Annotated in this window: 98 protein-coding genes (2 of these 98 running past the window's edge); 38 read left to right on the top strand and 60 right to left on the bottom strand. The window is 69.9% G+C overall.

Features of this window, described 5'->3' with window-relative positions; all coding sequences use genetic code 11:
* Positions 1 to 391, top strand: partial view of a glycoside hydrolase family 36 protein gene (locus DTO57_RS13035; protein ID WP_162785775.1) — the 3' end only. Its footprint begins 1730 nt before the window's first position; the window shows 391 of its 2121 coding nt (coding positions 1731–2121); its start codon lies beyond the left edge, outside the window; its stop codon occupies positions 389 to 391.
* Between the two features lie 37 nt (positions 392 to 428).
* On the opposite strand, the gene DTO57_RS13030 is transcribed toward DTO57_RS13035, so the two are convergent.
* From DTO57_RS13030 to DTO57_RS14425, 9 genes are all read right to left on the bottom strand, one after another.
* Positions 429 to 1316, bottom strand: coding sequence for an ABC transporter ATP-binding protein (locus DTO57_RS13030; protein WP_114118660.1), 888 nt, complete (start codon positions 1314 to 1316; stop codon positions 429 to 431).
* The gene (locus DTO57_RS13025; protein WP_114118659.1) at positions 1313 to 2182 is read right to left on the bottom strand and encodes an ABC transporter ATP-binding protein; all 870 of its coding nucleotides are present in this window, start codon (positions 2180 to 2182) and stop codon (positions 1313 to 1315) included. Before DTO57_RS13025 ends, DTO57_RS13030 begins: the two co-directional genes overlap by 4 nt.
* Positions 2179 to 3183: an ABC transporter permease gene (locus DTO57_RS13020; RefSeq protein WP_114118658.1), complete on the bottom strand. Its 1005-nt coding sequence runs from the start codon at positions 3181 to 3183 to the stop codon at positions 2179 to 2181. The genes DTO57_RS13025 and DTO57_RS13020 overlap by 4 nt, the downstream gene beginning before the upstream one ends.
* 5 nt (positions 3184 to 3188) lie before the next feature.
* Positions 3189 to 4178, bottom strand: a complete 990-nt coding sequence (locus DTO57_RS13015) for an ABC transporter permease (RefSeq protein ID WP_114118657.1) — start codon at positions 4176 to 4178, stop codon at positions 3189 to 3191.
* Positions 4179 to 4187: 9 nt separating this feature from the next.
* Entirely contained in the window at positions 4188 to 5879 is a 1692-nt protein-coding gene (locus tag DTO57_RS13010; protein ID WP_229730583.1) for an ABC transporter substrate-binding protein, read from the bottom strand.
* 224 nt (positions 5880 to 6103) lie between these two features.
* A complete protein-coding gene (locus DTO57_RS13005) occupies positions 6104 to 8554 on the bottom strand; it encodes a glycoside hydrolase family 2 protein (RefSeq protein WP_114118655.1) in 2451 nt (816 codons plus the stop codon).
* A gap of 113 nt (positions 8555 to 8667) precedes the next feature.
* A complete protein-coding gene (locus DTO57_RS13000; protein WP_114118654.1) occupies positions 8668 to 10167 on the bottom strand; it encodes a sensor histidine kinase in 1500 nt (499 codons plus the stop codon).
* A gap of 2 nt (positions 10168 to 10169) precedes the next feature.
* A complete protein-coding gene (locus DTO57_RS12995) occupies positions 10170 to 11345 on the bottom strand; it encodes a CpaE/TadZ family protein (RefSeq protein WP_162785774.1) in 1176 nt (391 codons plus the stop codon).
* Positions 11342 to 12046, bottom strand: coding sequence for an SAF domain-containing protein (locus DTO57_RS14425; RefSeq protein ID WP_162785773.1), 705 nt, complete (start codon positions 12044 to 12046; stop codon positions 11342 to 11344). The genes DTO57_RS12995 and DTO57_RS14425 overlap by 4 nt, the downstream gene beginning before the upstream one ends.
* Before the next feature lie 88 nt (positions 12047 to 12134).
* Here DTO57_RS14425 and DTO57_RS12990 point away from each other — a divergent pair, with 88 nt between their 5' ends.
* Complete coding sequence (locus DTO57_RS12990) at positions 12135 to 12398, top strand: helix-turn-helix domain-containing protein (protein WP_114118652.1); 264 nt, start codon at positions 12135 to 12137, stop codon at positions 12396 to 12398.
* 6 nt (positions 12399 to 12404) lie between these two features.
* On the opposite strand, the gene DTO57_RS12985 is transcribed toward DTO57_RS12990, so the two are convergent.
* Positions 12405 to 13013, bottom strand: a complete 609-nt coding sequence (locus tag DTO57_RS12985; RefSeq protein ID WP_114118651.1) for a hypothetical protein — start codon at positions 13011 to 13013, stop codon at positions 12405 to 12407.
* A 101-nt stretch (positions 13014 to 13114) separates the two neighbouring features.
* Here DTO57_RS12985 and DTO57_RS12980 point away from each other — a divergent pair, with 101 nt between their 5' ends.
* Positions 13115 to 13528, top strand: coding sequence for an Rv3235 family protein (locus tag DTO57_RS12980; RefSeq protein ID WP_114118650.1), 414 nt, complete (start codon positions 13115 to 13117; stop codon positions 13526 to 13528).
* A 2-nt stretch (positions 13529 to 13530) separates the two neighbouring features.
* Here DTO57_RS12980 and DTO57_RS12975 read toward each other — a convergent pair whose 3' ends face one another.
* From DTO57_RS12975 to DTO57_RS12950, 7 genes are all read right to left on the bottom strand, one after another.
* On the bottom strand, positions 13531 to 14757 hold the full coding sequence (locus tag DTO57_RS12975; RefSeq protein ID WP_114118649.1) for a pyridoxal phosphate-dependent aminotransferase: 1227 nt from the start codon (positions 14755 to 14757) through the stop codon (positions 13531 to 13533).
* Between the two features lie 61 nt (positions 14758 to 14818).
* Positions 14819 to 17530 (bottom strand): preprotein translocase subunit SecA, encoded by a 2712-nt coding sequence (secA, locus tag DTO57_RS12970; protein ID WP_114118648.1) that lies wholly within the window; start codon positions 17528 to 17530, stop codon positions 14819 to 14821.
* Positions 17531 to 17866: 336 nt separating this feature from the next.
* The gene (locus tag DTO57_RS12965) at positions 17867 to 18955 is read right to left on the bottom strand and encodes a hypothetical protein (protein ID WP_114118647.1); all 1089 of its coding nucleotides are present in this window, start codon (positions 18953 to 18955) and stop codon (positions 17867 to 17869) included.
* A gap of 296 nt (positions 18956 to 19251) precedes the next feature.
* On the bottom strand, positions 19252 to 22161 hold the full coding sequence (locus tag DTO57_RS12960; protein WP_114118646.1) for an ABC transporter permease: 2910 nt from the start codon (positions 22159 to 22161) through the stop codon (positions 19252 to 19254).
* Entirely contained in the window at positions 22158 to 22865 is a 708-nt protein-coding gene (locus DTO57_RS12955; RefSeq protein WP_222843275.1) for an ABC transporter ATP-binding protein, read from the bottom strand. Before DTO57_RS12955 ends, DTO57_RS12960 begins: the two co-directional genes overlap by 4 nt.
* 107 nt (positions 22866 to 22972) lie before the next feature.
* Positions 22973 to 23113: a hypothetical protein gene (locus tag DTO57_RS14420; protein WP_162785772.1), complete on the bottom strand. Its 141-nt coding sequence runs from the start codon at positions 23111 to 23113 to the stop codon at positions 22973 to 22975.
* Entirely contained in the window at positions 23110 to 23697 is a 588-nt protein-coding gene (locus DTO57_RS12950) for a PadR family transcriptional regulator (RefSeq protein WP_114118645.1), read from the bottom strand. Before DTO57_RS12950 ends, DTO57_RS14420 begins: the two co-directional genes overlap by 4 nt.
* Positions 23698 to 23800: 103 nt before the next feature.
* On the opposite strand from DTO57_RS12950, the gene DTO57_RS12945 reads away from it, so the two are divergent.
* Complete coding sequence (locus DTO57_RS12945) at positions 23801 to 25117, top strand: hypothetical protein (RefSeq protein ID WP_114118644.1); 1317 nt, start codon at positions 23801 to 23803, stop codon at positions 25115 to 25117.
* 1 nt (position 25118) lies between these two features.
* On the top strand, positions 25119 to 26573 hold the full coding sequence (locus tag DTO57_RS12940; RefSeq protein ID WP_114118643.1) for an ABC transporter substrate-binding protein: 1455 nt from the start codon (positions 25119 to 25121) through the stop codon (positions 26571 to 26573).
* A gap of 71 nt (positions 26574 to 26644) precedes the next feature.
* Here DTO57_RS12940 and hpf read toward each other — a convergent pair whose 3' ends face one another.
* The 5 genes from hpf to mtrA all read right to left on the bottom strand — a co-directional run bounded on the left by hpf (position 26645) and on the right by mtrA (position 32229).
* Positions 26645 to 27307 carry a ribosome hibernation-promoting factor, HPF/YfiA family gene (gene hpf, locus DTO57_RS12935; RefSeq protein ID WP_114118642.1) on the bottom strand — a complete coding sequence of 221 codons (663 nt, stop codon included), beginning with the start codon at positions 27305 to 27307 and terminating at the stop codon, positions 26645 to 26647.
* Positions 27308 to 27435: 128 nt separating this feature from the next.
* Positions 27436 to 28074 (bottom strand): ComF family protein, encoded by a 639-nt coding sequence (locus DTO57_RS12930; RefSeq protein ID WP_114118641.1) that lies wholly within the window; start codon positions 28072 to 28074, stop codon positions 27436 to 27438.
* Positions 28075 to 28151: 77 nt separating this feature from the next.
* On the bottom strand, positions 28152 to 29888 hold the full coding sequence (locus DTO57_RS12925; protein WP_114118640.1) for an LpqB family beta-propeller domain-containing protein: 1737 nt from the start codon (positions 29886 to 29888) through the stop codon (positions 28152 to 28154).
* Positions 29885 to 31549 carry an MtrAB system histidine kinase MtrB gene (gene mtrB / locus DTO57_RS12920; RefSeq protein WP_114118639.1) on the bottom strand — a complete coding sequence of 555 codons (1665 nt, stop codon included), beginning with the start codon at positions 31547 to 31549 and terminating at the stop codon, positions 29885 to 29887. The genes DTO57_RS12925 and mtrB overlap by 4 nt, the downstream gene beginning before the upstream one ends.
* Entirely contained in the window at positions 31549 to 32229 is a 681-nt protein-coding gene (mtrA, locus tag DTO57_RS12915) for an MtrAB system response regulator MtrA (RefSeq protein WP_114118638.1), read from the bottom strand. Before mtrA ends, mtrB begins: the two co-directional genes overlap by 1 nt.
* An 83-nt stretch (positions 32230 to 32312) precedes the next feature.
* On the opposite strand from mtrA, the gene DTO57_RS14785 reads away from it, so the two are divergent.
* The 5 genes from DTO57_RS14785 to DTO57_RS12890 are packed head-to-tail and all read left to right on the top strand — an operon-like array spanning position 32313 to position 37858.
* Positions 32313 to 33785, top strand: coding sequence for a DUF7847 domain-containing protein (locus DTO57_RS14785; RefSeq protein WP_162785771.1), 1473 nt, complete (start codon positions 32313 to 32315; stop codon positions 33783 to 33785).
* On the top strand, positions 33782 to 34429 hold the full coding sequence (locus tag DTO57_RS12905; protein WP_114118636.1) for a DUF4129 domain-containing protein: 648 nt from the start codon (positions 33782 to 33784) through the stop codon (positions 34427 to 34429). The genes DTO57_RS14785 and DTO57_RS12905 overlap by 4 nt, the downstream gene beginning before the upstream one ends.
* The gene (locus DTO57_RS12900; RefSeq protein ID WP_114118635.1) at positions 34426 to 35580 is read left to right on the top strand and encodes a DUF4350 domain-containing protein; all 1155 of its coding nucleotides are present in this window, start codon (positions 34426 to 34428) and stop codon (positions 35578 to 35580) included. Before DTO57_RS12905 ends, DTO57_RS12900 begins: the two co-directional genes overlap by 4 nt.
* Complete coding sequence (locus DTO57_RS12895; protein ID WP_114118634.1) at positions 35577 to 36548, top strand: AAA family ATPase; 972 nt, start codon at positions 35577 to 35579, stop codon at positions 36546 to 36548. The genes DTO57_RS12900 and DTO57_RS12895 overlap by 4 nt, the downstream gene beginning before the upstream one ends.
* Positions 36548 to 37858, top strand: coding sequence for a DUF58 domain-containing protein (locus DTO57_RS12890; protein WP_114118633.1), 1311 nt, complete (start codon positions 36548 to 36550; stop codon positions 37856 to 37858). Before DTO57_RS12895 ends, DTO57_RS12890 begins: the two co-directional genes overlap by 1 nt.
* Positions 37859 to 37913: 55 nt before the next feature.
* Here DTO57_RS12890 and DTO57_RS12885 read toward each other — a convergent pair whose 3' ends face one another.
* Positions 37914 to 39227 carry an MFS transporter gene (locus tag DTO57_RS12885; protein ID WP_114118632.1) on the bottom strand — a complete coding sequence of 438 codons (1314 nt, stop codon included), beginning with the start codon at positions 39225 to 39227 and terminating at the stop codon, positions 37914 to 37916.
* A gap of 123 nt (positions 39228 to 39350) precedes the next feature.
* Between DTO57_RS12885 and DTO57_RS12880 the strand changes: the two genes are divergently transcribed.
* Positions 39351 to 39779, top strand: a complete 429-nt coding sequence (locus DTO57_RS12880) for a Fur family transcriptional regulator (protein WP_114118631.1) — start codon at positions 39351 to 39353, stop codon at positions 39777 to 39779.
* A gap of 1 nt (position 39780) precedes the next feature.
* On the opposite strand, the gene DTO57_RS12875 is transcribed toward DTO57_RS12880, so the two are convergent.
* On the bottom strand, positions 39781 to 40776 hold the full coding sequence (locus DTO57_RS12875; protein ID WP_114118630.1) for a stage II sporulation protein M: 996 nt from the start codon (positions 40774 to 40776) through the stop codon (positions 39781 to 39783).
* Between the two features lie 37 nt (positions 40777 to 40813).
* Between DTO57_RS12875 and DTO57_RS12870 the strand changes: the two genes are divergently transcribed.
* Complete coding sequence (locus DTO57_RS12870; protein WP_114118629.1) at positions 40814 to 41674, top strand: RDD family protein; 861 nt, start codon at positions 40814 to 40816, stop codon at positions 41672 to 41674.
* A 36-nt stretch (positions 41675 to 41710) separates the two neighbouring features.
* Here DTO57_RS12870 and DTO57_RS12865 read toward each other — a convergent pair whose 3' ends face one another.
* Positions 41711 to 42169 carry a hypothetical protein gene (locus DTO57_RS12865; protein WP_229730585.1) on the bottom strand — a complete coding sequence of 153 codons (459 nt, stop codon included), beginning with the start codon at positions 42167 to 42169 and terminating at the stop codon, positions 41711 to 41713.
* Positions 42170 to 42255: 86 nt separating this feature from the next.
* Here DTO57_RS12865 and DTO57_RS12860 point away from each other — a divergent pair, with 86 nt between their 5' ends.
* Positions 42256 to 42474 (top strand): DUF3499 family protein, encoded by a 219-nt coding sequence (locus DTO57_RS12860; protein ID WP_114118628.1) that lies wholly within the window; start codon positions 42256 to 42258, stop codon positions 42472 to 42474.
* A gap of 3 nt (positions 42475 to 42477) precedes the next feature.
* Here DTO57_RS12860 and DTO57_RS12855 read toward each other — a convergent pair whose 3' ends face one another.
* The 4 genes from DTO57_RS12855 to manA all read right to left on the bottom strand — a co-directional run bounded on the left by DTO57_RS12855 (position 42478) and on the right by manA (position 48292).
* Positions 42478 to 43866 (bottom strand): DUF5719 family protein, encoded by a 1389-nt coding sequence (locus DTO57_RS12855; RefSeq protein WP_114118627.1) that lies wholly within the window; start codon positions 43864 to 43866, stop codon positions 42478 to 42480.
* Positions 43863 to 46649, bottom strand: a complete 2787-nt coding sequence (locus tag DTO57_RS12850) for a glycosyltransferase (RefSeq protein WP_114118626.1) — start codon at positions 46647 to 46649, stop codon at positions 43863 to 43865. The genes DTO57_RS12855 and DTO57_RS12850 overlap by 4 nt, the downstream gene beginning before the upstream one ends.
* 59 nt (positions 46650 to 46708) lie before the next feature.
* The gene (locus DTO57_RS12845; RefSeq protein ID WP_114118625.1) at positions 46709 to 47044 is read right to left on the bottom strand and encodes a WhiB family transcriptional regulator; all 336 of its coding nucleotides are present in this window, start codon (positions 47042 to 47044) and stop codon (positions 46709 to 46711) included.
* A 138-nt stretch (positions 47045 to 47182) separates the two neighbouring features.
* A complete protein-coding gene (gene manA / locus DTO57_RS12840) occupies positions 47183 to 48292 on the bottom strand; it encodes a mannose-6-phosphate isomerase, class I (protein WP_114118624.1) in 1110 nt (369 codons plus the stop codon).
* A 50-nt stretch (positions 48293 to 48342) separates the two neighbouring features.
* On the opposite strand from manA, the gene DTO57_RS12835 reads away from it, so the two are divergent.
* From DTO57_RS12835 to DTO57_RS12810, 6 genes are all read left to right on the top strand, one after another.
* On the top strand, positions 48343 to 49773 hold the full coding sequence (locus tag DTO57_RS12835; protein WP_114118623.1) for an O-antigen ligase family protein: 1431 nt from the start codon (positions 48343 to 48345) through the stop codon (positions 49771 to 49773).
* Positions 49770 to 51086 carry an O-antigen ligase family protein gene (locus tag DTO57_RS12830; protein WP_114118622.1) on the top strand — a complete coding sequence of 439 codons (1317 nt, stop codon included), beginning with the start codon at positions 49770 to 49772 and terminating at the stop codon, positions 51084 to 51086. Before DTO57_RS12835 ends, DTO57_RS12830 begins: the two co-directional genes overlap by 4 nt.
* Positions 51087 to 51158: 72 nt before the next feature.
* A complete protein-coding gene (locus tag DTO57_RS12825; RefSeq protein WP_114118621.1) occupies positions 51159 to 53069 on the top strand; it encodes a glycosyltransferase in 1911 nt (636 codons plus the stop codon).
* Positions 53066 to 54055 carry a glycosyltransferase gene (locus DTO57_RS12820; RefSeq protein WP_114118620.1) on the top strand — a complete coding sequence of 330 codons (990 nt, stop codon included), beginning with the start codon at positions 53066 to 53068 and terminating at the stop codon, positions 54053 to 54055. Before DTO57_RS12825 ends, DTO57_RS12820 begins: the two co-directional genes overlap by 4 nt.
* 4 nt (positions 54056 to 54059) lie before the next feature.
* Entirely contained in the window at positions 54060 to 54515 is a 456-nt protein-coding gene (locus DTO57_RS12815; RefSeq protein WP_114118619.1) for a DapH/DapD/GlmU-related protein, read from the top strand.
* Positions 54516 to 54538: 23 nt separating this feature from the next.
* A complete protein-coding gene (locus tag DTO57_RS12810) occupies positions 54539 to 55267 on the top strand; it encodes a DUF4190 domain-containing protein (RefSeq protein ID WP_114118618.1) in 729 nt (242 codons plus the stop codon).
* Between the two features lie 23 nt (positions 55268 to 55290).
* Here the strand turns inward: DTO57_RS12810 and DTO57_RS12805 are convergent, their stop codons facing one another.
* Both DTO57_RS12805 and DTO57_RS12800 read right to left on the bottom strand, forming a co-directional pair.
* A complete protein-coding gene (locus DTO57_RS12805) occupies positions 55291 to 57066 on the bottom strand; it encodes a glycosyltransferase family 2 protein (RefSeq protein WP_114118617.1) in 1776 nt (591 codons plus the stop codon).
* A 66-nt stretch (positions 57067 to 57132) separates the two neighbouring features.
* Positions 57133 to 58206 carry a glycosyltransferase gene (locus DTO57_RS12800; protein ID WP_114118616.1) on the bottom strand — a complete coding sequence of 358 codons (1074 nt, stop codon included), beginning with the start codon at positions 58204 to 58206 and terminating at the stop codon, positions 57133 to 57135.
* Between the two features lie 93 nt (positions 58207 to 58299).
* On the opposite strand from DTO57_RS12800, the gene DTO57_RS12795 reads away from it, so the two are divergent.
* A complete protein-coding gene (locus DTO57_RS12795; protein WP_162785770.1) occupies positions 58300 to 59958 on the top strand; it encodes a glycosyltransferase family 2 protein in 1659 nt (552 codons plus the stop codon).
* 18 nt (positions 59959 to 59976) lie between these two features.
* Positions 59977 to 62079 (top strand): acyltransferase family protein, encoded by a 2103-nt coding sequence (locus tag DTO57_RS12790; protein ID WP_114118614.1) that lies wholly within the window; start codon positions 59977 to 59979, stop codon positions 62077 to 62079.
* Between the two features lies 1 nt (position 62080).
* Here DTO57_RS12790 and DTO57_RS12785 read toward each other — a convergent pair whose 3' ends face one another.
* The 7 genes from DTO57_RS12785 to DTO57_RS12755 all read right to left on the bottom strand — a co-directional run bounded on the left by DTO57_RS12785 (position 62081) and on the right by DTO57_RS12755 (position 71097).
* The gene (locus DTO57_RS12785; protein ID WP_162785769.1) at positions 62081 to 64150 is read right to left on the bottom strand and encodes an acyltransferase family protein; all 2070 of its coding nucleotides are present in this window, start codon (positions 64148 to 64150) and stop codon (positions 62081 to 62083) included.
* A gap of 49 nt (positions 64151 to 64199) precedes the next feature.
* A complete protein-coding gene (locus DTO57_RS12780) occupies positions 64200 to 64937 on the bottom strand; it encodes an ABC transporter ATP-binding protein (protein WP_114118612.1) in 738 nt (245 codons plus the stop codon).
* Positions 64937 to 65713 (bottom strand): ABC transporter permease, encoded by a 777-nt coding sequence (locus DTO57_RS12775; protein WP_229730587.1) that lies wholly within the window; start codon positions 65711 to 65713, stop codon positions 64937 to 64939. The genes DTO57_RS12780 and DTO57_RS12775 overlap by 1 nt, the downstream gene beginning before the upstream one ends.
* Before the next feature lie 33 nt (positions 65714 to 65746).
* Entirely contained in the window at positions 65747 to 66889 is a 1143-nt protein-coding gene (gene glf, locus DTO57_RS12770) for a UDP-galactopyranose mutase (RefSeq protein WP_114118610.1), read from the bottom strand.
* A gap of 63 nt (positions 66890 to 66952) precedes the next feature.
* Positions 66953 to 67795, bottom strand: coding sequence for a glycosyltransferase family A protein (locus DTO57_RS12765; RefSeq protein ID WP_114118609.1), 843 nt, complete (start codon positions 67793 to 67795; stop codon positions 66953 to 66955).
* Positions 67796 to 67842: 47 nt separating this feature from the next.
* On the bottom strand, positions 67843 to 69114 hold the full coding sequence (locus DTO57_RS12760) for a polysaccharide pyruvyl transferase family protein (protein WP_114118608.1): 1272 nt from the start codon (positions 69112 to 69114) through the stop codon (positions 67843 to 67845).
* Between the two features lie 3 nt (positions 69115 to 69117).
* Complete coding sequence (locus DTO57_RS12755; RefSeq protein ID WP_114118607.1) at positions 69118 to 71097, bottom strand: LGFP repeat-containing protein; 1980 nt, start codon at positions 71095 to 71097, stop codon at positions 69118 to 69120.
* A gap of 76 nt (positions 71098 to 71173) precedes the next feature.
* On the opposite strand from DTO57_RS12755, the gene DTO57_RS12750 reads away from it, so the two are divergent.
* Positions 71174 to 72250, top strand: a complete 1077-nt coding sequence (locus tag DTO57_RS12750) for a glycosyltransferase (protein WP_114118606.1) — start codon at positions 71174 to 71176, stop codon at positions 72248 to 72250.
* A gap of 453 nt (positions 72251 to 72703) precedes the next feature.
* Here DTO57_RS12750 and DTO57_RS12745 read toward each other — a convergent pair whose 3' ends face one another.
* The gene (locus tag DTO57_RS12745; RefSeq protein WP_114118605.1) at positions 72704 to 74488 is read right to left on the bottom strand and encodes a glycosyltransferase family 2 protein; all 1785 of its coding nucleotides are present in this window, start codon (positions 74486 to 74488) and stop codon (positions 72704 to 72706) included.
* 93 nt (positions 74489 to 74581) lie between these two features.
* On the opposite strand from DTO57_RS12745, the gene DTO57_RS12740 reads away from it, so the two are divergent.
* Both DTO57_RS12740 and DTO57_RS12735 read left to right on the top strand, forming a co-directional pair.
* A complete protein-coding gene (locus DTO57_RS12740) occupies positions 74582 to 75883 on the top strand; it encodes a UDP-glucose dehydrogenase family protein (protein ID WP_114118604.1) in 1302 nt (433 codons plus the stop codon).
* A gap of 4 nt (positions 75884 to 75887) precedes the next feature.
* Positions 75888 to 76802, top strand: coding sequence for a glycosyltransferase family 2 protein (locus DTO57_RS12735; RefSeq protein WP_114118603.1), 915 nt, complete (start codon positions 75888 to 75890; stop codon positions 76800 to 76802).
* A gap of 96 nt (positions 76803 to 76898) precedes the next feature.
* Here DTO57_RS12735 and DTO57_RS12730 read toward each other — a convergent pair whose 3' ends face one another.
* From DTO57_RS12730 to DTO57_RS12705, 6 genes are all read right to left on the bottom strand, one after another.
* Positions 76899 to 77660 (bottom strand): ABC transporter ATP-binding protein, encoded by a 762-nt coding sequence (locus DTO57_RS12730; protein WP_114118602.1) that lies wholly within the window; start codon positions 77658 to 77660, stop codon positions 76899 to 76901.
* Positions 77660 to 78544, bottom strand: coding sequence for an ABC transporter permease (locus DTO57_RS12725; RefSeq protein ID WP_229730589.1), 885 nt, complete (start codon positions 78542 to 78544; stop codon positions 77660 to 77662). The genes DTO57_RS12730 and DTO57_RS12725 overlap by 1 nt, the downstream gene beginning before the upstream one ends.
* Before the next feature lie 79 nt (positions 78545 to 78623).
* Positions 78624 to 80054 carry an LCP family protein gene (locus DTO57_RS12720; protein WP_229730591.1) on the bottom strand — a complete coding sequence of 477 codons (1431 nt, stop codon included), beginning with the start codon at positions 80052 to 80054 and terminating at the stop codon, positions 78624 to 78626.
* A complete protein-coding gene (gene purE / locus DTO57_RS12715) occupies positions 80051 to 80521 on the bottom strand; it encodes a 5-(carboxyamino)imidazole ribonucleotide mutase (protein ID WP_114118600.1) in 471 nt (156 codons plus the stop codon). Before purE ends, DTO57_RS12720 begins: the two co-directional genes overlap by 4 nt.
* An 82-nt stretch (positions 80522 to 80603) precedes the next feature.
* Complete coding sequence (locus tag DTO57_RS12710) at positions 80604 to 81725, bottom strand: 5-(carboxyamino)imidazole ribonucleotide synthase (protein ID WP_114118599.1); 1122 nt, start codon at positions 81723 to 81725, stop codon at positions 80604 to 80606.
* A gap of 19 nt (positions 81726 to 81744) precedes the next feature.
* A complete protein-coding gene (locus tag DTO57_RS12705) occupies positions 81745 to 82257 on the bottom strand; it encodes a PH domain-containing protein (RefSeq protein WP_114118598.1) in 513 nt (170 codons plus the stop codon).
* Positions 82258 to 82406: 149 nt separating this feature from the next.
* Between DTO57_RS12705 and DTO57_RS12700 the strand changes: the two genes are divergently transcribed.
* Positions 82407 to 83138, top strand: a complete 732-nt coding sequence (locus DTO57_RS12700; protein ID WP_114118597.1) for a biotin--[acetyl-CoA-carboxylase] ligase — start codon at positions 82407 to 82409, stop codon at positions 83136 to 83138.
* Between the two features lie 31 nt (positions 83139 to 83169).
* On the opposite strand, the gene DTO57_RS12695 is transcribed toward DTO57_RS12700, so the two are convergent.
* The 3 genes from DTO57_RS12695 to DTO57_RS12685 all read right to left on the bottom strand — a co-directional run bounded on the left by DTO57_RS12695 (position 83170) and on the right by DTO57_RS12685 (position 86256).
* A complete protein-coding gene (locus DTO57_RS12695) occupies positions 83170 to 83358 on the bottom strand; it encodes an acyl-CoA carboxylase subunit epsilon (RefSeq protein ID WP_114118596.1) in 189 nt (62 codons plus the stop codon).
* A complete protein-coding gene (locus DTO57_RS12690; RefSeq protein WP_114118595.1) occupies positions 83355 to 84926 on the bottom strand; it encodes an acyl-CoA carboxylase subunit beta in 1572 nt (523 codons plus the stop codon). The genes DTO57_RS12695 and DTO57_RS12690 overlap by 4 nt, the downstream gene beginning before the upstream one ends.
* Positions 84927 to 85035: 109 nt before the next feature.
* Positions 85036 to 86256, bottom strand: coding sequence for a class I SAM-dependent RNA methyltransferase (locus DTO57_RS12685; RefSeq protein ID WP_114118594.1), 1221 nt, complete (start codon positions 86254 to 86256; stop codon positions 85036 to 85038).
* A gap of 117 nt (positions 86257 to 86373) precedes the next feature.
* Here DTO57_RS12685 and DTO57_RS12680 point away from each other — a divergent pair, with 117 nt between their 5' ends.
* Positions 86374 to 87012, top strand: a complete 639-nt coding sequence (locus DTO57_RS12680) for a Maf family protein (protein ID WP_114118593.1) — start codon at positions 86374 to 86376, stop codon at positions 87010 to 87012.
* A gap of 79 nt (positions 87013 to 87091) precedes the next feature.
* Positions 87092 to 88861: an acetyl/propionyl/methylcrotonyl-CoA carboxylase subunit alpha gene (locus DTO57_RS12675; protein ID WP_114118592.1), complete on the top strand. Its 1770-nt coding sequence runs from the start codon at positions 87092 to 87094 to the stop codon at positions 88859 to 88861.
* A 114-nt stretch (positions 88862 to 88975) separates the two neighbouring features.
* On the opposite strand, the gene DTO57_RS12670 is transcribed toward DTO57_RS12675, so the two are convergent.
* A complete protein-coding gene (locus tag DTO57_RS12670; protein WP_373285673.1) occupies positions 88976 to 90409 on the bottom strand; it encodes an NAD(P)H-quinone dehydrogenase in 1434 nt (477 codons plus the stop codon).
* 34 nt (positions 90410 to 90443) lie between these two features.
* Here DTO57_RS12670 and DTO57_RS12665 point away from each other — a divergent pair, with 34 nt between their 5' ends.
* Positions 90444 to 91274, top strand: coding sequence for a purine-nucleoside phosphorylase (locus tag DTO57_RS12665; RefSeq protein WP_114118590.1), 831 nt, complete (start codon positions 90444 to 90446; stop codon positions 91272 to 91274).
* Positions 91271 to 92902 carry a phospho-sugar mutase gene (locus DTO57_RS12660; protein WP_114118589.1) on the top strand — a complete coding sequence of 544 codons (1632 nt, stop codon included), beginning with the start codon at positions 91271 to 91273 and terminating at the stop codon, positions 92900 to 92902. The genes DTO57_RS12665 and DTO57_RS12660 overlap by 4 nt, the downstream gene beginning before the upstream one ends.
* A 104-nt stretch (positions 92903 to 93006) precedes the next feature.
* Here the strand turns inward: DTO57_RS12660 and DTO57_RS12655 are convergent, their stop codons facing one another.
* Positions 93007 to 94887, bottom strand: a complete 1881-nt coding sequence (locus DTO57_RS12655; RefSeq protein WP_114118588.1) for a BglG family transcription antiterminator — start codon at positions 94885 to 94887, stop codon at positions 93007 to 93009.
* A 137-nt stretch (positions 94888 to 95024) separates the two neighbouring features.
* Here DTO57_RS12655 and DTO57_RS12650 point away from each other — a divergent pair, with 137 nt between their 5' ends.
* From DTO57_RS12650 to DTO57_RS12625, 6 genes are all read left to right on the top strand, one after another.
* Positions 95025 to 95351, top strand: coding sequence for a PTS sugar transporter subunit IIB (locus tag DTO57_RS12650; protein ID WP_162785768.1), 327 nt, complete (start codon positions 95025 to 95027; stop codon positions 95349 to 95351).
* Positions 95352 to 95362: 11 nt separating this feature from the next.
* Positions 95363 to 95629 carry an HPr family phosphocarrier protein gene (locus DTO57_RS12645; RefSeq protein ID WP_114118586.1) on the top strand — a complete coding sequence of 89 codons (267 nt, stop codon included), beginning with the start codon at positions 95363 to 95365 and terminating at the stop codon, positions 95627 to 95629.
* Positions 95629 to 97281, top strand: coding sequence for a phosphoenolpyruvate--protein phosphotransferase (ptsP, locus tag DTO57_RS12640; protein ID WP_114118585.1), 1653 nt, complete (start codon positions 95629 to 95631; stop codon positions 97279 to 97281). The genes DTO57_RS12645 and ptsP overlap by 1 nt, the downstream gene beginning before the upstream one ends.
* A 20-nt stretch (positions 97282 to 97301) precedes the next feature.
* Complete coding sequence (locus DTO57_RS12635; protein WP_114118584.1) at positions 97302 to 99329, top strand: PTS mannitol transporter subunit IICBA; 2028 nt, start codon at positions 97302 to 97304, stop codon at positions 99327 to 99329.
* Positions 99326 to 100474 (top strand): mannitol-1-phosphate 5-dehydrogenase, encoded by a 1149-nt coding sequence (locus tag DTO57_RS12630; RefSeq protein WP_114118583.1) that lies wholly within the window; start codon positions 99326 to 99328, stop codon positions 100472 to 100474. The genes DTO57_RS12635 and DTO57_RS12630 overlap by 4 nt, the downstream gene beginning before the upstream one ends.
* A gap of 130 nt (positions 100475 to 100604) precedes the next feature.
* Entirely contained in the window at positions 100605 to 101096 is a 492-nt protein-coding gene (locus DTO57_RS12625) for an NADPH-dependent FMN reductase (RefSeq protein ID WP_114118582.1), read from the top strand.
* Between the two features lie 167 nt (positions 101097 to 101263).
* Here DTO57_RS12625 and DTO57_RS12620 read toward each other — a convergent pair whose 3' ends face one another.
* The 10 genes from DTO57_RS12620 to DTO57_RS12575 all read right to left on the bottom strand — a co-directional run bounded on the left by DTO57_RS12620 (position 101264) and on the right by DTO57_RS12575 (position 113397).
* Positions 101264 to 102835: an HNH endonuclease signature motif containing protein gene (locus tag DTO57_RS12620; protein WP_114118581.1), complete on the bottom strand. Its 1572-nt coding sequence runs from the start codon at positions 102833 to 102835 to the stop codon at positions 101264 to 101266.
* 111 nt (positions 102836 to 102946) lie between these two features.
* Entirely contained in the window at positions 102947 to 103900 is a 954-nt protein-coding gene (locus DTO57_RS12615) for an MsnO8 family LLM class oxidoreductase (RefSeq protein ID WP_114118580.1), read from the bottom strand.
* A gap of 128 nt (positions 103901 to 104028) precedes the next feature.
* A complete protein-coding gene (locus DTO57_RS12610) occupies positions 104029 to 105165 on the bottom strand; it encodes an adenosine deaminase (protein WP_114118579.1) in 1137 nt (378 codons plus the stop codon).
* Between the two features lie 37 nt (positions 105166 to 105202).
* Positions 105203 to 106492, bottom strand: coding sequence for a thymidine phosphorylase (locus DTO57_RS12605; RefSeq protein WP_114118578.1), 1290 nt, complete (start codon positions 106490 to 106492; stop codon positions 105203 to 105205).
* Between the two features lie 3 nt (positions 106493 to 106495).
* Positions 106496 to 106894: a cytidine deaminase gene (locus tag DTO57_RS12600; RefSeq protein ID WP_114118577.1), complete on the bottom strand. Its 399-nt coding sequence runs from the start codon at positions 106892 to 106894 to the stop codon at positions 106496 to 106498.
* Between the two features lie 3 nt (positions 106895 to 106897).
* Positions 106898 to 108178: an ABC transporter permease gene (locus tag DTO57_RS12595; RefSeq protein ID WP_114118576.1), complete on the bottom strand. Its 1281-nt coding sequence runs from the start codon at positions 108176 to 108178 to the stop codon at positions 106898 to 106900.
* Entirely contained in the window at positions 108175 to 109410 is a 1236-nt protein-coding gene (locus DTO57_RS12590; RefSeq protein ID WP_114118575.1) for an ABC transporter permease, read from the bottom strand. The genes DTO57_RS12595 and DTO57_RS12590 overlap by 4 nt, the downstream gene beginning before the upstream one ends.
* A complete protein-coding gene (locus tag DTO57_RS12585; protein WP_114118574.1) occupies positions 109407 to 110930 on the bottom strand; it encodes an ABC transporter ATP-binding protein in 1524 nt (507 codons plus the stop codon). Before DTO57_RS12585 ends, DTO57_RS12590 begins: the two co-directional genes overlap by 4 nt.
* 79 nt (positions 110931 to 111009) lie before the next feature.
* Complete coding sequence (locus DTO57_RS12580; RefSeq protein ID WP_229730593.1) at positions 111010 to 112116, bottom strand: BMP family lipoprotein; 1107 nt, start codon at positions 112114 to 112116, stop codon at positions 111010 to 111012.
* A 168-nt stretch (positions 112117 to 112284) separates the two neighbouring features.
* Positions 112285 to 113397, bottom strand: a complete 1113-nt coding sequence (locus DTO57_RS12575) for a mannose-1-phosphate guanylyltransferase (RefSeq protein ID WP_114118573.1) — start codon at positions 113395 to 113397, stop codon at positions 112285 to 112287.
* Positions 113398 to 113576: 179 nt separating this feature from the next.
* Here DTO57_RS12575 and sdhC point away from each other — a divergent pair, with 179 nt between their 5' ends.
* The 3 genes in view from sdhC to sdhA are tightly spaced (at most 23 nt apart) and all read left to right on the top strand, a layout consistent with a single transcriptional unit that may run on beyond the window.
* Positions 113577 to 114011, top strand: coding sequence for a succinate dehydrogenase, cytochrome b556 subunit (gene sdhC, locus DTO57_RS12570; RefSeq protein WP_229730594.1), 435 nt, complete (start codon positions 113577 to 113579; stop codon positions 114009 to 114011).
* Positions 114011 to 114454, top strand: coding sequence for a succinate dehydrogenase hydrophobic membrane anchor subunit (locus tag DTO57_RS12565; RefSeq protein ID WP_114118571.1), 444 nt, complete (start codon positions 114011 to 114013; stop codon positions 114452 to 114454). The genes sdhC and DTO57_RS12565 overlap by 1 nt, the downstream gene beginning before the upstream one ends.
* A 23-nt stretch (positions 114455 to 114477) precedes the next feature.
* On the top strand, positions 114478 to 115343 hold the 5' end (the start) of the coding sequence (sdhA, locus tag DTO57_RS12560) for a succinate dehydrogenase flavoprotein subunit (RefSeq protein WP_114118570.1). It continues 961 nt past the right edge of the window; the window shows 866 of its 1827 coding nt (coding positions 1–866); it begins with the start codon at positions 114478 to 114480; its stop codon lies off the right edge, out of view.

Below are 115343 nucleotides of genomic sequence, written 5' to 3'. Positions count from 1 at the left end.
CATGTACCTCTCGGGGTACCTCAACCGCATGGCGCCGGACGAGGTCGCCGCGGTGGGCGAGGCGGTCGCGGCGCACCGCGTCGTGACGGGCGACATCCGCGAGCGCCTGCCGATCTGGCCGCTCGGGCTCCCCGTCTGGGACGCCGACTGGACGGCCCTGGGCCTGCGATCGGGCGACCACGCCTACGTCTCGGTGTGGCGGCTCGGCGGCGCAGGGTCAGCGCAGCTGAGCCTGCCGTGGGCCGCCGGCCGAACCCTCGAGATCGCACCCTTTTTCCCCGCGTCCGCCGGAAACTGGGAGTGGTCGTGGGACGCGACGGCGGGCATCCTCACCGTGACCGCGCCGACCGCCGAGCCGAGCGCGCGGGTCCTCTCCATCCGGGCGGCATAAACGGGAGGGGCCGTCGGCCCCTCCCGTTCCGAGCGGCTCAGGCCGCGACGCGCTCTTCGGCCTCTTCCCACTGCCGCGTGTAGTGGTTGAAGCAGCGCGAGTTGTCGAGCATCGAGCGGTCGGTGACCGCCTCGCCGCTCACGACCTTGCCGACGCGCTCCGGATCCGGCGCGCTCGCGGCGAGCAGCCGCGTGTAGTCGTGGTGCGGGTCGAGGATCACGTCGTCGGCGGGCCCCCGCTCGACGACCCGGCCCCGGTAGAGCACGAGAATCTCGTCCGAGAAGTGCCGCGCTGTCGCGAGGTCGTGCGTGATGTACAGCACCGCCAGGTCGTCCTCGCGCTGCAGCCGGCCCATGAGGTTCAGCACGTCGAGGCGGATCGACACGTCGAGCATCGACACCGGCTCGTCGGCCAGCACGACCTGCGCGCCGGGCGCCAGCGCCCGCGCGATCGCGACGCGCTGGCGCTGCCCGCCCGAGAGCTCGTGCGGCCGTCGCGAGGCGAACGACTCGTCGAGGCCCACGCGGGCGAGCATCTCCACGACCTTGTCGTACGTCTCGTCGGATCCGCGCGTGCGCCCGTGCACCCGCAGCGGCCGCGCGATGTGGTGCGCGATCGAGTGGAACGGGTTGAGGGAGGCGAACGGATCCTGGAACACCATCTGCACGTGGCGCCGATAGTCGCGCTTCGTGACGGCCGCGCCGTGCGGATCCGTCACCTCGATCGTGCCGGAGGTCGGCGTCTCGAGCTTCGACAGGATCCGCGCGATCGTCGACTTGCCCGACCCCGACTCACCCACGAGCGCGACCGTGCGGCGCGGCACGAGCTCGAACGAGACGTGGTCGACGGCGCGGAAGCGGCTACGGCCGAGGCCCGTCCGCACCGTGAAGTCCTTGACGAGATCGGTCACGCGCACGCCGGTCATGAGGCGTCCTCCCTGTCGATTCCGGTGCGGATGAAGGATCCGCGCGAGCCGCTGAGGCTCGGAAACGAGGCCAGCAGCTTCTTCGTGTATTCGTGCCGCGGCGAGCGATACATCGTCGCCGCGTCGCCCAGCTCGACGATCTCGCCGCGAAGCATCACGGCGATGCGGTCACTGATCTCGAGCAGCAGGGGCAGGTCGTGGGTGATGAAGATCACCGCGAAGCCGAGCTCGTCGCGCAGGCGCACGATCTCGCGCAAGATGTCGCGCTGCACGACGACGTCGAGCGCCGTCGTCGGCTCGTCCATGATCATGACCTGGGGTTCGAGGATCATGGCCATCGCGATCATGACGCGCTGTCGCATGCCGCCCGAGAGCTCGTGCGGATACGAGCGCAGCCGCACCGGATCCACGCCGACGCGGCGCAGCACGTCGGCCGCGCGCTCGCGGCGCTCCTTCTTTCCCAGCTCGGGGCGGTGCGTGAGGAGCACGTCCTCGAGCTGGGTGCGGATCGAGGTGACGGGGTTCAGGGCGTTCATCGCGCCCTGGAACACCATCGACAGCTTCGACCAGCGAAACGCGCGTAGCTCGTCGTGGCCGAGCGTCAACAGGTCGACGTCGGATCCGTCGGCGTCGTGGAAGACGATCTGGCCGCTCGCGATGCGCGCAGGCGGCTTGTGCAGCCGGTTCACCGCGTAGGCGAGGGTCGTCTTGCCGCAGCCCGACTCCCCCGCGAGCCCCAGGATCTCGCCCGCCGAGAGCTCGAACGACGCGCCCTTCACGGCCGTCACAGGCTGTTCGACGTCGTAGACGACCGAGAGGTCGTCGATCGTGAGCACCGGGCGGCGCTCGATTGTCGTCGCCGTCATCGCTGACGCTCCTTCTTTCGCGCCTCGCGCTTCGCGCGACGCTCGCGCCGCGCGTGCGTGCGCACCGTCTTGAGTTTGGGGTTGATGATCTCGTCGATCGAGAAGTTCACGAGCGACAGGCCCATGCCGAACAGGGCGATGAGGAGCCCGGGAGGAACGAACCACCACCAGGCGCCGAGCGACAGCGCGAAGCCGTTCTGCGCGTAGAACAGCATCGTGCCGAGCGTCGACGAGTTCGAGGCGCCGAGGCCGAGGAAACTGAGGCCCGCCTCGCCGAGGATCGCGGCGATGACCGCGAACACGAACTGCGACGCGAGCACCGGCAGGAGGTTCGGGAGAATCTCGACGACGATGACGCGCCAGGCCCGCTCGCCCGCGACCCGCGACGCCGCGACGTAATCGCGGCTGCGGATCGAGAGCGTCTGCGCGCGAAGCACGCGCGCGGATCCGGCCCAGCTCGTGATCGCGAGCACGACCGCGATCGTCCACAGCCCGCGCGCCTCCGCGGGCACGAAGCCCGAGATGACGATCACGAGCGGCAGGCCAGGGATCACGAGGAAGACGTTCGAGATCAGCGAGAACGCCTCGTCGGCGAAGCCGCCGATATAGGCGCCGAGGATCCCGAAGAAGGCGGAGAAGACGGTCGCGAGCACGCCGACGATCAGGCCGATCTGCAGCGAGCCCCTCGTCGCGTAGGCGAGCTGCGCGAGCACGTCCTGCCCCGTCTGGGTGGTGCCGAGCGGGAACTCCGCGCTCGGCCCCGTGAGGCCGATGTTTCGGATCGCCGCGGGGTCGCCGACGAGCAGCGGGCCGATGAGGCCGAAGAGCGCGATGCCGCCGATCAGGACGATGCCGAGCGCGAGCCACGGCGTCATCGTGGGGAGCATCTGCCGGAGCGCCGAGCGGGATCGCCTGCCCGGCCTGCCCTTCGACTGCCGCGTGAGGATCGTCTCGGTGGCGTCGGGCTCGATCTCGAGGTTCGCGGGGGTGAGATTGGTCATGGTGATCAGCTCCGTGCCCGCGTGCGGGGATCGATCAGGCCGTAGAACAGGTCGACGACGAGGTTGGCACCCAGAACCGCGAGGGTGATGAAGAGGAACAGGCCCTGCATCAGCGCATAGTCGTTATTCGTGACCGCCGAGAGCAGCTTCGACCCGATGCCCGGGTACGAGAAGACCTGCTCCGTGACGACGGATCCCGAGACGACGAAGCCGAGCGAGATCGCGAAGCCCGCGATCGACGGCAGCACCGCGTTGCGGGCCGCGTACCCGCGCAGGATCCGCGAGTTCGAGAGGCCCTTGGCCTGCGCCGTCAGCACGTAGTCCTCCGACAGCGTCGAGACCATCATGTTGCGCATGCCGAGCAGCCAGCCGCCGAGCGAGGCGATCACGATCGTGAGCGCGGGGAGGAAGCCGTAGTAGATCGCGGATCCGATGAACTCCATGTTCCAGCCCGGGTCGAGCACGACGTCGTACCCGCCCTGCGACGGGAACAGCCCGAGGCTCGACGAGAGGAAGTACACGAGGATGAGCGCGAGCCAGAAGTACGGCACGGCCGCGAGCAGCGTCGTGGCGGGCACGAGCGAGTCGAGCCAGGTGCCGGGCTTCCAGCCGACGAAGGCGCCGAGGCCCACGCCGATGATGAACGACAGCACGGTGGCGATGCCGATGAGCGCGATCGTCCACGGCAGCGACGTGCCGATCACCTCGGTCACGGGCGCCGGGAAGTACGTCACCGACACCCCGAGGTCGCCCCGGAAGATGTTGACGAGGTACTGGCCGTATTGCACGATCAGCGGGCTATCGCTGTCGCCGCCGAGCAGCAGGGCGTATGCCTCGCGCGTCTCGGCCGTGACGGTCCCGCCGCGCTGCTGGAGCTTCGCGAGCAGGATGTCGACGGGGTTACCGGGCAGGAGCCGCGGGATAAGGAAGTTCAGCGTCAGCGCGGCCCAGAGGGCCACGAGGTAGAAGCCGAGCTTTCGCAGGTAGTAGTTCATCGAGCGGGCTCACTCGCCCGTCGGCTTCAGCGCCTTGAAGATCTGCGCGTTGTCGGGCGAGGCCCAGATCGCCGGGAAGGCGTAGAGGTCGTCGGTCGTGGGCCACCCCGTGAACTTGTCGGCGTGGAACTCGCTCGTCGTGCCGCCCGTGAGGATCGGGATGTACGGCATGTCCTCGACGATCGCGGCCTGGATGATGTCGAACTGCTCCTGGCGGGCCTCGGTGTCGTCGGGGTTCGTGCTCTTGAGCACCGCGAGGGCGTCGTCGACGGCGGGGTCGCTGAAGCGCGAGACGTTGACGGGCGCGCTCTCGCCCACCTTGGCGGTGTTGGCCGTCGAGAAGTTGTTGTTGTAGAGGTAATACGGGTCGCTCGAGGCGCCCTGGCCGAGCGAGTCGATCGCGAGCTCGTACGTGCCCTTGCTCTTCTTGTCGGTCCACTCGTTCCACGACGACTGGGCGGCGGTCACGTTGATGCCGGCGGCCTTGAGCTGCTGCGCCATCGTGTCGATCGCGGTGATGTAGTCGGTCCAGCCGGTGACGACCTCGATCGTCAGCGACAGCGGCTCGCCGTCCTTCGCGTAGACCCCGTCGGATCCCTTCGCGTACCCGGCGCCCGTCAGCAGTTCGTCGACCTTGTCGAGGTCGGCGGTCTCGGGAACGCTCGTCTCCTCGATGCTCGCCGAGATGTACTGCTCCTGCGCCGGCAGCAGCGCGAAGGTCGGCGACATGTCGCTCGCCGTGTCCTGGAACGCCAGCGAGTTCACCTGGGCGCGGTCGATCGCGTAGTAGATCGCCTTGCGCACGGCGGGGTCGGTCTGCGGCCCCTCGCAGCCGAGGTCGGCGTTGGCGCAGCTGAGGAGCGCCATCTGGTTCTGGCCGATCGTGATCTGGTCGTAGCCGGGGTAGTTCTTCGCGACGTTCTGGATGTCGGGGACGGGGCCCGTCTGCCAGTCGATGCGGCCGGCGGCGAGGGCGTCGGCGCCCGCGGTGTTGCCCGAGAGCGACAGGTAGCGCACGTTCTTCACGGCGGGGGCGCCGTCCCAGTAGTTTTCGTTCGCCGTGAGGGTGAACGCCTGGGGCTTGAAGTTGTCGAGCACGTAGGGGCCGGTTCCGACGGGCTCGGCGACGACGTCGGTCGTCGGGTCGATGCCGCTCCAGATGTGCTCCGGCACGATGAAGGTCTTGCCGAGGATCTCGGGGCCCGTCACGAACGCGGGCTCGGGGAAGGCGATGGTGATGTGGGTCGCGTCGATCTTGGTGACCTCGCCGTTAAAGCCGCCCGTGTTGAGCGCGGGATTGTCGAGGATCATCTGGAAGGTGAAGACGACGTCGTCGGCGTCGAAGGCCTCGCCGTCGCTCCAGGTCACGCCGTCGCGGAGGGTGACGTCGAGCTGCGTGCCGTCCTCGTTCCACGCGTAGTCGGTGCCGAGCAGCGGCACCGGGTCGTTCGTGTTCACGTTCGTCACGAAGAACAGCGATTCGTAGATCGTGCCGAGGCCGCCGATCTTCGTCGGCGAGTAGGGGTTGAAGTTGATCTGGTAGTCACCCGACTGGCCGGTGTAGGCGACGAGCGTGTCGGCGGCGGATCCGCCGCCCGCGCTTGTCCCGTTCGAGCCCGACGGCGAGCAACCGGTCACGGCGAGCGAGAGCGCTGCGGCTCCGACGGCGAAGCCCAGGGCGGCGCGGCGCGCACGAGTCATGCGAAGAATCATCTTTGGTCCTTTCCTCCCGCCTACGAAGAGATCGTCGACGGTGACGAGTCCTGTGGGTGCAGGGGTGGGAAGGCGGCGCCTCCCACGCAGGTCATTGTTGCGCAATGAAACGAACTACGTCAAGGGGTTTCATCACAAATGAAACAAACAGGCCCCGAACACGCTCGTGCCCCCTCCCGGGGATCCGGAAGGGGGCACGATGCGGCGCGGGATCAGCCGCGGAGATCGCCCGCGTGGCGCAGCACGTCGCGGGCCGCGAAGGCGGTGGGGTCGGCGTCGCCCGGCGCACCCGAGACGACGAACTCGTGGCTCTCCCCCGCGAGGAGCGAGACGAGCCCCGTGTCGACCGACGCGTCGCGGTGACCGCGATCGGCGAGGATCATGGCGTCGCGCACGTACGAGCGCGCGGTGACGCGGATCCGCACGGCGTCGCCGTCGCGGCTCGCCTCGATCTCGAGCGGATCCGCCGCGAGCGACTGGTCCTTCACCTCCGCGAAGTCGTGGAGCGTCCTCGCAAGCCCGTCTGCCTCGACCTCGAGCACCTCGCCCGCGGCGTCTGCGGCGACCGCCACGGAGGCCGGCAGTTCGATCGTCGCGGCTCCCCGCGCCGCGACCGCGGCGGGGATCCGCTCCTCGGCGAGCACCTCGCCGGCGAACGTCAGCCGGCGCGCGGCCACCTCGCCCTCCCAGTCCTCGTCGATGTCGTTCAGCAGCGTGACGGCGAGGCCGTCGGCGCTCGGCTGCACCGTCGCGAAGCGCGGCTCGTAGACCGCCTTCAGCGCGTACCAGAGCGGCTTGCGGCGCTCGGCGAAGTCGACAGCCGCCCACGAGATGACCGGCCAGTCGTCGTTCAGCTGCCAGACGATGGTGCCGGTGTTGTAGGGCGCGAGCGAGCGGAAGTACGAGATGCCGAAGCGCATCGCGGCGGCCTGGTTGAGCTGCGTCGCCCAGTGCCAATCCTCGATCGTGCGGGGCTCCGGCAGGTGCGGCCCGTAGCCGCGCTCGAGCTTGAGGTTGCCCTCGTTGGCCTTCTGGTGCACGAGCATCTGCTCGCCGTACGGATCCATCGGCGAGTCGTGCACCGACTCGACGAGCGTCGTCCACGCGGGCGGCCCCTGGAAGCCGAACTCGGCGACGAAGCGCGGCTTCCAGTCGCGATAGTGCGCGTAGTCCTTCTCATTCCACACGTCCCAGATGTGCACCGTGCCGTGCGTGTCGAGGTTCGGGCTGATGTAGCGCGAGAACGAATAGGGGCTTCCCGCGGCGTAGAACCGCGTCGAGTCGAGCTCGGCGAGAAGGCCGGGCAGCACGCGGCGGTAGTAGCCGTCGCCCCAGGTCTTGCCGCCGAGGTCCTTCCGCCAGCCCCACTCCGAGTAGCCGACGATGTTCTCGTTGTTGCCGCACCAGACCACGAGCGACGGGTGCGACGACAGCCGCGTGATCGCCTCGCGCGCCTCGGCCTCGACCTCGCTCGCGAGCCACTCCTCCTCCGCGTACGCGGCGCAGGCGAAGAGGAAGTCCTGCCAGACGAGCACGCCCTGCTCGTCGCAGAGCTCGTAGAAGTCGTCGGACTCGTAGATGCCGCCGCCCCAGACGCGCAGCAGGTTCATGTTCGCGTCGGTCGCATCGGCGATGCGGCGCCGGTAGCGGTCGCGGTCGACCTCGGTAATGAAGGCGTGATCCGGGATCCAGTTCGCGCCGCGCACCTGCACGAGGCGGCCGTTGACGTGCAGGGCGAAGGGGCTGCCGTGCTCGTCGGCGGCGACGTCGACCCGCACGGTGCGGAACCCGATGCGCCGAGACCACGCGTCGAGGCGGGCATCCGGCGACCCGCCCGCGAGGCGCACCTCGATGTCGTAGAGCGGCTGCTCGCCGTGGCCGCGCGGCCACCACAGCTCGGCGTCCGGAACCTCGACGCGCACGTGCGCGGCGGATCCGGTCACCTCGGCCTCGCGGACGACGCCCGCGATCTCGACCTCGACCCGCAGCGTGTCGGCGGTCAGGTGGTCGGCGCGGTCGATCTCGATGTGCGCGTCGACGACGCCGGTCGTGCCGGCGACGCTCACGAGCGGCCGCACCGACGCGATGCGCGCCGTCGACCAGCCCTCGACGCGGATGGGCCTCCAGATACCGGCCGCCGCGACGTCGATTCCCCAGTCCCAGCCGAAACTCGACGCCATCTTGCGCAGCGCGTTGTAGGGGTGGTGGTTCACGTGGAACCGCTCGCCGTGCTCCTCCGAGCGGGCGTGCGCCGCCGGCACGGGCGCCGCGAAGTCGATCACGAGCTCGTTGCGCCCCTCGCGGAGCGCCTCGCCGATGTCGAGCCGGTACGAGCGGTGCTGGTTCTGGGTGCGGCCGACCTCGACGCCGTTGAGCGTGACGACGGCGAGCGTATCGAGGCCCTCGGCGACGAGCTCGCGGCGATCGGATCCGTCGTCCGACCACTCGAAGCTCGTCTCGAATCGCCAATCGACGTCGCCGATCCACTGCTGCTCGGTCTCGTTCGCGCCGTCGAAGGGCGCCGCGATGAGGCCCGCGCGCTCGAGGTCAAGGTGCACGCTGCCGGGCACGCGCGCGGGGATGGCCCGCCCCGCGATCGCGTCCGGCGCGGGGCCGGACACCGCCGTGAACGTCCAGTCGTCGGTGAGAGGGATGACGGTCATGTGGCTCCTTCGCCCATCGAGTATTACTACTTAGTTTCACCATAATACAAAGACGGCTGAAATGGCACGAAAAATCCCGCACCAAATGGTGCGGGATTATTTTCGTTACGGCGTTAGCCGCGCGCCCAGCGCAGCGGGATGTCGATCGCGACCTCCGTGCCGCCGTCGAACTCGGTGCCGTCGGCGATCGTGCGCCACTCGATCGATCCGCTGAGCTCGCCCTCGACGAGGGTGCGGACGATCTGCGTGCCGAGGCCGCGGCCGACCTTGCCCTCCGGCAGGCCGGATCCGCTGTCCCGCACGCGCACGCGCAGCTCCTCCTCGTCGCGGTCGGCAACGATCTCGACCTGGCCCTCGCGGCCCGCGAGGCCGTGCTCGACGGCGTTCGTGACGACCTCGGTCAGGGCGAGCGCGAGGGGGTTCGCGTACTCGCTCGAAAGGGTTCCGAAGGTGCCGCGCTTGCGGGTGTGCGCGACGGTGTTCTGCGCCGCGGCGACCTCGGCCACGAGGCGTAGCACGCGCGAGAACACCTCGTCGAAGTCGGCCTTCTGGCTGAGGCCCTCCGACAGCGTGTCGTGCACGACGGCGATCGCGGCGACGCGCTGCATCGCCTGCAGGAGCGACTCGCGCGCCTCCTCGCTCGACGTGCGGCGGGCCTGGATGCGCAGAAGCGAGGCGACCGTCTGCAGGTTGTTCTTCACGCGGTGGTGGATCTCGCGGATCGTCGCGTCTTTCGTCAGCAGCTCCTGCTCCTGATTACGCAGGTCGCTGACGTCGCGGCACAGCACGAGCGCGCCGATGCGCTCGCCGTGATCGCGCAGCGGGATGATGCGCAGCGCGACGGTGACGCCGCGCGCCTCGAGGTCGCTGCGCCAGGGCGTGCGGCCCGCGAGGAGCACGGGCAGCGAGGCCTCGTCGGCCGACGCGTCGCGCTCGGGCGGCATGATCTGCCGCGCCACGTCCGAGAGCGTCTCGCCCTCGAGCTCCTCCACGAAGCCCATGCGGTTAAACGCGCTCAGGCCGTTGGGGCTCGCGAAGGTGACGACGCCGTCGACGTCGAGCTTGATCATGCCGTCGGCGGCGCGCGGCGCCCCGCGGCGCGGGCCCATCGGCGCGGTCATGTCGGGGTAGTCGCCCGTCGCGATCATGCCGAAGAGCGCGTTCGCGCACTCGTCGAACGTGACCTGCTGACGGGAGGGCGCCCGCACCTCGCTGAGGTTGGTGTGGCGCGTGATCACGCCGATCACGGCGGTGCCGGTCTCGTCGCGGCGCACGATCGGCACCGCCTTCACGCGCGTCGGCGTCTCCTCGAACCACTCGGGGCTCGACGAGTCGACGATCTCGCCCTCGCGGAACGCCTCGCGCACCTGGCTCTGCCACTGCGGGCGCACCCGCTCGCCGACGATGTCGCGGTAGAAGAGGGTCGCGGCGCCCGAGGGGCGGATGTGGCCGACGGCGCGGTACGAGTCGTCGGGCGTCTGTGCCCAGATGACGATGTCGGCCGACGCGAGGTCGGCAAGGAGCTGCCCATCGCCGTGAACGCGATGGATCCATTCAATGTCTTTCTCGCTCAGTTGCTTCTGTGCTTCGAGGAGATCGCTAAGTGTAGACACCCTCACAGCGTAGCCGCGAGTCTCGCAATCGCGTGAGCGAAGGGAGCCCTGCGGCGTGGCAGGATCGGCTGGGATCCGAGGAGGGCGCGGTCGGCGGCGCGCGGATCGTCCGGCAGGAACCAGCACTTTTTGACGTCGGCGAATTGCTCGAGGGCGCGCGTAATCTGCCCCTCCGCGTCGAGGCCGAGCGGGCCCGTCCGCATGCGGTTCACGGCGAGGATCCGCCGCGCCCGCGGCGCGATCTCGTCTATTCGGGCGAGCCCGCGGACGAGGCGGGCGACGCCCACGGGGTCGGCGGATCCGAGGGTCACGAGCGCGTCGGCCTCGGAGATCGCGGCGAGCGCCGCCTGGTTGCGCCGCGGCCCGTCGACGTCGCTCGACACGACCTCGTCGGTATCGAGCGGGGCGGCGACGTCGACGATCACGTGATCGGCCCAGCCCCGCGCGGTGTCGAGCGCGCCCTGCACCCGCGGGGCCGTGAGCTCGGGCCAGCGCGAGGGGCGGTTGATGCCGGCGAGGACCTCCATCAGGTGGGCGCCGATCTCGACGGGAACACTGAGGCGCGTGAGCTCGGCGCCGTCGAGGATCCCGTAATCGGTCTGGCGGCAGGCGATCGGAAACCCGGGGGCCTCCTCCGAGAGCGCGAGGCGCTGCGCGATCGACGGCGCGTGGGTGTCGGCGTCGACGAGGGCGACGCGCTTACCGGTCGCGGCCGCCGCCGCGGCGAGGGCGAGCGCGACCGTCGTCCGCCCGGGCGCGCCGTGCGGCCCCCAGACGACGGTGACGGATCCACGGGTCTCCTCCCGGCCCGCGGATCCGATCTCGTGCGCCGAGATCGCGTCGGCGATCTCGGTCGCGCCCGCGTCGAGCGGCAGCGGATCCGCGACCCCGAACGCGATCGCCGCGCGCCGCTCGGCGGAGCGGTCGGCGAGCGCGACAATGCGGGTGCCGCTGCGGTCGCAGAGGGCGACGACGTCGGCGACGAGCAGGGTGCGGGTCGCGTGGAGCACGATGGTATCGGCCTCGCGGAGCGCCTCGCGGGCCCGGTGATTCGGGTTCGTCGTGGCGCCGACGAGCTCGCTGGGGCGCACGAGCAGCTCGATCTCGACTCCGACGCCGCCGAGCAGCGAGACGAGGCGGGATCCGTGCGGCTCGTCGGCCGCGACGACGACGCTCACGAGGCCGCCTCTTCTTCGGGATCCTCGGCGGCTTCCGTTTCCGCAGGTTCCTCTGCCACGGGCTCCTCCGCGATGACGCGCGGGACGGACGCGGGCACGGCGCTCATCGCGGATCCGCCCGCGACGTGTTCGAGCACGACCGCGACCTCGTCGCGCGAGACGACGACCTCGAGGTCGGCGCCCGCGCGGCTCACCATCGACTCGTCGGTGCGCACCTCGGCGATGATGGCGTGCGTCACGATGACGACGGGCTCGCCGTACTGCCCGGGCCCCTCGAGCGGCGTCGCCCACAGCTCGACGGCCGAGCCGGCGACGATGCCGGCCGGAACGTCGAGGGCGCTGCGCACGACGAGGGTCGTGAGGTCGACGTCGTCGGCCGTGCCGATCGCCGCGACGGGCACGAGCTCGCCCTCCGAGATCACCCTCGTCGCGACCATGCCGGCGCCGAGGGCGTCGGGGTCGAGGTAGCGCTCCCCCGCGTCGCCGAGGCGCGTCTCGAGTTCCACGAGATCGGCGGCCGTCACGGACTGGCCCGGCACGATCGCGTGGGCCGCCGCGAGCACGGGCTGGGTCGTGCGGGCGGCGTGCACGATCGCCCAGACCCCGAGCGCCGAGGCCACGACGAGCACGATGCCGATGAGAAAACGCATGTCGAACCAGACCGGGCGCGGGCGGCCGGCGGGGCGTGTGGAAGATGCCATGCAGGTGATGCTCGCAGAAATCGCAAAAGTGCGTCGAAAGTTATCCACAGGCCCGTTTTCGCATCGCAAACGGGCACATAATGGAGACATGTCCGACCAAGGCTCGCTCTTCTTCTCACCGGCTCAGGTGTCAGAGCTCCTCGGCATTACGCCCGAGGAGGTCGTCTCGCTGATTCACGACGGCCGCCTCCGCGGCACACGCCTCGGCGAACCCGCCTCGTGGCGCGTCGAAAAGCAGAGCGTGCGCGACTACCTCGACGACGAGAACGAGGCCAGCCGCCGCCACGCCCTGTGGCACCAGTCGAACGTCGCGAGCCTCCCCGAGGTGTGGGGCAGCCACGCGTCGTTCTGACGCCGCCTAGAGGTCGAGGGCCGAGCGATCGGCCGTCCGGATCCACGCGATCGCGCGGAACGCGATCGTCGCCTCCTCACGCGCGTCCGACACGGAGGATCCGAGGTCGTGGAGCGCGATGTCGAGGTGATCGGATCCGGCGCGCGCGATCGTGCCCGAGTACCGCGCCCCGCGCAGCGTCCCGATCGTGACGACCGAGCGCCGGCGCGCGAGAGCCCGTAGCGCGAAACCGGCGGGCGTCCGGTCGCACAGCGGATCCGGATCCGCCCCCGCGAGCGACGCGGGCCGCGCGGCCGCGGGGATCCGGAGCTCGTCGATCGCATCGATCCGCACGAGGGTGAGGCCGCGGGATCCCTCGGGTTCGCCCGCGACCCAGTGCGCGCCGACGCCGCGGATCGCGAGGCGGTGGGTCTCGCCCGACGAATCCCTGATCGTGACGATATCCGCGGGCCCGAGGCCCGCCACGCGGTCGCGCAGCGAGAGCGCCGCAATACGGGCGCGCTCGGTCTCTCCCGCCAGCGCGGAGCGCTCGAGCTCGCGCTCGGAAACGAACTGGTGCTCGAGGTCTTCGAGGAACGGATCCCACGACATTCCGTGAGCATACAGCTCACGCATAGCCCCTGCAGAGGGCGCTCACAGGTATATATTCCTCTGTGCCCTCGGGCGCGTCGCGTGGTGACCTTGGTTCACTTGTCTCTACTCCACGGAGAACCGCTATGGCCGCAATGCATAACTTCAGTACTCGACAGATACAGGCGATGTTCGAGCCGCAGCAGACCGCAACGACGCGGCTGCCGGATCCGCAGCCGCTCGTGGGAACGCTCGCCGGCGCGGTGCTGGAGGTGATCGCGGGGGTGCGCGACGTCGATCAGCTGGCCCGCTGGTTCACCGAGGAGCCATACCTGAACCTCGTCATGCGTGCGAACCTCGCCGCCCGCGCCCGCAGCGCGCGGGGCGAAGCGGCGAGGCAGCCGGCCTATGTGCTCCGGCGGGTGATGTGTTTCTCCCCCGCCGACGGCGTCGTCGAGGCCACCGCGATCGTCGTCGGGCCGGTGCGCACGCGCGCGATCCCGATGAGGCTCGAGGGCTACGACAACCGCTGGCGGGCGACGAGCATCGCGATTCTGTAGCGCTATTGCTTGTACGAGGCGAGGAAGTTGCCGAGGCGTTCGATGGCCTCGCTCAGCACCCGAGGCTCGGGCAGGTTCACGACGCGCAGGTGATCGGGCGTCGGCCAGTTGAAGCCGGTGCCCTCGACGAGCAGGATGTGCTCGGCCTTCAGCAGGTCGTAGATGAGCTGCTTATCGTCGTGGATCTCGTGCACCTCGGGGTCGAGGCGCGGGAACGCGTACAGCGCGCCCTCGGGCTTGACGCAGCTGACGCCGGGGATGGCGTTGAGGCCCTCCCAGGTGACGTCGCGCTGCAGTGTGAGGCGTCCCTCGGGAGCGATGAGGCTGTCGATCGACTGCACGCCCGTCAGCGCTGCGAGCACCGCGTGCTGGCCCGGGCCGTTGGGGCTGAGGCGCGTCGACGCGAGCAGCTGGATGCCCTCGAGGAAGCCCGCCGCGTGGTCGCGCGGGCCCGTGATGACGAGCCAGCCCGAGCGGTAGCCCGCGACGCGGTACGTCTTCGACAGCCCGTTGAAGGTGAGGACGAGCAGGTCGGGCGCGACCTCCGCCATCGAGATGTGCTTCGCCTCGTCGTACAGGATCCGGTCGTAGATCTCGTCGCTCAGGATGAGCAGCGAGTGCTCGCGCGCGATCTGCGCGATGCCCTCGAGGGTCTCGCGCGTGTAGACGGCGCCCGTCGGGTTGTTGGGGTTGATGACGACGATCGCCTTGGTGTTCGGCGTAATCTTCGAGCGAATGTCTTCGAGGTCGGGCTGCCAGCCATTGTTCTCGTCGGCGAGGTAGTGCACAGGCGTGCCGCCCGAGAGGCTCGTCATCGCCGTCCAGAGCGGGTAGTCGGGCGCGGGGATCAGCACCTCGTCGCCCTGGTCGAGCAGCGCCTGGGTGACCATCGTGATGAGCTCGGAGACGCCGTTGCCGAGGAACACGTCGTCGACGTCGAAGCGCGGGAAGCCCTCGACGTTCTCGTAGCGGCTCACGATCGCTCGACGCGCCTCGACGATGCCGCGGGCGTCGGTGTAGCCGTGCGCGGTCGGGACGGCGCGGAGCATGTCGCGCACGATCTGGTAGGGCGCCTCGAAGCCGAAGATCGCCGGGTTTCCGGTGTTCAGCTTGAGGATCGTGTGGCCCTCTTTTTCGAGGCGCGTCGCCTCGGCGAGAGCTGCTCCGCGGATCTCGTACAGAACATTCTGCAGTTTTGCGGACTGGTCGAGGCTGCGGAGGGCTGTCATTGATACAGAATATGCCCGCCGCGGCGCAACTCGCGCCACGACGGGCATAGCCCGATAATCGTTACTTCTTCTTCGCCTGTCGGCGGCGCTCCTCGCGGTTGCCCGAGGGCGCTCCGGTTTCCGGCTTTTCGGCGATAACGGATCCGTCGGCCGCGTGGACCTCGACGTCGCCGTCCTCGTCGGGCGACGAGAAGGCGAGCTTGCGCTCGTCGACGGGGGCCTCGTTACCGAGACCCTTCGCCTCGATCTGCGCCGCGCCCTCCTCAGGCTTGTTGACCTTGACCTCGAGGTTGAAGAGGAACCCGACCGACTCCTCCTTGATCTGGCTCATCATGGCCTCGTACATCGCGTGACCCTCGCGCTGGTACTCGATCAGCGGGTCGCGCTGCGCCATCGCGCGCAGGCCGATGCCGTCCTTGAGGTAGTCCATCTCGTACAGGTGGTCGCGCCAGCGGCGGTCGACGACCTGCAACACGACGCGACGCTCGAGCTCGCGCATCGCCTCGGATCCGAGGGCCTCCTCGCGCTTGTCGTAGGCGATCTGGGCGTCGCTCAGGATCTCCTCCGTGAGGCCCTTCTGGTCGATGCCGCCCTTGCGGCCGCGGGCCTCGGCGACGACCTCTTCGATCGTGACGCCGACGGGGTACAGCGACTTGAGGTCGGTCCAGAGCGCGTCGAAGTCCCAGCTCTCGTTGTGACCCGTCTGCGTGTGACCGGCGATGATCTGCGTCAGCGCGTCCTCGCGGAAGTGCGTCACGCGCTCGGCGATGTCGTCGCCCTCGAGGATCACTCGGCGGTCGGAGTAGATCGCGAGGCGCTGGCGGTTCAGAACGTCGTCGTACTTCAGGACGTTCTTGCGCGACTCGGCGTTGCGCGACTCGATCTGCGCCTGGGCGTTCTTGATGAGGCCCGAGATCATGCGGCCCGAGAGCACCTGCGTGTCGTCGTAGTCGGTGCGGGCGAGGAGGCTGTCGGCCATCGGCGAGCGGAAGCGCACCATGAGCTCGTCCTCGAGCGAGAGGTAGAAGCGGCTCTCACCCGGGTCGCCCTGACGGCCCGAACGACCGCGCAGCTGGTTGTCGATGCGGCGCGACTCGTGGCGCTCGGTTCCGAGCACGTACAGGCCACCGGTTTCGCGGACCTTGTCGCCCTCTTCCTCGACGCGCGCCTTCGTCTCGGCGAAGACCTCGTCCCAGACGGACTCGTACTCTTCGGCGTTCTCGACGGGGTCGAGGCCGCGCGACTTCATCTCGGCGACCGCGAGGAACTCGGAGTTACCGCCGAGCATGATGTCGGTACCGCGACCGGCCATGTTCGTCGCGACCGTGACGGCGCCGAGGCGACCGGCGACGGCGACGACGTCGGCCTCGCGTGCGTGGTTCTTCGCGTTCAGCACCTCGTGCTTGATGCCCGCCTTGGCGAGGGCCTTCGAGAGGCGCTCGCTCTTCTCGACGCTGACCGTTCCGATGAGGACCGGCTGGCCCTTCTCGTGGCGCTCGGCGACGTCTTCGACGACGCGGTCGAACTTGGCCTTCTCGGTGCGGTAGATCAGGTCCTGCTGGTCGATGCGCGCCATCGGCTTGTTCGTCGGGATCGCGAACACGCCGAGCTGGTAGGTCGACATGAACTCGGCGGCCTCGGTCTCGGCCGTACCGGTCATGCCCGCGAGCTTCTCGTACAGGCGGAAGTAGTTCTGCAGCGTGACGGTCGCGAGGGTCTGGTTCTCGGCCTTCACCTCGACGCCCTCCTTCGCCTCGATCGCCTGGTGCATGCCCTCGCTGTAGCGGCGACCCGCGAGGATGCGGCCCGTGTGCTCGTCGACGATCTGCACCTCGCCGTTCATCACGACGTAGTCCTTGTCGCGCTGGAACAGCGAGATCGCCTTGATCGAGTTGTTGAGGAACGAGATGAGCGGCGTGTTTGCCGACTCGTACAGGTTCTCGACGCCGAGGTAGTCCTCGACCTTTTCGATGCCGGGCTCGAGCACACCGACGGTGCGCTTCTTGACGTCGACCTCGTAGTCGACGTCGACCTCGAGCGTGCGAGCGATCTTCGCGAACTCGGTGAACCAGCGGTTCGCCTCGCCCGCCGAGGGGCCCGAAATGATGAGCGGGGTGCGCGCCTCGTCGATGAGGATCGAGTCAACTTCGTCGACCAGGGCGAAGAAGTGGTCGCGCTGCACGAGGTCTTCCTTGCGGGAAGCCATGTTGTCGCGCAGGTAGTCGAAGCCGAACTCGTTGTTCGTGCCGTAGGTGATGTCGGCGGCGTACTGCTCGCGGCGAACCGCAGGGTTCTGGCCGGCGACGACGATGCCGGTCGTCATGCCGAGGGCGCGGTACACGCGGCCCATGAGCTCGGCCTGGTACTTCGCGAGGTAGTCGTTCGTCGTGATGACGTGAACGCCCTTGCCTGCGATCGCGTTGAGGTACGCCGGGAAGGTCGCGACGAGGGTCTTACCCTCACCGGTCTTCATCTCGGCGATGTTGCCGAGGTGCAGCGCCGCGCCACCCATGACCTGCACGTCGTAGGCGCGCATGCCGAGGGTGCGGTTCGCGGCCTCGCGGACGGCAGCGAATGCCTCCGGCATGAGGTCGTCGAGCGACTCGCCCTTCTCGAAGCGCGCGCGAAGCTCGGCCGTCTCGTTACGCAGATCCTCGTCGGTCAGCTCGGCGTAGCTCGACTCGAGCCCATTCACGGCATTGACGATGCGCTGGAGCCTGCGCCGGAGGCGCCCCTCTCCCGCGCGGAGCAGCTTCTCGAACGGATTTGCCACGTGTCACTCCCAGTTTCGCTGCGGCGAGCGCGTCGCTCGCCGGCTGCCCGCCCAGCGGAAGGCATACTCGCCAATGTTATCGGCCATGGCCTATGCGCGCGATCCGCCACCACGATGCGCGCAAATTCTCTGTGTTTGTGTGGGCCCGGGGCGGTCGCTCGGCCTGCCCCTGGGCGAGATTTTGCCTGCCCCGGGGGTGAGATTCGGGCTGCCCCGCGGTGGGATTCTGACTTTCGGCCGAGATTCGCCGTATTCGCGAGAATCGTCAGAATCTCGAGCGATCGTCAGAATCTCGGCGCGGGTCAGTTCTCAGCGCGGGTGAGACCTCGGCGCAGGTCACGCGCCCGGGGCGAGGCTCCACACCATGACGCTGTCGCTCGCGGCGGAGTACGTGAACCGCAGCAGCGTGTCCTCCGGGTACGCGTCGGTATAGATGCGCATGCCGTTGGTGTAGTTACCGCCCTCCACCCCGGCGAAGAGATCGACGGAAACGGGCAGTCGGGGCGAGCCGCACACCGTACCGCCGGCGAAAATCGACGTCGTCTCGGTCTGCTCCATGATCTGAGTAACGCTCAGGCACACGGTGTCGCCCGGAAGGTCTCGATAGCCGTCGTCACCGCCGAAGGGCCGATTAACGAGCACATCGATGTCGTCGCCGAGGGATCCGTAGTAGTCGCCCTGAGCCACAAGCTCCCCCGTCTCGGCATCAACCTGTACGAAGGCATAGGCGCCCGCGACGTCCGCAAGGCGGTCCGGCATCTCGGTCGGATGAAGCTCCATCACAAACTCCGCGTCACTGCCCGGCGCCGCGTGCCGCGCGACGCCCGCGGCGTATCCCCCGCCCCAGCCGACGCCGCCGGCGACGAGCATCACGATCACCGCACCCACCGCGATCGCGGCAATGAGCGCGGGCGGAAACCACCGCCCGCCCCGCCGGTCGCCGGCCCCGCGGGTCCCTCCCGGATCCCCGGAAGCGCGTCCCGGATCCGTGCCCTCGCGCGCCGCGGCAGCCGCGCCGTCCGCGCGCACCGCCGGGGACCACGAGCGCGCAGCCTCGCCGTCAGTTCCCCACCGCGCGGCCCCGCCGCCCGATCCCCACCGCGCGGCGCCCGGATCCGCCGAATCAGGCACCCGCGGCGTCCCGGCGCCGCCCTGGATCCACTCCTGCTCGGAAGTATCCCCCGCGCCGAGGCGCCCGGCGGCGGATCCGCGGACCCCGGATCCCGGATCCGCGGGCGCGCCACCCGGGGCCGGAGGCCGCGGCGGGATCGCGACGTCCGCGGGCGGGCCGGCCTGCGGATCCGGTCCCCGCTGAGACGCCTCAATCTGTGCGAGCCGCGCGCGCTCGGCGGGGCTCAGATCGTTGCCGCCCGGCCCATAGGCGCGGCGCTGCAGCTCGGCGAGTTCGGCATCGAGTTCCGGCATATCCCGACCCTATCCGCGCCGAGCCACTGACGATCGGTCGAGACTCTGACTATTTCTGCCTATCCGCCGAATCTCGAGCGATCGTCAGAATCTCAGCGACCGAAAAGTGCACCTGCCGGGCGATGCGCCCGCGGGCGAACCTCCGCCCTATGCGAGTCCAACTTGGCCCTATCCGCGCCGAGATTCTGACGATCGCGCCAGATACTGACCATTTCTGCCTATGCGCCCAATCTCGCCCGATCGTCAGAATCTCGCGACCCGGGCGAGGAGGATGACCACCCGGAAGAACCAGCGGGTCATGCGATCGCCGTCCGGCGGGTCAGGTCGGGGGCACGCGGCGGCACGAGCCAGCTCACCAGGGCGACGGCGAGGGGTAGCGCGAGGGCGAGCAGGCCATACCAGAGCCACGGCACGTCGGCGAGGGCCAGGCCCTCCTGCCCCGTGCCGTCGAGGATGTAGACCACGCCGAGCACGGGCAGGAGCCCCGCGACCGTACCGACGATGCAGCCATACCCGGCAATGACGAGCGCCTGCCAGGATCCGACGGCGCGGCGCACGCCCGGAGCGGCGCCCACCGCCGTGAGGGTGGCGTCGTCGGGGCGCCGCTCGACGCGCGACAGCCCGAGCGACACGGCGCTCGCGGCGATCACGAGCACCGTCACGCCGCCGAGGATCAGCCATAGCCAGGGCGCGGGCGCCGCGGGCGGATCCGAGCGCCACGTCGACAGCGAGAAGTCGGTCGTGTCGCTCGACATCGACAGCGCCTCCGATTCGGCCCACGCCGAGAGCGCGTCGAGCTTCGCCGTCGTGATCGCGGATCCCTCGCCGATGACGTAGGTCGGCACGGTCGCGAACCCCAGCGCCCGCGCGGTCGAGGGGGCGATGTAGACCTGGCGGTCGTCGCTGAACAGCGTCGGCGACTCGACGAGGATCCCGTCGAGCGTCTTCGTCGAGGCGGGTGCCGGCTGGTCGGCAACATCCGTCACGTTAAACATCGACCCGGTCTGGTCGCCATCGAGGTCGCCGTTTCGCCACCAGTTCACGACGACGTCGCCGTCGCTCGTGAGCCATTGCGGATCCTCGACGACGGCCGCGCCCGCGTCGAACGCGGCTTCCTGCTCGGCCGAGATCGGCGCACCGATCGCCGTCTCGAGGTCGTTCGGCGCGACGACGACGAAGCGGTTCTCGCCGCCGCCGCTGCGCGAGTAGAACGAGAGAAGGCACGGCTCGTCGGGATTCTCGGCGCACTGCTGCGGAAGAATCGGCTCGGGCGCCGCGATCTCGGCGTCGGGGTTGAGCACAGGGTTGCCGTCGTCGCCCTCCGAGTATCGGTCCCAGACGGGCGCCGACGTCACGGCCGTCGCCTCGGATCCCGCATCGCGGAGCGCCTTCGCGGCGCTCGCGGCGAGCTCGCGCAGCTCGGCTTCAACGACCAGCGGATCCTCGATTCCGCTCTCCGCGACGGGGCTTCCGCCGACCGACGCGACGACGGATCCGTAGGGCGCGACCTGGGTGGCGCCCGCCGCGTCCATGTTCATGAGCGTCGCGACGCCGCCGATCGAGGCGGTCGCGAGGAACGCGCACGCCGCGATCGCGCCGAAGGACGGCACGGATCGGCCGGGGTTCGCGACCGCGTCGCGCGCGGCGAGGCGCGCGCCGAGCCCGAAGCGCCCGAGCAGCCGCGCGGCCTGCGCGAGTAGCCAGTGGCCCGCGATGATGACGCCGACCTGCAGGAGCAGCGGCCCCACGATCATGCCGATCATGCCGATCATGTAGATCGACCGCGTGAGCTCGCCGTCGGGGAGGTCTGCTTGGTACGTCACGACGAGGCCCGCGGCCGACACCACGACGATCGCGGCCCCCGCGATGAGTAGCGCGAGCCCGACCTTCGGCCTCGCGGCCGACACCGACACCGGCCGGCGCGCGCCGCGGAGCGCCGCGAGGGTGTCTCCCCTGGTCGCGGCCCGCGCGGGCAGGAGCGCCGAGAGCGTGCCCATGACGGTGGCGAACACCGCGAGCCCGACGATCGCCCACCACGGCACCCGCAGGCCCCAGGAATAGGCGAGGCTGCCGTCGCCGAACCACGCGCGGCCGAGCCCTGCGAGGCCGATGCCGGCGGCGGATCCGAGGATGCCGCCCGCGAGCCCGAGGATCGTTCCCTGGAAGAGGACGATGCGGAAGACGTCGGCCCGCGAGGCGCCGACGCTCGCGGCGACCGCGAGGGCGCGCTGCTGCCGCTTCGCGCTCACCGAGAAGGCGGCGCCCGCGAGCAGCATGACGAGGTAGGCGCAGAACACGAGCGACGCGGCGGTCGCCGAATAGAACGCCCACGACGTGCCGCTCGAGCTGTCAAACCCGGGGGCTGCCCCGTCGCCCGGGTTTTGCACGAGCTCGCGGTCGAACACCGTGACGCCGAGGGCGTTGAGCGCGTACACGTCGTCGGCGCTCGGGTGCCACCCGCCCACGTACCAGGTCGTCCGGAACGGCTCGACCTCGAAGCCCCCGACCTCGGGGACGAAGATCATCCCGTCGCCGTTGTCGTCGAGGCGGCTCGACATCGTGCCGACGACGGTATAGGTCGCAGCCGGATCCTTCATGACGACGACGTCGCCGAGCTCGGCCCCGATGCGCTTCAGCGACTCGGGCGTCGCGAGCATCTCGTCGGGCGAGGTGGGCGCGCGGCCGTCGAGCAGCGTGTACCGCCCCTCGAGCAGCGGATCCCACGTCGACCCGATCACGGCGTAGAACAGCCCGAAGCCCGACTCCGTCTCGACGCTCGCGGTCGCGCCGTCGATCCGCACGAACTCGTCGGCGTCGATGACGGTCGTGATGTCTGCGGGCGGCTCGATCCACTCGTCGCCCACGTCGGGGTCGGCCACGTACGACTGCATCGGCTGGTCGAGGTACTGCCGGTAGCCGGGCGTCGTTCCCTGCCCCTGCACCCACGCGTCGGCCTGGCCGAGCTCGGAGTCGACGCGCTGCTGCGGCGACGGCTGCAGGCTCGTCGCGTAAACCATCGCGGCCGAGACGCCGGCGATCGGCAGGAAGACGAGCAGGATCACGAGCACGCTCGACGGCCAGGAGCGTAGCGATTGCCGCAGGGCCATCTTCAGCGAGATGCGCCAGCGCACAAGACTGCGGCGCTCGCGCGCCTCGGGCGGTCGCGGATCCGGGAAGGTGCTGCGCGTCACGCGCGGGCCGCTCATCGCCGCGGCCCGAGCAGCGAATCGGCGTCGTCGCGGCGCGACTCGTCGATGATGCGGCCGTCGCGCAGGAACACGATGCGGTCGGCCCACGCGGCGTGGCGCGCCTCGTGGGTCACGAGCAGACCCGCGGCCCCCTCGTCGACGCGGGTGCGCAGCATCTTCATGACGGCCTCGCCCGTGACGGAGTCGAGGGCGCCGGTCGGCTCGTCGGCGAGGATCAGCCGACGCCCGCCGACGACCGCGCGCGCGATCGCGACGCGCTGCTGCTGCCCGCCGGAGAGATCGTCGGGGTACGCGCCGTGCTTCTCCTCGAGTCCCACCGACTCGAGGGCGACCTCCGCCAGCCTCCGCGCCTCGCGGGCCGGATCCCCGTCCAGCTCGAGCGGGAGCGTCACATTCTCGAGCGCCGTGAGCGTCGGGATCAGGTTGAAGTCTTGGAAGACGAAGCCGAGCGAACGGCGGCGCAGCCGCGCCGTCTCGCGCGCGTCGAGGCTTGACAGCGCGCGCCCCTCGACGATGACCTCGCCCGCGGTCGGCTGCTGCAGGCCGCCGGCGATCGACAGCAGCGTCGATTTTCCGGATCCGGACGCGCCCATGATCGCGACCAGCTCGCCCGCCCGCACGTCGAGGTCGACACCGGCGAGCGCCGTCACGGCCTTCTCGCCGGATCCGTACACGCGCGAGACGCCGACGAGGCGCAGCACCGCGTCGGGCTCGGCGCGCCCGGAGGGCGCGGCGGCCGCGCGCGCGGCGTCGTCGATGCGCTGCTCGGTCGTGCGGTCGTCGCGCCGCGAGCGCCGCGTCGGGTCGCTCACGACTCGTCCGCCTCGTCGATGGCGTGCGAGGGCGCGACGGCCTCGACCGCCCGATCGTCCTCGACGGCGAGTGCTCCCATCGGGAAGCCCTCCGCCGCGCGGGTCGCCGACACGGGCGCGAACGGGAAGCGGGTCATGACGTCGTCACTTTCGTCGGGCGACCGCGGCGGGCGGGCTCGTCGCCGAGGGCTAAGGGTGCGATGGGCGTCGCGCGCAGGCGCTGTTCGGTGTGGTCGAGCCAGCGCACCTGCGCCTCGACCTGGAAGATCATCGAGTCGACGACGAGCGACCACGCGAGTTCCTCGGCGGTGTCGGAAGCGCCCGCGTACTTCGCCCGGTTGAGCTCCTGCAGGTGACGCAGCGACGCGACCCGCTGCGTCTGGATGATGGCCTCGACGTCAACGCCCGGCAGGGTCGCGGCGAGCGCGAGCTTGATCGCGAGCTCGTCGCGCGTGCCCTTCGCGGCGGCAACGGGGCTGCTGAGCCAGTCGCGCACCTCGGTGCGGCCGGCGTCGGTGATCCGCCAGAAGACGTGGCCCTCGTCGTCGGCCTCGCCGCGCTCGACGAAGCCGTCGCGCTCGAGGCGGTCGAGCGTGCTGTAGATCTGGCCCACGTTGAGGGGCCAGGTGCCGCCCGTGCGGCGGTCGAACTCGGAGCGCAGCTGGTAGCCGTAGCACGCCCCCTGGTCGAGAATCGCGAGCAGGCTCTGCTTGACAGACATCCGTTCCTCCGTCGGCTATACCGGGTATGTGATTACCGAGTATATACATACCGAGTATTTCCGCACCACCCCCACCCGTAGCGCGCCGCACTAGAATCAACGCATGGCTTTCTGGGGCAAGCGCAAGCGCGAAGAGCAGGAGCGGCAGGACGCCGCCGATCAGGTTCTGGCCGTCAAGGCACAGAAGGCCCTCGTGGCAACCGACGAGCGGATCCGCACGACGCGCGACGAGCTCGCCTTCGCCCAGGCCGAGCTCGGCGATAGCGCGACGAAGGATCTGCGCGACGGCCTCGACGCCGTCGCCCGCCACATGCGTGAGGCGTTCGAGCTGCACCAGCTGAACCACGACGATATCCCCGACACCCGCGAGGAGCTGCGCACCCGCAACGCCCGCATCGTGCAGCTGTGCGAGTGGGCAGAGGACGTGCTCGACGAGCGCACGGCGGTCCTGAAGGAGCGGGTCGAGAAGATCCGCAACGCGCCCCGCGTGCGCGAGCAGACGCGCGAGGAGGCGAACCGAATCGCCGAGCGCCTGCCGCTCGCCGAGCAGACGGTCGAGCGCCTGAAGCTGCGCTACTCCCCCGAGGCCGTGCAGCGCATCGGCGCGAACCCCGCCGAGGGTCGCCAGCTCGTCGACTTCGCCCTGCACTCCTGCGACGTCGCCGAGCGCCGCCGCGAGGCGGGCCGGAAGGACGACGCCCTCGTCGCGCTCGAGACGGCGATCGAGGCCGTGCGCCGCGCGCAGAGCATCCTCGACGCCGTGGACGACTTCGAGATCGAGGCCATCCGCACCCAGAACACGCTCGCCGATGTCGTCGCAGACTCGCGCGCCGACATCGCGGCCGCCCGCCACGAGCGCCAGACCCCGGCCGTCGTCGAGGCGTCGACGAAGCTCGACCAGGCGCTGCGCGCACTGACCCCTCCCGGATCCCAGGGCGACCCGTTCACGGAACTCGCCTACATCAGCTCGCTCAACGCGGCGCTCGACCAGGCGCGCGAGCGCGCCCAGCGCAACATCCCGTCGGTCGACCACGTGCGCCACGACATCGACGCCGCCGACCGCGCGATCTACTCGGCGCGGAGCCTCATCGAAGGCCACCGCGAGCTGATCGGTGCCGACGCCCGCACCCGCCTGGCCGAGGCCGAGCGCCTGCGCGTCGACGCGGGCACGCTCGTCGCCGACGAGGACACGCGCGAGCGCTCGCGCGACATGGCCCGCCGCAGCGGCCAGCTCGCGAACGAGGCCCTGCAGGTCGCCCAGCGCGACATCGACCAGGCCCGCCGCAACACCTACGGCGGCGGATACGGCGGCCCGGGCTGGGGCGGCCCGCGCGGCGGCGGCGTCTCGGGCGGCGACATGCTCGGCGGCCTCATCGGCGGCGCGATTCTCGGCGGCATCATCGGCGACATCTTCGACTGATATGCCTCTCGTTCGCCGCCTCGCCGCGCCCGCGCTCCTGGCAGCCGGGCTCGCGCTCGCGTCGTGCACGGCCGCGCCGCCGGATCCGCCGGAGGGCGGCCCCGAGGCGCCCCCGCCCGGCACGACGGTCAACGAGGACGCGACGATCACCGTCGGCACCCTGCACGTCGCCGAGGATCTCGCCGACCCGGCGGATCCGGGATCGGCCGAGGCCCTGACGGGCAACGTGTACGAGTCGCTCTTCCGCCTCGCCGAGACCGGCGAGGCGGTGCCGTTGCTCGCATCGGGTTTCACGCGCTCGGAGGACGGGCTCGTCTACACCATCGCGCTGCAGCCCGACGCGACGTTCTCCGACGGCTCGCCGCTCGCCGCGGCCGACGTCGTAGACTCGCTCGTGCCGCTCATCGGCGACGGATCCGAGGTCGCGGCGGTCACCGCCGTCGACGACGACGTCGAGATCACGCTCGCGCGCCCGCTCGTGTCGCTCCCCCACACCCTCGCGGGTGTCTGGATCCGGCACGACGATCTCGGCACGGGCCCGTACACGATCGGCGAGTTCTCGAGCGGCACGAGCCTGAGCCTCGAGCGCCGCGACGACTACTGGCAGGATCCGGCGAAGAACGCCCGCGTCGACTTCCGCGCGTACCCGGCCGCGGCCGACCTCGTCGCCGCGCTCCGGGGCGGCGAGATCGACATCGCCCCCGCGATGGCGCCGCCCGCGGACGACCCGGCGGGCGACGGCATCGTCGTGAGCGAGGCCGCATCGACGACGCGCGTGCTGCTCGCGTTCAACGACAGCGTCGCCCCGTTCGACGACCCGCGCGTGCGCCGCGCCCTCTCGTCGGCAATCGACGACGACGCGGTGCGCGAGGCCCTCTGGGGCGACGAGGGCACGCCGATCTCATCGATGGCGCTGCCGAGCGAGCCGTGGCACGAGGACCTCTCCGCGCTGGATCCCTTCGAGCCCGACGCGGTTCCTGCGCTCCTCACCGAGGCGGGGCTCGCGGAGCCCGTGACGGCGCCGATTCTCGTGACCGACGGGCCCCTCGCCGACGCGGCCGACCTCATCGCCGAGCAGCTGAACGATGCCGGCATCGAGGCCACCGTCGAGCGGATCACCGCCGCCGAGTGGCGCGACCGCGTCGAGTCGCGGCGCGACTTCACGCTCGCCCTGGGCACCGTCTCGGGCGACCACCGCGTCGCAGGCCTCGGCGACCCGAGGTACTGGTGGGGCTACCGCAACCCCGACGTGCTCGGCTGGGCCGAACAGGCCGAGTCGCTCTCGAACGAGGCCGAGCAGGCCGAGCTCCTACGGCTCATCGATCTCACGGCGGCGAACGAGGCCGCGAGCGAGTGGCTCTTCCTCGAGCCGCGCATCATGATCGCCTCGGAAGACGTCGCGGGCTACCCGCTCGCCGGGCCGTTCGTGCTCGCCGGCATCGAACGCTCCGAATAGACACGAAAGCCGGATAGACGCAGAAAGCGGGGCCGCGGGAAAAGTCCCGCGGCCCCGCACTTCTCTCTCGGTCAGGCTGCCTGCTCGACCTGCGGCGGAGCCTCGGTCTCGAGCTCGATCACGCCGTAGTCCCATCCGCGGCGGCGGTACACGACGCTCGGGCGGTCGGTCTTCGCGTCGATGAAGAGGAAGAAGTCGTGTCCGACGAGCTCCATCTTGTCGACCGCTTGCGAGACCGTGAGCCACTCGGGCTCGAACGACTTCGTGCGGATCACGACGGGCGAGTAGTTCTCTTCCGTCTCGTCGTCTGCCTGGACCGGGATCGTGCCGGTCGCGACGGCGTGGAGCGTGTCAACATCGACGGGGGTGATGTCGATGCCTTCCAGGGATCCGGTGCCCTTCTCGAGGTGTGCACCGTGCGGACGCTGGCGGTCGGAGACGCGCTTGTCCTTGACCCGACGCAGCTGGTTCGTCAGCTTGTCGAGGGCCTCCTCGAAGGCCTGGAACTTGTCTTCCGCGCGGGCCTCCGCACGGGCGACCTTGCCCTTGCCGGTGACCGTGAGCTCGACCTTGGTCTCTTCGACCCGGCCGCGGTGATGCGCCGACTTGGTCACCTTGACATCGAGGGAGTCTGCCCGGGGCGCGAGGGTCTGCACCCGCGCGACCTTCTCATCAACAACGGTACGGAACCGTTCGGTGACGCTGACGCCCACACCGACGATGCTCGTGTCCATCTCTGCCTCCCATTCCGGTTCGCCCGGAGTGAGCGAACCATGTCGCTTTCTTGCCCCCACCGTATTGCCAGATTCACGGTCTGTCACTCTTTTCCCCGAAAGATGTTTACGGGCGTGTCACTTCGCGTTCATGGACGTCGTTTTGGGGTCGCCGCGAGCGCCGCCGCCCCCACGACAACGGCGCCAGCGGCCTCGAGCGCGCGCCTTGCCTCGATCATCGTCGAGCCCGTCGTGACGACGTCGTCGACGATGACGACGCGCGTGCCGGGGTGGATCCGCGCGGCGAGCGCGCCGGAGAGGTTCCGCGCGCGGGCGTCGCGCCCGAGCCCGCGCTGGTCGGCGACCTGGCGGCGCCAGGCGAGCGCGCGCACCGGATCCGTACCCGCGCGCCGCAGGAGCAGCTCGACGACGCGGTAACCGCGCGCCCGCGCGGACCGCCTCCCCTGCGGCACGGGCACCGCCACGACGGGGCCGCCGGATCCGGCCGCGGCCGCGAGGGCGGCCCGCAGCGCCGGCGCGAGGTCGCGGGCGAGCCCCACGCGGCCGTGCTGTTTCAGCTCGCGGATCACCCTCGACGCCGTCCGCTCGTAGTCGAGCCCGGCGAAGACCGCGAAGCCGGATCCGAGATCGACGCGCCGCACATCGGGTGCGAGGGCCGCGGCGCAGCGCCCACAGAGCGCGGATCCGCCCTCGCCGCAGCCCGCGCACGCGACGGGCACGAGAAACGCGAGCGCCTCGGCGAGCGCGCCGGTGATCCGCGGGGTCATCTCGCCATCGTGCCGCGGGGCGGCCCCGAGCGGCGGGGCTGTGGAGAGAAAACCGTCCCTCAGAGGCCTGTGGATCGTTACGGCTGCGCGTCGACGACGGTGTCCGGCGCGCCGACCTGGGTCGCCAAGACCTCGACCTCGCTACCGGCCTGCTGCCAGGTGCGCTGGTAGCGGATGTAGAGCGAGCCGTCGTCGGCGAGCAGGCGCTCGCGCTGCTTCGCGTTGCCGTAGGTGAGCGACGTCGACGTGAACGACGCCGTGAGGCGCTCGGAGGTGCCGCCGACCTGCTGCTCGCGCACGAGGGTGCGCCCGTCGCCCGACATCGACGCGGCGACGATCGTCGACGAGACCCAGGCGACGTCGGTGCCGTCGGCCTCGAGGTGGCTCATGCTCTCGACGCCGCCGAGGCCCGTCGGCACGCCGTCGCCATCGCGGCTGAGCGAGGCGATGACGAGCACGGGCTGGTCGTCGCGGTGCCCGATGATCGCGATCCTGGCGCCGTCGCGCGACACCGACATCGACGTGATGTCGGTGAGCGAGAGGTCGGTCGTGAGGCCGATGGGGTTGTCGTCGGCGCCCCACGCCCACAGCCGGTCCTCGTCGCCGTCCTGCGCCGACCAGATGTAGCCGAACGGATCGAGCGTCGGCGCCGCCCATCCGCTCTCGAAGGTCAGGGGCTCGAACGTCTCTGCCTCGGCCTCGATCCACCACAGCACGCCGCTCTCGGTCTGCACGGCGGCGCCGCTGAGGTCGGGCGCGACCGTGATCGAGGTCGCGGGGTCGTCGTCCGCCTGCTCGCTCTCGGGGGTGAACCGCTCGCGGATGACGTCGCTGAGCCCCGGGATCTCCTCGATCTCGCCGCCGGCGAGGTACCCGAAGTCGTCCTTCGTCATGACGATCGCGCGCGCGTCGGGCTCCTCCTCCGCGATCGTGTCGGTGGGTCCCGTGAGCCGGGATCCGTCGACTGTCATGCGCACGGAGGTCACGTTCATCGACGAGAGGGTCTGCTCGAGCTGCGTCTGCATGCGGGCGCGCCGCGAGCTCGACGCGTCGGCGGCCTCGGACGAGAGCGACACCGTCGCGGTGCCGTCGTCGACCTGAACGCCCTCGAAGGAGATGCCGCTGAAGGCGCTCGTGACGGCGCCGTCGAGCCAGGGCGCGGGGCCGCCGTCGATGAGCTCCTCGAGGGCGCGGCGCACGGGCGACACGGCGTCGGGGAACCAGCGCACGTCGGGCACGAGATGGTTCTCGAGGCCCGAGAACACCAGCGTCTGCGGCAGGAACACGTTCGTGAAGTTTCCGCTCTGCACGACGATGCCGTCGGGTGCAGACGAGATGCGCCACTGCCCGTCGACCTGCACGACCTCGAAGTCGAGCGATCGCACCGTCTGTTCCTCGACGGTGTAGAGGCCCGTCTCGTCGAGCGAGCCGACCGAGGTGACGCGCGTGCTGACGTCGCCCGAGGTGTCGCTGTCGTCGTCCGTGACGATGTCGCTCACGTCGCGCTCGTCGACGTCGTCGATCGTGACGCGCGCGTTCGGATCCCAGACCGCGGCCGCCTCGGGCGTCAGGAACTCGCGCGCGATCTCCCAATCGCCGATGGGGCTCTCGCCCGCGTCGAGGAAGCCGAGCACGATCTCGGCGGCGCTCGCGCCGTCGGCCGGGCCGTTGGGGTTGAACTGCCAGCGGGCGTTCTGCGCGACGGTGTCGGTGCCGAGGCCCGGCTGGTAGCTGCCGCTCGTGGGCAGGCTCGTGCAGGCCGCGAGCCCGAGGATGCTCAGCGCCGCGACGACGGGGGCGAGTGCGCGCCTCATGCGTCCTCCTCCGGTTCGTGCCGCACGACGAGCGTCTCGCGCGTGGGGCTTCCCGCGGCGCTGCCGTCGGCGGCCTCGATCTGCTCGGGCGGCACGGTGCGGATGGGCGGGTCGATCTCGTCATGCTCGCCGCGCGGCAGCGTCACGACGAAGTGGGTTCCGACGCCGAGCTCCGACCACACCTCGATGGTGCCGCCGTGCAGCTTCGCGTCGCCGAGCGCGATCGCGAGACCGAGCCCGGATCCGCCGAGGGTGCGCTTGCGCGACGGATCCGCGCGCCAGAAGCGGTCGAACACGCGCGACGCGTGCTCGGGTCGCATGCCGAGGCCGCGGTCGCGGACGCCGACCGAGACGGCCGTCTCGTTCTGCGCGACGGTGATCTCGATCGGGTGGCGCTCGCCGTGCTCGATCGCGTTGCCGACGAGGTTGCGCAGGATCCGCCGCACGCGGCGCGGGTCGAGCGGGATCACGTCGTCGCCGACCGCGCCCGTGAAGCGCAGCTCGGTGTCGTGCTCCCACGCGACCTGGCGGAGCGACTCGGCCACCTGCTCGGTGACGTCGCTCATGCTGATCTCCTCGAGCGAGAGCTCGACGGATCCGGCGTCGTAGCGGCTGATCTCGAGGAGGTCGGCGAGGAGCACCTCGAAGCGGCCGACCTGGTCGTAGAGCAGCTCGGCGGACCTCGCCGTGACGGGGTCGAACTCCTCGCGGTCGCCGTAGAGCACGCCGGCCGCGAGGCGGATCGTCGTCAGCGGCGTGCGCAGCTCGTGCGAGACGTCCGACACGAAGCGCTGCTGCACGAGCGAGAGCTCGGCGAGCTCGCGGATCTGGCTCTCGAGGCTGTCGGCCATGCGGTTGAACGCGAGCGCGAGGGTCGCGAGCTCGTTCTCGCCGACCACGTCGAGCCGCGCGGCGAGGTCTCCGGCGGCGAGGCGCGCGCTCGCCCGGGAGACGCCGGCGACGGGAGTCGCGACCGAGCGCATGACGAGCCAGACGATGCCGCCGACGATCACGACGAGAGCCGCGCCCATGACCCAGAGCGCCCCCTGCACGAAGCGCACCGTCTCGGCGACGTCGTTCAGCGGGTAGGCGAGATAGACCTCGTAGACGCCCACGTTCGGCATCTCGAGCTGCTGGCCGACGACGATCGCCGGCACGGGGCGCCCGTCCTCCCCCGGCAGGGCGATCGACTGGTACCACTGCGTCTCGGGGCGCGAGCGCACCTGTTCGCGCAGCCCGTCGGTCAGCATCGACTCGACGAGCTGGCTGCCGTAGAGCGTGAACGACGCGGGCGCGTCGGAGGTCGAGGCGCCCCTGATCGGCAGGCCCAGGATGAGCTCGGTCGACGAGGCGGTCGCGAGGTTGCTCGTCATCGAGTTGCGCATCTGCTGCACGGCGGCGCGATCGGTCGGCGCCGTCTGCCGATACACGGCCGACTGCGTGAAGTCGACGGCGCGCTTGGTGTCGGCGAGGATCTGATCCTTGCGCGCGTTAAAGAGGTCGGACTGGATCGCGAGGGTCGCCCAGACGGTCGCGATGACGATCGCGAGCGTCGTCGCCCCCGCCGCGATCGCGACGGTGCGGAACAGCAGCGAGTGCCGCCAGGCCCGCATGGGCCGGCGGACGAGGCTCAGCAGTCTCCCGCCGAGCGTGCCCGTCATCAGGCTGTCGCGCCGGCGCGGTATCCGACGCCGCGCACCGTCATCACGACGCGGGGGTTGTCCGGGTCGAGCTCGACCTTCGAGCGCAGGCGCTGCACGTGCACGTTGACGAGGCGCGTGTCGGCCTTGTAGTGGTAGCCCCACACCTGCTCGAGCAGCTGCTCGCGCGTGAACACCTGCTGCGGCTTCGAGGCGAGCGCCACGAGCAGCTCAAACTCGAGCGGGGTGAGCGCGATCGACTCGCCGCCGCGTCGCACCTCGTGCGCCACAACATCGATCTCGACGTCGGCGACGCGCAGCGTCTTGCCGCCCTCGGGCGAGAGCGGGCGCAGGCGGGTGCGGATCCGGGCGACGAGCTCCTTCGGGTTGAAGGGCTTGACCATGTAATCGTCGGCGCCGGCCTCGAGCCCCGCCACGACGTCGGTCGTGTCGGTGCGGGCCGTCAGCATGATGATCGGCACGCCCGACTCCTCGCGGATCTCACGGCAGATCTCGATGCCGTCGACGCCGGGAAGCATGAGGTCGAGAAGCACCAGATCGGGCTTCTGGACGCGCCAGGCGTCGACCGCGAGGGCGCCGTCGGCGCAGAAAGACGTCTCGAAGCCATCGCCCGTGAGGACGATGCCGATCATCTCAGCGAGGGCGGTGTCGTCGTCCACCACGAGAATGCGACCAGTCATGCGCCCCAGTCTAGGCGTCTCGCCTCGCGGGCGGCCCGCGGCGCGCGGGGTATGGAACGATGGATGGCTAAGGAGGATTCATCGTGACGAACACCACCGCCCCCGGCTGGGCTCCCGCTCCCCGGCAGGGCCTCGTCCCCCTGTATCCATATGGATTCGGCACCATCATGGGCCGGTCCTTCACGGTGATCCGTGGCAATCCGAAGGTGCTGCTGCTCTTTGTTGTGGGCGTGCAGACGCTCGCGATGACGCTGTTCCTCGCCGCCGTGTTCGGCATGTCGTATGCCGCATTCTCGCGCGCCGACACCGTGGATCCGTCGTCCGCCGACTTCGAGGACCTCCTCTGGGGCGCCGGCGCGATCACCCTGATCGGCACCCTCGTGCTGTCGATCGTGCTCGCGACCGTGACGACGATCGCGCAGGGCTTCGTCGTCGCCGAGGTCGGGCACGCGTCGCTCGCCGAAAAGGCGTCGATCGGCCGTCTCTGGCGGCGCGTGCGGCCGGCGTTCTGGCCGCTCTTCGGCTACTCACTACTGATGGGCCTGGCCGTGTTCGTCGCGGTCTTCCTGCTGGCGCTACCTCTCGTCTTCCTCGGCGTCGCCAACACCCCGACCAGCTGGGTGTTTTTCGTCATCCTGCTCCTCACCGAGATCATCGGCGGCCTCGTCGTCTACGCGTGGCTCGGCACCAAGCTTTACCTCGTGCCCGCGGCGATCGTGCTCGAGGGCGTGCGTCCCTTCCGCGCGATCTCCCGCTCGTGGCAGCTCACGCGCGGCCGGTTCTGGTCGACGTTCGGCGTCGCGGCGCTGCTCTACCTGATCACCAACATCGTGGCCGGCGCGGTCTCGAGCGTCATGTCGTTCTTCACGCCGCTCATCATGACGACCCTCATCCCGCTCGGCGAGGGCGGGTCGAACTTCGGCGTCGCCGCCACGATGAGCTTCGTGCTGCTGGGCATCACGTCGGTCATCTCGTTCGCGATCTCGTCGATCCTGACGATCGTCACGGGCGCCGGCGGCGTGCTGACCTACATCGACGCGCGCATGCGCGACGAGGGCATCGACCTGCGCATGCGCCGCTACGTCGAGGCACGCGGCGACGCCGACGACCCCTACGCGTTCATCGAGGGCGCCGAGCCGTCGCCCTACGCCGCGCAGGGAGCCCAGGCGCCGCAGTACCCGGCCTACCCGCAGCAGTACGGGCAGCAGACCTATGGCCAGCCCCAGTACGGCCAGAACGCCTACGGCCAGCCTGCCTACGGCCAGCAGACCTACGGGCAGCAGACCTACGCACAGCCCGCCTATGGCCAGCAGGCCGGCGGCCACCCCCAGTACGGCCAGCCCCCGTACGGCGAACAGCCCTACGGCCAGCAGCCGCCCGAGCAGCCCCGCTACGGCCAGTACGCCCCGGCGCCCCAGGACCCGCAGGCTCCCGCGGCACCGCAGCCCCCGGCACCCGCCCCGTCCGCGGCGGATCCGGCGCAGCCCGAAGGCGCCGCGCCCCCGCGCCCGGCGGATCCGGACCCGCGCGAGCAGCCCCCGGCGCCGCCCGTATGATCTCGCTCGCCGCGCTCCCGGACGCCGACGAGGCACGCGAGTGGGCCGAGGAGGAGCTCAGCAAGGCCGTCTATCAGGTGACCGAGCCGACGCTCTTCGATAAGGTCGCCCGGGCGATCGGTGAGTTCGTCCAGCGGCTGCTCAGCCCGAATCTCTCGGGCGGGGCGTTCAGCCCCATCTGGGCCGTGATCATCGTCGCGATCGTACTCGGCGGCATCGTGCTCGCCTTCGTGATCTGGGGTCGCCCGCGCGGCGACCACCGCACCGGATCCGGCGGATCCGCGGCCGTGTTCGACGACGACGCGCTCTCGGCCGCCGAGCTGCGCGCCGCGTCCGCCGCGGCGGCGGCGCGCGGCGACTGGGACGAGGCGATCGTCATGCGCTTCCGGGCTCTTGCGCGCGGCCTCGACGAGCGCGGCATTTTGCATGCCCCGCCCGGCATGACCGCGCGCGCCCTCGCGGCCGACGCGGGCGTGTTCTTCCCGAACCTCGCGGGCGAGCTCGCGCAGTCGGCGGCGCTCTTCGACGACGTGCGGTACCTGCGGCGGCACGGATCCGCCGACGCGGCCCGCGCGCTCGACGAGCTCGAGGCGAGGGTCGCCGCGGCCTCGCCCGCCATCGCGGCACGGGCGGCGTTCGCATGAGCCTGATCGCCACGGTCGAGTCCGCCGAGCGCCCGCGCGCCCCGCTGGGCCGCCGCGTCTGGTCGTGGGTCGGCATCGTCGCCGCGATCGTCGTGATCGGCTCGCTCTTCGCGATGCTGCGGTACGACTACACGCAGCCCGAGCCGCTCTCGATCGACAGCCCCCGCTACGACGGCACGCGGGCGCTCGCGGCGCTACTCGACCGCCAGGGCGTCGACGTCGAGGCCACGACCTCGGCCGACGACGCCGCCCAGATGGCTCGCGACGGCGCCGTTCTCGTCGTGACCGACGCGGCGCGCATCGACCTCGACGGGCTGCGCCGCCTCGCCGACGCGGCCCCGCGCACCGTCGTCCTCGGCGCCGACTTCGCCGCGCTCGACGAGCTCTTCCCCGGCCTCGGCTTCGCCGGATCCGGGCACGGCTCGCCCGTCGACGCCGCGTGCGACATTCCCGAGGCGGTACGCGCCGAATCGATCATTCCCGGCGAGGTATATACGCCGGGCGACGCGACGGGCTGCTTCCCGGTCGACGACGGATACGCCCTCGTCACCGACGGAACCGTCTTCGCCCTCGACGGCCGCGCGATCGTCACGAACGAGCACCTCGCCGAGGCGGGGCATGCGGCGCTCGCGCTCGGGCTGCTGGCCGAGACCGGATCCGTCGCCTGGTACGCCCCCTCGGGCGCCGAGCTCACGGGCGGCGCCTCGAGCCTCGGCGACATCGTGCCGACGTGGGTCACGCCCGTGATCCTGCTCTGCATCGTCGGCTTCGTGGCGGCCGCGCTCTGGCGCGGGCGGCGCTTCGGCCCGCTCGTCGCCGAGGCGCTGCCGGTGACGGTGCGCGCCTCCGAGACCCTCGAGGGTCGCGCCCGGCTCTACCGCCGCGCCGTCGACCCCGCGCACGCCTACGACGCGCTGCGCCGCGGGGCCTCCGCCCGCATGGCGCGCCGCACGGGCCTCTCGCCCGAGGCGGATCCGGAGGCCCTCGCGGCTGCGGTCGCCGCCCGCACGGGGCGCGATCCGCGCGAGGTCCTCGAGGTCCTCACGGCGACGCCCGCGCTTGACACAGACCTGGCCGAGATCGGCGCGCGCCTGCGCGAGATCGAGGCCGCACTCGACGACTCACACACCTGGGAAGGACGCTCACGATGACCGAGCCCACAACCGAAGCCGAGACCGAGCGCCTGCGGCAGGCCACCCTCGCGGTGCGCGCCGAGGTCGGCAAGGCCGTCGTCGGGCAGGACGGCGCCGTCTCCGGCCTGCTGATCGCGCTGCTCGCCCGCGGCCACGCGCTGCTCGAGGGCGTGCCCGGCGTCGCGAAGACGCTGCTCGTGCGCAGCTTCAGCCGCGCGCTGGGCCTCGACACGAAGCGCGTGCAGTTCACGCCCGACCTCATGCCGGGCGACGTGTCGGGCTCGATGATCTACGACCAGAAGGCGGGCGAGTTCACCTTCCGCGAGGGCCCGGTCTTCACGAACGTGCTGCTCGCCGACGAGATCAACCGCACGCCCCCGAAGACGCAATCGGCGCTGCTCGAGGCGATGGAGGAGCGCCAGGTCTCGACCGACGGCGTGAGCCGCGCGCTCCCCGACCCGTTCCTCGTGTGCGCGACGCAGAACCCGATCGAGCACGAGGGCACCTATACGCTGCCCGAGGCGCAGCTCGACCGCTTCCTGCTGAAGCTGACGATCCGCGTGCCCGAGCGCGACGACGAGGTGGCGGTGCTCCGCCGCCACGCCGACGGCTTCCGCCCGCGCGAGCTCGACGCGATCCGCCCCGCCATGACGCCCGCCGACATCCTCGCGGCGCAGGCGTCGGTCGACGCCGTGAGCTCGACCGACGACGTGCTCGCCTACATCGTCGACCTCGCCCGCGCGACGCGCGACGCCGCCTCCGTCGCGGTGGGCGCGAGCCCCCGCGCCGCCGCCGCGCTCCTCGCCGCCGCGAAGGCCTGGGCGTGGCTCGGCGGGTACCCCGCCATCACGCCCGACCACGTGCAGGCCATGCTGACGCCCGTGTGGCGCCACCGCATCCAGCTGCGACCCGACGCCGAGATCGAGGGTGTCACGGCCGACCAGGTGCTCGCGAGCGTCGTGCAGACGACGCCGGTCCCCCGCTGATGTACGTCACCGGCCGCCTCCCCCTGCTCGTCGCGGCGGGCGTCGTGCCCGTCGTGGTGTTCGGCGCGGCCGGCGCGAGCCCGTGGGCGGTGCTCGCGGCCTGGATCCTGCTCGTCGCCGCGATCGTCACGATCGATGTGCTCGGGGCACCGGATCCGCGGGTGCTGGAGCTCTCGCGCGACGTGCCCGCGCGCGCGAAGCTCGGCGACGCGGTGCCGACGCGCCTGCAGGTGATCAACACGGGCTCGCGCCTCGTCCGCGCGCGGGTGCGCGACGGCTGGCAGCCGACCGCCGGATCCGCGGGCGAGCGCTACCCGGTCACGATCCCGGCCCGCGAGTCGCGCACGATCGCGATCCCGCTCGCGCCGCGCCGCCGCGGCGAGCTGCGCAGCGAGTTCGTCGCGGTGCGCACGCTCGGGCCGCTCGGCTTCGCCGGCCGCCAGCGCGCGCTCCCCTCCCCCGGCGCGATCCGGATCCTGCCCCCGTTCCGGGCGCGCCGGCACCTCGCGAGCCGGGTGCAGCGGCTGCGCGAGCTCGACGGATCCACGTCGTTGCAGGTGCGCGGGCGCGGCACCGAGTTCGACTCGCTGCGCGAGTACGTGCGCGGCGACGACGTGCGCTCGATCGACTGGCGCGCGACGGCGAGGTCGACGGCGACGATGCTGCGCACCTGGCGGCCGGAGCGCGACCGCCACGTCACGATCATTGTCGACACGGGCCGCACCGCCGCCGCGCGCGTCGGAGACGAGACCCGCCTCGACGCGACCTTCGAGGCGGCCATGCTGCTCGCCGCGCTTGCGAACCGCGCGGGCGACCACGTGCATCTCCTCGCCTTCGACCGCGTCGTGCGGGCGCGCGTCACGGGCGTCGACGGCCCGCGCCTGATCCCCGAGATCTCCGACGCCCTCGCGGGCGTCGAGGCCCAGCTCATCGACACCGACTGGGATCACGCCTTCGCCGAGGCGCGGCGCCTCGCGCGCCGCCCGAGCCTCGTCGTCATCCTCACGGCGCAGGAGTCGGTATCGGCGTCGCGCGGGTTCCTCGCCCGCCTCGCGACGCTGCCTGGCGGATCCACGACCGTGCTCGTCGGCACCGTCACCGACGCCGAGCTCGGCGAGGCGGCGCGCGCCGGCGGATCCGTGACCGACCTCTACCGCGCGGCTGCCGCCGAGGCGACGGTGCGCGACGCCGAGCTCGTCGCCCGCGCCATGAGCCGCGCGGGGGTCGAGGCGCTCGCCGACGCCCCGGAGTCGCTGCCGCCGCGCATCGCCGACCGGTACCTCGCGCTGAAGAAGGCCGGCAGGCTATAACGCCGCGAGGGCCGGGCCACGATAACGTGACCCGGCCCTCGCGGTAGACGACGCGTTACGCGATGTCCGAGTTGGCCGTCTCCTTCGAGAAGAACGCGGCGGCCGACGAGGCGACGCACAGCACGCAGGTGACGAGGCCGATCGTGAGCGGCACGTTGCCGCTCGACGGCGGGGCGATGATCGCGAACAGCGACGGCATGAGGCCCGTGATGAACAGGGCGATGTTCTGCGAGAGCGCGAAGCCCGTGACGCGGGTCTCGGTCGGGAACATCTCCTGGAAGAAGCTCGCGTAGGTCGCGTTGAACATCTGGTACATGATGCCGAAGCTCAGGATCGCGAGCACGATCGTCAGGCCGATGTTGTGCGCCTCGACGACGAACAGGTACGGCACGGCGACGAGGCCGCCGACGAGCGGGCCGAAGATGAGGAACGGGCGGCGGCCGATCTTGTCGGAGAGCATGCCGAAGACCGGGATGAGGATGATCGCCGCGATGTTCGCGATGACGGGGATCCACAGGTAGACGTCGGCGTCCATCTTGACGCCGTAGGCCTCCTGCGTCGCGAAGGTCGTGCCGAAGACAACGACCGTCGTGCCGATGACGTTGGCCATGCCCATGACGATCGCACGGAAGAGCGGGCCGCCCGAGGTGCGGAACAGCTGCACGATCGGCATCGTGGTCTTCGCCGCCGCCTTGTCGGTGAAGACGGGGGTCTCGTCGAGCTTCGAGCGGATGACGAGGGCGACGACCACGACGATCGCGCTGAGGAAGAACGGGATGCGCCAGCCCCACGCGATGAGGTCATCGTGCGAGAGGAAGTGCGACAGCGGGATGAAGCTCGCCTGGGCGAGGATGCTACCGAACTGCGTGCCCTGCAGCGCGAAGCTCATGAGCAGGCCGCGCTTGTTCTTATCGGCGTGCTCGGCGATCATCGTCGTCGCGCCGCCCAGCTCGCCGGAGACGGCGAAGCCCTGGACGAGGCGCAGCACGACGAGGAGCGCCGGGGCGAGCATGCCCACCTGCGAGTAGCTGGGCAGGCAACCCACGAGGAAGGTCGAGATGCCCATGAGCAGCATCGCGAAGACGAGCAGCTTCTTGCGGCCGTGGCGGTCGCCGAAGTGGCCGAGCACGAAGGCGCCGAGGGGGCGGGCGACGTAGCCGACGCCGTAGGTCGCGAGCGACGCGATGATCGCGATCGCGGGGTCGGCCGACGGGAAGAACACCGTCGGGAAGACGAGCGCCGCGGCGGACGCATAGATCGAAAAGTCGTAGTACTCGAGGGTACTGCCGAGCCATCCGCTCAGCGCGGCGCGGCCTCCCTGGCCCTTCTTCGTCGTCGAGGGTGTGCTCGGTGATGCGGTTGACGTCATTGTGTTCCTTGAATCGTCGTCGATCGCGTGGGTAAACGCTTTCCCATCACGATACTCTCCTCGACAGCCGTTGACAAATCGATCCCAGATCCGAATCATTCAGAACAAGCTAGAATGGGGTGCATGGCCCACACGCACGCTCCCGTCGACGCTCCGACGCGGCTTCGCGGCGCCGGGCTCCGGGTCACCGCCCAGCGCGTGGCCGTGCTCGAGGCGCTCTCGCAGACCGCGCACGCCGCCGTCGACGAGCTGCACGAGAGCGTGCAGCGCGAGATCCCCGGCATCGCCCTGCAGACGGTGCACGGCATCGTCAACGACTTCACGACGGCGCACGTCGCGCAGCGCGTGAGCCTTCCCGGCGCGTCGAGCGCGCTCTACGAGCTTGCGCGCGGCGATAACCATCACCACGTGCAGTGCATCGTGTGTGGCCGGGTCGAAGACGTCGAGTGCGTCGTGGGCGCGGCCCCCTGCCTCACGCCGAGCGACGCCCACGGCATGCGCATCGTCGAGGCCGCCGTCACCTTCCGCGGCATCTGCGAAGACTGCGAGTAGCTCAGCCCGCCACGAGGCGCTCGGTGCCGGCCTCGTACTCCGTCAGGTCGCCCGTCTCGCCATCGCGCGCCGCGCGCCCGCCGATGACGAGCATGTAGAAGAGAAAGGCCGCGAGCGCGACCGCGCCGATGCCGATCTTGAGCGTGGGCGCCCAGTCCTGCCGCGTGACGAAGCCCTCGATCACGCCCGAGACGGCGAGCGACAGGATGAGCCCCACGACGACCGTCGCGAGCGCCCTCCCCTCGACTGCGAGCGCGGCGCCGCGCGTGCGCGCGCCCGGTGCGATCCACGCCCAGAAGATGCGCAGCCCCGCGGCGCCCGCGACGAAGATGCTCGTCATCTCGAGCAGGCCGTGCGGCAGGATCAGCAGGATGAAGTCGTCGCCGTGGCCGTACCAGTTCATGACGGCGGCCGACGTGCCGAGACCGACGGAGTTTTGCATGATCGCGTAGACGGGCCAGATGCCGGTGATGCCGAACATGATCGTCTGCGCGGCGATCCAGGCGTTGTTCGACCACACCATGCCCGCGAACACCGACTCGGGGTGGTCGCTGTAGTAGTCGGCGAACTCGTTCTCGGCGTAGTTCTTGAGAGAGGTCTCGTCGCCGAGCGTCGCCATATACGCCGGATCCTGCTGTAGCCACCATGCGATGAGCACCGCGATCGCGAGGAAGGCGCCCGTGACCGCGAGGGTCAGCCAGCGGATCCGGTACAGCGCCGCGGGCAGCTGCCGCGCGAAGAACCGCGGCACCTGCCGGAGGACGTTATCGGGCGCGCCCGTGAGCTTGAGCCGCGCGCGGGAAAGGACGCCCGAGAGGTGATCGGCGACGGGCGAGCGGCCGACGGAGGTCTTGATGCTCGCGAGGTCTGCGGATGCGGCGCGGTACAGGTGCACGAACTCGTCGGTCTCGGCGCCCGTCAGGTGGGCGCTGCGCGCGAGGGCGTCGAGGCGATCCCACTCGGCCCGCCGTTCGTCAACCATCGCGTCGAGATTCATCGCGTCCAGCCTAATTGCTCTCTGGTTAACTGGGAGCATGACGATCTCCGGCCCGCGCGCGCTCGTAGCCGAAGACGAGATCCTCACGGGCGAGGCGGTCGCGCTCGACCGGCAGCCGCTCGGCCTCGGGCTTCGCCTGCTCGGCGGGCTCATCGACGCGGTGCTCGGCTGGATCGTCTACCTCGCGCTCGCGGTGTTCGGGGCCGGCTCGCTCGTCGACGCGGGCGTGCTCGACGCCGGCACCTACCAAATCTTCGCGATCATCGCCCTCGTCGTCTGCTTCGCGGTCGTGCCGATCACGGTCGAGACCCTCACGGGCGGCCGTAGCCTCGGCAAGCTCGCGGCGGGCGGCCGCATCGTGCGCAGCGACGGCGGCGCCATCGGCTTCCGCCATGCATTCATCCGCGGCCTGCTCGGCGTGCTCGAGGTCTATATGACCTTCGGCGGCCTCGCCCTCATCGTCGGCATGTTCACCCCGCGCGCGCAGCGGCTGGGCGATCTCATGGCGGGCACGTACAGCGAGCGGGCGCGCCGCACCCGGCTCCCGGTTCCGTCGCCCGGCGTGCCGGATCCGCTCGCCGGCTGGGCGCGGGTCGCCGACGTCGCGCGCCTCCCCGCGCGCCTCGACGCGCAGGTGACGCGCTTCGCGTCCGGATCCGGTGGGCTCTCCCCCGCCGTCCGCGCACGCATCGCGGCGGAGCTCGCGGGCGACGTCGCGCCGTACGTCACGCCGATCCCCGATGTCGCACCCGAGCTGCTCCTCCAGGGCGTCGCGGCGGTGCGCCGCGAGCGGGAGGGCCGCATGCTGCGCGCGGAGCGCGAGCGGGCCGAGATCTTCGCGGGGCAGGATCCGTTCACGGGCGCGCCCCAGCCGCGGCGCGGCGGCCCCGAGTCCTAGCCCACGCGGCCAGGCGCGCCGAAGCGGCGTCGAGCCTCAGTGGAACGGGTCGGCCCCAAGATCGTAGGGATCGCGCCCGAGGTATTCGGCCGCCGCGCCGAAGACGGCGTTCTCGATGAGCAGACGGCGGTGGAACTCGTCGGCGCGGTTGAGCGGCTGGCCGTGGGCCTTGTCGAGCCGCTCGACGACGATGCGGTGCACGACGATGAGATCGTTTGCGCGGTCGACGGTCCAGCGGGGCATGCGCTCCCCCGTGTCGCCGACGGGCAGCGAGCCGAGCTCGAAGCGCACGCCCTTGAGCTCGGGCCACTCGGTGCGCAGCATGTCGACTGCCGCGAGGAAGACCAGGTTAAAGCGGTCGTGGCGCGAGCCGATCGCCGGCAGCGGCGGCTTCGTCAGCGCGCTGCGCCCGACGCGGCCATGCCTGCCGTGGCGGGCGCTGCGGGGCTTCGGCTCTTCCTGCCGCTCACGGCGCGAGCGAGACGACCACTTCATACCTTCACTGTAGGGCCGCCGGTGATCGTGGGCATAACCCGCGCCGTACCGGCGAGCGCCAGGCGCGGCCTCGTAGGCTCGGAGTCGTGACGGAACGAATCTGCTCGAAGGTGTCGTGTAGCCGCGAGGCGGTCGCGACGCTCACCTTCGACTACGACGGCCGAATGGTCGCGCTCGGCCCGCTGGGCGCGGGCGACGACCCGCACGCGCACGACCTCTGCGCGATGCACGCCGACCGCCTCTCGGTGCCGGCGGGGTGGACGGTGCTGCGGCACGCGTCGTTCCGCACGGATCCCGCGGCGTAGGCGCTACGGCGTGACGACGACCGGATCCGGCGTCGCCGGGTCGGGCGCGATCGAGAAGCTGCCGATGCGGCCATCGTCGCTCGTGCCGGCGGCGCCGACGACGGCACCGCCCTCGATCGTGACCCGGTAGGTCTGCTGGTCGTCGACCACGATGGTCGTCGAGCGCCCGGCGGCGAGGTTCTCGCTCACGGCGTCCCCGACGTTCACGGGCGTGAGCGTGACGGTCGCGTCGTCGCCCAGCGAGGCGAAGCTGAGCGCGATCTTGCCGCCGTTTCCGGCGGGCGCCGCGACGATCGACTCGCCCGTCAGCGGCTCGCCGGGCGTGTACCAGGCGTAGTCGTTGCCTGCACTCTGGCGAACCGCCGACACGAAGGGCACGTCGCTCGTCATGCGCACGGCATAGCTGCCCTCGGGCAGCTCGTCGAAGGCGGCGCTCACGGGGATCTCGGGGACCATCTCGACGTTCGCCTCGGCGACGACCTCGCCGGTCGCCTCGTCGACGACGGCGACGTTGGCGGTGCCGCCGGCGCTCGTCGTCGCCGTGAGCTGCGCGGTCGTCGCTGCGGATCCGGCACCCGCGGTCGAGCGCGTGACGCGCACGCGCGGCACGACCGCGGTCGTCATCGGCAGCGTCGACTCTTCGAGGTCGAACCCCTGCGGCGTGAGGCCGGAGGTCGTGGTCGACTGCAGCGTCACGCGCACGGGCGCGTTGCGGCTCGTCACCCGGATCACGGGGTTCTGCTCGCCGCCCGCGATGCCGGCCACCGGCACGGCGCGCTGGCCGTGAGCCGGCACGGCGAACTCGCCGCCGGCGGGCACGGTGCGGCCCTCGACGCCGTAGACCTCGAGCGACACCGTCGCCGGCACGTCGGAGGCGTTGCCGATGATGATGACGTCGCTGACGCCCGTCTGGCCGCTCGCGCCGGCGATCCACGCCTCGGGCGCGCCGGGCCGGCACGACGAGATCGCGTAGCCGACCGTGTTGACGTCGTCGAGCATGACGGATCCGGCGCCCGCGACCGCGACCGGCTCGTCACCATCGGGCTGCTGGGTGAGGATCGTCGCGGAGCCGACGCCCTCGAGGTCGAGGTCGTCGCTGCGCTCGGGCTCCGAGCCGTTGCCGTTGCCGACCGTCAGGTCGAGGCTGCCGATGTTCGCGAGCGCCGAGGCGTCGGTCGCGTCGAGGCCGAGGCCGACGAGCGGGCCGTCGCAGGCGAGAACCGTCTCGGCGGGCGGCGGCGTGACGCTCACGTGCGGCGCGTCGGCGGATCCGCCCCACGAGGCGGGCGTGAGGCCCGGGAGGGTGCCGGTGCCGGCGAGCACCGCGGTCCCCGCGAGGGCGAGGCCGACGACGCTGCCGAGGGCGGTGCGGACGATCGTGCGCGTGCTCATCGCGTGCGCTCCTCTCGCGATTCGGTCGACACGCCAATGAGGCGCGGCTTCTGCCGGGCCTCGTCGCGCGTGCGGCGGGTGGGGATCGCGAGCAGCAGGGCGACGAGCAGGGCGATGCCCTGGCTGATGCCGACGGCCCACGCGGTCGTCGTCTCGGCGGCGCTCATGCCCGTGCGCGGCGAGGGGTCGTCCTCGACGCTCCAGAGCACGCCGCGCGGCGTCTCGCCGACGCGCGCGAAGCCCGCACGCTGGTCCATCGAGGCCTGGGCCGTGAGCGCCATGACGCGCTGCTCGGCGCCGGGCGAGGCCTGCTCGCGCAGGAGGACGAAGGTGATGCCGGCCGCCCGCACATCGTCGATGACGGTCGACGAGCTACCCGAGACGATGGCGCCGGCGAGCTGCGAGATCGCCACGTCGTCGTCGCTGACCTCGACTGCGGTGCCCTCGAGGGTCGAGGCCCCGCCGAGGGTCTCGCTCGTGCCCCACACGACCTTCGCCTCGACGCTGCCGTCGGCGAGCGGGGTGAGGATCAGCGTGCTGACCTCGCCGTCGGCGCGCGCCTGCGCCGAGACGTAGGCCGGCAGCGTCGTGTCGCTTCCGGAGTACAGGGTCGTGTCGCCGCGGTGCAGCGACGTCGCCTGCGGCACGATCGCGAGCGCCGCGCAGGCGATGACGATCGCGGCGAGCGCCCGGCGGCCACGGCGCACGCCGTCGATCGCGATGGCGCAGGCGACGATCGCGCCGAGCCAGGCGACGCTGAGGGCGGATCCGGGCCACACGGCGACGCGCACGCCGTCGACGAGCGACAGGCGCGATCCCAGGTCGATCACGGCCGTCGCGATGCCCGCGGCCGCGACCGCGAGCGAGACGACGGCGAGCCAGGTCTTGCGGGTGCTCGGGGCGAAGAGCGCGAGCAGCGCGATGGGGGCGAGCAGGATGGGCGCCCACCACACGGCTGTCCACTCGAGGCCGAGATCGGCGAAGAGCGTGGCCCACGAGGCCGGGTTGAGCACCCCGCCAGCGACGGCCGCGGCGGATCCGTGGGCGAAGTCGGCGGCGTCGGGGTCGGCGAACAGCGCCCAGGGCGTGCCGCGCGAGATCTGGCGCGCCGCGAGGGGCCAGAACATCACGATCGAGGGCACGATGACCCAGACGACGTGCGCGATGCGGCGTCGGCGGGCGCTGATCGCGACGATCAGGCCGATGAGCCACACGAGGCCGAGGACCGGCGCGAGCGAGGGCGCGCAGGCGAGCACGCCGGCGAGCAGGATCGACGCGGCGCCCGCCGTGGTCCAGGAGCGGTGGGCGGCGATGCCGGCGAAGAGAAGCCATGGCAGTAGCACGTGGGCGATGACGGCGGCGGGGCGGCCCTGCGCGAGGGCGTCCCAGAGCGGCGGGGCGAAGCCCCACAGCACGGCGAGCGCGATGCGCGCCGATGGGCGGGCCGTGATGCGCGTCGCGGCGAACCACGCGCCGAGGATCGAGAGGGGCGTCGCGAGCAGCCACAGCAGCACGAGCACGAAGCTCGGGGCGACGGGCCAGAGGGTACCGAGCAGTGCGACGACGGTCGAGAACGGATCCGCCGGACCCACCTCCGCGAGCCCCTCGGGGCGCACGCCCCAGAGGGCGTCGCGCCAGAGGTCGGCGACACTCTGCCGTAGCGGCAGGAACGCGCCGCCACCCATGGCGGGCCAGGTGAGCAGGGCGATGAACGCCGCGACGCTCACGACGAGGCCCGCGAGAACCGCCCAGGCCCCGCCGCCCGAGAAGAACTCGAGCTTGTCGGGGTTGTCGCGGCGCGGGTCGTCGGACGCCTGCTGGCGCTCGCGCATCTGCGCGGGGCCGAGGCGCAGGGCGTCGACCTGCGACCAGGATCCGGAGCGGAAGGCGCGCAGGCGCCGGCGCGAGCGCGCGACCGCGCCGAGGCGCACGAGCACCGTGAACGTCGCCATCCACTCGGGAGCCACGCGCCCGGGGCGCTTCGCGAGCAGCGCGAGCACGGTCGCCCAGACCGCGAGCGGCAGGAGGCCGAGCCACTTGAACGCGACCGAGAGCGGCGAGGCGTAGGCGAGGCGGCGGTGAAGCTGCGCGACGCGGCGGGTATAGGCGAGGCGCTGGGGCGTCTGGCGCGGCGGCCAGACGGCGATGCGCGCGTCGGGCACGAGGCTCACGCGGCGGCCGCCGAGGCGGGCGCGCACGCCCATGTCGAGGCCCTCGTCAGCGCCGAGCATGGCGCGGTCGGGCACGAGCGCCGACGCGACGTCGGCGCGCAGCAGCATGCCGCGAATGTCGGCGCCGAGCACGTCGTCGTCGCGGTCGTGCTGGCCCTGGTCGTACTCGCCCTGCGCGAGCTCGACGGTGCGGCCCGTCGACGTCATCGTCACGCCGAACGACGCGATGCGGCGTCGATCTCCCGCCCTCACGACCTTCGGCGCGGCGATCGCGACCGACGGCTGGCGCTCGAGCGCCGAGGCGAGCTTCGCGAGCGTGCCCGCCTCAGGAACGGAGTCGTCGTCGAGCAGCCACACGTGCCCCTCGGGCAGGTGCGCGAACGCCAACTCGACCGCGCCGGCGAAGCCCGTCCGCTCGGGGGAAGCGATAACGCGGTTCGCGCGGGCCGCCTCGGCGGCGGCGTGAAGCGGTGCGGGATCGCCGCGAACGACGATCGTCAGAGAGGCGACGGACTGTGACTGGGCACGGATGGCGTCGAGGGCTCGCTCAAGCCGAGCCGCTGCCGCGGTGGACGAGCGGGCGACGAGCACTGCATGAACTGGCGCGGGCATGACCTGCCCAGCCTAAGCCGGGCTACCCATGCACCCGCTCACTGACACGCTCCGAATGCTCAGGCGGTCTGCTGCTGCAGCTCCTTCTTGAGCTTGCGTCGCTCTCGCTCCGACAGGCCGCCCCAAATGCCGAAACGCTCGTCGTTGGCGAGCGCGTACTCGAGGCACTGCGCGCGCACATCGCACGACTCGCAGATGCGCTTGGCGTCTCGCGTCGAGCCGCCCTTCTCCGGAAAGAATGCCTCGGGATCAGTCTGGGCGCACAGCGCCTCGCTCTGCCATCCGAGCAGGCCCTCTTCGGCCGGCTCTGGCGCGACAACCCCGGGTACGCCGAGTTCGGCAGGATCGACGAACCAGTCGGCCGGCGCCTCTGTCTGATACTGCGATGCGGTCATGGTGTCCCTCCCCCTTAGGTATGACGTTCGCGCGAACGCCCTACCTGGGTAATTACACCTGTGTGATTCGCGAATATCAAGTCGCAGATCGTAGATGGTTCATGCGCCTCTTGAAGGTTTGCGCCGGCGCGGCGTGTCTCAGGCGCCGGGCTGAGCGACGAAAAAGTCACCCTCTCCAACGACGGTGATGGCCGATTCGTCACCCGAAATAAACACGGCCTGACCGGGCTTAAGTTCGATGGACTCCTCGGCCCCGCGCACCTCGATCGCGCCGCTCGTGCACAGCAGAATCGCCGGCAGAAGCGGCTCAATCGTTACACCGTCGAGACTCGACACGCCACGCCACAAACGGAAGTCGTCAACCGGCACGGGGTACTCGGACACGCCGTCGGACACCCGCGTCGGCTCGACGAGAGCGACGGGGCCCGAGACGCGCTCGAGCACGTGCATGAGCTCGGAAACGTCGATGTGCTTGGGCGTGAGACCGCCGCGCATCACGTTGTCGCTCGCCGCCATGATCTCGATTCCGAGGCCCGACTGGTAGGCGTGCAGCTGGCCCGCGCGAAGGAAGAGCGCCTCCCCCGGGCCGAGCGTCATGAGGTTCATGAGCAGGCCCACGACGACGCCGGGGTCGCCGGGGAACTGCTCGGCGTTGCGGCGCGCGTTCGCGATCTCGGCGTCGAACTCGTCCGAGCTCGCGCCCTCAAGCGCGGCGATGACGGCATCGACGACGTCCTGCGCGTCGCCCGACAGCAGCCAGCCGACCGACTCGGCGAGCGAGTCGTCGTCGGTGACACGCTCGAGCAGGGGCTGCGCGGCGGATCCGAGGCCCTCGAGCAGGCGGCGGGTCGCCTCGACCTCGCGGAGGCCGCACAGCGCGACGAACTCGTCACTCAGAGCCACGATCATCTCGGGCTTGTGGTTGTCGTCGGCGTAGTTGTGGGGCGCGCCCTCGGGCAGCGAGCGCTCGGCGGCGAAGCCTTCGATCGCCTGCTCGCGCGTCGGGTGCGCCTGGATCGACAGCGACTTCGTCGCGGCGAGGATCTTCAGGAGGTACGGTAGCTTCGCGTCGCCGAGGTGTGCATCGAGCGAGCGGCCGTCGACGGCGTCGGCCGGATCCGACGGGTGGTCACCGAACCACACCTCCGCCTCGGGCGCGGGCGCCTCGGGGCGGCCCTCGAGATGAGCGATGAGGGTCGTGGATCCCCAGTCGAACGGACGCGGTGCATTAGTGAGGCCGAGAAGCATGACCCCAGCCTAGGAGATACCGGGGGCGTCCACCTCTTAGGCTTAGGGGTATGGCGCAGGCGACGAAGTACCCCGTGACAGACCGCGTCCGGGCACCGGAGCGGGAGCGCTCTGCGCACCAGGCGCTCCGCGCCTACTCGATCTTCATCATGGTGAGCGCGCTCGCCTACTCCTGGTGGTTCAACCTCCTGGGCGCCGCGGGCGCCGCGGCCCTCATCGGCGGCCTCATCCTCGCGACGCTCGCGATCTGGATCCCGAGCCTCGTGCGCCGCTCGGCGTCGCGCCGCCTGCGCTGGGAGCGCCTGCCGTGGATCGCGCTCGTCTACGTCGCGCTCGCCTTCTGCTCGACGCTGTGGTCGGCGTGGCCCACCGCGAGCATCATGACGGCGGGCGTGCTCGCGGGCTTCACGATGCAGGGCATCTTTTTCGCCGACATGCTCTCGTGGTCAGACATCGTGCGGTGCATCGAGGTCGCGCTGCGGTGGATCGTCGGCGGCTCGTTCGTGTTCGAGGCGTGGGTGGCGCTCGTCGTGCGGCACCCGATCATGCCGAACTTCTTCGCGACCGAGTACGAGGGCGCGCCGGATCCGCACTGGTACTGGGTGCGCGGCAACATCTTCGACTCGTTCCTCGTGGGCGACCGCATCCAGGGCGTCGTCGGTAACTCCAACCTGCTCGGCATGCTCATGCTGCTCGCGATCATCGTGTTCTCGGTGCGGCTCTGGGTCGGAGTGAAGGGCCGCGTCACCGTCACGAAGATCGTCGAGCGGTCGCTCTGGGTGGCGCTGGCGGCCTGGATGTTCGTGCGCGCCGGATCCGCGACGACGTTCGTCGCGCTGGTGGTCGTCGCGGGCATCGCCTGCGTCGCCCTCGTCGTGCGCCGCTCGCGCACCGCACGCGGGCGCCGTAACGCCTACCTCGTGTTCTCGGCCGTCGCGGTCGCCGGGGTCGCCGTCGGCCTCCTCGCCTTCGACCGCATCTCGGGCCTCCTCGGCCGCTCGAACGGGCTCACGGGCCGCGGCGACATCTGGTCGGCCGTGTTCGAGCGCGCGTCCGAGCGGCCCGTCTTCGGCAACGGCTTCTCGTCGCCGTGGGTGCCGTGGGATCCGGCGTTCGACGGCTGGATCGTCGACCACGACATCACGGTGTTTGAGGCCCACAACATGTGGCTCGACGCCTTTCTGCAGCTCGGCGCGCTCGGCGTCGTCGTGCTCGCCTTCGTCTACGGCTCGGCCGTGTGGCGCGCGTGGTTCTTCGCCGTCGACGCCCCGCGCCTCGACGCCACGGGACCCTCGCCCTTCTCGCCGCTCTCTCTCGTTCCGCTCCTCATCCTGTGGGCCCTGCTCACGCAGGGGCTCACCGAGTCGAACCCCATGATGCTGTGGGGCTGGATGCTCGTCACGATGTTCATCGCGAAGCTACGCTTCGCGCCCGCCGTCACGTTCCCCGATCGCGATGCGGAGATCGGTTCGCCCGTATGAGCGCGATGCGGGTGCCGACGTCGCTGCCCGACCTCCTGCGGTCGGCCGCGTTCGCACGCGCCTACGCCCTCACGGCGATCGCCGCGGCGTTCCTCTCGACCGCGGTCGGCCGCGTCGCCGGCACCACGACGCTCGCGACCATCGTCACGGGGCTCGTGGTTCTCGGCGTCTCGGTGCTCGTGCTGCGCCGCGACGAGCTCTCGGTCATCGGCTTCGCGCCGACGTCGCTCGTCGCGTTCGTCGCGTGGGCGCTCATCTCGTTCTCGTGGGCGCTCGACGGCGCGCACGGGCGCGCGCTGTCGTCGTGGCTGACGCTCGCGGCCTGGACGATCGTCGCCATCACCGTCGCGCACATCCGCGACACGCTGCAGATCGTGCGCGCCGTGGGCGACGTGCTGCGCTGGCTGCTCTCGGCGTCGCTCGCGATCGAGGTGCTGTCGGGCATCATTTTCGACGCGCCGCTCGCGCGCCTCGGAGTGCAGGGCCTCATCGCCTATGGCGGCCCCGTGCAGGGCCTCTTCGCCTCGCGCAACCTGCTTGGCTTCGTCACCGTCATCGCGCTCGTGACCTTCATCATCGAGTGGCGGGCGCGGAGCGTGCCGCGCCCCGTCGCGGTCTACTCCATCGTCCTCGCCGCGCTCCTGGCGGCGTTCTCCGGCTCCCCCACCGCCCTCGTCGTCGCGGCCTTCACCCTGCTCGCGGTGCTGCTGCTCAGCCTCGCCCGCCGCACCGAGCGCGCGGCGCGCCGCCGGCTCAACGCCGTGATCGCGTCGATCGCGGGCGCCGGGATCCTGGGGCTCTGGATCCTGCACCGCCCCATCGCGCTCTTCCTCGCGAACCGCTCGGGCTTCGCGTCGCGCGTCGAGCTGTGGTCGGCGATCCGGGTGTGGATCGGGCAGCGCCCCGTCACGGGGTGGGGCTTCTTCGGTAGCTGGGAGGGCGACCCGTTCCCGACGAACATCATCGACCTCACGGTGGCGAAGGAGAACGACTCGGCGCTGAACGCCTACGTCGACGTCGTGATGCAGCTCGGCTGGGTGGGGCTGCTACTCTTCTGCGCGTTCGCGGCGCTCGCCCTCGTGCGCGCCTGGCTCGCGGGCAGCGACCGCCGATCGGTCGTCTACTCGTGGCTGCCGCTCATGCTCGTCGTCCTGCTCGTCGAGAGCGTGTTCGAGAGCTACACGCTGACGAACGTGGGCTGGTTCCTGCTCGTCATCTGCGCCGTTCGCGCCGGGCAGGAGCGATCCTGGCGCACCTCGATCGACATGACGGCGCCGATTCCGCTGCCGCCACAGCTGTCGGGCCCGCGCTGATCCCAGCGGAACGCAGGGCGCGGCCGGTAGGCTCATGGAGCCCTACCCCGCGAGATGAGTCGGAGACTCCCCATGGCATTCGTCCTGCAGAATGTGGTCTTTCCCACCGACCGCGACCCCGATCTGCTGCCGCTGTACTTCGACGCCGATTCCTGGTCGACAATCGACGCGGTGCCGGTGCGGGTCGCGACGGGGGCACACATCTCGGACGTCCTCTCGCGCCAATCGCTGCGGATCCGCGGCGGCAAGCGCACGTCGCTCGCGAGCTACTTCAACGCCTTCCCCGCCTCGTATTGGCAGCACTGGACCGCGGTGCGCCAGATCACCCTCGAGGTGCGCACCTCCGGATCCGCGACGGTGCTCGTGTACCGGTCCAACGGATCCGGTGTGCAGCAGCGCATCGAGGCCGCCGAGGTCTCGGGCGAGGCGGTCTCGACCTTCGAGATCCCGCTGACGCAGTTCTCGGCCGGCGGCTGGATCTGGTTCGACATCGTCGCCGGCGACAGCGACGTGACCCTTGATGGCGCCACCTGGTCGACCGAGCAGGAGCCCGCCCGCACGGGCAAGGCGTCGCTCGGCATCACGACCTACAACAAGCCGACGTACTGCGTCGAGACGCTCGAGGCGCTCAGCGAGAGCCCCGGCGTGCTCGAGGTCGTCGACCGCATCTTCCTCATCGACCAGGGCACCGACCGCGTCGACGCGCAGCCCGCGTTCCCCGCTGTGAGCGCGTCGCTCGGCGAGACGCTGCAGGTCATCACGCAGCGCAACCTCGGCGGATCCGGCGGCTTCGCCCGCGCGATGCACGAGACGATGAAGCGCGACGAGAGCGACTTCGTGCAGCTCCTCGACGACGACGTGAAGATCGAGCCGGAGTCGATCCGCCGCTCGATCCTCTTCGGCCGCTACGCGACGAAGCCGGTCATCGTCGGCGCGCACATGTTCGACCTGCTCGATCGCCCGCGCCTGCACGCGTGGGCCGAGGTCATCGACGAGATGCCCTTCATGTGGCGCACGCTCTACCAGGAGCAGATGCCGCACGACTTCCGCGAGCAGAACCTGCGCCAGGCGCAGCTGCTGCACATGCGCATGGACGCCGACTACAACGGCTGGTGGATGTGCCTCATCCCGAAGGCCGTCATCAAGGAGACGGGCCTGCCGCTGCCGGCGTTCATCAAGTGGGACGACGCCGAGTACTCGGTGCGCGCCCGCGAGCGCGGCTTCCCGACCGTGACCCTGCCGGGCGCCGCGCTCTGGCACGTGTCGTGGGTCGGCAAGGACGACTCGATCGACTGGCAGGCGTACTTCCACGCCCGCAACCGCATCGTCGCGGGCCTCCTGCACTCGACGAAGCCCCAGGGCGGCACGCTCCTGCGCCACAGCCAGCGCGTCGACCTCAAGCACCTCATGATGATGCAGTACTACCCCGCGGCGCTGCGCAACCTCGCGCTCCGCGACATCCTGAGCGGCCCGGATCACATGCGAAAGACGCTCGCGACGCGCATGCCGCTCGCGCGGAAGATCGCGAAGAAGTACCCCGAGACGATCGTGCATAAGGATCCGGACGAGGTGCTGTACTCGGTCAAGGGCCGGCAGGTGTTCGCGCTCCGCAAGCGCGGCGACGTCGGCAACCCGACGGGCCTCACCCTCCGCCTCTTCACCGCGAAGTCGCTCATCCGCCACCTGCTGACGAAGCCCGCGGCGCGGTTCGTCGAAACGCCCGAGGTGGAGTTCGGCAAGGAGGACGCCGAGTGGTGGCGCGTGCCGCACGTCGACTCGGCCCTCGTGTCGGCGGCCGACGGATCCGGCAAGCAGATTTACGTGCGCGACCGGGAGACGTTCCGCAAGATGCTCTTCGACTCGATGCGCCTGCACCGCAAGCTGAAGAAGCAGTGGCCGAAGCTCGCCCGCGAGTACCGTGAGGCTCTGCCGAGCCTCGTAGCGGAGAATGAGTGGATGACCGATTTCGAGGCCAAGGCATGACCGCGCCCGCAAACCCGGCCCCCGCTACCCCGGCGAGCTTCGACCCGGCGAGCGCGACGATCGTCATCGTCACGTTCAACCGTTCGGGCCTGCTGACGCGCGCGCTGACGTCGATCGGCACGATGGATCCGAAGCCGGGTCGCGTCGTCGTCATCGACAACGCGTCGGTCGACGACACGACCGAGGTCGTCGAGTCGCTGCGCGAGCAGCTGGGCACCGAGCTCGTCTACCGCCGCCTCGAGACCAACACGGGCGGCGCGGGCGGCTTCAGCGCGGGCATGGAGACGGCCTACGAGCTGGGCTCCGAGTGGATCTGGCTCATGGACGACGACGTCGAGGTTCTGCCCGACGGCCTCGCCCGCATGGGCGCCTGGACCCCGCGCTTCCGCCACATCCAGGGCCGCCGCTACGACTACGACGGCTCCGAGTTCTACTGGCAGTACCGCGTGTCGACGTCGCTCGGCATCCCGATCCCCTTCGCCCCCGCGGGCTTCGACGAGTCGGGCTACCGCGAGATGAACTCGGGCTGCTTCGAGGGAATGTTCATCCACCGCTCGCTCGTACAGAAGCTCGGGCTGCCGGATCCGCGGTTCTTCATCTACTGGGACGACACGATCTACGGCTACCTGGCGAGCCGCCACGAGCCGTGCGTGATCGTCGACGAGTTCGTGCTGCAGCGCACGCGCGAGATCAAGCAGTGGGACATGGGCACGCGCCACCTCAACGCGTCGAGCGACACGTACCGCTACTACATCATGCGCAACCGCGGCATCATGGCCCACTACTACCGCGCTCACGGCGACTACCGCCCGTTCGCCTTCGCCGTCGGCACGGCCGCGACGTTCGCGAAGGAGCTCATCCGCCTGGGCTTCGTCGAGCGCAAGGTCACGAAGACCGGGTGGAACAACCTGTGGCGCGGAATGCGCGACGCGTGGCGACTCTCGCGCGACAAGAATTTCGAGATCATGGCTCCGCTGGCACAATAGCGTCATGCTGGAAATCGCCGACGACGCGAAGATCGACGACAACGTCGTCTTCAACCACGGTGCCTCCGCGACGATCCGCATCGGATCCGCGACCCGCATCTACCGCGGCGGCGAGTTCACGGGCGAGATCTCGATCGGCGCCGACGTCTTCATCAACCGCGACTGCTACGTGCGGCCGCACACCACGATCGGCGACCGCGTGAACATGGGGCCGTTCGTGCGCCTCATCACCGACACCCACGACGTGGGAACGCACGAGCGCCGCGCCGGCGCCGTGCGGCACGACCCGATCGCGATCGGCGACGGCTCCTGGATCGGCGCGAGCGCGACCGTGCTCGCGGGCGTCTCCATCGGATCCGGTGCCGTCGTCGCGGCGGGCGCCGTCGTGACGGAGGACGTGCCCGATGACGTCGTCGTCGCGGGCGTGCCGGCGCGCATCGTCAAGCGGCTCGGGCGCTGATCCGGCCTTCTGAGGGGGAAACCATGTCTGATAGCTCGAACCCGTACGACCCGCAGCGATCCACGTTCCCGTGGCAGGACGACGCGGACAAGGACGACGTCTGGAACGACGCCGAGCCCGTCGTGCCGCTGAACCCGCCGCCGGCGGTCACCCAGCCCGAGCCGGGCGAGGGCCCCGCGGCCGCGCCGCAGGCGTACGCGCCGCCCGCGCAGTACGGGCAAGCGCAGGCAGGACAGCCGCAGTACGGGCAGACACAGTACGGCCAGGCGCCTTATGGTCAGGCCTCGTACGGCCAGGCACAGCAGCCCGGGGCCGGCCAGTACGGCGCGCAGCAGGGCCAGGCCGGCTACGCGACGCCCGCGGCGTACGGCCAGGGATCCGCGCCCGCTTTCGGCCGCCAGCCCGTCGCCGGCCAGCCGCAGCCGGGCCACGACTACCAGCGGGGCGTCGCGCCCTACGGCCAGGGCTCCTACGGCTACCCGCAGGCCCGCACCGACGGACGCCCGAAGGGCCTCGCGATCACGGCTCTCGTGTTCGCGATCACGGGCTTCATGACGAGCCTGCTCTACATCGGCTTCCCGCTCGCGGTCGCCGGCCTCATCATGGGCATCATCTCGCTCGCCAGGAAGCTCGGCGGCAAGGGCATGTCGATCGCGGCCGTCTCGGTCGCCACGGCGACGCTCCTCTGGGGCGTCGTGCTCATCATGATCTTCTGGGCGGCGACCGCGCTGTCCGAGTCCGGGATCTCTTAGGACCCCGCGCCCGGGTCGGGAATTTAGTACCCGACCTCGGGCGAACGCCAGCCGCGCCACTGCTCGAACGCGCCCTGCACGAGCTGCGAGGCCGTGCGCTCCCACGTGTGCTTGGACGCGTGGCGGATGTACATGTAGCCGAGGCTCTGCACGCGGTACCCGACGCCGCCCTGCGTCTCGACGCGCACGAGCACCGAGCGGTCGGTCGAGTTCGGGGTGGGGCGCCAGCCGCCGAGCGCGTCGAACGCCGAGCGCGAAAGCAGCATGGCGCCGCCCGCGAGCTGGTCGTGGTACCGCTCGGTCGCGAAGGTGCGGTGCACCGTCTGGCCGACCTCTTCGAAGTAGAGGTACTCGGTCGTCTTGCCGACGACGTCGGCGCGCGAGTACAGGTGCGCGAGAACGAGGTCCGAGATGTGGTGCTCGCTGTACCAGTCGTCGTCGTCGAGCTTCGTGATGAGGTCGCCCGACGAGCGGCGCACGCCCTCGGCGAGCGCGGCGCCGAAGAGCACCGTATTCGGCACCTCGACGACGGTGTAGTCGAGCCCCTCGAGGTCGACGCTGTCGAGCGAGGGCGCCGGAACGCCGTGCGCGACGACGATGACCTCGAAGTGCGCGTAGGTCTGCTTCGCCATCATCTGCAGCACGCCGGGGATGAGCTCGCTGCGCATCGTCGAGAGGATCACGCTGACGCTCGGCAGATAGCGCTCGCCCGTCTTGGCGGTGATCGCCGAGGCGAGGCGGAAGTAACCGGCGTGCTCGCGCATCGCGATGCGGCGGGCCTCGACCTGGCGCAGCTCGCGGTCGAGACCCATCGACTGCGTGTACGGGCGGCGGATGACGTCGACGAGCTCGGGCGCGAGCGCCTCGGGCGCGATCTCGACCGAGTCGGCGAGCGAGTGCAGGATCGTGTCGGTCGCGGCGATCTCGGCGAAGCGGGCCGCCAGGCCCTCGGGGAGCTCGGGGATCCCGGCGAGCGAGATGCTCTCGACGCCGCGCAGCGCGCGAACGACCGAGGCGGGCAGCGGGCGGCGCACGTCGAACTCGATGGGCTCGCCCGCGCCCTCGATCGTGACGATGCGGGCGCGGCCGCCGAGCAGGACGAGCCGGCGAGCGGGGCGCGAGGGCTTAAAGAGCAGCTCGCGGCCGATGGGGTTGTGCACGTTGAGGTCGATCGCGGGAAGCTCGGTGCGGGGGGATCCGTGGAGCGCCTCGGCGGTCGGGATGTGGTGCGTCGCGAGCTCGTCGGCGAGGCGCGCGGGGCCGCCGATCAGCACGTCGGCGCGCATGAGGCCGACGCCCTGCAGGCGGCCGACCATGGCCTCGACGGGCGGGACCGTCGGCGTCGGCAGGAGCGACAGCGTGCCCTCGCCCGCGCCGGCCGCGATCGCGACGAGTGGGAAGCCCGCGCCAGCGAAGGGCGTGCTGGGCGTGAAGACCGGAATCAGCGCGTTCGCGATCTCGGCGATGCTCGTCAAGCGCGCGGTGCGGACGATCGCGGTCGCGCCGCCCGCGGGGGCGTCGAAGCGCAGCTCGTAGCCGTCGAGGTGGCGGATCTGGCCGAGGCGGCCGCGCCAGCGCGGAACGGGCGCCTCGAAGCGCTGGATGCGCACCTCGAGCTCGGTCGTGCGCAGCCCGGGGTTGCGCGGCAGCGCCAGGTGGCGCAGCAGCGACGGATCCGGGATCTCGATGCGCAGCGGCGAGACGGGAGCGGCTTCGACCCCGACGAGCGCCTCGACGGCCTCCGGGGTGTCGAGGCGGCGGACGACGCTCTCGGGGGTGGCGCTGCGGGCACGACGCATTCGGTACTCCTGAATCGAAGGGCGCGGAAACGGGTGCTCTCAGGCTACCCGCGGGGTTTGAGGATCCTACGTGAGCGACTCGACGAGCGCCGCGAAGCGCGCGCTCATCTCGGCGGGCGGGCGGGACGCGGCGAAGGCGAGCGCGGCCTCGCGGGCCGCGGGATCCGCGTACCAGCCCTCGGCGAGCAGCTCGGCGATGTGCTCGGCGGGCCGCTCGCGATCGAAGAAGCGGATCCATGCCTGGTCGCCGTACTCGCCGACGAGGTGCGGGGCGTCGGGGAGGATGATCGGCAACCCGTAGGTCGCCGCGAGGAACATGTTTCCGGAGTTGAGGATCGCGTGGTATGGCAGCACGAGCACGTCGGCGGCCGAGAACCAGCTCGCGACGTCCTCCGGGAGGATGCGCTTCAAGTACTTCACGACGGGGGTCGCGCCCTCGTCGAGCGCCCGGAGGATGTGGTCGACGTCGCCCTGCGGGCGGCCGGCGAGGAGCACCTGCAGCTCCGCTCCCCCGCGGGTCGCGATCTCGGCGGCCTCGGCGAGGTGTTCGAGCCCCTTATAGGGGCGGATCCACCCGAAGAAGAGCGCGGCGGTCGCAGCGGGGTCGGCGCCGATCTTCTCGCGCGCGGCGGCGCGGTCTTCGGCGGGGCCGTAGACGCCCTCGTAGCTCGAGTGCGGGATGACGACGACCTTCTCCGCCGGGATGGCGAAGTATTCGGCGGCGAGCTCGACCGTCGCGGGCGAGATCACGTGGATCTTGTCTGCGAGGCGCGCGAGGCCCTCCTGCAGGTACAGGTTGGTCTTCGGGTACTCCGCGTCGTGCGGGAGGACGTTGTGCACCGTCCAGATGATCTTCCGCCCCCACTGCTTGGCGCTGTGGAGGGCGTCGAGGAAGAGGTCGGCGCGCACGCGCGCGTCCTTGGCGTTGATGGCCCACTCGGTGACGGGGCTCGTCCACTGCACGTGAATGATGCCGCGGTGCTCGGGCGAGGTGAGCTCGGTGAGCGCCTCGTCGAAGTCGGGGCGGCCGGCGATCTCGAAGCCGTGGTCGATCACGTCTTGCGACAGGATCTGCACATAGGGATTGTCACGCCACCCGGGAAAGGTGAAGATGCGTGCGTCGGCAGGCGCGGTGGGCATACCGGCGAGTTTATCGGGTGGCGGGTACGAACCCCATGGAGCGCGCGGTGTTCTCTGAGGCTCTGCAAGGGTCGGCTGGTTAGACTTCCCCTCGTGACTGATGCCGCAGCTGCCAAAACCGCGCCCACGATTGTCTCCCGCAACCGCTGGCGAGATGTTTTTGACGGCACCGTGCCGGAGGGCTGGGAGCCGACGATGACCGTCTCGGTCATCATCCCCGCCTACAAGTCGAAGACGCTCGAGTACACGCTCGCGTCGCTCGCGGCACAGGACTACCCGGAGGACCTGCTCGAGGTCGTCGTGCTCGACGACGGCGGCGGCGAGGAGCCCGTCGTGCTCGGCGAGTTCATCCCGAAGAACACCCGCCTGATCCGCATCCACGAGGTCAGCGACGGCTGGGGCCGCTCGAACGCGACCGACATCGGCATCAAGGCCACGACGGGCGACATCATCTACTGGTGCGACTCGGACATGATCCTGTTCCGCGACAACGTGCGCCAGCACGCCAAGTGGGGCCACTTCATCCCCGAGGCGGCGACGATCGGCGAGAAGGCCTTCATCGAGGAGTGGGACTACACCCCCGAAGAGGTCTACAACAAGGTCAAGGCCGGCACCATCGGCGACGACTACGACCGCTCGACGCTGTACGAGCACTGGTCGAAGAAGATCTACCGCGACACCGACGACCTCAACACGTCTGACGGCCGCAACTACTCGACCCACATGGGCGCCTGCGCGACCGTGACGCGCGCCGTCTACGACCGCACCTTCGGTCAGGACACGCGCCTGCACCTCGGCGAGGACACCGAGATCGCCTACCAGCTGTGGCAGGCCGGCGCGGTGTTCATCCCCGCGCACGACGCCGTGGGCTACCACATGGGCCCGGGCACGGTGCAGAGCCAGGGCGTGCAGGTCGCGTGGCACAACGACGTTCACTTCGCACAGCGCATGGCGATCCCGCGCTACCGCCGCAAGGCCGACAACCGCATCTGGGAGGTGCCGCTTCTCAAGGTCGTGACCGAGGTCACGCCCGAGAACGCGAAGTACGCGCGCCCCGCGATCGACCGCCTGCTCAACAACACGCAGACCGACGTGCACGTCGTGCTCGTGGGCCCGTGGTCGCAGCTTCATGAAGAGCGCCGCCGCATGCTCGTCGACCCGATGAACGAGCTCTACCTCGTCAAGGAGTGGTTCCGCACCGACAACCGCGTGATCTTCGCGGAGGAGAAGCCCGAGAGCGTCTTCCCCGCGCCGTTCCGCATCGACATGCCGATCACGGTCGAGGTCACGAGCGAGAGCCTGCAGGCGATGTACGTCGAGATGGACAAGCCGTGGATCGGCGCCATCCGCTACTTCACCCCCGGCCACGACAACGACGAGGCCGTCACAATCTGGAACTCGGCCGTCGTCGAGCGCGCCCGCCCGTACGTCACCGCCGAGCGCAGCCTCGAGGACGTCGTCGCGCAGATCGCCGGCTTCGAGTGGCACGCGAGCGAGGCCGCCCAGCTGGCCGACCTCCGCGAGAACGAGCACCTCGACGAGAAGGTCGTCCGCGTGGATCCGGAGGTCGCGCGCCTGCGCGAGCAGCTCCGCGAGGCGCGCCGCCCGCAGGTGCAGGAGTCGGCCGCGCGCGTCGTGGCCCGCAGCCTCAACGCCCGCACGGGCGGCACCGCCGGCCGCATCGCCCGCGGCGTGAACGACAAGCTCGACGGCCTGCCGGCCCGCGTGGCCCGCAAGCTCCGCGGCAACTAAGGCCCCGCGCACGAGGTGATGGCGACCCCCACGCTCCGCTCCACGCGGCCCGCTTCCGGGGAGACCCGCGCGTTCCGTTCCGATATTCAGGCGCTCCGCACCCTCGCGGTGATGAGCGTCATGCTCTACCACCTGTGGCCGAACCGGCTCACGGGCGGCTTCGTCGGCGTCGACATCTTCTTCGTCATCAGCGGCTACCTGATCACGTCGCACCTCGTGCGCGAGCGCGCGAAGACGGGGCGCATCGCGCTCGGGAAGTTCTGGGCGCGCCGCGCCTCGCGCCTCCTGCCCGCCTCGTTGCTCGTGCTCGCGCTCGTGGGCGTGGCGACGCTGATCTGGGTGCCGAACGCGCTGTGGCCGCAGTTCTTCGGCGACATCACGGCGTCGGCGCTCTACGTGCAGAACTGGCACCTCCTGCTCGGCAGCGTCGACTACCTGGCGGCCGATAACCTCGCCTCGCCCGTGCAGCACTTCTGGACGCTGTCGGCCGAAGAGCAGTTCTATGTGCTCCTCCCCCTGCTGCTCGTCGTGTCGATGTGGCTGTTCCGCAAGTTGCCATGGCGCGCCGTGATGTTCGTCGCGATCGCCGTCGCCACCCTCGCCTCCTTCGTCTTCAGCGTCGCGCAGATGAACGCAGCGCCGAGCGCCGCCTACTTCTCGACCCTCACGCGCGCGTGGGAGTTCGGCGCGGGCGCGCTCCTCGCCTTCGCCCCGGCGATCGCGGGCCGCGTGCGCGGATCCGTCGTCTCGGGCGCAGGCATCGCGCTGATCCTCGTCTCGGTTTTCGCCTACTCGGGCGCGACGCCCTTCCCCGGCGCGACCGCGCTGCTGCCGGTCGCCGGCACCGTCCTCGCGATCTGGGGCGGCGCCCCCTCGCTGCTCGCCGACGTCGGCCGCTTCACGCCCGTCGCGATGATCGGGCGCGTGTCGTACGCGATCTACCTGTGGCACTGGGCGTTCATCGTGATCGTGCCCTTCGCCACCGGCGTCCCCCTCACGACCGTCCACAAGCTGGCGATCGGCGCCGGCAGCATCGCGCTCGCCTGGCTCTCGACGCGGTTCGTCGAGGACACCGTGCGCACCTCCCCGAGGCTTCTCGGGGGCCGGCGCCCGCGCACGATCGCGGTGTGGAGCGCAGCCGGGATGGCCTGCGTGCTCGTCGTCTCGATGGGATCCGTGCAGCTCCTCCGCGCGAGCGAGCAGCGCACCGCCGAGATCGCGGCGAACCTCGTGAATGAGCAGCCCGAGTGCTTCGGCGCCGAGGCGATCGACCCCGAGCTCGCGCCGTGCGACAACCCCGAGCTCGCGGGCCTCCCGCTCGTGCCGACGCTGTCGGACATCGAGAGCGACGACGGCAACAACCCGGACTGCTGGGCGGGCCCCGACGAGTCGGAGTTCCGCGTGTGCTCCTTCGGCCCGAAGGACGCGACCCACCGCGTGCTCGCGATCGGCGATTCGCACAACAACGCGATGATCCCCGCCTATCGCGCCGCCGCCGAGGAACTCGGCTGGCGCTTCGACGTCGCGGGCCACGCGGGCTGCTACTGGACGGAAGAGAAGCTCGAGCTCGCGACGGCCGACCAGACCGCCGCCTGCACCGCCTGGCGCGAGGCGGCCGACGAGTATGTCGCCTCTGCCGACAACCTCGACGCGATCGTCGTCGCCAACCGCGTCACGGCGAAGAACGACCTCGAGGGCGCGACGGCCTCCGATTCGCGCGAGGACGTCCTCTCCGACTCGGCCGCGGCCGATGAGGTCCTCCCGATGACGAAGGCCTGGGCCAAGCGCCCCGACAAGAGCGTGCCGATCATCGCGCTGCGCGACAACCCGTCGTTCCCGGATTCGCCCGTCACGTGCGTGTCCGAGGATCCGGAGACCGCCGACGAGCGGTGCGAGGAGCCGCAAGACACCGCCCTCCTGAACGATCCGAAGGAGGACGCCGTCCTCGTGGATCCGGATGCCGAGCTCATCGACCTCACGCGGTACTACTGCGCCGACGGCGAGTGCCCGGCCGTGATCGGCGGCGTCGTCGTGTACCGCGACGGCCACCACCTCACGGCGACCTACGCGTCGACGCTCGGCCCGTACCTGGCCGACGAGCTGCAGCGGGCGATCCGCTAGCTCAGTCGTCCTCGAGCAGCTCGACGAGCGCGTCGTTGAGGTACGGGGCCAGCGTCGCGGCGTAGGCGCGCGTCAGGTGCGCGCCGTCGCGCGTCACGATCACGCCGCCGACGACCATCTCGCAGCGGGCGGGCCCGCACTCGAGGTCGCTGAGGTCGATCGTGTGCGCGTTGGTCGTCTGCGCGACCGCGTCGTCGAAGCCGGTCTCGAGCAGCGCCTCGTCGCGCGGGAGCGAGCATTCGCCGGCGTCGACCGCGGCGCGGTCGGCGATGCACTCGAGCGACTCCTGCGGGAAGATCGGGTTGTCGCGCAGCACGATGATCGGCACCCTGTCGTCGGAGCGGTGCTGCCACGCGCCGAGGAGCGCGATCGTGTGAACCTCGGCGTCGCTCACCGCGTCGTCGTCCGAGCGGAAGCCCGACTTCGACGACGCCGTCGTGAGGATGGCGTCGTACTCGCCGGACGCGACGCGCTCGTCGATCGCGGCGCGCCAGTCCTGGCAGGCCGCGGCCTCGTCGTCGGGCTGGCCGTAAACGGGCGTGCCGGGCTCGACCCACTGGCATCCGGCGCGGCCCGCGGCGTCGATGCGCCAGCCGTGCAGCTCGGCGATCTGCTCGTAGACGTCGAGCCAGACGTTGTTGTGCGAGTCGCCGACGGCGAGGATCCGGAACGCACCGGGGGCGTCGCTGCCGAGCGAGCACACGTTGACGGCGGGATCGCTGCCGCGCGACCAGCAGGCGCCGCGGTTCGCGTCGTCGCTGCGCAGGGTCTCGAGGGTGGGGACGAGCTCCTCGCCCTCCCCCGCGTCCGCGCACTCGGGGCGGTCCGGATCCAGCGCCGCGGCGCCCGCGCAGGAGTCGAGCGCGATCGTCGCCGACGACCGCAGCTCGACGACGGCGTACGCCGCCCCGGCGGGCACGGCGGCGGCGAGGATCGCGACGAGCGCGAAGATCAGCGCCCGCTTCGCGGTCTTCGCGGTCGCCCACGCGATCGCGGGGTTCAGGATCCACCGGGTGAGCAGCGTGACGGCGACGGCGAGGCCCATGACGAGGCACGCACCGACCCAGCTGAGCTGGTCGGTCTCGTTGATCGTGAAGAACACGATGAGGATCGGCCAGTGCCAGAGGTAGAGGCCGTAGGAGATGCTGTCGAGGAACACGAGGGGACGGCTGCGCAGGAGCGGCGAGGGCGAGAGCCAGCCGCCGTTGGCCGAGAGCAGCACGAACGCGGCGCCGCCGACGGGGAGGAGGGCCGCGGGGCCGGGGTACGCGGATCCGCCGTCGAAGATGAAACCGCTCGAGATGATCATCGCGAGCCCCAGCCAGCCCGCGATCGGGCGCAGGATCATGGGGAGCGTGCGGCCGTTTGTGATGAGGCCGGCGAGCAGGCCGCCGGCGCCGAGCTCCCAGAAGCGCGCGAAGGTGTCGAAGTACGCCGCCTGCGGGTTCACGTCGTTGGCGTGCCAGGCGTAGAGGAACGAGGCGAGGGTCGCGGCCGCGAGCAGCGACCAGAAGACGGCAACCCTGGCCTTCCGCAACCGCACGACGAGCGTCAGGAGCCCCACGAGGAGCGGGAAGAGCAGGAAGAACTGCGCCTGCACCGACAGCGACCAGAAGTGCTGCAGGGGGCTCGTGAGGGGGCCGGCGGCGCCGTAGGCGAGCTGGGTCGTGATGAGCTGCCAGTTCTCGACATAGAACGCGGTCGAGACGACCTCGAGGAGGTTCTGTTCGCGCATCCAGGGTGAGAGCACGACGAACGACGCGATCGTGACGGCGAGCAGCACGAGGGCCGCGGGCGGGGCGAGGCGCGAGAAGGTGCGGCCCCATCGCGCGACGATGCCGAGGGGCTTGCCCGTCGAGAGGGCGCGGCCGAGCGACATGATGAGGAGGAAGCCCGAGACCGTGAGGAACACGTCGACGCCGCCCGAGACGCGGCCGTGCCCGAACAGGTGGAAGACGACGACGAGCGTCAGCGCGATGCCGCGCAGGCCATCGATCTCCAGGATCCGGTGCGACGCCTTCTTTGGCGTCGCCGGGGTCGCCTGGCGGAGCGGTCGGGCGATTTCAAGCACCCGACCATTCTGCCCGGCGGTATTGTGCAATGCCTCAGCGGGGGCCGATTTACGAGTTGTCGGCGTTGTACCGATCGAGCACGTCGCCGAGCGGGCCGTCCATCTCGAGGCGGTGTTCTTTGATGTAGAGCCCGCGGGTGCAGAAGCGGCGCAGGTCGGATTCGCGGTGGCTCACGAAGAACAGGGTGCGGCCTCCGGCGAGCATCTCGTCTATGCGGGCGTAGCACTTGTCGCGGAAGGCTTTGTCGCCGACGGCGAGCACCTCGTCGACGAGCAGAATCGGCTCGTCGAGCTGCGACACGACCGAGAACGCGAGGCGCACCTTCATGCCATTTGAGAGGTGCCGGTACGGCGTCTCCTGGAAGTCTTCGAGCTCGGCGAAGGCGATCATCTCGTCGTAGCGCTCGGCGATCTGGGCCTTCGTCATGCCGTGGAGGCCGGCCGTCAGGCGCACGTTCTCGCGCACCGTGAGGTCGCCGACGAAGCCGCCGGTGATCTCGATGAGCGGCGCCACTCCCCCGTTGACCGTCACGGTGCCGGCGTCGGGCATGAGCACGCCGGCGACGAGCTTCAGCAGGGTTGACTTGCCCTGGCCGTTGCGGCCGACGACGCCGATGGCCTCGCCCGGCTTCACGGTGAAGCTCACGTCCTTGAGGGCCCAGAACTCGCCCGTCAGGTCGCGGCGCTTGGTGCCCGCGAACATCGCCTTGATCGAGCGGCGGCCGCGGCGGCCGCGGCGGAACCGGATCCCGAGGCCCGAGACCTCGATCGCATGGTCGGCCTGCATCACAGCTCCTTCAGGACCTGCCGCTCGAGGCGGCGGAACACCCAGATGCCGAGCAGGAGCACGGCGACGCTGACGACGGCGCTCGTCGCGACCGCGGCCGTGTCCCACTGTTCGGGGAAGAAAGAGGCGCGGTACATCGTGAAGATGCCGGCGAGCGGGTTGATGAGGCCGAGGAAGTGGAAGCCGTCGGGCAGGTCGGTCACGGCGTAGATGATCGGCGTGCCGTAGAAGAGGGCGCGCAGGATCAGGCGCGTCGTGCGCTCGAGGTCGCGGAACATGATGCACAGCGGCGCGACGATGAGGCCGAGGCCCGTGAGCAACACGATCTGCACGATGATGGCGAGCGGGAACCACAGCACGCCCCAGGTGAGCTCGGCACCCGCCGTCACGGCGAAGATCACGAGCACGGGCAGCGAGCAGAGAAACTCGATGCCCTTCGAGAGGATGATGCGGCCGATCCAGATCGACCGCGGGATCGCCGTCGACCGGACGAGCTTCGCGTCCTTGCTGAAGGCCTTCGTGAAGTCCGAGATCGAGGTGTTAAACCACACCCACGGCAGCAGGGCGCTGATGAGGAAGACGATGTACGGTTCCGCGCCGGTGGAGCGGTGGAAGACCTGCGTGAAGACGAACCAGTAGATGCCGCTCATCACGAGCGGGTCGAGCACGCTCCAGAGGTATCCGAGCCAGCTCGTCGCGTAGCGCACGCGGAGGTCGCGCGCCGAGAGCAGCCACAGCGAATGAAGATTTCGCCGCAGCGTTCCCGGCGCGCCCACCGCACCGTGCGAACCGTCGCGCCTCAACGTGGCCTAGGCCAGCTTGTTGTTCCACATCGACAGCGCCGAGCCGATGGCCATGTGCATGTCGAGGTACTGGTACGTGCCGAGGCGGCCGCCGAAGTGCACGTCCTTCTCGTCCTTCTGAAGCTCGCGGTAGGCCAGGAGGCCCGAGCGGTCGTCGGGGGTGTTGATCGGGTAGTACGGCTCGTCGTTGCCCTCGGCGAAGCGCGAGAACTCGCGCATGATGACGGTCTTGTCGGTCGGGTACTGGTCGGCGCGCTCCGGGTGGAAGTGCTTGAACTCGTGGATGCGCGTGAACGGCACGTCGGCGTCCGGGTAGTTCATGACGGGGGTGCCCTGGAAGTCGCCGACCTGCAGCACCTCCTGCTCGAAGTCGAGCGTGCGCCAGCTCAGCGCGCCCTCCGAGTAGTCGAAGTAGCGGTCGACGGGGCCCGTGTAAACGACGGGGATCTGACCGGCGACGGCGGCCTTGTTGAAGGGCTGCGAGGCGTCGAAGAAGTCGGTCTCGAGCTTGATCGTGATGTTGGGGTGGTCGGCCATGCGCTCGAGCCACGCCGTGTAACCGTCGGTCGGCAGACCCTCGTGGGTGTCGTTGAAGTAACGGTTGTCGTAGTTGTAGCGCACGGGGAGGCGGCTGACGATGTCGCCGGAGAGCTTCTCGGGCGAGGTCTGCCACTGCTTGGCCGTGTAGTGCGCGAAGAACGCCTCGAAGAGGGGGCGGCCCACGAGGGCGATGCCCTTCTCGTAGAAGTTCTGGGCGGTGGCGACGTCGAACTCGCCCGCCTGCTCCTTGATCAGGGCGCGCGCCTCGTCGGGCGAGTACGCGGCCTGGAAGAACTGGTTGATCGTGCCCAGGTTCACCGGCATCGGGAAGACCTGGTTCTTGTGGTTCGTGTACACCTTGTGCACGTAGTTCGTGAACGTCGTGAAGCGGTTCACGTACTCCCACACCGTCTCGTTCGACGTGTGGAACAGGTGGGCACCGTAACGGTGCACCTCGATGCCCGTCTCGGGCTCGGCCTCGCTGTATGCGTTACCGCCGATGTGGTGGCGGCGCTCAATAACGGTTACCTTGCGGCCGGCGTTTGCGGCGCGCTCGGCGATCGTGAGGCCAAAAAAGCCAGAGCCAACGACAAGAAGATCGGTGTCCATGCGCTCATTCTGTCATCGAGTGTTCTGCATACCTGACAGCTTCGCGCGAATGTCACGAAAAGATCACGCCTGTCGCGAGAGGCGACGGCGCACCCCATCGCGGATCCGCACGCCCTCGCAGCGCCACCAGCGCACGAGGAGGGGCTGGTCATGCGTGATTCCGTAATCCCGCGCGACGGCGCGCGGCATCATGCGCGCGGTGCCCTCGATCTTTTTGCCCGAGTGATTCTCGCCCGTGTCGACGTGATAAACGGATCCGGGAACCGGCAGCTTCTCGAGCGGGTAGCCGTGCGCCTCGAACCACTTCTCGGCGTCGCGGTGCTTGCCGAGGATGAAGCGGGCGCGCTCGCCGAACGCCTCCCAGACCTGCTCCTGCGTCGCGGTGACGGGCAGGTCTTCTGGCACGGCGTAGGCGCTCCAGGGGGCGATGTAGCAGGTGCCGCAGACACGGTAGAGGTCGTCGATCCGCTCCCCCGCCCCGCGGAAGGCCGAGTAGCGCCAGCCGTCGGCGACGTACCAGCCCGCGGATCCGGCCGGCTGCTCGCCCACCCAACGCACGAGGTCGCGGTGCACGAAGTCGTCGGCGTCGGTGACCATGACGTAGTCGGGCGAGTACGCGCGCGCGGCCAGGAGGCCGACGGCGAGCTTGCTGCCCTTGTCGGCGATGACCGCCTCCCAGCGCTCCTCGCGCGTCGTCGGCTCGGCCGCGGGCGGGAAGTCGACGTAGACGAACTGGGCGCGCCGCGGCAGCTCGAACGACGGCGCGCGGTTGCCCACGACGATCACGACGTAGTCGTCGCTCGTCTGCTTTTCGATCGAGCGCAGGGTGCGCCGCAAGAGCTCCTCGACGCGGCCGTAGTCGGAGGCGTTCTCGGGGTGTCGGAGCGACGTCACAAAGGCAAGCACGCGCGGCAGTCTATGCGCGCGGCATCAGAACACGCCGAGGCGCGGCGCTATCGGAGCCAGCGGCGGCGCTTGCGGGGTTCGGGTGCTTCCGCGGGGTCTTCCGCGGGTCGCGGATCCGGACGCCCCTCGCCGAGGTGCGCGAGGCCTGCAGAGAGGTCCTCACGGCCCTCGACGATCGCGCGGGCGAGCGAGACCTTGCCGGTCGCCACGACGCGCGCGATGACCTCGTCGCGCGCCGCGCCCTCGCCTCTTGCCATGCCAGCGTCGTTCGACGCGCCCGCGCCCGCGAAGCGCCGCTTCAGCGCCCGCGCGAGGCGCTGATCCATCGCGCCGTGCGCGGGCACCTCCCGCAGGAAGGCGACCGCCGCCGAAGCGACCTCGGCGGCCCCGGATCCGTCGCTCGCGCGCTCGAGCGCCGCGGCGAGCGCCGCCGGCTGCTCGGCGACGAGCTGCTGCGCGCGCAGCAGCGCATGGGCCGCAGGATCCGCCGCATCGCGGCCGACGGCGAGCGCCAATTCCCCGAACCCGCGCGCCGACTCCCGTCGCAGGGCGTCGTAATTCCGCGAGGTCTCATCGTTTTCGCGGCGCGCCCCCCAGAGGTCGCGGGGGAAGGCCGCCTCGATCGCGTCGAGGTCGACGTCTGCGGGGGCGATCGGGCCGAGGTCGAGGGCCTCCTCGACCGTGCCGGCGAAGCGCACGTCGGCGCGGCCGGTGCCGGCGTAGTAGTCGAGGTACTTGAAGGCATGCTCGGCTCCGGGCACGAGCGGCCGCGCGGGCACCCCGAACGCGTCGGCGATCACGAGCGCGTGCAGCGAGCTCGCGACGACGAAACCGGCCGCGCGGATCTCGGCCGCGATGGCGATCGGATCCCCGAGCGGGCTCACGACGCGCTCGCCCGTCACGCGGCCGAGCTCGTTGAGGTTCGGCATCACGAGCACGTCGCGGCGCGTGCCGAGCGGCACGTCGAAGAGGCGCGGCATGAGCAGCGCGGGATCGCCAAAGACCTCAGGAACCTCGAGCCCGTGCCCCTGCAGCACGGCGCCGGTCAGCGGGCCGCGCACCGCGCGCACGTCGAGGGGCTGCTGCAGCGTCTGCCGCACCTTGCCGTTGATACCGGCACCCCACACGACGTCGCCGCGTCCGCCGAAGTGAATAACGGATCCGACCGACAGCAGCCGGCCCGCGCCCACCGCCCCCTCGGGGGCGAGGGCGCGGACGAGCATCGGGCCGATCTCGTCGCCGAAGTTCGCGGATCCGCCGTCGTCCGGCACCCAGTGCGGGACGGTGACGCCGCGAATGTCGTCGTCTGCGAACCCCACGGATCAGTTGTAGCGGTAGATCGTGCCGCGGCCCGGCGTCCACTGGATGTAGCCGTGCTGGAACGTCTGCCGGCAGGCGCCGCCGCTGTACGAGCAGTTCTCGCCGCTCGTCGGGTAGCCGAGGCGGCTGTGCTCGTTGCCGAGGGCCTGGTACTGGTTCATGATCGAGCCGTAGATCGGCTGGGATCCGCCAGCCTTGCTCCAGTAGACCTTGCCACCCTGGAACTGCTGGTAGCAGCCACCATTGGGCAGGCCGCACTTCATGGCCTTTACGGGGAAGCCAAGCTTGCCCTTTTCCTTGTCGACGCTGCGCCACCCGGCGAGGGTGCGCGAGGTGGTCGCGTGGGCGCCGGTCGACGAGGTCCAGTAGGTGGCGCCGCCCTGGAACTGCTGGTAGCAGCCGCCGCTCGCGAGGCCGCAGACCATCGAGCGCGTCGGGTAGCCGAGGGCGCCCTTCTCGCGGTTCTGCTCGCTCCAGCCCTCGACCATGGCGCTCGTGACGGGGATGGATCCGTTCTTCGGCGTCACGTAGACCATGCCGCCCTCGAACGACTGGTAGCAGCCGCCGTCAACGAGGTTGCAGCGGCGGCTACCGTTCGGGAAGCCGAGCGCGCCCTTCTCCTTGTCGAGCTTCCACCAGCCCTCGAGCACGTTCTGGCTCACGGCCTGAGCGCCCGTGGACTTCTTCCAGTAGATACCGCCGCCCTGGAAGGCCTGGTAACAGCCTCCGCCGGCGAGGTTGCACTTGGCGCGGCCCTTGGCACTGCCGTAAACGCCCGAGGCGCCACCGAGCGCCTTCCACTTCGCCGTGATCGCCTTCTCGCCCGCAGAAGGGGTCGGCGACGACGGCTCGGACGGCGATGCGGGGGTCTCGTTGCCGTGCAGCGAGCCGAACCACTCGGTGTAGTAGAGGGCGAAGTTGCGGTTGCCGTATGCCGAGCACGAGTCGCCGGCGCCGTAGCCGGCGTTGAGCGCGGCCTGGTTCGGCTGGTAGGGCGTGTAGTAGTACAGGGCCGCTGTGGCCTTGTTCTCGATCTTCACGTTGCCGGACCCGCACGCGATATTCGGGTGGTAGCGCACGGGCGACGTCTTACCGACGGGGTACCAGTTGAAGTAGCTGTCCTTCGTGTACCGCTGCAGCTGGTAGGCGGCCATGTACATCTGGTTCTGGAAGCCGAAGTACTGCGCGTTGCAGGCGGCGTCATCGGGGCAGGCGTAGCCCATCGCGATGTCGTAGCGGAACTGGCTCGGCCACACGTGGGTGACGAGGCCCTGCTCCTTCTGCAGCATGACGATGAGCACCTTTTCGCTCACGCCGCAGGCCTTCGAGACCTTCGAGATGATCGTCGCGGCCGACTCGTTTTTGGCGCCGGTGTACGAGCCCGCGCAATACGAGTTCGGCGACTTCGACACCGTCGTCATCTTGTAATCCTTCAGGCAGGTGTAGCCGTTATCGCATTTCGGCACCTTCTTGTCGAAGAAATACTGAATCTGCGAGGCCGTCATCGTGCCGCTCGTGAACATCTTCGAGTCGCTGATGATGTTTCCGGCCTTGAACGTCGACGACGCGATCGCCGTGAGGTCACCGAACTGCGAGGTGAAGGAGCCGGGATCGAGCTCGTCGGTCGTGTTGCTGCCGACGTAGTCGCCATTTTCGGGCGTCGGGATCGATGCCACATCTCCGGCAATCGCGTCGAATTCTTCGAGCACCGTTGCGTCTTCGGTGCTTTCCGCGGATTCTTCCGGGGTTGCCGCGGTTGCTTCGTCTTCCGGGGTAGCCGATTTTTCGGATCCCTCGGGGCTTGCCGTTTCTTCGGCCTGTTCCGGGGTCGCGGTTTCCTCGACCACCGCCGTGTCGTCGGTCTCGTCGGCGGCAAAAGCGGCCGCGGGGGTCAGCGACCCGATGACGACGAGAGCGAGCGCGGCACCAAGCAGGGCGCGCGCGTTCCGGGCAGGGCGAGAGAAGATTCCGACGCGACGCATTCGCTTATCGTCTCAGATTCGCCTGTTATACGACACCATTTCGGGCGTCGCGATGCGCGCGCCGTAGAATCGAGGCATGCGTTCCGGCTCCGAGGTGCTCGTTTTTCCCGCCTATTTGAACAACGCGTTCCTCAACCTTCTGCAGCTTTCTGCGGCGGCCGACGGGTTCCGCGTGACGGGCGCGCACACCTTCGACGACCTCACGGCGGGCGCGGCCCGGCTCGGGCGCGGCGACGTGCTGCACATGCACTGGACGACCCCGATCGTGCAGCAGGCGCAGTCAGAAAAGAACGCCCGCGCGCGCGTCGCGAAGCTCTCGCGCGTGCTCGGCGATCTGCGCGCACGCGGGGCGAAGCTCGTGTGGACGATCCACAACCGCCTCCCGCACGAGCTCACCTTCCGCGACCTCGAGATCGAGCTGACGCGCCTCATCGCGGCGTCGGCGGATGCGATCCACATCATGGCGCCGCACACGCCGGCCGCGATGGCCGATGTCGTCTCGCTCGACCCGCGCAAGATCCGCCAGATCCCGCACCCCAGCTACGAGGGCGTCTACGACACCTCGATCACGCGCGCGGAGGCGCGGGAGTCGTTCGAGATCGCCGACGCCGACACGGCGGTCCTCTTCCTCGGACAAATCCGGCCCTATAAGGGCGTCGATGCGCTCGCCCGCGCGGCGGCCGACGCCGATGCGCGCCGCGGGAACGACCTCGTGCTCATGCTCGCGGGCGCCATGAAGGAGATGCCGCGCGCCGAATTCCGCGCCTCGCTCCCCCCGCAGCTCCGCACGGTCTCGCACCTCGACTTCGTCGACGACGCCGACATCACGCGCTGGTTCCGCGCCGCAGACGTTGCGTGCTTCCCCTACCGGGCGATCCTCAACTCGGGCAGCGTGCACCTCGCGGCGACCTTCCACGTGCCGGTCATCCTGCCGCGCGACCCTGGCCTCGTTGAGCAGTTCGGATCCGAGAGCTGGGTCGCGTTCTTCGACCCCGCCCACCCGGAGGAATCGATCGCCGAGCTCCTGGCGACCGCCCCCTTCGCGGGCGTCACGCCGGACGACTTCGAGGCGTTCCTCGCCCCGATCGCCCCGTGGGACGTCGCGCGCGAATACTCGGCGCTGCTACGCACGCTGTCGTCGCCCGTCGTTTAGGGATGCCGTCGCGTCGTTCTGGGCGCTCACAACGACGCGACCGCATCCCCCAAGCACGCACCCACCTCATAGGGATGGCGTCGTGTCGTTCTGGGGCGCCAAGACGACACAACGGCATCCCTCAGCATGCGTCAACGTCGCGCCCACGCCTCAGGGATGCGTTCGTGTCGTTCTGAGGCGCCATAACGACATGAAGCCATCCCTCAAGCACGCGCCGGCGTCGAGCCCACGACACAAGGATGCGTTCGCGTCGTTCTGAGACGCCAAAACGACACAACGGCATCCCGCAAGCACGCGCCGACGTCGCGCCCACGCCACAGGGATGCGTTCGTGTCGTTCTGAGACGCCAAAACGACACAACGGCATCCCGCAAGCACGCGCCGACGTCGCGCTCACGCCACAGGGATGCGTTCGTGTCGTTCTGAGACGCCAGAACGACACGAAGGCATCCCGCTAGCGGGTGCGGAGGCGCTTCGCGAAGGTGATGGCGCCGCGGATGGCCCAGTGGCGGCGCTTTCGCACCACCAGGATCCGGTCGACGACGTCGTAGAGGAAGCTGTCGTGCCGCGAGTACGGCGGGAGCTCGAGCGTCGCGTCGAGGTTCCAGACGGCGTCGCCCTCAATGAGGACGGGCGTCAGAGGCCGGTGCATCGGCAGGGATCCGACCGCAAATGCCGCCGTGAAGGAACGCACTCCGTCGCCGGCGGTGCGCCACGCGGTGCTCGAGGCCTCGATGACGATGAGCGAGTCCGCGGCGATCGTGGCCTCGCCGTCGAGCAGCCCGACCCGCACGTCGCCAGCCTCGGGTGCGACGGTGCCGTCGAGGGCGAGGATCCCGCCGCCGGCGAGGGCGTGGATCCGCCCCGCCGCCGCCCGGCGCAGCTCGGCGCGGGTCGCCCCGGCGGCCGGATCCTGCCATGCCTCCGCCGCGAACAGCGCGGCCCGCGGCCCCAGCACGCGCCGCGCAGCAACGACGAGCTCCCCCCACATTGGGTCGCCAAAAAATGTCGCCCGCGCGCCGCGCGAGGCGACATTTTTTGGCGACCCACCCGTCGTGGCGGCCAGCTGGCGGGCGAAACGCTCGAGGACGAGCGCACGCTCGACGTCCGTCAGTGCGCGCGCACCCGCGGAGGGCGCGTCGGCGCCGCGCGCATCCGAGGCACCGTCGATCCATGCGAGCGCCGCGAGCCAGGTCTCGGCCAGATTGGCGCTCTCTTCGGAGGCGTCGCGCCCCTCGGGGTGTCCGCCCGCAACGCGCGCGAGGGCGTGGGCCGCGGCGAAATCACCCGAGGCGGCGAGGCACAACACGGCGGCACGCAGCAGGCCAACGGATTCGCTCGGGGCGGGTACGAGCGCAAGAAGCTGCGCCAGCGCGTCCCGCACCTCGGCGTCGCCGCCCGTGGGCTCGGCCCACGCGAGCAGGTAGCGGTTCACCGCGACGAAGCCGTCGCGGTCCCACACGAGGTCCGAGAACACGCGCGACGCGCCCTCGTCGCCGAGGTCCGCGACGATGCGCGCGCACTCGGCCTCCTGCGTCAGGTAGCTCACGAGGCTCGTGCTCGCGCCGGCGCGGGCGGTCATGGATCCGCTGCCCGGACGCTCGCGGTACACGTAGACGATGTCTTCGACGATGTCGATCGACGAGGCGCCCGCGAGCGCGCGCACCATCGGCACGATGTCGTTCGAGCGCGGCACATCGGGGAACTCGATCGCGGATTCGCGCCAGAACGACGCGCGGAAGGCCCGGTTCCAGCAGGGCCGCGAGAACAGCAGGCTCGGTTCGTCGGCGAGCGTCACGCCCTCGGCGGGCCGGTCGAAGGCGCCCATCGCCTGCGTCGGCCGCCACGTGTCGACGGCGCGGAACTTGAGGTAGTCACCTACCGCGAGGTCGGATCCGCTGCGCTCGAGGCTGCCCACGAGCGCCGCGTAGGCGCCGTCCGGGATCAGGTCGTCGCCGTCCGCGAAAATCAGGTACTCCCCGGCCGCGCTCCGCGCGCCGAGGTTGCGGGCGGATCCGCCCCCGGATCCGTCGTTATCGAGCACGCGGATCCGCGGATCCCGCGCCGCGTAGTCGGCGATTAGGTCGCGGGTGCCGTCGGTCGAGCCGTCGTCGACGACGATCACCTCGAGGTCTTCGCGCTGGCGCAACACCGATTCGAGGGTCTGTCGCAGCCACGGACGCACGTTGTACGTGGGGATGACGACCGAGTATGTGGGGTGACGCGATGTATCTGACATGTCCGCACCAGGATATGTGAACCGTGTGCATGGCAGGATGGATGCGGCGCCTCTCGCGGGGTCGTCTCGTGTCAAAACAAGGAGAACCCACCCATGAAGTTGAGCGTGATCGGTTGCGGTTACCTCGGTGCAGTCCACGCGGCCGCGATGGCCTCGCTCGGCCACACCGTCGTCGGCATCGACGTCGACCAGGAAAAGATCGACAAACTCTCCGCCGGACAGACCCCGTTCTTCGAACCCGGCCTCGACGAGATCCTGCAGGCCGGTATCGATTCCGGTCGCCTGTCGTTCTCCACCGACTACGCATCGCTCGCTGACGCCGAGGTGCACTTCATCGGTGTCGGCACCCCGCAGCGCCGCGACGGCCAGGGCGCCGACATGACCTACGTCGACGCCGCCACGAACGGGATCCTTAGCTACGCGAAGCCGGGCTCGCTCATCGCGGGCAAGTCGACCGTCCCGGTCGGCACCGCGGCCCGCCTGTCGGAGCTCGCCGCGGCGAAGGGCGTGCGCCTGGCATGGAACCCGGAGTTCCTGCGCGAGGGCTTCGCGGTGAAGGACACCGTCGACCCCGACCGCCTCGTCTACGGTGTCGCCGACGCGACCCGTGACGAGGACGTCGCGACCCTCGACGCCGTCTACGCGTCGATCCTCGAGCGCGGCACGCCCCGCCTGGTCACGAACCAGGCCACGGCCGAGCTGGTGAAGGTCGCCGCGAACAGCTTCCTTGCGACGAAGATCAGCTTCATCAACGCGATGGCCGAGATCTCCGAGGTCGCGGGCGCCGATGTGACGCAGCTCGCCGACGCGATCGGTCACGATGTGCGTATCGGACGGAAGTTCCTCAACGCGGGTGTCGGTTTCGGTGGCGGTTGCCTGCCGAAGGATATTCGTGCGTTCGCGGCGCGTGCGGAGGAGCTCGGTAAGGGCGAGTCGGTGGCGTTCTTGAAGCAGGTCGACGAGATCAACCTGCGTCGCCGTCAGCACGTTGTCGACCGTGTCGTGGACTCGTTCGATGGTCAGGTGTTTGGGCACCGTGTCGCGGTGCTGGGTCTGGCGTTCAAGCCCGACTCGGACGACATCCGTGACTCGCCGGCGCTCGATGTCGCGGTGCGGTTGAAGGGTCTGGGTGCGGAGGTCGTGTCGTTCGACCCGGAGGCGATGGATAACGCCCGCCGCCTGCACCCGCAGCTCGCGTATGCGGACTCGCTGGAGCACGCGCTCGAGGGCGCGGAGGCCGTCGTGGTCGTAACGGAGTGGAAGCAGTTCCGCGAACTGGATCCGGTGGCGACGGCGGCGAAGGTCGCGCGCCCGATCGTGTTCGACGGCCGCAACATCCTGGATCCGGTGGCGTGGAAGGCCGCGGGCTGGACCTACACCGGAATGGGACGCTAAAGACATGACTGCCCCGGAGCCGCGCGTCGCGGTCATCGTGCGCACGAAGGATCGCCCGAAGTTCCTCGAACGCGCGCTCCGCAGCATCACGTCGCAGACCCTCACCGAGTGGGAATGCATCATCGTCAACGACGGCGGCGACCCCGCCGCCGTCGATGCGATGGTCGCCCGCGTGCCCGAGGCGAACCGCGAGCAGGTGCGCGTGCTGCACCGCGAGACCTCGCACGGCCGCTGGGCCAGCGCGAACGCGGGCGTGCGCCTCACGTCCGCTCCCCTGATCGTCCTGCACGACGACGACGACTCGTGGCACCCCGGCTTCCTCGCCGCGGCCGCCGACTACCTCGAGCGGCCGAGCAACGCCGACCGCGGCGGCGTCGTGTCGAAGATCGAGATCGTCTGGGAGGAGGCCTCCGGCAACGACTACGTCGAGCTCGGCCGCGAGATCTTCCAGCAGCACCTGACGGCGCCGACGCTCGGCGACACCATGCTGTTCAACCGTTTCGTGCCGATCGGCTTCGTCTATCGCCGCAGCCTGCACGACGAGCTCGGCCTCTACGAGGAGCGCCTGCCCGTCGTGGGAGATTGGAACTTCACCCTCAAGGTGCTCGCGCGCGGACCGCTCGAATACCTCGACGAGAAGAAGCCGTACGCGTACTGGCACCAGCGCCCCGGCGCCGACGGATCCGCCGGAAACAGCGTGATCGCGGACGATAGCGAGCACCGCGCGACCGACGCGCTCCTGCGCGACGAGGCGCTGCGCGCCTACGTGCAGCAGCACGGCCCCGGCCTGCCGCTGTACCTCACGAAGTTCCTCGACCAGAGGCTCGCCGAGATGGAAGACCGCCTGCGCGCCGAGATCGAGCGCTACAGCCTCCCCGAGCGCGCGATGCGCGTGCTCCGCTCGCGCTTCAAGAAGTAAGAAGAAAGGCCCTGCTCTGCAGGGCCTTTGTTCTTAGTGCGGGCGGGTGAAAACAAACGCCGAAGACCCCGCGCTACGAGGCGCCCTCCGCGCCTCTTAGTGCGGGGTCGTCCTAATAACCTGCACGGCCTCAGCGATCGGCCCGTCGAACAGCACCTTGTGCTCGTGGATGACGATGCCGCGCGTGCAGAGGTCCTGCACCATGCCCATCGAGTGGCTGACGATGAGCATCGTCACGCCCTGCGACGCGAGCTCCTTGAGCTTGTCGGAGCACTTCTTGCGGAACGCCTCGTCGCCGACGGCGAGCACCTCGTCGACGAGCAGCACGTCGAGGTCGACGTGGATCGCGACGGCGAAGGCCAGGCGCATGAACATGCCCGACGAGTAGTGCTTGACCTCCTGCTCGATGAAGTCGCCGATCTCGCTGAACTCGACGATGTCGTCGAATCGCGCGTCTATCTGTTCCTTCGACATGCCGAGGATCGCGGCGTTGAGGTACACGTTCTCGCGCCCCGAGAGGTCGGGGTGGAAGCCCGCGCCGACCTCGATGAGGCCCGCGACGCGACCCTTCGTAAACACGCGCCCCTCGTCGGGCTGCATCACGCCGGAGACCATCTTCAGGGTCGTCGATTTTCCGGATCCGTTGAAGCCGAGGACGGCGACCGACTCGCCCTCGCCGATCTGGAAGCTGACGTCGTCGAGCGCGTGGAACTGGTCGGCGCGGACCTTCTTGCCCTTCGTCCAGCCGACGAAGGCCTCCTTCATCGAGTGCGAGTTGCGCTTGAGGAAGGTCTTGGTGACGTGGTCGACGATGATCGCCGGCGTCGTCTCGGAGGTCTGAATGATCGTGTCTGACATCACAGGTCCTGTGCGAAGGTGCGCTCGGCGCGGCGGAAGACGAGCTGTCCGATGACGACGAGAATCACGCTGATAACGACCGCCGCGAGGGCGTAGAGGCCGAAGTGCGGCGGGAAGCCGATCCACCCGCCGTGGTGGGTCTCGCTGTAGCGCGGAACCGTCTCGGCCCAGAAACCGTAGTGCATGAACTCGACCGCGATCGTGATCGGGTTGCACATGTAGATGTGGCCGAAGATGGGGCCCATCTTGTCGGGAATGAGCTGCCAGGTGTAAAGCACGGGCGACGCCCAGGTGGCGAGTTGGCGGATCACCTCAGCGAAGTTCTCGGCGTCGCGGAAGCGCACGTTGAGGCCTGCGAAGAGCAGGCCGAGGCCGAACGAGATCAGCGCGATGAGGGCGAGCCCCGCGAGCACGGATCCGATCTCGGTGAAGCCGGGGCGCCATCCGTAGAAGATGGCGACGACGAGCAGGATCCCGAGCTGCGGCAGGAAGTGGATGAACGCGTTGATGATCGCCGCGATCGGGAACAGCTCCCGGGGCAGGTAGATCTTGCGCACGAGGGCCTTGTTACCCACGACGGCGGTGGTCGCGTTACCGAAGGCTTCGTTGAAGAACTGCACCGTGATGAAGCCCGAGAACATGTACAGCGGGAAGTTCTCGACGTTGTCGCGCTGCCCGAAGATGAAGCCCATCACCAGGAAGTAGATGAAGAACTGGATCAGCGGCTTGACGTACGACCAGGTCCAGCCGAGCGCCGAGTTGCGGTAGCGCGTCGAGGTGCCCTTGCGCACGAGGAGGCGCAGGAGATACCGCCACCGGATCACGTCGAGGATTCCTCGACTGCGTCCGGGGACGTCGTAGTCGTTCAGATCAATCGTGGTCACAGCGCCGCGCCTCGCAGGGGTTGTCCGCAGAAAGTCACACTGGATCCTATCGCTCGGCCTCTCCCGAATCTGGGAGAGGTCACTCCGACGCTTCGGCCGGGTGCAGGGCCGCGTCGATCTTCTGGTGAATCATGTCGACGTCGGGCCACTCCTGGTCGACGCCGTTGTCCGGGTTCAGCTCGATCGTCTGGGTCTCGTGCTCGCGGGACTTGACCGCGAGGTCGAGGAACGTCGAGGCGAGGTCGTCCGGGATGTCGGTCTCGACGACGGCCGTGCCGGCGTCCTTAATCGCGCCGAGCTTCGTCAGCAGCACGTTGGGCTTGAGCTGGCTCATGAGCGCCGTCTGCAGCTCGCGCTGGCGCTCCATGCGGTCCCAGTCGCTCGTCGTGTAGCGCGAACGCGCGTACCAGAGGGCCGTCTCGCCGTCCATGTGCTGCTCGCCGGGCTCGATCCAGCCGGTCGCCCATTCCTCGGCCGGCTGGCCGTCGTAGGCGGGGCCGCCGCCCTCGGGCAGGCGCTCGTCGACGGTGATGTCGACGCCGCCGACGGCGTCGATGAGGGCGCCGAAGCCGTGCATGTCGATCGAGATGTAGTACTGCACGTCGATGCCGAGGAGGCCGGAGGCGGCGTCCTTCGTCGCCTCGATCTCGGGCAGCGAATCCTGGTCGCGCGCGTCGGGATACAGGCTGTCGCCGCGGTCCTCGCGACAGAACGACACGGCGTTGGTGAGCTGGTTGATGCCCGAGTTCCACCCGCAGGTCGGATCACCGTGGCCCTCGAAATAGTTCGGGTACAGCTCGAGCATGGGGCTTCCCTCGCTGAACGGCACGTGCTCGAGGTCGCGCGGGATGCCCGTGATCGTCATGGCACCCGTCTCGGCGTTGATCGAGACGATCGAGATGCTGTCGTAGCGCAGCGAGTCGCGGCCGTCGCCCGAATCTGCGCCGAGAAGGGCGATGTTGTAATACCCGTCGCTCGGCGGCACCGTGATCGAGTTGCTCGAGAGGTTCTGACTGAACGCGCTGCTGACGGTGAAGATGCTGCGCGCCGCGAAGGCTCCCGCGATCACCTGCAGCACCGTCAGCACGAGGCACAGCACGAGCACGAAAAAGCGCTGCGGTGCCGGAACCTTGACGACGCGCACGAGGCGCAACGTGTCGAGGCTCAGCACGACCCACAGCACCGTATACGCAGCGACAATCAGGCCGAGAACGTAGAGCACCCACGCGTGCGCAAGGATGCCGAGCAGCGCCGTGCGGGCGACAAACGCCCCGACGACGAGCAGCAGCACGACTGCCCACATGAACAGCGTGGCGCCCAGGCCGAGCCGCGCGAGGCGACGATTACCGGCCGCGGCCTGAGCCGTGCCGGGGAAGAGGAAGTTCAGGACGACGAGCCACCAGCCGCGCCTGGCCATGAGGCGGGGGTTGCCCGCCTCGGGTCGCCGAAGCGGGGCGACGTCGATGACGGAGCCGCCCGGCGCCGCCGCGTACTCGGCGGCGCGGCTCACGCGAGAGATTCCTTCAGGCGGCGATTTTTCTCGTCGACCTGGCGCTCGAGATCCTTCGCGTAGGCCTCGATGCGCTCCGCGATCGCGGGGTCGCCCGCGCCGAGGATCCGCGCGGCCAGGAGGCCCGCGTTCTTGGCGCCGTTGATCGAGACCGTCGCGACGGGGATCCCCGCGGGCATCTGCACGATCGACAGCAGGGAGTCCATGCCGTCGAGGGTCGCGAGCTGCACCGGCACGCCGATGACCGGTAGCGCCGTGAGCGAGGCGAGCATGCCGGGCAGGTGCGCCGCACCGCCCGCGCCCGCGATGATCGCCTTCAGGCCGCGCGAGCGAGCCTCGCGGCCGTAGCTGATGAGCTTGTCGGGCGTGCGGTGGGCCGACACGACCTCGACCTCATGAGCGATCCCGAACTCGGTCAGCGCCGCCGACGCGTCCTGCATGATGCGCCAGTCGGAGTCGGAGCCCATGACGACGCCGACGAGGGGGGTTTCTGAAGAGTGAAGCACCCACCCAGGGTAAGTGACCGTTTTGTGATCAACCCTCAGCGACTTACGCGAAGAACGCCGCGGCGGCCCTCGCCGTGTACACGGCGTCGTCGAGGTCGTCGCCCGCGACGTTGATGTGGCCCACCTTGCGGCCGGGGCGCGAGGCCTTGCCGTAGGTGTGAATCTTGGCCGTCGGGTGGGCCTGCATCGCGACGCCGAAGCGCTCGTCGATGTCGGCGCCCTCGGGGCCGCCGAGGATGTTGATCATGCACGCGGCGTCGCGCAGCGTGTCGGTCGCGCCGAGCGGCAGGTCGCAGACCGCGCGCAGGTGCTGCTCGAACTGGCTCGTCACGGCGCCGTCCTGCGTCCAGTGGCCGCTGTTGTGCGGGCGCATGGCGAGCTCGTTGACCAGCAGGCGCTCGTCGCTCGTCTCGAAGAGCTCAACCGCGAGCATGCCGGTCACGCCGAGCGACTCGGCGATCTGGGTGCCGATCTGCGCGGCGACCTCGATCGCGCGCTCCGACGCGCCGGGCGCCGGGGCGAAGACCTCGGCGCACACGCCGTCCTTCTGCACCGACTCGACGACGGGGTACACGACCATCTCGCCCGACTTGCGACGCGCGACCTGCTGCGCGAGCTCGCGACGGAAGTCGACGAGCTCCTCCACGAGGATCCGCTCGCCTTCGAAGGCCGCGAACCAATCGTCGGCCTCCTCGGCGGATCCGATGACGCGAACGCCCTTGCCGTCGTATCCCCCGCGCGGGGTCTTCACGACGGCGCGGCCGCCGTGGTCGTCGAGGAAGGCCTGCAGCTCGTCGCGCGTCGCGACGCCCGCCCAATCGGGCTGCGGGGCGCCGGCCTCGGCGAGCTTCGCGCGCATGACGAGCTTGTCCTGCGCGTACTGCAGGGCATCGGGGCCGGGGTGCACCTCGACGCCGTCGGCGACGAGGGCGCGCAGCACCTCCTGCGGGACGTGCTCGTGGTCGAAGGTGACGACGTCGACGTCCTTCACGAACTCGCGGACGGTCGCGAGATCGGTATAGTCGCCGATCTGGGTCGCGGCGAGCTTCGCCGACATGCCGTCCTGCTCGGCGAGCACCCGAATCTCGAGGCCGAGCTCTGACGCCGGAGCGATCATCATTCGAGCCAGCTGGCCACCACCGATTACACCGACGCGCTTAGTCATGCCCCTATTTTGCCAGTTCTCAGACGTCGGTTCGCATGAAGGGGTCGGCCGCGGCCTGCTGAGCCTGCCGGTGCGCGAGAATCTGGCAGATCTCGATCTGGTCGCTGAGCGTTTCGCGCACGAGGCGCGGCGAGTGCACGCCCTTCAGCGCGAGCTCGAAGCCGCCCGACGAGAGGATCAGCGTGCCGCGCCCGAACAGGCGCTGGATCGGCCCGCGCACCACCTCGATGCCATAGCCCGTCGCGTGCATCAGCTCGCTGCGGCGGCGGATGACGAGGCCGCGCGCCACGATGATGCGGCGCGTCGTGAGGATGTAGGTGCGCGACGCCCAGATCCACCAGGGCAGCACGACGCCGAGCAGCACGATTGCGCCCGCCGCGGCGAACAGCATCCAGTCCTCGTACGGATCCGGCAGGTTCGTGTACAGATAGCCCGTCGCCCCCGCGACCGCGATCAGCAGGATCGCCGGAAACACGAGCAACTCGGCGCCGCGACGGAAGGTCGCGATGCGGAGCTCCTGCTGGGCGGTCATGGATCCATTCTCGCCTGGTCGCCCTGGATGACCGGCGCACGGGGCCGCGACATGCTGACTTTGTTGCCAGATCCTGATAATTCTCGCGATTTCGGCCGCATCTCGCGCGATCGTCAGAATCTCGACGCGCCCCGCATAGGCTCGAGAGCATGTGGTCTCAGTCGCAATCCGTCTCCCCCCGCATCGTCGAGGCCCCCTTCACGGGCTCGACGAACGCCGACCTCGTGGCGGCGCTTCGCTCAGGCGAAGACTGGCCCCACCTCGGCGTGCTCCTCACGCGCGACCAGCGCTCGGGGCGCGGGCGCCTCGATCGCGCCTGGACCGCACCCCCGGGCGCGTCGCTCGCGATCTCGGTCGTGCTCGACCTCTCACGGATCCCCGTGGAGCGCCGCGGCTGGATCCCGCTCATCGCGGGCACGGCGATGGCCGGATCCGCGGGCGAGCAGCTGGCCGGCGTCGGCGTGAAGTGGCCGAACGACGTGCTCGTGGGCGGCCGCAAGCTCTGCGGGATCCTCGCGGAGGTTGCGACAAGCGACCGCGTCGTCGTCGGCAGCGGCGTGAACACGCGCATGACGGCGGAGCAGCTCCCGGTCGAGACGGCGGCGTCGTTCGCCTCGCTCGGCGTCGACGTCGACGAGGACGCCCTGCTCGCGGGCTACCTCGCCCGCCTCGGCGGCCTCGCCGAGCGGCTGGCCCGCGGATCCGTGCGGGACGAGGTGCGGGAGAGCTGCGTGACGCTCGGGCAGCGCGTGACGGCGCACCTGCCCGGGGGCGGCGGCATCACGGGCATCGCGACCAACCTCGCCGAGGACGGCCGCCTCGAGATCGACGGCCAGCCCATCGGCGTGGGCGACATCGTGCATCTGCGGAACGCGGAATAAGAAACGGGCCCCTCGGGGGCCCGTTTCTTGCTCACGACCAGCGGTCGCGCGGGTAGGTGCGCAGGCGCTTCGAGCGGATCCAGCGGTCCGGCACCCGGCGTTCCGGCGCCTTCGCGCCGTCCGCTTCCTCGGCGTAGGAGTTGCCGACGACCGCGAGGACGGCCGCCAGCTCCTCTTCCGTGGGGTTTCCGCGCGTGACGCGCAGGGCGAGGTCACTCACAGCGGAATGTTCCCGTGCTTCTTCGGCGGCAGCTCGGCGCGCTTGCGGCGCAGCGCGCGCAGGGCCTTCGCGATCATGACGCGAGTGTGGGCGGGCTCGATGACGCTGTCAATCTCGCCGCGCTCGGCCGCGAGGAACGGCGACGCCACGTTGTAGGTGTACTCGTCGGCGAGCTTCGTGCGCACCGCGGCGACGTCCTCGCCCGCCTCGGTGGCGCGCTTGATCTCGCCGCGGTAGAGGATGTTGACGGCGCCCTGGCCGCCCATGACGGCGATCTCGGCGGTCGGCCACGCGAGGTTCACGTCGGCGCCGAGCTGCTTGGATCCCATGACGATGTACGCGCCGCCGTAGGCCTTGCGCAGGATCACGGTGACGAGCGGCACGGTCGCCTCGGCGTAGGCGTAGAGCAGCTTCGCGCCGCGGCGGATGACACCCGTCCACTCCTGGTCGGTGCCCGGCAGGTAGCCGGGAACGTCGACGAGGGTGACGACGGGGATCGAGAAGGCGTCGCAGAATCGCATGAAGCGCGCGGCCTTCTCGCCCGCTTCGATGTTGAGCGTGCCGGCCATCTGCTGGGGCTGGTTCGCGATGATGCCGACCGAGCGGCCCTCGACGCGGGCGAAGCCCACGACGATGTTGGGCGCGAACAGCGGGTGCACCTCGAGGAACTCGCCGTGATCGGCGATGACCTCGATGACCTCGTTGATGTCGTAGGGCTGGTTCGGCGAATCCGGGATGATCGCGTTCAGCTTCTGGTCGAGATCGTTCGTCTCGAACTCGAAGTCCGACGAGTAGTCCGGGGCGTCGGACATGTTGTTGTCCGGCAGGTAGCCGAGGAGGCTGCGCGCGTAGTCGAGCGCGTCTTCCTCGTCGGAGGCCAGGTAGTGCGAGACGCCCGAGCGGGTGTTGTGCGTGAGCCCGCCGCCCAGCTCCTCCATGCCGACGTCCTCGCCCGTCACCGTCTTGATGACGTCGGGGCCGGTCACGAACATCTGGCTGGTCTTGTCGACCATGATGACGAAGTCGGTCAGGGCGGGCGAATATACGGCGCCACCGGCCGCGGGGCCCATGACGATCGAGATCTGCGGGATGACGCCCGACGAGTGCGTGTTGAGGCGGAAGATCTCGGCGTACTTGCCGAGGGCCTGCACGCCCTCCTGGATGCGCGCGCCGCCCGAATCGAGGATGCCGATGATCGGCATGCCGTTCTGCAGCGCGAACTCCATCACCTTGACGATCTTGTCGCCGGCGACCTCGCCGAGCGACCCGCCAAAGGTCGAGAAGTCCTGCGAGTACACGGCGACGACGCGGCCGTGGATCCGGCCCACGCCCGTGACGACGGAGTCGCCGTAGGGGCGCGAGCGGTCCATCCCGAACGCCGTCGTGCGGTGGCGCACGTACTCGTCGAGCTCGACGAAGCTGCCGGGGTCCATGAGCTGCTCGATGCGCTCGCGCGCCGTCTGCTTGCCCTTGGCGTGCTGCTTCTCGGCAGCCACCTTTTCGGGCTCGACAACGGCCTCGTTGTAGCGGTTGCGGAGGTCTTGGATCTTCCCCGCAGTGGTCGACATGTCCGGTTCGGTCACGGATTCCACCCTAACGGGACACACGCGCTGACCGTTGGCGGACGTGCACAACGGATCAGCGCGTCGCGTGTCGGATACCGCGAAACCCCGGGTTTTATCGCGTCAGAACCGCGACGGCCTCGACATGATGCGAGCTCGGGAAGAGGTCGATTCCGCGCAGCGAGTCGACCGAATAGCCCAGCTCGCGGAAGGTGCCGGTGTCGCGCGCGAGCGCGACGGGGTCGCACGCGATGTAGACGACGGCGGCGGGGTTCAGCTCGCCGATGCGGCGCACGACCTGCTCGCCGGCGCCCGAGCGGGGCGGATCCAGCAGGGTGATGCCGCGCGAGATCGCGTCGGTCGGATCCAGGTGCTCGATGAAGCGCTCGACGCGGGCCGAGATCGCCTCGACGGGGAGGTCGGCGAGGTTATCGGCGGCGTGTTGCGTGGCGCGGCCCGACGACTCGACGGTCGTGACCCACGAGTCGGTGCCGTGGCCGGCGAGGGCGGCCGAGAAGAGACCGACGCCGCCGTAGAGGTCGAGGTGGTGGGCGCGCTCCGGCGCGTCGAGCTTCGCGAGCTCCTCGCGGACGACGCGGTCGAGCGCCGTCGCGGCCTCGCGGTGCACCTGCCAGAAGCCGTCGACGTCGACGTCGAAGCGGCGGCCACCGACGATCTCGGCGACGACCTCCGGTTCCTTCTTCGCGCGCGAACGACCGCGCGTCGCGGGGCGGCGCAGGATCCGCACCTCGCCGTCGGCAGGGTGGACGAGGTCGATGCGGCCCTCGCGCTCGGATCCGAGAGCGGCGATCGCGCGCTCGATCGCGGGGGTCGCGAGCGGGTAGTCGGCGGTCTCGATGACGTCGTTGCTGCGCGCAGCGTAGGGGCCGACGCGGCCGTCGCGGTCGACGTGCAGGCCGACGCGCGTGCGGTAGCCGGCCCCGGTCTCGTGGGCCGAGGCGGGCTCGACCGTGACGGGCACGGATCCGCCGGCGAAGCGGTCGAACGCCTCGGTGATGACGCGGGCCTTCAGCTCGCGCTGGTGCTCGAGGGCGATGTGGCCGAAGTCGGCGCCGCCGGGGCGGAGCTCGGGCGCGACGCTCACGTCGGCCTGCTTCCAGATGTGCGGCACGCGGTGGGGCGACGCCTCGAGCACCTCGATGGTCTCGGCGCGGGCGAACGACTTCTTCACCTGGGTGATGCGCGCACGCACCCGCTCGCCGGGGATCGTGTCGGGCACGAACACGACGAGGCCCTCCTCGCCGTGGCGCGCGATGAACACGCCGCCGTGGGCGATGCCCGTGATCTCGAGGTCGATGATGTCGCCAGTCTGCATGCCCAAATTCTCCCACGCGCGCATGTACGCCCCACGATTCTGCAATTCTCCGCTCCGTCGTATGCGAATCGCAGACGAGCGCGCGGAGAATTGCAGACTTAGGGGAGACTTGACGACATGGACGTCTGCCTCGCCTCAACCTCACCAGCCCGACTCATGCTCATGCGCCAGGTGGGGATCGAGCCCCGCCTCGCCTCCCCCGGCGTCGACGAAGACGCCGTCGTGGCGAAGACCGAGGCAGACCTCGGCCGCCAGCTCTCCCCCGCCGAGCACGTCTCGCTCCTCGCGCGCGAGAAGGCGAAGGCCGTCGCGGTCTCGCTCGCCGACGACTTCGAGGGCATCGTCATCGGCGGCGACTCGATGTTCGAGCTCGACGGCGTCATCTACGGCAAGCCCCACACCGCCGAGAACGCGATCGCCAGGTGGCGCGACATGCGCGGCAAGACGGGCACGCTGCACTCGGGCCACTGCGTGATCCGGATCCAGGACGGATCCCTCACCCGCGCGGTCGAGGTCGCGGAGGCGTCCGTGAGCTTCGCGGCCGACGTGACCGACGCCGAGATCGCCGCGTACGTCGCAACGGGCGAGCCGCTGCACGTCGCGGGCGCCTTCACCGTCGACAGCCTCGGCGCGCCGTTCATCGAGCGCGTGGAGGGGGATCCGTCGACCGTCGTCGGCATGTCGCTGTCGACGATTCGGCGCCTCACCAGGCAGCTGGGCGTCGAATGGACCTCCCTGTGGAACCGCGTCTCGTAGCGATCCACACACGAAACGCCGTGCATGTTGTGCGGCTCAATCAAAAAGCGGGCGCGTTCCGCTGGCTAGGCTCGAATTCATGCCCGTAATCCGCAAGGTGCTCATTGCCAACCGTGGAGAAATCGCCGTCCGCATCATTCGTGCGGCCCGCGACTCCGGAATCAGCTCGGTCGCCGTGTACGCCGACCAGGACCGCGACGCGATGCACGTGAAGCTCGCCGACGAGGCCTACGCCCTCGACGGCACGACGAGCGCCGACACGTACCTCGTGATCGACAAGATCCTCTCGGTCGCGCGCCGCTCCGGCGCCGACGCCGTGCACCCCGGCTACGGCTTCCTCGCCGAGAACGCCGAGTTCGCGCGCGCCGTCCAGGCCGCGGGACTCATCTGGATCGGCCCCAGCGCCGAGGCAATCGAGTCGCTCGGCGACAAGGTCACCGCGCGCCATGTGGCCGAAAAGGTCGGCGCTCCCCTCGCCCCGGGAACCCCCGGCCCCGTCGAGACCGCAGACGAGGTCGTCGCGTTCGCCGAACAGGTCGGCCTGCCGATCGCGATCAAGGCCGCCTACGGCGGCGGCGGACGCGGCCTCAAGGTCGCCCGCGAGCTCGACGAGGTCGCCGAGCTCTTCGAGTCGGCCACCCGCGAGGCCGTCGCGGCGTTCGGCCGCGGCGAGTGCTTCGTCGAGAAGTACCTCGACAAGCCCCGCCACGTCGAGACCCAGTGCCTCGCCGACGCCGAGGGCAACGTCGTCGTCGTCTCGACGCGCGACTGCTCGCTGCAGCGCCGCCACCAAAAGCTTGTCGAGGAGGCGCCCGCGCCGTTCCTCACCGACGAGCAGAACGCCATCCTTTACGAGGCGTCGAAGGCCATCCTCAAGGAGGTCGGCTACGTCGGCGCCGGCACCTGCGAGTTCCTCGTGGGCGCCGACGGCACGATCTCGTTCCTCGAGGTGAACACCCGCCTACAGGTCGAGCACCCCGTCAGCGAAGAGGTCACCGGCATCGACCTCGTCCGCGAGCAGTTCCGGATCGCCGCGGGCGGCACGCTCGACTACGACGACCCGAAGCCCGTGGGCCACTCGTTCGAGTTCCGCATCAACGGCGAGGACGCCGGTCGCGGCTTCCTCCCCCAGCCGGGCCCGGTGCAGGCGTTCAAGGCGCCCGGCGGCCCCGGCGTGCGCGTCGACACGGGCGTTGCCGAGGGCGACGAGATCAGCGGATCCTTCGACTCGATGCTCGCGAAGCTCATCGTCACGGGCGCGACCCGCGAGCAGGCGCTCGAGCGCTCGCGCCGCGCGCTGGCCGAGTTCGAAATCGCCGGTCTGCCGACGGTCATCCCCTTCCACCGCGTGGTGGTCGAGGATCCGGCATTCGCTCCCGCGGAGGGCCCTTTCGGCATCTACACGCGCTGGATCGAGACCGAGTTCGACAACCAGATCCCGGCCTGGGACGGCGAGTCGCAGGACGTCGCCACGGCGGCGCCGCGCCACAGCGTCGTCGTCGAGGTGAACGGCAAGCGCGTCGAGGTGACGCTGCCGGACCGCATCACGCAGCCCGGATCCCCCTCGGGCCGCCCCGCGAACGCGCCGACCGCGCGCCGCAGCCACCAGGGCGGCAGCGCGGCATCGGGCGCCTCGGGAGACTCGCTGAAGTCACCGATGCAGGCCACCGTCGTGAAGCTCGCCGTCGAAGAGGGCCAGGAGGTCGTCAAGGGCGACCTGGTCGTCGTGCTCGAGGCGATGAAGATGGAGCAGCCACTGCACGCCCACAAGGACGGCCGCATCGAGAACATCAACGCCCCGGTCGGCCAGACGGTCAGCTCGGGCCACGTGCTGGTCAACATCGTCTGAGAAATGGGCCGCCCGAAGGGGCGGCCCATTTCTCGTGTTTGTTGCAAGAATGGCCGCCCTGGGCGGCCATTCTTGTGCGGGCCGCCCCTCGAGGGGCGGCCCATTTGTTCTTGCTTACGACTGCTGCTCGACGCCGTGCATGGCGCGGGCGGCGTCGGTGATCGCTCCCGTGAGCGAGGGGTAAGCCGTGAAGACGCGGGCCAGCTGGTCGACCGTGAGGCGACGCTCGACGGCGATCGCGATCGGGTAGATCAGCTCGCTCGCCTTCGGGGCGACAACGACGCCGCCGACGACGGTGCCCGAGAGGTTGCGGGCGAAGAGCTTCACGAAGCCGTCCTTCACGCCCATCATCTTCGCGCGCGGGTTCTCGGAGAGGTGGATCTTCAGCTCGACCGCGTTGAGCGCGTCGGAGGTGAAGCCGACGGTCGCGATCTCGGGCGAGGTGAAGATGTTCGACGCGATCTTGTGCTTGCTGAACGGAATCACCGAGTCGCCCATCGCGTGGAACACGGCGGTGCGGCCGAGCATCGACGACACCGACGCGAGCGGCACGAGGTTCGTGCAGTCGCCCACGGCGTAAATGTTGGGGACGGAGGTGCGGCCGACCTTGTTCACGCGGATGTGGCCGGATCCCTCCATCTGCACGCCCGCCTCCTCGAGGCCGAGGCCCGCGGTGTTCGGGATCCCGCCGACCGCCATGAGGCAGTGCGAGCCCTCGACGGTCGAGCCGTCCGAGAGGGTCACGACGACGCCCGTGCCGGTGTTCTCGACCTTGTCGGCGCGCGACTTCGCGAGCAGCGTCATGCCGCCGCGGGTGAAGACCTTCTCGAGCACGCGGGCGGCGTCCGGATCCTCGCCGGGGAGGACCTGCTCGCGGCTGGAGACGAGAGTCACCTTCGCGCCGAGGTTCATGTATGCCGAGGCGAACTCGGCACCCGTCACACCGGATCCGACGACGATCAGGTGCTCGGGCACCGACGCCATGTTGTACATCTGCTTCCAGGTGAGGATGCGGTCGCCGTCGGGCTTCGCCGAGGGCAGCTCGCGCGGCGAGGCGCCGACCGAGACGATGATCGTGTCGGCCTCGATGCGGTCGAAGTCGGTGCCGTCGGGGCCCGTCGAGACGACGATCGCGTCGGAGCCCTCGATGCGGCCGTGACCCGAGATGATGTTCACGCCCTCCTCGAGAAGCCTCTCGCGCATGTCTTCCGACTGCTGGCCGGCGAGGGCGAGGATCCGCTTGTTGATCGCGAGGAGGTTGATGGCGACCTCGGGCTTGAGCGGCTTGCCGCTCTCGCCGCGGGCGAAGAACTGCACGCCCAGGTCGCCGGCGTCCTCGATCGCGCGCGCCGCGTCGGCGGTCGCGATGAGGGTCTTGGAGGGGACAACATCGGTCAGGACCGCGGATCCGCCGACGCCGGTGCTTTCGACGAGGGTCACCTCGGCTCCGAGCTGGGCGCCCGCGAGCGCCGCCTCGTAGCCGCCGGGGCCGCCACCGATGATCGCGATGCGCTGCTTGCGCTCGAAGTCAAAACTCATAGGATCCATTCTGGCACCAGCCCCTCCGGGTTATCGTGATGGCATGACAGATCCGTCGCATCCCCTTGATTTCCCTGCCGACCCGTTCGAGGTTGCCCGCACCGCCGCAGCCGACATCGCACGGCTCACCGGCGTCGAGCGCCACGACATCGCCGTCACCCTCGGCAGCGGCTGGGGCCGCGCCGCCGAGCTGATCGGCGAGACCGTCGCCACCATCCCGGCGACCGAGGTTACGGGGTTCTCGAAGCCCGCCCTGGCCGGACACGTCGGCACGCTCCGTAGCGTCCGCACGGAAGACGGCCGCCACGTGCTCGTGATCGGCGCGCGCACCCACTACTACGAGGGTCACGGCGTGCGCCGCGTGGTGCACAGCGTGCGCACCGCGGCCGCGACGGGCGCGAAGACGATGGTGCTCACCAACGGCGCGGGTGGCCTCAAGCGCTCGTGGGAGCCGGGCCAGCCCGTGCTCATCAGCGACCAGCTGAACCTCACGAGCGACACCCCGCTCGAGGGCGCGACGTTCATCGACATGACCGACCTGTACTCGCCGCGCCTGCGCGAGCTCGCGCGCACGGTCGACGCGACGCTCGACGAGGGCGTGTACACGCAGCTGCGCGGACCCCAGTACGAGACGCCCGCCGAGGTGCGCATGGTCGGCGCCGTGGGCGGCGACATCGTGGGCATGTCGACGGCGCTCGAGGCGATCGCGGCGCGCCAGGCCGGCATGGAAATCCTGGGCTTCTCGCTCATCACCAACCTCGCGGCCGGCATCTCGCCGACGCCGCTCAGCCACGAAGAGGTCATCGAGGCCGGCAAGAACGCCGAGGAGCGCATCTCGCGCCTCCTCGCCGACGTCATCGGGCGGATCCGATGAGCGCCCTCGAGGCCGCGCGCGGCTGGCTCGCGCAGGATCCGGATCCGGAAACCCGCGACGAGCTCGCGGCGCTCATCGAGCGCGCGGAGTCGGGCGACGAGGCCGCGATCGCGGATCTCGACGGCCGCTTCGACGGCCGCCTGCAGTTCGGCACGGCGGGGCTGCGTGGGGCGCTTGGCGCCGGATCCGCCCGCATGAACCGCGTGCTCGTCTCGCAGGCGGCGGCGGGCTTCGCGCGCTACCTGCTCGCTCGCGGCGAGCGCCCGCGTGTGGTGATCGGCTACGACGGACGCAAGAACTCCGACGTCTTCGCGCGCGACTCGGCCGAGCTGTTCGCGGGCGCGGGGCTCGAGGCGATCCTCCTGCCGCGCCTGCTCCCGACGCCGGTGCTGGCGTTCGCGGTGCGGCACCTGGGCGCCGACGCGGGCGTCATGGTGACCGCGAGCCACAACCCGCCCAACGACAACGGCTACAAGGTGTACCTTGGCGGCGCCGACGACGGGGCCCAGATCGTCTCCCCCGCCGACAAGGAGATCGCGGCGTTCATCGACGAGGTGGCGGCGGGATCCATCGGCGACCTGCCGCGCTCGACCGAGTACGCGATCGGGGCCGAATCGATCGTGGAGGATTACGTCGCGGCGACGGCCGCGGTCGCCCCGGCACCGGCCTCCGCCACGGGCATGCGCTGGGTCTACACGGCGATGCACGGCGTCGGGTGGGAGACGGCGCGCGCCGTCGTCGAGCGGGCCGGATACCCGCTACCCTCGACGGTGGCCGAGCAGATCTCTCCGGACGCGGCTTTCCCGACGGTGGCCTTCCCGAACCCGGAGGAGCCGGGCGCGATGGACCTGTCGTTCGCGCTCGCGGAGTCGATCGACGCCGAGTTCGCGATCGCGAACGACCCGGATGCCGACCGCGTTGCGGTCGCGATCCCGACCGAGGGTGGCTGGCGCCGGCTGACGGGAAACGAGATCGGCCTGCTCCTCGGCGAGCGCGCGGCGCGCGCGGCGGGCGGATCCGGATCCCTCGCCTGCTCGCTCGTCTCCTCCCCAGGACTCGGCGAGATCGCACGGATCCACGGGCTCGACTGGCACGAGACGCTCACGGGATTCAAGTGGATCTCGCGCGCGCCCGGCATGGTCTTTGGGTTCGAGGAGGCCCTCGGGTACCTCGTAAATCCCGAAACGGTGCGCGACAAGGACGGCATCTCGGCCGCGGTCGCGATCCTGGGCCTCGCGGCCGACGCGCGGGCGGAGGGCAAGACGCTCGCCGACCTGCTCGACGAGCTGGCTGAGAAGATCGGCCACTACGCGAGCGGCCAGGTGTCGATCCGTGTCGAGGATCTCTCGATCATCGGATCCACGATGGCGCGGCTGCGGGCCGAGCCGCCGGCGGCGTTCGGGGATGTGGCGGTGTCGCACTACGACGACCTGCTCGCGGCCCCGGAGGGCCAGCCGGGCGGCGACATCCTGCGCTTCCTCCTCGCCGACGGCGGGCGCGTGATCTTCCGCCCGAGCGGCACGGAGCCGAAGCTCAAGGCCTACCTCGACGTGAAGCCCCCCACGCCGGCGGAGGCGCAGTCGCGCCTCGAGGCGCTGGAGTCGGCGGTGCGCGCACTCCTGGCCTGACCCCACCTCGCCGAAAGAACAAGGTTTACGCGAGCGGATACGTTATTTCGTATCCGTTCGCGTGAACCTTGTTCTTTCGCGCGGCGAGGCAGCGGGCGCGGCCCTCACCCCTCGTCGATGAGGGCCGCGAGCTCAGTCAGGAACGTCGGGAGGTCCGCCGCGCGGCGGGTGATGCGGCGCGCGTTCGCCGGATCCGCGAACACGTCGACGAGCTGCTCGAACACCGTCTGGAATGCGGGCCGGTCGGATTCGCTGAAGGCCACGAAGGCGACGACGTGCACGCGGTCGCCGTCCCAGTCGATGCCGTGCTCGTTGATGCCGACGGCGATGGCGGTGCGGGTCGCGGTCATCGTGAGGGCGTGCGGCACGGCGAGCGACTCGGTAAACGCGGTCGAGCTCACGCGCTCGCGCTCGAGGGCGCTCTCGACGTAGGCGTCGTCGATGATCCCCTCGGCGACCAGGGATCCGCCGAGCGCGGCGATCGCCTCGGCCGGGGTCGTGGCGTTCATGTCGCGCACGAACGCCCCCGGCACGAACCAGCGCTGAATCTCGGAACGCAGCGTCGCGAGCCGCAGCTGGCGCCGCACCCGGCTCGCGGCGTCGGCGATGCGGACGATGTCGCGCTCCGCGAGGAAGGGCGGGATCACGACCGCGCGCTCAATCCCGGGGACGTGCGCGGGCGGATCTACGGTCGTGAAAACGAGGTCGGTGTCAAACGCGGCCCAGTCGGGGTCGTAGCTCGTCGAGACCTCGGTGACGCGCACCTCACCCGCGAGCGACCGCTCGAGGTGCTCGCGCAGCTGGCGCCGCATGGCGTCCATCCCGGGGCACACGAGCGTCACGGTGAGGCGCTCGCGGGCGTCGCGGCCGGGCTCGATGGCGGTGCCGAGGTGCATCGCGATGTCGGTGATCTCGTCGTCGGGAAACTCGGCCCCGAGGTCGCGCGCGAGGTCGCTCGCGATCGCGACGGCCATCTCGAACACGAGCGGCGACGCGGCCTTGAGCGAGCGCGTCATGGGGTTGCGCGAGAAGAGCTGCTCTTCGGCGCGTTCCTGGAAGTTCTCGATGTGCAGGGCGAGGCGCGAGACGAGCGTGTCGCGCGCGAGCGCGACGCCGTGCACCCGCACGACCGAGTCGACGGCGCGCCGGACGGCGGCCTCGATCGCCGGATCCGCGGTGCGGGCGCCCTCGGATCCGGGGTCGACGATCGAGAGCATCGCGAGCGAGGCGAGGTGCAGGATGTCGCCCTCGCCGAGGACAACGCCGAAGCGCTCGCGGGCGATCTCGCCGACGATGCGGGCGACGCGGGCCCGCTCGCCGGAGGCCTCGTCGAGGGCGCCCTCGAGGGGGTGGCCCTGCGCGACGCGGTCGGCGGCGATCGCGATGCGCACGACGACGTCGGCGGCGGCGAGCTCGTTCACGCTGTAGCCGAGTCCCGAGAGGCCGTCGACGAGGTCGCGGCCCGACTCGGCGAATGCCTCGGTGTCGAGGCCGAACTTCGAGGCCTCGCGGCGCACGGCGGCAGGATCCATCGAGTCGTCGTGCACGATGCGGCCGATGAAGCGGCGGCGGGCGAGCTCGGATCCGTCGAGGAAGACCACGGCAGCGTCGCGCCGGTACGCGAGCCCGGTGCCGCGGAGCAGGGCGCGGATCCGGCGGAGGTCGCCCTCGATCGTCGCGGTCGAGACGTGCATCTCGAGCGCGGTCTCGAGCACGTCGACGCCGTCATCGGATTCGAGGAGGCGGCGGACGAGCAGGCGCGATCGCTCGCGCGGCGCGTCGCGATCGGGCTCGACCTCGTCGATCTCGAGGTCCACGGCATGGGGCGTCGCGCGGTACCCGAGGGGGCCAGACTCGATCGCCTCGGGCGTGAGCTGGTTGATCGCGGTGACGTAACTGCGGACGCTCCGAGGGGTCACCCCGAGGTGGTCGGCGAGGTATCCCGCGGTGACCCATTCTGAGCGGCGTACCAGGATGTCGAGCATCCTCGCTTGTCGTTTTTGGGCCACGGATCCAGTCAACCATCAATACTTCACCGTTTTCCGCATGCCCCGGAAAGACATCTCCATTGCGGCGAAGCCAATCCCCCGACAGGATGAGACGAAGAAGGAGACGTGAGTCGATGAAGATCGTCGTGATCTGTGGCGCGGGCGCCTCGAGCACATTCGTGGCGACGCGGATGCGTCGCGCCGCAAAGACGATCGGATTCGAGGCTACGTTCTCTCCCTCACCCCTGGCGTCGTTCGCCGAGCAGGTGGGATCCGCTGACGCGGTTCTCGCCGGAGCTCACCTGGGCGGCGCCTTATCTGCCGTGCACGCGCAAGCGCGCGAGCACGGCGTCCCCATCGCAGTACTCCCGGCCGATATCGCGCAGGACCGCGAGGGCATCCGAGCCCTCGAGATCGCGCGTGATCTCGTCTCCAGGATCCACGACGGATCCACCTCCTGAAAGGAACCATCATGGCCACTCGCACCGTTACCGTCGCCAGCTCGCACGGACTGCACGCTCGCCCCGCGAAGCTCTTCAGTGAGGCAGCCAAGAACTCCGGACTTTCCGTCACGATCGCCAAGGGCGAGGGCAAGGCGGTCAACGCCGCCAGCATCCTCGGTGTGATCTCGCTCGGCGCCAACACGGGCGATGTCGTCACCCTCACGGTTGAGGGCGACGGCGCGGAGGGCGTGCTCGACCAGCTCGCCGCCATGCTCGAGACCGACCAGGACGCCTGATCGTGACCGCCGAGATCCGCGGCACCGGCATCGGTTCGGGTATCGCTCAGGGCCCCGTCGCCATCATGGCGTCGGCGCTCGAGGCTCCCACCTCTGCCCCGTCGTCGCGCACGCCGGACGAAGAGAAGACCGCTGTCGCTGCCGCGGTCTCGGCCGTAGCCGCCGAGCTGAACGCGCGCGGAGAGCGCGCGGGCGGTTCGGCCCAGGACGTGCTCGAGGCCCAGGCCATGATGGCCGAGGACCCGACGCTCGAAGAGCTCGTGCACGCCAAGATCGACGAGGGTTCGACGGGCGAGTACGCCGTCTACACCTCGTTCAACGAGTTCGCCGAGCAGCTCAAGGAGATGGGCGGATACCTGGGTGAGCGCGCGGCCGACCTGGCCGACGTCGCCCAGCGCATCATCGCCCACCTGCGCGGCGTCTCGGCGCCGGGCGTGCCCGAGCCGGGCCACCCGTTCGTGCTCGTTGCCCCCGACCTCGCCCCCGCCGACACGGCGCTGCTCGACCTCGACCAGGTGCTGGCGGTCGTCACGACCGACGGCGGCCCGACCTCGCACACGGCGATCCTCGCCCGCGAGAAGGGCATCATCGCGGTCGTGGGCACGGGCGAGGCAGAATTCGTCGAGGGTCAGACGGCCATCGTCGACGCCTCGCAGGACCTCGTGATCGCGGATCCGTCGGACGAGCAGCTCGCCGACGCGGCGCAGCGCGCGGCCGACCGCGCGGCCGCGCAGAACGCGCCCATCACGCCGGGCGCGCTGGCGGACGGCACCGCGGTGCCGCTGCTCGCGAACCTCGGATCCCCGGCCGGCGCCTCCGACGCGATCGCGCTCGGCGCGGAGGGCGTGGGCCTGTTCCGCACCGAGTTCCTCTTCCTCTCGAGCGACGAGGCACCGTCGGTCGAGAGCCAGAAGGCCAGCTACGTCGAACTGCTGTCTGCCTTCGACGGCAAGAAGGTCGTTGTGCGCGCACTCGACGCGGGCGCCGACAAGCCGCTCCCGTTCCTCACGGACGACAGCGAGGAGAACCCGGCGCTCGGCCGCCGCGGGATCCGCGCGCTCGCGCACCGCGAGAACATCCTGCGCGACCAGCTGACGGCGCTCGCGCAGGCCGACGCCGAGACGAACGCCGACCTGTGGGTCATGGCCCCCATGATCGCGACGGTCGACGAGACCGAGTACTTCGTGTCGCTCGCGAAGGAGCTCGGGCTGAAGACGACGGGCGTCATGGTCGAGGTTCCCTCGGCCGCGATCCTCGCGACGGAGGTCCTCGCGATCGCCGACTTCGCCTCGATCGGCACGAACGACCTCGTGCAGTACACGATGGCGGCCGACCGCCTGCTCGGATCGGTCGCACACCTGCAGAGCCCGTGGCACCCCGCGGCGCTCCGCCTCATCCAGATGGTCGCCGACGGCGGCAAGGCAAACGACAAGCCTGTGGGAGTCTGCGGCGAGGCCGCCGCGGATCCGCTGCTCGCGGTCGTGCTCGTCGGCCTCGGCGTGAACACCCTCTCGATGTCCCCCTCGGCTCTCGCGGATGTCCGCGCCGAGCTGAAGAAGCACACCCTCGAAGACGCGCAGCGCATCGCTGCCGCCGCCCTCGCCACCGGCAATGCCGACGGTGCGAAGGCTGCGGCGCGCGCAGCAGCGTAACCCTCGCGCAAGGAATCGATATGTCTACCGAAACAGCCACGAAGGCGCCGGGCGGTCTCCGCACTGGCGTGCAGAAGTTCGGCACCTTCCTGTCCGGCATGATCATGCCGAACATCGCAGCGTTCATCGCCTGGGGTCTTCTCACAGCGCTCTTCATCCCGACCGGATGGCTTGGCGTGGAAGGACCGATCGAAGCTCTGCGCTGGAGCGGGTCCGAGGGTCTCGCGGCCATCGTCGACCCGACGATCTTCTACCTCCTGCCGCTGCTGATCGCCTTCACGGGCGGCAACATGGTCTACGGACACCGCGGTGGCGTCGTCGGCGCTGTCGCGACGATGGGTGTGATCGTCGGTGCGGCCGGCACCATCATGTTCATCGGCGCAATGATCGCGGGCCCTGGCGCCGCATGGCTCCTGAAGATGGTCGAGAAGCTCTGGGACGGCAAGATCCGACCCGGTTTCGAGATGCTCGTCAATAACTTCTCGGCGGGCTTCGTCGGATTCTTCGCAGGGCTGGCGGCCTACTTCTGGCTCGCGCCGCTCGTGAAGGGCCTCACCGACGTTCTCGGCAAGGCCGTCGGGTGGCTCGTTGACACGGGCCTGATCCCGCTCGCGAGCGTTATCGTCGAACCCGCGAAGGTGCTGTTCCTCAACAACGCCATCAACCACGGAGTGTTCACGCCGATCGGTGGAGAGCAGTCGACCGCGATCGGTCACAGCTTGCTCTACCTCGTCGAGGCAAACCCCGGCCCGGGCGCCGGTCTGCTTCTCGCCCTGACGGTCTTCGGCGTCGGCGCTGCGCGCGCCACCGCGCCGGGCGCGTTCATCATTCAGTTCCTCGGCGGCATCCACGAGATCTACTTCCCGTACGTCCTCGCGAAGCCGATTCTGCTGATCGCCCTCATCGCCGGTGGTGCCTCGGGCGTTGCGACAAACCTCATCTTCAACTCGGGCCTCGTGGCCCCCGCCTCGCCGGGTTCGATTTTCGCCGTGCTGATCCAGACGGCCCCGGGGAGCCACCTCGGCGTGATCCTGTCGGTCGTCATCTCGGCGGCTGTCACGTTCGTCGTCTCGATGCTGTTCCTCCTCGCGAGCCGCAAGCGCGACCTCGCAGCCGACGCCGCCGGCGAGGATCGTCTCGCCGCCGCCGTGGCGCAGACTGAGAAGAACAAGGGCAAGGCGTCGTCGGTTCTCGGCGGCCTCGCCGGCGCGGGCACGGCGACCGCAACGAAGATTCAGAACGTGATCTTCGCCTGCGACGCGGGTATGGGTTCCTCGGCCATGGGCGCGGGCGTGCTGCGCAAGAAGGTACAACAGGCCGGTATCACCGGTATCAGCGTGACCAACAAGGCGATCGCGAACCTCGACGGATCGGCCGATCTCGTCATCACGCAGGCACAGCTCACCGACCGCGCCAAGATGAAGGAGCCCGACGCGATCCACGTCTCGGTGGGCGGCTTCATGAACGCGCCCGAGTACGACGAGGTCGTCGAGATGCTGCTCGCGCAGCAGAACGGATCCGCCGGGGCGGCCCCGGGTTCGGATCCCGCTCAGGCGGCTCCGGTGACGGATCCCGCTCCGGCGGCTCCCGCCGCAGCACTCGCCGCCGAAGCACCCGAGGTGCTCGCGCGACAGAACGTGCGGATCCACGAGGGAACGGCGACGCGGGACGAGGCGCTCAAGGAGGCCGCGGGCATCCTCGAGGCGGCCGGCGCCGTCACGGGCGACTACTTCGAGGCCATGAAGGCGCGCGAAGAGACGGTGTCGACCTTCATGGGCAACGGCCTCGCGATCCCCCACGGCACCGACGCGGCGAAGGACGCGGTGCTCGGATCGGCGCTCGCGGTGATCCGCTACGACGGCGGCGTCGAGTGGGGCGACGGCGACGTCGCGACGTTCGTGGTCGGTATCGCGGGTAAGGGTGACGCGCACCTCGAGATCCTGCAGTCGGTCGCGATCCAGTTCGGCGACGACGACACGGTCGCGCGGCTCCGCGCCGCGGAGACCACCGGCGAGCTCTACACGCTGCTGAAGGGCGGTATGGCATGACGAAGAAGGCAGTCCACTTTGGCGCCGGCAACATCGGCCGCGGCTTCGTCGGAGCGCTCCTCCATGAGGGCGGCTACGAGATCACGTTCTCGGACGTGGCGGCTCCCCTCGTCGAGGCGCTGAACGCGGCCGACAGTTATGTCGTGCACGAGGTCGGCGACGGCGGTCGCGACGTGACGGTCACGGGCTTCTCGGCGATCAACAGTGCCGAGAACCCCGAGGCGGTCGCAGCGGCGGTCGCGGCGGCGGACGTCGTGACGTGCGCGGTGGGTCCGACGATCCTGAAGTTCGTGGCGCCGTCGATCCTCGCGGGGCTCCGCGAGCGCTCGGACGACGCGGCTCCGGTCAGGGTCATGGCGTGCGAGAACGCGATCGGCGCGACCGACACGCTGCGGGGCCACATCGAGGAGCTCGCGGGCGACGACTGGGCTGCGCTGTCTGCGCGCGCGGTGTTCGCGAACACGGCCGTCGACCGGATCGTGCCGGGGCAGCCCGAGGGCGCCGGAATCGATGTGACGGTGGAGCCGTTCTTCGAGTGGGCCATCGAGCAGGGTCCGTTCGCGGGCGATCTGCCGACCATTCCGGGGGCGCACTTCGTCGACGAGCTCGGCCCGTACATCGAGCGAAAGCTCTTCACGGTCAACACGGGCCACGCGGCCACGGCCTACCTCGGTGCGCGTGCGGGCTTCGAGAAGATCTCGGACGCCCTGGCGGACGAGGAGGTCGAGCGCCGCGTGGCGGCGGCGATCGCCGAGACGAGCGCCGTCCTCGCGGCGAAGCACGGCTTCGCGGAGGAAGACCTCGCGGAGTACCGCGCGACGATCCTGCGCCGCTTCAAGAACCCGGCGCTGCCCGACACGGTGCAGCGGGTGGGGCGCCAGCCGCTGCGCAAGCTGTCGCGCCACGAGCGGTTCATCGGCCCGGCGGCGGAAGCCGCGGAGCGCGGGCTCGGAGTGATGGGCCTGCTGACGGCGATCGACGCGGCGCTGGCGTTCGACGACGCCGACGACGCGCAGGCGGTCGAGATGCGCGAGAAGCTCAGCAGCCTGGACGCCGACGCCTTCACGGCCGAGGTGACGGGCCTTGACGCCGAGCACCCGCTCTACGCCTCGGTGCGCGACATCGTCGCCCGCCACACGGCGTAACGCGTTTCACGAACGGGCACGGGATCCTCGGATCCCGTGCCCGTTCGCGTTGGTGGGTGGTTTCTCGCCATTACCGTCACAGAACGACTCGGTCTGTGCGACGTGCACGACCTCGTGGCAGAGTTGCGGCATGACCACGCTCACGACGCTTGTTGGCAACCCTCAGCCCTCCTCCCGCACCCTCGCCGTCGCCGAGGAGTTGGCGTCGCAGGTCTCGTCCCTCACGGGAGCGGAGCGCGACGACACCATCGACCTCGCGAACGTCGCGAAGATCATCTTCGATTACCCCTCGGACGAGATCGACGCGCTGATTGCGCGCGTCGCCCGCCCGGGGATCCTCGTGGTCGCGACCCCGACGTACAAGGCGAGCTACACGGGCCTGCTGAAGTCGTTCCTCGACCGCTACGGCGCAAACGGTCTCGCGGGAGTCACGGCGATCCCGGTCTTCACGATCGGCTCCCCCGCGCACGCCCTCGCTGTCGAGCACACGCTGCGCCCTCTGCTCGTCGAGCTCGGCGCGAGCGTTCCAACCCGCGGGCTCGCCTTCCCGACCTCGAACTTCGACGACCGCGCGAGCATCATCTCCGAGTGGCTCGAAGGGCAGAAGGCGGCGCTGGTCTAGTTCTCCACTCTCCTGCGCGCAGGACGTGGCGGGCGTGGCGCCGTCGCCTTTCTCGAAGCTCAAAGCCGTAGCAGGCCGAGCACATCGTCTCGCCGGGCCGGCGCCACTCGCGAGAGGGCCGAGACTCCGCCGATGTTTCGCCGGTGCTGCGCAAGCGGTGCGTGGGTTTATGTTGCCCCGAGGTCCCGCGGGGCCGGGGTGACATCCGTCCTATTCCCGCCCCGAGGATCATCTGCATCGGGATACGGCGGATCATTCCAGTAGTCGCGATACTCCGGAACCGGTTCGGGTTCGGGTTCTTCTCGGAAGAAGACCCTGCTCGGTGGTTCCGTCTCGTATGTTCGGCCGGTCGGGCTCGTCCACTCGATGACGCCATCGTCGAGCTGCCGCATCCGCCAATCCGACTGATGCTTCATCACGTGATGCGCCTCGCACAGGCAGGCGAGGTTCGACATCGTCGTGCGGCCGCCCTCGGCGAACGCGTGCGTGTGATCAATATCTGCCTTGCGTGCGGGCAGAGTGCACCCGGGGAACCGGCACGTGAGGTCCCTGCCGATCAGGGCGCGTTTCTGCCACGCCAGGGGACGGTAATGGTCGATCTGTTCGACCTGCCCCGTGTCTGGCCGGTAGAAGAGCCGGTCCCATCCCGGCGCCGCTCCCGCGAGGTGGCGGGCCGTGTCGGGTGAGATGAGGGTGCCGGCGTCGAGCCACGCGGCCCCGTCGTCGGGGTCGAGGATCATCGTCGACGGGATCGTCACCTGCACTTCGGCCTGGATGTTCGACAGTGTCGCGTCGGTGCCGGCCGCGTAGAGGTCATGCCCGGTGGGCTCGGCGCCGAGGAGGATGTCGACGAGGACGTCGGTGCGGACTTGATCGAGGGTGCGGTGATCGGTCGCGGCGGTGAGGGCCGGGTTCGGTGCATCTTCCTGCTGGCCCACGCTCGACGTGCCGCCATCCTGTGCCGCGCCCGGCGTACCGTCGCCACCAGCCCGCATTGCCCGGCACCGACAAGCCTCCACATCACACTCCGCCCCGACAGGGTGCCCGACCTTCCGCCGGTACTGATCCCGCACCCGGGTCCGATCCTGCTTGATCACCTTCGCAAGCTTCGTCGCACGGTCATACACCGCATGAAGCTCCAGCGACGGCCCATAGATGCGCAGATCACTCATGCCGTCATCGCGGTCGGTGATCGAGACGTACCGGCGCTTCCGCACCAGCGCGTGCCGCTCCCTGGGCGACATCTCCGCCGCCTCGGCCGCCCGCTTCTTCGCGACCCGCGACAGGTCGCCCGGCGTCATCTCGGCCGCGATCGGCGCCGTCGAGGCGTCGAACGCCGCCCGCGCGTCCGGCTCCAGCAGGGAACCGGCCTCGACCACGACGCGCGCGTGCTTCGCCGAGATCGTGCCCTCGCCGAGCGCCGCGTGCGTCTCGGGATAGTCGTGAGTGAGGAGTTCCGCGTCTTCCATCGCGTGCTTCGCCGACGCCGGATGCGTGTGCGTCGCCGCCGCGACCTCCGCCGCCATCGCGCGGCGAGCGTAGTCGATGCCGTCGGGGTTCGCCGACCTCTCGCCCGCCGCATGCGCGATCGCCGCGAGCTGCGAAAGGGCCGTGGCCTTGAGCGCCTCAAAACGCGCGATCGCCGCGTCAAACCGGGTCGTTGCGTCGACGAGCAGGCCCGCGATCACACGCTCTTCGGCGGTGAGCCCGTCGAGTTCGAGTGTCGCGTCCTTGTTCATACCTCAAGTTTAGAACAAAACTACTACTAATGGAAGACCATTATTAGAAGAAAGTTTCGCATGCGCCCCGCGCCACGACCATCATCGCAACAACCACCGACAAAGCAGCGGCTAAAAAGCCCCGATCAGCGCCTCATCAAGCCCCGCCAGAGCCCCGGTGTCATAGGTCGACGTCGACACGAGAACCTCGTCCGCTCCCGTCGCACTCACGAGCCCCTCGAGCCGCGCCGCGACCTCCCCCGGCGTCCCCAGGATCACGCCGCGCAGGTGCTTCTCCACCCGCGCGCGGACCGCATCCGGCCAGCTCTGCGCGAGGATCCGTTCGGGCGACTCGAGCGGGCCAAACTCCCCCGTCCGGCGCGACATCGCCATCGCCCAGGCCTCGGGCAGCGCGAGCTCGCGCGCCCGATCGGTCGAGGAGGCCGCGAACGCGTCGACCGACAGCATGACGTGCGGGGCGGATCCGCCAAAGCCGGAACGGTACTCCGCCAAGAGCCCCGGCAGCTGATCGCTGAAGACCATCGGCCCGCCGATCACGACCGGCAGCCCCAGCCGAGCCGCCCGCGCGATCCCGGAGCGCGACGCAAGCACGTGAACCGGCACCGGATCCGTCTTCGGGCGCGCCGTGATCGGCGCCCGCGAAGCGAGGTATTCGAGCACCTCGCCGATCTCGCCGTCGACCTCGGCGTCCGAGATCTCCTCGCGCCGCAGCGCCCGGCGCACCGCCGGCGTGAAGCCGAGCGACGTGCCGATACCGAGGTCGATGCGACCCGGGTAGAGCCCCTCGAGCATGCGAAACTGCTCCGCGACGACGAGCGGCTGGTGCTGCGGCAGCATGACGCCGCCCGAGCCGAGGCGGATCCGCGATGTCACCTGCCCGATCGCGGCCAGCAACACCGCCGGCGCGCCCGATGCAATGCCCGGCACAGCGTGATGCTCCGCGACCCAGAAGCGGTGAAAGCCCAGTTCCTCGGCCCGCCGCGCCCGAGCGATCGTATCGTGCAGGGCCTGGCCATCCGGATCCCCGGCGCGGGTACGAGAACGGTCGAGGATGGAGAGGATCACATCAGACTCAACCAGGGTGCCGACACCCCTATTCCGCGCGCGAACGCACAAGAATTACCCGAGCGGATACGAAATAACGTAGGCGTTCGGGTAAATCTTGTGCGTTCGGCGGGGAAAAAGAGCGAGACCTACGCCCGCTCGAACCCATCCTGGATCAGCTCGATGAGCTCCTCGCGCTGCTCGAGCGGGAGGAAGGCACTGCCCGCCGCGTTCAGCTGCAGCGTCTCGAGATCCTCGAGGCCGTACTCGAAGGTGTCGACCAGCAGCGCGAGCTCGCGCGTCAGCGTCGTGCGGCTCATGAGGCGGTTGTCTGTGTTGACCGTCACGCAGAATCCGAGCTGGTAGAGCAGGTCGAAGGGGTGATCCTCGATCTTCGTGCCCCACTGCGCGATCGCGCCCGTCTGCAGGTTCGACGACGGCGACACCTCGAGCGCGATCTCGCGGTCGCGCACCCAGGTCGCGAGGTCGCGCAGGCGCACCCGCACCTCGTCGCCCTCCGCCGCGATCTCCTCGAGGTCCTCGGCGATGCGCACGCCGTGCCCGAGGCGCAGCGCGCGCCCGTCGAGCAGCGCCGAGTTGATCGAGTCGAGACCCGCCGCCTCGCCCGCGTGAATCGTCACGGGGAAGAACTCCTGCGCCAGCAGGTCGAGCGCCTCCTGGTGGTCCGAGGCCGGGAAGCCCTCCTCCGGGCCCGCCAGGTCGAAGCCGACCACCCCGTCGTCGCGGAAGTCGAGCGCGAGACGCGCGATCTCGAGCGAGCGCGAGCCCTGGCGCATCGCCGACAGGATCTGGCCGACGCGGATCGAGTGGCCGTTCGCGTCGGCCGCGTCCTCGCCCTCCTCGATGCCGTCCTGCACCGCCTGCACCGCGTCTTCGAGCGAGAGACCGCCCTCGAGGTGCTGCTCGGGCGCCCAGCGCACCTCGCCGTAGATGACGCCGTCGTTCGCGAGGTCCTCGACGTACTCGCGCGCGACGCGCGTGAGGTTCTCGGCCGACTGCATGACCGAGATCGTCAGGTCGAACGTCTTCAGGTACTCGACGAGGGATCCGGCGTTCGCCTGCTCGGCGAACCACTCCCCCAGCTCGCGCGAGTTCGCGGCGGGCAGGGTCGCGCCCTGGGCGCTCGCGAGCTCGAAGACGGTCGAGGCCCGCAGCCCTCCGTCGAGGTGGTCGTGGAGCGACACCTTCGGCAGGCTGCGGATCGGCACACCCTCGACGCTTGCCTCTCGGCGGGGGCTCTGGCGCTTGTGCTGGGGGCGGGACATGGGGTCTCCTTGCTCGGGGGTGCTCGGGTGTGGAGGATCAGGCGGAGGCGATGCGTTCGCGCACGATCGGGGTCGCCTCGGGTGCGCTCTCGCCGATCTCGTAGGATCCGGAAAGCGCCTCGAGCGCGCGGTCGAAGCGCGCCGGGTCGTCGGCATTCAGAGTGAACAGGGGTTCACCCTTCTTCACGGCGTCGCCGGGCTTCGCGTGCAGGTCGATGCCCGCGGCGTGGACCACCGGATCCTGCGCCCGTGCGCGGCCCGCGCCGAGGCGCCAGGCCGCGATGCCCACGTCGTACGCGTCGAGGCGCGTCATGACGCCATCGCGTTCGGCGGTGACGACGTGCGTCTCCTTCGGCGTCGGCAGCGCCGCGTCCGGATCCCCGTCCTGCGCGCGGATCATCGCGCGCCACGTGTCCATCGCGCGGCCGTCCTTGAGAGCCTCCGCCGGATCCGCATCGATGCCCGACATCTGCAGCATCTCGCGGGCGAGGGCAACCGTCAGCTCGACGACGTCGGCCGGGCCGCCGCCGGCGAGGACCTCGACCGACTCGCGCACCTCGTTGGCGTTTCCGGCCGTGAGGCCGAGCGGCGTCGACATGTCGGTCAGCAGAGCCGTCGTGTTCACGCCCGAGTCGGCGCCCAGGGCGACCATCGTCTCGGCGAGTTCCTTCGCCTTGGCGTAGTCCTTCATGAACGCGCCCGAGCCGAACTTCACGTCGAGCACGAGCGACTCGGTGCCCTCCGCGATCTTCTTCGACATGATGCTCGACGCGATCAGCGGGATCGCCTCGACCGTGCCCGTCACGTCGCGGAGCGCGTAGAGGCGCTTGTCGGCGGGGGCGAGCCCCGATCCGGCCGCGCAGATCACGGCGCCCACGGGGCCCTGCATCTGCGCGAACATCTCCTCGTTCGATAGCGCCGCGCGCCAGCCCGGGATCGACTCGAGCTTGTCGAGCGTGCCGCCTGTGTGGCCGAGGCCGCGGCCCGAGAGCTGGGGAACGGCGACGCCGTAGCTCGCCACGAGCGGAGCGAGCGGAAGGGTGATCTTGTCGCCCACGCCGCCGGTCGAGTGCTTATCGGCGGTGCGCTTGCCGAGGCCGGCGAAGCTCATGCGCTCGCCCGACGCGATCATCGCGTCGGTCATGACACGGATCTCGTCGCGGGTCATGCCGTTGAGCAGCACCGCCATCGTGAACGCCGACATCTGCGCGTCCTGCACGTACTCGCGCGTGTACGCGTCGATGAGCCAGCGCAGCGCGGGCTCGGAAACGGATCCGCCATCGCGCTTGGTGCGGATAATGTCGACAGCGTCGAACGGTTCGGCCATGGTCTACTTCACCTTCTCGAGGTCGCGGGGCCCGAACGTGTCGGGCAGCACCTCATCGATCGTGCGGATGCCGGAGACGGTGTCGAGCAGCGTCTCGGCGGTCGAGTGTTCGTACAGCAGCTGGCGACAGCGCCCGCAGGGCATGATCACGTCGCCCTCGCCGTTCACGCAGACGAACGCGACGAGCGTGCCGCCGCCCGTCATCGCGAGGTTCGAGATCAGGCCGCACTCGGCGCACAACCCGACGCCGTAGGACGCGTTCTCGGTGTTGCACCCCGAGACGATGCGGCCATCGGAGGCGTATGCCGCCGCGCCGACCTTGTAATTCGAGTACGGCGCGTACGCGTGCTGCATGGCAGCGATCGCCGCCTCGCGCAGCGTCTTCCAGTCGATGTCAGCCATGTCTTACCCCTTGATGTACGGCTCGCCCGAGGCCGCCGGCGGGCGCGAGCGCCCGACGAGACCCGCGACGGCGAAGAGCGTCACGACGTACGGCAGCATCAACATGAACTGGCTCGGCACCGGGGAACCGATGACCGAGAAGATGCCCTGCAGGTTGGTCGCGAAGCCGAAGAGCAGCGCCGCGAGCGTCGCGCGGATCGGATCCCACTTACCGAAGATAACCGCGGCCAGCGCGATGAATCCGGCGCCGCCGGTCATCTCGCGGCCGAACTGCGGGTTCGACACGAGAGTGTAGAACGCGCCGCCCATGCCGGCGATCGCGCCGGCGAGCATCACGTTCCAGTAGCGGGTCGCGGCGACCTTGATGCCGACGGTGTCGGCGGCCTGCGGGTGCTCGCCGACCGCGCGGAGCCGCAGGCCCCAGCGGGTGCGGTAGAGACCGTACGCGACGACCGCGACGACGACGTACATGAAGTACGTGATGATCGTCTGGCGGAAGAACACCGGGCCGATGACGGGGATCTCGCTGAGCAGCGGTATCGGCAGCGCCGGGAACACCGTCGGCGAGTTGTACTTCGACGGGTCGTCGCTCATGACGGTGCTGAAGAAGAAGGTCGTCAGGCCGATCACCAGCACGTTCAACACGACACCGACGATGATCTGGCTCACGTAGTAGGTGATCGCGAAGACCGCGAGCACGAGGCCCACGAGCAGGCCGGCGATCATCGCGGCGATGAGGCCCGCCCACGGCGTGCCCGTCATCGTTCCGACGAGGGCCGCCGTGAAGGCGCCCGCGAGAAGCTGTGCTTCGATCGCGATGTTGACGACGCCGACGCGCTCGCCGATCACGCCGCCGAGGGCGCCGAAGATCAGCGGGGTCGCGAGCGTGAGCGCGCCGCCCAGCAGGCCGATCATCGGCAGGGTCGCGCCCGCCGAGGCCCAGGTGAGGAAGCCCACCAGCAACACGATGACGTAGACCGTGATGAGCCAGAGCGGGATCCGCTTGCCGGCCCGCGTCCAGACGGCCGCGAGCACGGTCGCGGCCGCGAGGAGGACGACGCTCACCCACGCCGTCGCGTTCGACGGCAGGACGAGGTCGGGCACCTGGATCGCCGCGGCGTTGCTGCGCACGAGGCGGAACGTGCTGTGGCCCTCGCGCGGCGCCGCGATCGGCAGCAGCGCGAACAGCAGCGTGAAGACCGCGAAGATGATGGGCGTCTTCCACGAGCGCACCGTGACCTGGCGCTGCTCGTCGCTCACGACGGTTTCGGCGACGGCGGTCATGCCGACACCTCCTTCTTCGAACGAGACTTCTTCTGTTTCTTGTTCTTGCGGCGGCCGTCGGCCTGCGGCAGGCCGAAAACGGCCCGCACGAGCGGCGGCGCGGCGATGAAGAGCACGATGAGCGACTGCACGACGAGGACGACCTCGTTCGGCACCTGCTCGGCTGCCTGCATCCAGAACCCACCGGCCTTGAACGCGCCGAACAGCAGGCCCGCGAAGAGGATCCCGATCGGGGTCGAGCGGCCGAGGAGCGCGACAGTGATGGCGTCGAAGCCCATGCCGGCGTCGATGTCGCCGCCGAAGCCCGTCGGCACGGTGCCGAGCACCTGCGTGACGCCGGCGATACCGACGAGGCCACCGGCGATCAGCATGACCGTCACGTACGAGCGGCCCACGTTGATGCCCGCCGTGCGGGCCGCGTCGGGGTTCTCGCCCACGGCGCGCAGGCGGTAGCCGAGGCTCGAACGCTCGAGCAGCCACCAGGTGAAGATGACGGCGACGATCGCGAGGATCACGCCGGCGTGCAGGCCGAAGCCGCTTCCGAGGAGCTGGGGCAGGCGGGCCGTGTCGGCCATCGCCGCGGTCTTCGGGTTGCTGGATCCGGGCGCCTGCAGGATGCCCTGCGTCGCGAGCATCCACGCGAGGAGGTAGAACGCGATGTTGTTGAGCATGATCGTGAGGATCACCTCGTGCGCGCCCGTCTTCGCCTTCAAGAGGCCCGCGATACCGGCCCAGAGGCCACCCGCGATGACGCCAGCGACGATCGCGACGACGAGGTGCAGCCCGACCGGCAGGTCCATGTAGGCGCCGACGTAGCCCGCGGCCGCAGCCGCCATGAGCATCTGGCCCTGGCCACCGATGTTGAACAGGCCCGCGCGGAACGCGAGGCCCACGCCGAGGCCCGCCGCGATCAGCGGCGTCGCGAACTTCAGCGACTCGGTCAGCGGCTTGATGCCCGCCGCGAACGTCGAGGCGTTCGTGTTGTAGATCGCGCCCTGGAAGAGCGCGACGTAGGCGCCAGAGGCGGCCTCCCAGATCGCGACAAAGGTGTCGCCGGGGCGGGCGAAGAAGTACCCCGCCGCGGCCCGCACGCCGTCGTCGGTCACGGCGATAAGAATGGATCCGGCGATCAGCGCGAGCACGACCGACAGCACGGCGATGAGGCCGTTACCGGTCGTGATGGCGCGGAAGGCCTGGTGCCAGCGCGATGGCTGGTTATCGGCGGTGCTCATTCCGCCACCTCCGATGCGGTCTCGTCGATCATTCCGGCCATCATCAGGCCGAGCGTCTCGCGCGGGGTGTTGCCGGGAACGATGCCGACGACCTTGCCGCGGTACATCACCATGATCCGGTCGGCGAGGGCCGTGGCCTCGTCGAGCTCGGTCGAGATCACGATGACGGGGATCCCGCTGTCGCGTGTCGCGACGATGCGGGTGTGGATGAACTCGATGGATCCGACGTCGACGCCGCGGGTGGGCTGCGCCGCGACGAACAGCGCGAGGTCGCGGCTCAGCTCGCGGGCGAGCACGACCTTCTGCTGATTACCGCCCGAGAGGCGGCCGGCCGCCTGCTGCGGTCCCTGCGTGCGAATGTCGAACTCGGCGATCTTCTCGCGCGCGAACTCGTCGAGCACCCGGCGCTGGACGTTGCCGGCCGAGACGAAGGGGGCGCCGTGCGAGCGGTCGAGCATGAGGTTCTCGGCGATCGAGAACTCCTTCACGAGGCCGTCGATGCTGCGGTCCTCGGGCACGAAGCCCACGCCCGCCTCGAGGATGTCGCGCACCGTGCGGCCGATGAGCTCGTTTCCGTCGAGCACCACGCTTCCGCTCACGCGATCCTGCAGGCCGACGAGCGCCTCGGTCAGCTCGGTCTGGCCGTTGCCCTGCACGCCCACGATCGCGAGCGTCTCGCCGCCGCTCACCGAGAACGACACGTCGTCGACGGTGACCTGCCCGGTCTCGTCGGTGACGGTGAGGTTCTGCACGACGAGCGCCTCGGATCCGAGCTTCGGCGCGTCCTTGTGGACCGTCAGCTCGACCGCGCGGCCCACCATGAGCGACGCGAGCTCCTCGTTCGTCGCGGTCGGCGACGCCGTGCCGACGATCTTGCCGAGGCGCACGACCGTGATGCGGTCGGCCACCTCGCGCACCTCGCGGAGCTTGTGTGTGATGAAGACGATCGACGTGCCGGCGTCGCGCAGTTGGCGCATGGTCGCCATGAGCTCGTCGGTCTCCTGCGGCGTGAGCACGGCGGTGGGCTCGTCGAAGACGAGAACCTTCGCGTCGCGCGAGAGCGCCTTGATGATCTCGACCCGCTGCTGCACGCCGACGGGGAGATCCTCGACAACCGCATCCGGATCCACGTCGAACCCGAAACGGTCGGAGATCTCGCGCACGCGCTTGCGCGCCGCCGCGAGGTCGAGGCGCCCACCGAACGCGGTCTGCTCGTGACCGAGCATCACGTTCTCGGCGACCGTGAACACCGGGATCAGCATGAAGTGCTGGTGCACCATGCCGATGCCGGCGGCCATCGCGTCGCCGGGGCCGCTGAAGTGCTGCACGACATCGTCGAGCAGGATGTCGCCCTCGTCGGCCTGGTAGAGGCCGTAGAGCACGTTCATCAGCGTGGACTTTCCCGCACCGTTCTCACCGAGGAGCGAGTGAATCTCGCCCGGTTCGATCGTGAGATCGATGTGGTCGTTGGCTGTCAGCGCGCCGAATCGCTTCGTGATGCCGCGCAGTTCGAGCTTCATAGTTCCTGATCCTATTCCGGAGCGTCACACATGACGAGGGGAGGTCGGCGCGAGCCGGCCTCCCCTCCCCACCGAGCAATTAGCTCAGGTACGAATCAACCTCGAGATCGCCCGAGATGATCTGCTCCTGAAGAGCGTTGACCTCCTCGAGGAGCGCCGGGTCAACCTTGTCAGCGAAGTTATGCAGGTCGGCGATACCGACGCCCTCGTTCTCGAGGGTGCCGATGTAGGCCTCGGCATCGAACTCGCCGTTCGCGCTCGCCATGACGGCCTCGTAGGTCGACAGGTGCATGTTCTTGAGGATCGACGTCAGCACGTAGTCGGCCGTGGTCGGGTCGCTCTCGAAGAGGTCGGCGTCGGCACCGATCAGCGCGATGTCGCCGCCGTCTTCCTTAATGGCCTGCAGCGCCGACTGGTAGATCGGGCCACCGACCGGAAGCAGCACGTCGACGCCCTGGTCGATGATGTTCTGCGCCACGGTCTTCGCCTCGGGGCCCGCCGAGAAGCCGCCCGTGAACGAACCGGTCTCGCCGTCCCAACCAATGACCGACACGTCAGTGCCCTTGGTCTCGTTGTAGTAGTCGACGCCCTGCTTGAAGCCGTCCATGAAGATCGTCACGGTCGGGAACTCCTGGCCACCGAAGGTACCGACCTTGCCGGCCTCCGAATAGCCCGCCGACAGGTAGCCGGCGAGGAACGCGGCCTGGGCCGTGTCGTAGAGCAGCGGCTTGACCGTCTCGGCGTCCTTCGTGCCGTCGAAGTCGGTGTCGGCCGCGTCGTCGATGAGGATGAAGTCGATGTCGGGGTTGGCGTTCGCAGCCTCGACCGTTGCGGGGGCGAGTGCGAAGCCGACCGACGCGATGGCGCTACAGCCCTGGGCGACGAGCGCGTTCAGGTTCGGTGCGTAATCGGTCTCGGCGTTCGATTCGACCTGCTTGAAGTCAACACCAAGCTCGTCGGCCGCCTGCTCGACCCCCTCGAGGGAGAGCTGGTTGAACGACTTGTCGTCGAAGCCACCGAAGTCGGAAACGATGCAGGGCAGGAAGTCCGACGCGGCCGGGGCCGATGCGTCGCCGCCCTCCGAGGGGGTCGATGCTTCGTCGGGCGCAGCGCCGCATGCGGCGAGCAGCAGGCCTGCACTGACAACAGCGGTGGCACCGAATGCCGTGCGCTTGATCATGTTCATGTCTGGTGTCCTCCAGGGATGTCGCGCCTCGCCGCGCGCCCGAGTAATAGGCCGCGCTTTCCGAAGCGATGTGCTCACGTTATCGCGGCAAAACTGAGCGTATCGACCGGCACACGAGTGCCGAGACGCGATAGTTATGTTCGCGGGCGCGCGAAATTCCCGGTGGGATCAGAGAACGCTGTCGCGACCCTTGTTCTGCAGCGAGCTCACGGTCTGCTTGACGCGCTGCGCATGCTCGCTCGTCGTGACGAGGAGTGCGTCGGGCGTATCGACCACGATGATGTTCTCGACGCCGATCATCGCGATGACGCGGTCGGTCTCCGAGACCACCAGGGCGGTCGCGTTGTCGTCGAGAACGTCCTGGTTGCTGCCCAGGGTCGTTACCCCCTCGCGACGGCCGTCGCCCACGAGCGTCCAGAGGCTCGCGAAGTCGCCCACGTCGTCCCAGTCGAACTGCCCGGGAATCACGGCGAGGCGGCCCTTCTCCGCGGCCGGCTCCGCGACCGCGTAGTCGATCGCGATCTTCTTGAGCGTCGGCCACACGCGCTCCACGACCTCGTCGCGGGAGGCGGTGTCCCAGGCATCGGCGATCTCCATGAGGCCGGCGTGCAGCTCGGGCTCGTTGGCCTTGAGCTCGTCAAGGATCACGTCGGCGCGGGAGATAAACATGCCCGCGTTCCAGAGATAGGAGCGATCGGCGAAGTACTCGCGCGCCGTAGCCAGGTCCGGCTTCTCGACGAAGCGCTCGACGAGGGCGGCCATGGGCGCGTCGTCGATGATGAGCTCGTCGCCCGTTTTGATATAGCCGAAGCCGACAGCGGGCTCGGAGGGCTGGATGCCGATCGTCGCGATGTATCCCTCACGCGCCGCGGCGACCGCCTGGCGCACCGTGAACTCGAACACGCGCTGGCGCTTGATCACGTGATCCGCGGCGAAGGATCCGATCACGACGCCGGGGTGCCGGCGCTCGAGGATCGCGGCGGCGAGGCCGATCGCGGCCGACGAGTCGCGCGGATCCATCTCCATAAAGACGTTGTTGAGGTCGACGTCGGGAAGGTCTTCCTCGACCTTCGGGCCGTGCGCGCGGCCCGTGACAACTGCGATCCGATCGGTGCCCGTCAGGGGCAGCAGGCGATCCCACGTCATGCGCAACAGGGAGGCCCCGGCGCCCGTCAGATCGTGCAGGAACTTGGGCGACTCTGCGCGCGAGAGCGGCCAGAGGCGGGATCCAATGCCCCCGGCCGGGATTACAGCGTAGAAGTCGTCGATCGGCTCAGACATGGCCCCCACGGTAGTCGACGAAGCTGTCGCAACTGGGGAGCGCCGCGGGGCGAGACGAACTTAGGTCTACCTTCATCGAACGTTTCGAGGGCGGGGAGTACCCTGAAACTATGGCCCGTGAACGCGCCCACATTGGCGTGCAAGCGGGCAGAGCCAACATCATCTCAGAGAGGACGATCGTGTCCGCACCTGCGCGTCAGACACCAGACGTGTCCCAGACCACCTCGAAGGTTCCGCGCGGCACCCTGTATCGCGGCCGCGAGGGCATGTGGTCGTGGGTCCTGCACCGTATCACCGGCATCGCCATTTTCTTCTTCCTGCTCGTGCACGTGCTCGACACGGCGCTGATCAGGGTCTCCCCCGAGGCGTACAACGCCGTGATCGGCCAGTACCAGACACCCATCATGGGCTTCGGTGAGGTCATTCTCGTCGCCGGTATCGCGTATCACGCGTTCAACGGTCTGCGCATCATCCTCATCGACTTCTGGTCGAAGGGTGCGAAGTACCAGCGCCAGATGTTCTGGTGCGTCATCGTCATCTGGATCGTCACGATCGCCGGCTTCGCCGCTCGTCACATCCCGAACGTTCTCTCGCACATGGGTGGTGGTCACTGATGAACGCTTCCGCTCTTGAAGCACCCCGCATTCCCCAGCGCCGCAAGGGCTCGAACCTTGAGAAGTGGGGCTGGCTCTACATGCGCCTGTCCGGCGTGCTGCTCATCGTTCTGATCTTCGGCCACCTCTTCGTCAACCTCATGGTCGGCGAGGGCATCTCGGCCGTCAGCTTCGCCTTCGTCGGCGGCAAGCTCTCGGATCCGTTCTGGCAGTGGTGGGACGTCCTGATGCTCTGGCTCGCCTTCATTCACGGCGCCAACGGCATGCGCACCGTCGTCAACGACTACGTGCTCAACGTCAAGGTCCGCACCACCCTCGTGTGGATCATCGGAATCGTCGCCGCGCTCATGATCCTGCTCGGCACGCTCGTCGTGTTCACCTTCGACCCGTGCCCGGCCGGCTCTGACCCCGCCCTGCTCGCGTCCTTCTGCTCTGAGCTTTGAGCCGAGAACGGAACCACATTCTTATGACGAATAAGTACCCCGACGCAGAACTCAAGGACGGCGTCTACTACCACCAGCACGACGTCGTGATCGTCGGCGCCGGCGGCGCCGGCATGCGCGCTGCCATCGAGGCCGGCCCGAACGCCAAGACGGCCGTCGTGACGAAGCTCTACCCCACGCGTTCCCACACGGGCGCGGCGCAGGGCGGCATGGCCGCGGCGCTCGCGAACGTCGAGGAAGACTCGTGGGAGTGGCACACCTTCGACACCGTCAAGGGCGGCGACTACCTCGTCGACCAGGACGCTGCTGAGATCCTCGCGAAGGAAGCCATCGACGCGGTCATCGACCTCGAGAACATGGGCCTCCCCTTCAACCGCACGCCGGACGGCAAGATCGACCAGCGTCGCTTCGGTGGCCACACCCGTGAGCACGGCAAGGCGCCCGTGCGCCGCGCCTGCTACGCCGCCGACCGCACCGGTCACATGATCCTCCAGACGCTGTACCAGAACTGCGTCAAGCTGGGCATCAACTTCTTCAACGAGTTCTACGCCCTCGACCTCGTCACCACGAAGGACGACAACGGCAAGACCCGCGTCGCGGGTATCGTCGCCCTCGAGCTCGCGACCGGTGACCTGCATGTCTTCCAGGCGAAGTCGGTCGTGTTCGCCTCGGGCGGCTTCGGCAAGATGTTCAAGACCACCTCGAACGCGCACACCCTCACGGGTGACGGCGTCGGCATCGTGTGGCGCAAGGGTCTCCCCCTTGAGGACATCGAGTTCTTCCAGTTCCACCCGACGGGCCTCGCCGGCCTTGGCATCCTCCTCACCGAGGGTGCCCGCGGTGAGGGCGCCATCCTGCGTAACGCCTCGGGCGAGCGCTTCATGGAGCG

The sequence above is a fragment of the Microbacterium sorbitolivorans genome (assembly GCF_003327285.1).
Lineage (GTDB): Bacteria > Actinomycetota > Actinomycetes > Actinomycetales > Microbacteriaceae > Microbacterium > Microbacterium sorbitolivorans.
The sequence above is the reverse complement of the archived record's forward strand: the minus strand, read 5'-3'. Positions and strand labels throughout refer to the sequence as shown.

Coding starts and splice junctions, on each gene's coding strand:
- purE (WP_114118600.1), bottom strand. CDS start 80,521: ATGGGCTCCGACTCCGACTGGCGCATCATGCAGGACGCGTCGGCGGCG.
- DTO57_RS12985 (WP_114118651.1), bottom strand. CDS start 13,013: ATGCGTGAGCTGTATGCTCACGGAATGTCGTGGGATCCGTTCCTCGAA.
- DTO57_RS12730 (WP_114118602.1), bottom strand. CDS start 77,660: ATGTCAGACACGATCATTCAGACCTCCGAGACGACGCCGGCGATCATC.
- mtrB (WP_114118639.1), bottom strand. CDS start 31,549: ATGACGGGCACGCTCGGCGGGAGACTGCTGAGCCTCGTCCGCCGGCCC.
- DTO57_RS12705 (WP_114118598.1), bottom strand. CDS start 82,257: ATGACCGCCCAGCAGGAGCTCCGCATCGCGACCTTCCGTCGCGGCGCC.
- DTO57_RS12830 (WP_114118622.1), top strand. CDS start 49,770: ATGAGCGCGATGCGGGTGCCGACGTCGCTGCCCGACCTCCTGCGGTCG.
- DTO57_RS12660 (WP_114118589.1), top strand. CDS start 91,271: ATGAGCGCCCTCGAGGCCGCGCGCGGCTGGCTCGCGCAGGATCCGGAT.
- DTO57_RS13025 (WP_114118659.1), bottom strand. CDS start 2,182: ATGACGGCGACGACAATCGAGCGCCGCCCGGTGCTCACGATCGACGAC.
- DTO57_RS12845 (WP_114118625.1), bottom strand. CDS start 47,044: ATGACCGCATCGCAGTATCAGACAGAGGCGCCGGCCGACTGGTTCGTC.
- DTO57_RS12880 (WP_114118631.1), top strand. CDS start 39,351: ATGGCCCACACGCACGCTCCCGTCGACGCTCCGACGCGGCTTCGCGGC.
- DTO57_RS12990 (WP_114118652.1), top strand. CDS start 12,135: ATGTCCGACCAAGGCTCGCTCTTCTTCTCACCGGCTCAGGTGTCAGAG.
- DTO57_RS12800 (WP_114118616.1), bottom strand. CDS start 58,206: ATGCCCACCGCGCCTGCCGACGCACGCATCTTCACCTTTCCCGGGTGG.
- DTO57_RS12965 (WP_114118647.1), bottom strand. CDS start 18,955: ATGCCGGAACTCGATGCCGAACTCGCCGAGCTGCAGCGCCGCGCCTAT.
- DTO57_RS12655 (WP_114118588.1), bottom strand. CDS start 94,887: ATGCTCGACATCCTGGTACGCCGCTCAGAATGGGTCACCGCGGGATAC.
- DTO57_RS12665 (WP_114118590.1), top strand. CDS start 90,444: ATGACAGATCCGTCGCATCCCCTTGATTTCCCTGCCGACCCGTTCGAG.
- DTO57_RS12960 (WP_114118646.1), bottom strand. CDS start 22,161: ATGAGCGGCCCGCGCGTGACGCGCAGCACCTTCCCGGATCCGCGACCG.
- DTO57_RS12690 (WP_114118595.1), bottom strand. CDS start 84,926: ATGTCGACCACTGCGGGGAAGATCCAAGACCTCCGCAACCGCTACAAC.
- DTO57_RS13010 (WP_229730583.1), bottom strand. CDS start 5,879: ATGACTCGTGCGCGCCGCGCCGCCCTGGGCTTCGCCGTCGGAGCCGCA.
- DTO57_RS12685 (WP_114118594.1), bottom strand. CDS start 86,256: ATGCAGACTGGCGACATCATCGACCTCGAGATCACGGGCATCGCCCAC.
- mtrA (WP_114118638.1), bottom strand. CDS start 32,229: ATGACTGGTCGCATTCTCGTGGTGGACGACGACACCGCCCTCGCTGAG.
- DTO57_RS12625 (WP_114118582.1), top strand. CDS start 100,605: ATGACCACGCTCACGACGCTTGTTGGCAACCCTCAGCCCTCCTCCCGC.
- DTO57_RS12895 (WP_114118634.1), top strand. CDS start 35,577: ATGACCGAGCCCACAACCGAAGCCGAGACCGAGCGCCTGCGGCAGGCC.
- DTO57_RS12645 (WP_114118586.1), top strand. CDS start 95,363: ATGGCCACTCGCACCGTTACCGTCGCCAGCTCGCACGGACTGCACGCT.
- DTO57_RS14425 (WP_162785773.1), bottom strand. CDS start 12,046: ATGGCATCTTCCACACGCCCCGCCGGCCGCCCGCGCCCGGTCTGGTTC.
- DTO57_RS12675 (WP_114118592.1), top strand. CDS start 87,092: ATGCCCGTAATCCGCAAGGTGCTCATTGCCAACCGTGGAGAAATCGCC.
- DTO57_RS13015 (WP_114118657.1), bottom strand. CDS start 4,178: ATGAACTACTACCTGCGAAAGCTCGGCTTCTACCTCGTGGCCCTCTGG.
- DTO57_RS12605 (WP_114118578.1), bottom strand. CDS start 106,492: ATGGCCGAACCGTTCGACGCTGTCGACATTATCCGCACCAAGCGCGAT.
- DTO57_RS12975 (WP_114118649.1), bottom strand. CDS start 14,757: ATGACAGCCCTCCGCAGCCTCGACCAGTCCGCAAAACTGCAGAATGTT.
- DTO57_RS12700 (WP_114118597.1), top strand. CDS start 82,407: ATGTGGTCTCAGTCGCAATCCGTCTCCCCCCGCATCGTCGAGGCCCCC.
- DTO57_RS12565 (WP_114118571.1), top strand. CDS start 114,011: ATGAACGCTTCCGCTCTTGAAGCACCCCGCATTCCCCAGCGCCGCAAG.
- DTO57_RS12820 (WP_114118620.1), top strand. CDS start 53,066: ATGACCGCGCCCGCAAACCCGGCCCCCGCTACCCCGGCGAGCTTCGAC.
- DTO57_RS12865 (WP_229730585.1), bottom strand. CDS start 42,169: ATGAAGTGGTCGTCTCGCTCGCGCCGTGAGCGGCAGGAAGAGCCGAAG.
- DTO57_RS12595 (WP_114118576.1), bottom strand. CDS start 108,178: ATGACCGCCGTCGCCGAAACCGTCGTGAGCGACGAGCAGCGCCAGGTC.
- DTO57_RS12620 (WP_114118581.1), bottom strand. CDS start 102,835: ATGAACAAGGACGCGACACTCGAACTCGACGGGCTCACCGCCGAAGAG.
- DTO57_RS12750 (WP_114118606.1), top strand. CDS start 71,174: ATGCGTTCCGGCTCCGAGGTGCTCGTTTTTCCCGCCTATTTGAACAAC.
- DTO57_RS12925 (WP_114118640.1), bottom strand. CDS start 29,888: ATGAGGCGCGCACTCGCCCCCGTCGTCGCGGCGCTGAGCATCCTCGGG.
- DTO57_RS12580 (WP_229730593.1), bottom strand. CDS start 112,116: ATGAACATGATCAAGCGCACGGCATTCGGTGCCACCGCTGTTGTCAGT.
- DTO57_RS12650 (WP_162785768.1), top strand. CDS start 95,025: ATGAAGATCGTCGTGATCTGTGGCGCGGGCGCCTCGAGCACATTCGTG.
- DTO57_RS12755 (WP_114118607.1), bottom strand. CDS start 71,097: ATGCGTCGCGTCGGAATCTTCTCTCGCCCTGCCCGGAACGCGCGCGCC.
- DTO57_RS12670 (WP_373285673.1), bottom strand. CDS start 90,409: ATGGATCCTATGAGTTTTGACTTCGAGCGCAAGCAGCGCATCGCGATC.
- DTO57_RS12575 (WP_114118573.1), bottom strand. CDS start 113,397: ATGTCTGAGCCGATCGACGACTTCTACGCTGTAATCCCGGCCGGGGGC.
- DTO57_RS12900 (WP_114118635.1), top strand. CDS start 34,426: ATGAGCCTGATCGCCACGGTCGAGTCCGCCGAGCGCCCGCGCGCCCCG.
- DTO57_RS12780 (WP_114118612.1), bottom strand. CDS start 64,937: ATGCAGGCCGACCATGCGATCGAGGTCTCGGGCCTCGGGATCCGGTTC.
- DTO57_RS12635 (WP_114118584.1), top strand. CDS start 97,302: ATGTCTACCGAAACAGCCACGAAGGCGCCGGGCGGTCTCCGCACTGGC.
- hpf (WP_114118642.1), bottom strand. CDS start 27,307: ATGGACACGAGCATCGTCGGTGTGGGCGTCAGCGTCACCGAACGGTTC.
- DTO57_RS12790 (WP_114118614.1), top strand. CDS start 59,977: ATGGCGACCCCCACGCTCCGCTCCACGCGGCCCGCTTCCGGGGAGACC.
- DTO57_RS12905 (WP_114118636.1), top strand. CDS start 33,782: ATGATCTCGCTCGCCGCGCTCCCGGACGCCGACGAGGCACGCGAGTGG.
- DTO57_RS12810 (WP_114118618.1), top strand. CDS start 54,539: ATGTCTGATAGCTCGAACCCGTACGACCCGCAGCGATCCACGTTCCCG.
- DTO57_RS14420 (WP_162785772.1), bottom strand. CDS start 23,113: ATGACCCGCTTCCCGTTCGCGCCCGTGTCGGCGACCCGCGCGGCGGAG.
- DTO57_RS12940 (WP_114118643.1), top strand. CDS start 25,119: ATGCCTCTCGTTCGCCGCCTCGCCGCGCCCGCGCTCCTGGCAGCCGGG.
- DTO57_RS12710 (WP_114118599.1), bottom strand. CDS start 81,725: ATGACTAAGCGCGTCGGTGTAATCGGTGGTGGCCAGCTGGCTCGAATG.
- DTO57_RS12875 (WP_114118630.1), bottom strand. CDS start 40,776: ATGAATCTCGACGCGATGGTTGACGAACGGCGGGCCGAGTGGGATCGC.
- DTO57_RS13005 (WP_114118655.1), bottom strand. CDS start 8,554: ATGACCGTCATCCCTCTCACCGACGACTGGACGTTCACGGCGGTGTCC.
- DTO57_RS12590 (WP_114118575.1), bottom strand. CDS start 109,410: ATGAGCACCGCCGATAACCAGCCATCGCGCTGGCACCAGGCCTTCCGC.
- DTO57_RS13030 (WP_114118660.1), bottom strand. CDS start 1,316: ATGACCGGCGTGCGCGTGACCGATCTCGTCAAGGACTTCACGGTGCGG.
- DTO57_RS12980 (WP_114118650.1), top strand. CDS start 13,115: ATGGCCGCAATGCATAACTTCAGTACTCGACAGATACAGGCGATGTTC.
- DTO57_RS12805 (WP_114118617.1), bottom strand. CDS start 57,066: ATGCGTCGTGCCCGCAGCGCCACCCCCGAGAGCGTCGTCCGCCGCCTC.
- DTO57_RS12745 (WP_114118605.1), bottom strand. CDS start 74,488: ATGTCAGATACATCGCGTCACCCCACATACTCGGTCGTCATCCCCACG.
- DTO57_RS12890 (WP_114118633.1), top strand. CDS start 36,548: ATGTACGTCACCGGCCGCCTCCCCCTGCTCGTCGCGGCGGGCGTCGTG.
- DTO57_RS13020 (WP_114118658.1), bottom strand. CDS start 3,183: ATGACCAATCTCACCCCCGCGAACCTCGAGATCGAGCCCGACGCCACC.
- DTO57_RS12815 (WP_114118619.1), top strand. CDS start 54,060: ATGCTGGAAATCGCCGACGACGCGAAGATCGACGACAACGTCGTCTTC.
- DTO57_RS12680 (WP_114118593.1), top strand. CDS start 86,374: ATGGACGTCTGCCTCGCCTCAACCTCACCAGCCCGACTCATGCTCATG.
- DTO57_RS12945 (WP_114118644.1), top strand. CDS start 23,801: ATGGCTTTCTGGGGCAAGCGCAAGCGCGAAGAGCAGGAGCGGCAGGAC.
- DTO57_RS12850 (WP_114118626.1), bottom strand. CDS start 46,649: ATGCCCGCGCCAGTTCATGCAGTGCTCGTCGCCCGCTCGTCCACCGCG.
- manA (WP_114118624.1), bottom strand. CDS start 48,292: ATGCTTCTCGGCCTCACTAATGCACCGCGTCCGTTCGACTGGGGATCC.
- DTO57_RS12610 (WP_114118579.1), bottom strand. CDS start 105,165: ATGTCCCGCCCCCAGCACAAGCGCCAGAGCCCCCGCCGAGAGGCAAGC.
- DTO57_RS12835 (WP_114118623.1), top strand. CDS start 48,343: ATGGCGCAGGCGACGAAGTACCCCGTGACAGACCGCGTCCGGGCACCG.
- glf (WP_114118610.1), bottom strand. CDS start 66,889: ATGGACACCGATCTTCTTGTCGTTGGCTCTGGCTTTTTTGGCCTCACG.
- DTO57_RS12630 (WP_114118583.1), top strand. CDS start 99,326: ATGACGAAGAAGGCAGTCCACTTTGGCGCCGGCAACATCGGCCGCGGC.
- DTO57_RS12735 (WP_114118603.1), top strand. CDS start 75,888: ATGACTGCCCCGGAGCCGCGCGTCGCGGTCATCGTGCGCACGAAGGAT.
- DTO57_RS12885 (WP_114118632.1), bottom strand. CDS start 39,227: ATGACGTCAACCGCATCACCGAGCACACCCTCGACGACGAAGAAGGGC.
- DTO57_RS12855 (WP_114118627.1), bottom strand. CDS start 43,866: ATGAGCACGCGCACGATCGTCCGCACCGCCCTCGGCAGCGTCGTCGGC.
- DTO57_RS12600 (WP_114118577.1), bottom strand. CDS start 106,894: ATGGCTGACATCGACTGGAAGACGCTGCGCGAGGCGGCGATCGCTGCC.
- DTO57_RS12930 (WP_114118641.1), bottom strand. CDS start 28,074: ATGACCCCGCGGATCACCGGCGCGCTCGCCGAGGCGCTCGCGTTTCTC.
- DTO57_RS12740 (WP_114118604.1), top strand. CDS start 74,582: ATGAAGTTGAGCGTGATCGGTTGCGGTTACCTCGGTGCAGTCCACGCG.
- DTO57_RS12870 (WP_114118629.1), top strand. CDS start 40,814: ATGACGATCTCCGGCCCGCGCGCGCTCGTAGCCGAAGACGAGATCCTC.
- DTO57_RS12585 (WP_114118574.1), bottom strand. CDS start 110,930: ATGAAGCTCGAACTGCGCGGCATCACGAAGCGATTCGGCGCGCTGACA.
- DTO57_RS12950 (WP_114118645.1), bottom strand. CDS start 23,697: ATGTCTGTCAAGCAGAGCCTGCTCGCGATTCTCGACCAGGGGGCGTGC.
- DTO57_RS12825 (WP_114118621.1), top strand. CDS start 51,159: ATGGCATTCGTCCTGCAGAATGTGGTCTTTCCCACCGACCGCGACCCC.